This is a genomic window from Streptomyces sp. NPDC026417 (genome assembly GCF_055567695.1).
Genome location: NZ_JBVHPY010000013.1, coordinates 122,451 through 237,516 on the forward strand (window position 1 = coordinate 122,451; position 115,066 = coordinate 237,516).

The 115,066-nt window shown below is 72.0% G+C and carries 91 protein-coding genes, 1 pseudogene and 1 riboswitch (2 of these 93 only partly in view); of the genes and pseudogenes, 30 read left to right on the forward strand and 62 right to left on the reverse strand.

Annotated elements, in window-relative coordinates:
- From ACZ4NT_RS21415 to ACZ4NT_RS21430, 4 genes are all read right to left on the reverse strand, one after another.
- A protein-coding gene (locus ACZ4NT_RS21415; protein WP_121406551.1) for a thymidine kinase crosses the window boundary here: on the reverse strand, positions 1-292 show its beginning. 356 nt of this gene lie to the left of the window's left edge; 292 of the gene's 648 nt are visible here — the first part of the coding sequence; the start codon lies at positions 290-292; the stop codon falls past the left edge of the window.
- A 61-nt stretch (positions 293-353) separates the two neighbouring features.
- On the reverse strand, positions 354-1,541 hold the full coding sequence (locus ACZ4NT_RS21420) for an alkaline phosphatase family protein (RefSeq protein ID WP_121406550.1): 1,188 nt from the start codon (positions 1,539-1,541) through the stop codon (positions 354-356).
- Positions 1,541-2,128 carry a DUF5998 family protein gene (locus tag ACZ4NT_RS21425; protein WP_183117051.1) on the reverse strand — a complete coding sequence of 196 codons (588 nt, stop codon included), beginning with the start codon at positions 2,126-2,128 and terminating at the stop codon, positions 1,541-1,543. Before ACZ4NT_RS21425 ends, ACZ4NT_RS21420 begins: the two co-directional genes overlap by 1 nt.
- A 91-nt stretch (positions 2,129-2,219) precedes the next feature.
- A complete protein-coding gene (locus ACZ4NT_RS21430) occupies positions 2,220-5,240 on the reverse strand; it encodes a bifunctional acetate--CoA ligase family protein/GNAT family N-acetyltransferase (protein ID WP_467726938.1) in 3,021 nt (1,006 codons plus the stop codon).
- Between the two features lie 206 nt (positions 5,241-5,446).
- Between ACZ4NT_RS21430 and ACZ4NT_RS21435 the strand changes: the two genes are divergently transcribed.
- On the forward strand, positions 5,447-5,728 hold the full coding sequence (locus tag ACZ4NT_RS21435) for an HPr family phosphocarrier protein (RefSeq protein WP_121406547.1): 282 nt from the start codon (positions 5,447-5,449) through the stop codon (positions 5,726-5,728).
- A gap of 228 nt (positions 5,729-5,956) precedes the next feature.
- On the opposite strand, the gene ACZ4NT_RS21440 is transcribed toward ACZ4NT_RS21435, so the two are convergent.
- The 4 genes from ACZ4NT_RS21440 to ACZ4NT_RS21455 form a co-directional block, all read right to left on the reverse strand.
- The gene (locus ACZ4NT_RS21440; protein ID WP_121406546.1) at positions 5,957-6,661 is read right to left on the reverse strand and encodes a GntR family transcriptional regulator; all 705 of its coding nucleotides are present in this window, start codon (positions 6,659-6,661) and stop codon (positions 5,957-5,959) included.
- Positions 6,662-6,846: 185 nt separating this feature from the next.
- Positions 6,847-7,611 (reverse strand): M23 family metallopeptidase, encoded by a 765-nt coding sequence (locus ACZ4NT_RS21445; RefSeq protein WP_467726940.1) that lies wholly within the window; start codon positions 7,609-7,611, stop codon positions 6,847-6,849.
- A 12-nt stretch (positions 7,612-7,623) separates the two neighbouring features.
- A riboswitch (cyclic di-AMP (ydaO/yuaA leader) is annotated at positions 7,624-7,784 on the reverse strand.
- Between the two features lie 246 nt (positions 7,785-8,030).
- Positions 8,031-9,419, reverse strand: a complete 1,389-nt coding sequence (locus ACZ4NT_RS21450; protein ID WP_121406544.1) for a M16 family metallopeptidase — start codon at positions 9,417-9,419, stop codon at positions 8,031-8,033.
- On the reverse strand, positions 9,416-10,774 hold the full coding sequence (locus ACZ4NT_RS21455; RefSeq protein ID WP_121406543.1) for a M16 family metallopeptidase: 1,359 nt from the start codon (positions 10,772-10,774) through the stop codon (positions 9,416-9,418). The genes ACZ4NT_RS21450 and ACZ4NT_RS21455 overlap by 4 nt, the downstream gene beginning before the upstream one ends.
- Before the next feature lie 530 nt (positions 10,775-11,304).
- Here ACZ4NT_RS21455 and ACZ4NT_RS21460 point away from each other — a divergent pair.
- The gene (locus tag ACZ4NT_RS21460) at positions 11,305-13,761 is read left to right on the forward strand and encodes a DNA topoisomerase IV subunit A (RefSeq protein WP_121406542.1); all 2,457 of its coding nucleotides are present in this window, start codon (positions 11,305-11,307) and stop codon (positions 13,759-13,761) included.
- Positions 13,762-13,783: 22 nt separating this feature from the next.
- Here ACZ4NT_RS21460 and ACZ4NT_RS21465 read toward each other — a convergent pair whose 3' ends face one another.
- Entirely contained in the window at positions 13,784-15,040 is a 1,257-nt protein-coding gene (locus ACZ4NT_RS21465; RefSeq protein WP_467726943.1) for a CobW family GTP-binding protein, read from the reverse strand.
- Between the two features lie 317 nt (positions 15,041-15,357).
- On the opposite strand from ACZ4NT_RS21465, the gene ACZ4NT_RS21470 reads away from it, so the two are divergent.
- Entirely contained in the window at positions 15,358-15,885 is a 528-nt protein-coding gene (locus ACZ4NT_RS21470; protein WP_467726945.1) for a DUF6082 family protein, read from the forward strand.
- A 119-nt stretch (positions 15,886-16,004) separates the two neighbouring features.
- Here the strand turns inward: ACZ4NT_RS21470 and ACZ4NT_RS21475 are convergent, their stop codons facing one another.
- Positions 16,005-16,949, reverse strand: coding sequence for a sucrase ferredoxin (locus ACZ4NT_RS21475; protein ID WP_467726947.1), 945 nt, complete (start codon positions 16,947-16,949; stop codon positions 16,005-16,007).
- A gap of 144 nt (positions 16,950-17,093) precedes the next feature.
- Complete coding sequence (locus tag ACZ4NT_RS21480; RefSeq protein WP_467726949.1) at positions 17,094-18,362, reverse strand: citrate/2-methylcitrate synthase; 1,269 nt, start codon at positions 18,360-18,362, stop codon at positions 17,094-17,096.
- 107 nt (positions 18,363-18,469) lie between these two features.
- Between ACZ4NT_RS21480 and ACZ4NT_RS21485 the strand changes: the two genes are divergently transcribed.
- A complete protein-coding gene (locus ACZ4NT_RS21485) occupies positions 18,470-19,645 on the forward strand; it encodes a citrate synthase/methylcitrate synthase (RefSeq protein ID WP_121406538.1) in 1,176 nt (391 codons plus the stop codon).
- A 54-nt stretch (positions 19,646-19,699) separates the two neighbouring features.
- Here ACZ4NT_RS21485 and ACZ4NT_RS21490 read toward each other — a convergent pair whose 3' ends face one another.
- A complete protein-coding gene (locus ACZ4NT_RS21490) occupies positions 19,700-19,936 on the reverse strand; it encodes a hypothetical protein (RefSeq protein WP_121406537.1) in 237 nt (78 codons plus the stop codon).
- Between the two features lie 412 nt (positions 19,937-20,348).
- On the opposite strand from ACZ4NT_RS21490, the gene ACZ4NT_RS21495 reads away from it, so the two are divergent.
- The 3 genes from ACZ4NT_RS21495 (at position 20,349) to ACZ4NT_RS21505 (ending at position 23,823) form a co-directional block, all read left to right on the forward strand.
- The gene (locus ACZ4NT_RS21495; protein WP_121406536.1) at positions 20,349-22,136 is read left to right on the forward strand and encodes a sensor histidine kinase; all 1,788 of its coding nucleotides are present in this window, start codon (positions 20,349-20,351) and stop codon (positions 22,134-22,136) included.
- Entirely contained in the window at positions 22,133-22,813 is a 681-nt protein-coding gene (locus ACZ4NT_RS21500; protein WP_467726951.1) for a response regulator, read from the forward strand. Before ACZ4NT_RS21495 ends, ACZ4NT_RS21500 begins: the two co-directional genes overlap by 4 nt.
- A 317-nt stretch (positions 22,814-23,130) precedes the next feature.
- Complete coding sequence (locus ACZ4NT_RS21505; RefSeq protein WP_467726952.1) at positions 23,131-23,823, forward strand: response regulator; 693 nt, start codon at positions 23,131-23,133, stop codon at positions 23,821-23,823.
- 98 nt (positions 23,824-23,921) lie between these two features.
- On the opposite strand, the gene ACZ4NT_RS21510 is transcribed toward ACZ4NT_RS21505, so the two are convergent.
- From ACZ4NT_RS21510 to ACZ4NT_RS21535, 6 genes are all read right to left on the reverse strand, one after another.
- Positions 23,922-25,514, reverse strand: coding sequence for a solute symporter family protein (locus tag ACZ4NT_RS21510; RefSeq protein ID WP_467726954.1), 1,593 nt, complete (start codon positions 25,512-25,514; stop codon positions 23,922-23,924).
- A complete protein-coding gene (locus tag ACZ4NT_RS21515; RefSeq protein WP_121406531.1) occupies positions 25,511-26,077 on the reverse strand; it encodes a DUF485 domain-containing protein in 567 nt (188 codons plus the stop codon). Before ACZ4NT_RS21515 ends, ACZ4NT_RS21510 begins: the two co-directional genes overlap by 4 nt.
- A 68-nt stretch (positions 26,078-26,145) precedes the next feature.
- Complete coding sequence (locus tag ACZ4NT_RS21520) at positions 26,146-26,829, reverse strand: response regulator transcription factor (protein WP_467726956.1); 684 nt, start codon at positions 26,827-26,829, stop codon at positions 26,146-26,148.
- Positions 26,826-27,977: a sensor histidine kinase gene (locus ACZ4NT_RS21525; protein WP_467726957.1), complete on the reverse strand. Its 1,152-nt coding sequence runs from the start codon at positions 27,975-27,977 to the stop codon at positions 26,826-26,828. Before ACZ4NT_RS21525 ends, ACZ4NT_RS21520 begins: the two co-directional genes overlap by 4 nt.
- On the reverse strand, positions 27,974-28,492 hold the full coding sequence (locus ACZ4NT_RS21530) for a DUF1453 domain-containing protein (RefSeq protein WP_467726959.1): 519 nt from the start codon (positions 28,490-28,492) through the stop codon (positions 27,974-27,976). Before ACZ4NT_RS21530 ends, ACZ4NT_RS21525 begins: the two co-directional genes overlap by 4 nt.
- Positions 28,493-29,070: 578 nt before the next feature.
- Positions 29,071-31,194, reverse strand: coding sequence for a DNA topoisomerase IV subunit B (locus ACZ4NT_RS21535; protein WP_121406527.1), 2,124 nt, complete (start codon positions 31,192-31,194; stop codon positions 29,071-29,073).
- Between the two features lie 439 nt (positions 31,195-31,633).
- Here ACZ4NT_RS21535 and ACZ4NT_RS21540 point away from each other — a divergent pair, with 439 nt between their 5' ends.
- Complete coding sequence (locus tag ACZ4NT_RS21540) at positions 31,634-31,864, forward strand: DUF7455 domain-containing protein (protein ID WP_121406526.1); 231 nt, start codon at positions 31,634-31,636, stop codon at positions 31,862-31,864.
- A gap of 102 nt (positions 31,865-31,966) precedes the next feature.
- Here ACZ4NT_RS21540 and ACZ4NT_RS21545 read toward each other — a convergent pair whose 3' ends face one another.
- The 7 genes from ACZ4NT_RS21545 to ACZ4NT_RS21575 form a co-directional block, all read right to left on the reverse strand.
- Entirely contained in the window at positions 31,967-32,794 is an 828-nt protein-coding gene (locus tag ACZ4NT_RS21545; RefSeq protein WP_121406525.1) for a S1 family serine peptidase, read from the reverse strand.
- Between the two features lie 139 nt (positions 32,795-32,933).
- Positions 32,934-34,475 (reverse strand): RNA polymerase sigma factor, encoded by a 1,542-nt coding sequence (locus ACZ4NT_RS21550; RefSeq protein ID WP_121407525.1) that lies wholly within the window; start codon positions 34,473-34,475, stop codon positions 32,934-32,936.
- A gap of 404 nt (positions 34,476-34,879) precedes the next feature.
- On the reverse strand, positions 34,880-35,767 hold the full coding sequence (locus ACZ4NT_RS21555) for an FCD domain-containing protein (RefSeq protein WP_121406524.1): 888 nt from the start codon (positions 35,765-35,767) through the stop codon (positions 34,880-34,882).
- A gap of 162 nt (positions 35,768-35,929) precedes the next feature.
- Complete coding sequence (locus tag ACZ4NT_RS21560) at positions 35,930-37,684, reverse strand: ABC transporter ATP-binding protein (protein ID WP_467726962.1); 1,755 nt, start codon at positions 37,682-37,684, stop codon at positions 35,930-35,932.
- A 136-nt stretch (positions 37,685-37,820) separates the two neighbouring features.
- Positions 37,821-38,579: an NUDIX hydrolase gene (locus ACZ4NT_RS21565; protein WP_467726964.1), complete on the reverse strand. Its 759-nt coding sequence runs from the start codon at positions 38,577-38,579 to the stop codon at positions 37,821-37,823.
- 131 nt (positions 38,580-38,710) lie between these two features.
- The gene (locus tag ACZ4NT_RS21570) at positions 38,711-40,651 is read right to left on the reverse strand and encodes a glycogen debranching N-terminal domain-containing protein (protein WP_467726966.1); all 1,941 of its coding nucleotides are present in this window, start codon (positions 40,649-40,651) and stop codon (positions 38,711-38,713) included.
- Positions 40,652-41,206: 555 nt separating this feature from the next.
- On the reverse strand, positions 41,207-43,018 hold the full coding sequence (locus ACZ4NT_RS21575) for a DUF4192 domain-containing protein (protein WP_467726968.1): 1,812 nt from the start codon (positions 43,016-43,018) through the stop codon (positions 41,207-41,209).
- A 301-nt stretch (positions 43,019-43,319) separates the two neighbouring features.
- Here ACZ4NT_RS21575 and ACZ4NT_RS21580 point away from each other — a divergent pair, with 301 nt between their 5' ends.
- Complete coding sequence (locus tag ACZ4NT_RS21580) at positions 43,320-45,500, forward strand: RecQ family ATP-dependent DNA helicase (RefSeq protein ID WP_467726970.1); 2,181 nt, start codon at positions 43,320-43,322, stop codon at positions 45,498-45,500.
- 223 nt (positions 45,501-45,723) lie between these two features.
- Complete coding sequence (locus ACZ4NT_RS21585; RefSeq protein WP_121406519.1) at positions 45,724-46,359, forward strand: hypothetical protein; 636 nt, start codon at positions 45,724-45,726, stop codon at positions 46,357-46,359.
- 352 nt (positions 46,360-46,711) lie between these two features.
- On the opposite strand, the gene ACZ4NT_RS21590 is transcribed toward ACZ4NT_RS21585, so the two are convergent.
- The 3 genes from ACZ4NT_RS21590 to ACZ4NT_RS21600 form a co-directional block, all read right to left on the reverse strand.
- Positions 46,712-47,332 (reverse strand): hypothetical protein, encoded by a 621-nt coding sequence (locus tag ACZ4NT_RS21590; protein WP_121406518.1) that lies wholly within the window; start codon positions 47,330-47,332, stop codon positions 46,712-46,714.
- A gap of 68 nt (positions 47,333-47,400) precedes the next feature.
- Positions 47,401-48,102 carry a ribonuclease HII gene (locus ACZ4NT_RS21595; protein ID WP_121406517.1) on the reverse strand — a complete coding sequence of 234 codons (702 nt, stop codon included), beginning with the start codon at positions 48,100-48,102 and terminating at the stop codon, positions 47,401-47,403.
- A gap of 406 nt (positions 48,103-48,508) precedes the next feature.
- Positions 48,509-49,132, reverse strand: a complete 624-nt coding sequence (locus tag ACZ4NT_RS21600; RefSeq protein WP_121406516.1) for a TetR/AcrR family transcriptional regulator — start codon at positions 49,130-49,132, stop codon at positions 48,509-48,511.
- Between the two features lie 172 nt (positions 49,133-49,304).
- Here ACZ4NT_RS21600 and ACZ4NT_RS21605 point away from each other — a divergent pair, with 172 nt between their 5' ends.
- Positions 49,305-50,852 (forward strand): MFS transporter, encoded by a 1,548-nt coding sequence (locus ACZ4NT_RS21605; RefSeq protein WP_467726973.1) that lies wholly within the window; start codon positions 49,305-49,307, stop codon positions 50,850-50,852.
- A 148-nt stretch (positions 50,853-51,000) separates the two neighbouring features.
- On the opposite strand, the gene ACZ4NT_RS21610 is transcribed toward ACZ4NT_RS21605, so the two are convergent.
- From ACZ4NT_RS21610 to ACZ4NT_RS21625, 4 genes are all read right to left on the reverse strand, one after another.
- Entirely contained in the window at positions 51,001-52,695 is a 1,695-nt protein-coding gene (locus tag ACZ4NT_RS21610; RefSeq protein WP_467726975.1) for a DUF4153 domain-containing protein, read from the reverse strand.
- Positions 52,696-53,194: 499 nt separating this feature from the next.
- Entirely contained in the window at positions 53,195-54,100 is a 906-nt protein-coding gene (locus ACZ4NT_RS21615; RefSeq protein ID WP_121406514.1) for an ADP-ribosylglycohydrolase family protein, read from the reverse strand.
- A gap of 12 nt (positions 54,101-54,112) precedes the next feature.
- A complete protein-coding gene (locus tag ACZ4NT_RS21620; protein WP_121406513.1) occupies positions 54,113-54,772 on the reverse strand; it encodes a histidine phosphatase family protein in 660 nt (219 codons plus the stop codon).
- Between the two features lie 128 nt (positions 54,773-54,900).
- Positions 54,901-55,506 (reverse strand): YdbC family protein, encoded by a 606-nt coding sequence (locus ACZ4NT_RS21625; RefSeq protein ID WP_467726976.1) that lies wholly within the window; start codon positions 55,504-55,506, stop codon positions 54,901-54,903.
- Positions 55,507-55,662: 156 nt separating this feature from the next.
- Between ACZ4NT_RS21625 and ACZ4NT_RS21630 the strand changes: the two genes are divergently transcribed.
- Complete coding sequence (locus tag ACZ4NT_RS21630; protein WP_121406511.1) at positions 55,663-56,196, forward strand: TerD family protein; 534 nt, start codon at positions 55,663-55,665, stop codon at positions 56,194-56,196.
- A 136-nt stretch (positions 56,197-56,332) separates the two neighbouring features.
- On the opposite strand, the gene ACZ4NT_RS21635 is transcribed toward ACZ4NT_RS21630, so the two are convergent.
- The gene (locus ACZ4NT_RS21635) at positions 56,333-59,227 is read right to left on the reverse strand and encodes a vitamin B12-dependent ribonucleotide reductase (RefSeq protein ID WP_121406510.1); all 2,895 of its coding nucleotides are present in this window, start codon (positions 59,225-59,227) and stop codon (positions 56,333-56,335) included.
- A 165-nt stretch (positions 59,228-59,392) separates the two neighbouring features.
- The gene (gene nrdR / locus ACZ4NT_RS21640; protein WP_121406509.1) at positions 59,393-59,935 is read right to left on the reverse strand and encodes a transcriptional regulator NrdR; all 543 of its coding nucleotides are present in this window, start codon (positions 59,933-59,935) and stop codon (positions 59,393-59,395) included.
- A gap of 515 nt (positions 59,936-60,450) precedes the next feature.
- Here nrdR and lexA point away from each other — a divergent pair.
- On the forward strand, positions 60,451-61,224 hold the full coding sequence (gene lexA / locus ACZ4NT_RS21645; protein WP_121406508.1) for a transcriptional repressor LexA: 774 nt from the start codon (positions 60,451-60,453) through the stop codon (positions 61,222-61,224).
- A 143-nt stretch (positions 61,225-61,367) separates the two neighbouring features.
- Here lexA and ACZ4NT_RS21650 read toward each other — a convergent pair whose 3' ends face one another.
- From ACZ4NT_RS21650 to ACZ4NT_RS21665, 4 genes are all read right to left on the reverse strand, one after another.
- A complete protein-coding gene (locus ACZ4NT_RS21650) occupies positions 61,368-63,428 on the reverse strand; it encodes an ATP-dependent DNA helicase (RefSeq protein WP_467726978.1) in 2,061 nt (686 codons plus the stop codon).
- 117 nt (positions 63,429-63,545) lie between these two features.
- Positions 63,546-64,337, reverse strand: coding sequence for a GNAT family N-acetyltransferase (locus ACZ4NT_RS21655; RefSeq protein ID WP_121406507.1), 792 nt, complete (start codon positions 64,335-64,337; stop codon positions 63,546-63,548).
- 39 nt (positions 64,338-64,376) lie between these two features.
- Positions 64,377-66,308 carry an IucA/IucC family protein gene (locus tag ACZ4NT_RS21660; protein WP_467726980.1) on the reverse strand — a complete coding sequence of 644 codons (1,932 nt, stop codon included), beginning with the start codon at positions 66,306-66,308 and terminating at the stop codon, positions 64,377-64,379.
- Between the two features lie 286 nt (positions 66,309-66,594).
- Positions 66,595-68,031: a diaminobutyrate--2-oxoglutarate transaminase family protein gene (locus tag ACZ4NT_RS21665; RefSeq protein ID WP_121406505.1), complete on the reverse strand. Its 1,437-nt coding sequence runs from the start codon at positions 68,029-68,031 to the stop codon at positions 66,595-66,597.
- Positions 68,032-68,374: 343 nt separating this feature from the next.
- On the opposite strand from ACZ4NT_RS21665, the gene ACZ4NT_RS21670 reads away from it, so the two are divergent.
- Positions 68,375-69,604, forward strand: a complete 1,230-nt coding sequence (locus ACZ4NT_RS21670; RefSeq protein ID WP_121406504.1) for a hypothetical protein — start codon at positions 68,375-68,377, stop codon at positions 69,602-69,604.
- Between the two features lie 250 nt (positions 69,605-69,854).
- Here ACZ4NT_RS21670 and hflX read toward each other — a convergent pair whose 3' ends face one another.
- From hflX to miaA, 6 genes are all read right to left on the reverse strand, one after another.
- Positions 69,855-71,348, reverse strand: a complete 1,494-nt coding sequence (hflX, locus tag ACZ4NT_RS21675) for a GTPase HflX (RefSeq protein ID WP_121406503.1) — start codon at positions 71,346-71,348, stop codon at positions 69,855-69,857.
- Between the two features lie 170 nt (positions 71,349-71,518).
- A complete protein-coding gene (locus ACZ4NT_RS21680) occupies positions 71,519-73,003 on the reverse strand; it encodes a M1 family metallopeptidase (protein ID WP_467726983.1) in 1,485 nt (494 codons plus the stop codon).
- 89 nt (positions 73,004-73,092) lie between these two features.
- Positions 73,093-75,267 (reverse strand): RelA/SpoT family protein, encoded by a 2,175-nt coding sequence (locus tag ACZ4NT_RS21685; RefSeq protein WP_467726985.1) that lies wholly within the window; start codon positions 75,265-75,267, stop codon positions 73,093-73,095.
- 221 nt (positions 75,268-75,488) lie between these two features.
- A complete protein-coding gene (dapF, locus tag ACZ4NT_RS21690) occupies positions 75,489-76,382 on the reverse strand; it encodes a diaminopimelate epimerase (RefSeq protein WP_467726987.1) in 894 nt (297 codons plus the stop codon).
- A 65-nt stretch (positions 76,383-76,447) separates the two neighbouring features.
- Positions 76,448-77,011: a hypothetical protein gene (locus ACZ4NT_RS21695; RefSeq protein WP_467727031.1), complete on the reverse strand. Its 564-nt coding sequence runs from the start codon at positions 77,009-77,011 to the stop codon at positions 76,448-76,450.
- 107 nt (positions 77,012-77,118) lie between these two features.
- Complete coding sequence (miaA, locus tag ACZ4NT_RS21700; protein ID WP_467726989.1) at positions 77,119-78,057, reverse strand: tRNA (adenosine(37)-N6)-dimethylallyltransferase MiaA; 939 nt, start codon at positions 78,055-78,057, stop codon at positions 77,119-77,121.
- A 182-nt stretch (positions 78,058-78,239) separates the two neighbouring features.
- Between miaA and ACZ4NT_RS21705 the strand changes: the two genes are divergently transcribed.
- Both ACZ4NT_RS21705 and ACZ4NT_RS21710 read left to right on the forward strand, forming a co-directional pair.
- On the forward strand, positions 78,240-78,494 hold the full coding sequence (locus ACZ4NT_RS21705) for a hypothetical protein (protein ID WP_121406497.1): 255 nt from the start codon (positions 78,240-78,242) through the stop codon (positions 78,492-78,494).
- Between the two features lie 25 nt (positions 78,495-78,519).
- Entirely contained in the window at positions 78,520-78,780 is a 261-nt protein-coding gene (locus tag ACZ4NT_RS21710) for an antitoxin (RefSeq protein WP_121406496.1), read from the forward strand.
- A 105-nt stretch (positions 78,781-78,885) separates the two neighbouring features.
- Here ACZ4NT_RS21710 and ACZ4NT_RS21715 read toward each other — a convergent pair whose 3' ends face one another.
- The 3 genes from ACZ4NT_RS21715 to miaB are packed head-to-tail and all read right to left on the reverse strand — an operon-like array spanning position 78,886 to position 81,466.
- On the reverse strand, positions 78,886-79,605 hold the full coding sequence (locus tag ACZ4NT_RS21715; protein WP_467726992.1) for a class III extradiol dioxygenase subunit B-like domain-containing protein: 720 nt from the start codon (positions 79,603-79,605) through the stop codon (positions 78,886-78,888).
- Positions 79,606-79,623: 18 nt separating this feature from the next.
- Complete coding sequence (locus ACZ4NT_RS21720; protein WP_121406494.1) at positions 79,624-79,926, reverse strand: hypothetical protein; 303 nt, start codon at positions 79,924-79,926, stop codon at positions 79,624-79,626.
- Between the two features lie 13 nt (positions 79,927-79,939).
- Positions 79,940-81,466, reverse strand: a complete 1,527-nt coding sequence (gene miaB, locus ACZ4NT_RS21725) for a tRNA (N6-isopentenyl adenosine(37)-C2)-methylthiotransferase MiaB (RefSeq protein ID WP_467726994.1) — start codon at positions 81,464-81,466, stop codon at positions 79,940-79,942.
- A 269-nt stretch (positions 81,467-81,735) separates the two neighbouring features.
- Here miaB and ACZ4NT_RS21730 point away from each other — a divergent pair, with 269 nt between their 5' ends.
- Positions 81,736-82,734, forward strand: a complete 999-nt coding sequence (locus ACZ4NT_RS21730; protein ID WP_121406492.1) for a TAXI family TRAP transporter solute-binding subunit — start codon at positions 81,736-81,738, stop codon at positions 82,732-82,734.
- A 117-nt stretch (positions 82,735-82,851) separates the two neighbouring features.
- Here the strand turns inward: ACZ4NT_RS21730 and ACZ4NT_RS21735 are convergent, their stop codons facing one another.
- Positions 82,852-84,261, reverse strand: a complete 1,410-nt coding sequence (locus ACZ4NT_RS21735; protein ID WP_467726996.1) for a sensor histidine kinase — start codon at positions 84,259-84,261, stop codon at positions 82,852-82,854.
- Positions 84,262-84,270: 9 nt separating this feature from the next.
- A complete protein-coding gene (locus ACZ4NT_RS21740; RefSeq protein ID WP_121406490.1) occupies positions 84,271-84,957 on the reverse strand; it encodes a response regulator transcription factor in 687 nt (228 codons plus the stop codon).
- A gap of 284 nt (positions 84,958-85,241) precedes the next feature.
- Here ACZ4NT_RS21740 and ACZ4NT_RS21745 point away from each other — a divergent pair, with 284 nt between their 5' ends.
- The 8 genes from ACZ4NT_RS21745 (at position 85,242) to ACZ4NT_RS21780 (ending at position 92,095) form a co-directional block, all read left to right on the forward strand.
- Positions 85,242-86,018, forward strand: a complete 777-nt coding sequence (locus tag ACZ4NT_RS21745) for an amino acid ABC transporter ATP-binding protein (RefSeq protein WP_121406489.1) — start codon at positions 85,242-85,244, stop codon at positions 86,016-86,018.
- Positions 86,019-86,078: 60 nt separating this feature from the next.
- The gene (locus ACZ4NT_RS21750) at positions 86,079-86,915 is read left to right on the forward strand and encodes a glutamate ABC transporter substrate-binding protein (RefSeq protein WP_121406488.1); all 837 of its coding nucleotides are present in this window, start codon (positions 86,079-86,081) and stop codon (positions 86,913-86,915) included.
- A gap of 88 nt (positions 86,916-87,003) precedes the next feature.
- On the forward strand, positions 87,004-87,669 hold the full coding sequence (locus ACZ4NT_RS21755; RefSeq protein ID WP_121406487.1) for an amino acid ABC transporter permease: 666 nt from the start codon (positions 87,004-87,006) through the stop codon (positions 87,667-87,669).
- On the forward strand, positions 87,666-88,565 hold the full coding sequence (locus ACZ4NT_RS21760) for an amino acid ABC transporter permease (protein WP_121406486.1): 900 nt from the start codon (positions 87,666-87,668) through the stop codon (positions 88,563-88,565). Before ACZ4NT_RS21755 ends, ACZ4NT_RS21760 begins: the two co-directional genes overlap by 4 nt.
- Before the next feature lie 192 nt (positions 88,566-88,757).
- Entirely contained in the window at positions 88,758-90,569 is a 1,812-nt protein-coding gene (locus ACZ4NT_RS21765; protein WP_467726998.1) for an FAD-dependent monooxygenase, read from the forward strand.
- Positions 90,570-91,021: 452 nt separating this feature from the next.
- Positions 91,022-91,093, forward strand: a complete 72-nt coding sequence (locus tag ACZ4NT_RS21770) for a putative leader peptide (protein ID WP_311710492.1) — start codon at positions 91,022-91,024, stop codon at positions 91,091-91,093.
- A 76-nt stretch (positions 91,094-91,169) separates the two neighbouring features.
- Positions 91,170-91,697, forward strand: coding sequence for a cupin domain-containing protein (locus ACZ4NT_RS21775; protein WP_467726999.1), 528 nt, complete (start codon positions 91,170-91,172; stop codon positions 91,695-91,697).
- Positions 91,694-92,095, forward strand: a complete 402-nt coding sequence (locus ACZ4NT_RS21780) for a rhodanese-like domain-containing protein (RefSeq protein WP_121406483.1) — start codon at positions 91,694-91,696, stop codon at positions 92,093-92,095. The genes ACZ4NT_RS21775 and ACZ4NT_RS21780 overlap by 4 nt, the downstream gene beginning before the upstream one ends.
- Before the next feature lie 115 nt (positions 92,096-92,210).
- On the opposite strand, the gene ACZ4NT_RS21785 is transcribed toward ACZ4NT_RS21780, so the two are convergent.
- From ACZ4NT_RS21785 to recA, 4 genes are all read right to left on the reverse strand, one after another.
- Positions 92,211-94,745, reverse strand: a complete 2,535-nt coding sequence (locus tag ACZ4NT_RS21785) for an ABC transporter permease (protein WP_467727001.1) — start codon at positions 94,743-94,745, stop codon at positions 92,211-92,213.
- Complete coding sequence (locus ACZ4NT_RS21790) at positions 94,742-95,461, reverse strand: helix-turn-helix domain-containing protein (protein ID WP_467727003.1); 720 nt, start codon at positions 95,459-95,461, stop codon at positions 94,742-94,744. Before ACZ4NT_RS21790 ends, ACZ4NT_RS21785 begins: the two co-directional genes overlap by 4 nt.
- Before the next feature lie 805 nt (positions 95,462-96,266).
- Positions 96,267-97,160, reverse strand: coding sequence for a recombination regulator RecX (gene recX / locus ACZ4NT_RS21795; RefSeq protein ID WP_467727005.1), 894 nt, complete (start codon positions 97,158-97,160; stop codon positions 96,267-96,269).
- A gap of 3 nt (positions 97,161-97,163) precedes the next feature.
- On the reverse strand, positions 97,164-98,288 hold the full coding sequence (recA, locus tag ACZ4NT_RS21800; protein WP_121406479.1) for a recombinase RecA: 1,125 nt from the start codon (positions 98,286-98,288) through the stop codon (positions 97,164-97,166).
- A 348-nt stretch (positions 98,289-98,636) separates the two neighbouring features.
- Here recA and ACZ4NT_RS21805 point away from each other — a divergent pair, with 348 nt between their 5' ends.
- The gene (locus ACZ4NT_RS21805; protein ID WP_121406478.1) at positions 98,637-99,422 is read left to right on the forward strand and encodes a hypothetical protein; all 786 of its coding nucleotides are present in this window, start codon (positions 98,637-98,639) and stop codon (positions 99,420-99,422) included.
- 58 nt (positions 99,423-99,480) lie between these two features.
- On the opposite strand, the gene ACZ4NT_RS21810 is transcribed toward ACZ4NT_RS21805, so the two are convergent.
- Positions 99,481-100,728 (reverse strand): AI-2E family transporter, encoded by a 1,248-nt coding sequence (locus tag ACZ4NT_RS21810; RefSeq protein WP_467727008.1) that lies wholly within the window; start codon positions 100,726-100,728, stop codon positions 99,481-99,483.
- A gap of 173 nt (positions 100,729-100,901) precedes the next feature.
- Positions 100,902-101,096, reverse strand: a complete 195-nt coding sequence (locus ACZ4NT_RS21815; RefSeq protein ID WP_121406477.1) for a DUF3046 domain-containing protein — start codon at positions 101,094-101,096, stop codon at positions 100,902-100,904.
- A gap of 79 nt (positions 101,097-101,175) precedes the next feature.
- Between ACZ4NT_RS21815 and ACZ4NT_RS21820 the strand changes: the two genes are divergently transcribed.
- Complete coding sequence (locus tag ACZ4NT_RS21820) at positions 101,176-102,129, forward strand: prenyltransferase/squalene oxidase repeat-containing protein (RefSeq protein WP_467727010.1); 954 nt, start codon at positions 101,176-101,178, stop codon at positions 102,127-102,129.
- Positions 102,130-102,317: 188 nt separating this feature from the next.
- Here the strand turns inward: ACZ4NT_RS21820 and ACZ4NT_RS21825 are convergent, their stop codons facing one another.
- The 3 genes and pseudogenes from ACZ4NT_RS21825 to ACZ4NT_RS21835 form a co-directional block, all read right to left on the reverse strand.
- Complete coding sequence (locus ACZ4NT_RS21825; RefSeq protein WP_121406475.1) at positions 102,318-102,626, reverse strand: AzlD domain-containing protein; 309 nt, start codon at positions 102,624-102,626, stop codon at positions 102,318-102,320.
- Positions 102,623-103,363 (reverse strand): AzlC family ABC transporter permease, encoded by a 741-nt coding sequence (locus ACZ4NT_RS21830; RefSeq protein ID WP_121406474.1) that lies wholly within the window; start codon positions 103,361-103,363, stop codon positions 102,623-102,625. The genes ACZ4NT_RS21825 and ACZ4NT_RS21830 overlap by 4 nt, the downstream gene beginning before the upstream one ends.
- A gap of 278 nt (positions 103,364-103,641) precedes the next feature.
- Positions 103,642-104,400, reverse strand: a pseudogene (locus ACZ4NT_RS21835) (AraC family transcriptional regulator); the annotation flags it as partial.
- Positions 104,401-104,690: 290 nt separating this feature from the next.
- Here ACZ4NT_RS21835 and ACZ4NT_RS21840 point away from each other — a divergent pair.
- The 3 genes from ACZ4NT_RS21840 to ACZ4NT_RS21850 all read left to right on the forward strand — a co-directional run bounded on the left by ACZ4NT_RS21840 (position 104,691) and on the right by ACZ4NT_RS21850 (position 111,941).
- Positions 104,691-109,817, forward strand: a complete 5,127-nt coding sequence (locus ACZ4NT_RS21840; RefSeq protein ID WP_467727012.1) for an ATP-dependent helicase — start codon at positions 104,691-104,693, stop codon at positions 109,815-109,817.
- Between the two features lie 391 nt (positions 109,818-110,208).
- Complete coding sequence (locus ACZ4NT_RS21845) at positions 110,209-111,111, forward strand: Fpg/Nei family DNA glycosylase (protein ID WP_467727014.1); 903 nt, start codon at positions 110,209-110,211, stop codon at positions 111,109-111,111.
- Between the two features lie 68 nt (positions 111,112-111,179).
- Complete coding sequence (locus ACZ4NT_RS21850; protein WP_467727016.1) at positions 111,180-111,941, forward strand: SDR family NAD(P)-dependent oxidoreductase; 762 nt, start codon at positions 111,180-111,182, stop codon at positions 111,939-111,941.
- Between the two features lie 1,039 nt (positions 111,942-112,980).
- Here the strand turns inward: ACZ4NT_RS21850 and ACZ4NT_RS21855 are convergent.
- The 4 genes from ACZ4NT_RS21855 to pgsA all read right to left on the reverse strand — a co-directional run.
- Entirely contained in the window at positions 112,981-113,451 is a 471-nt protein-coding gene (locus tag ACZ4NT_RS21855; RefSeq protein WP_467727018.1) for a Dps family protein, read from the reverse strand.
- A gap of 212 nt (positions 113,452-113,663) precedes the next feature.
- Positions 113,664-114,041 carry a helix-turn-helix domain-containing protein gene (locus ACZ4NT_RS21860; RefSeq protein ID WP_037620346.1) on the reverse strand — a complete coding sequence of 126 codons (378 nt, stop codon included), beginning with the start codon at positions 114,039-114,041 and terminating at the stop codon, positions 113,664-113,666.
- Positions 114,042-114,150: 109 nt separating this feature from the next.
- The gene (locus tag ACZ4NT_RS21865) at positions 114,151-114,696 is read right to left on the reverse strand and encodes a CinA family protein (protein ID WP_467727020.1); all 546 of its coding nucleotides are present in this window, start codon (positions 114,694-114,696) and stop codon (positions 114,151-114,153) included.
- A protein-coding gene (gene pgsA, locus ACZ4NT_RS21870; protein ID WP_467727022.1) for a CDP-diacylglycerol--glycerol-3-phosphate 3-phosphatidyltransferase crosses the window boundary here: on the reverse strand, positions 114,693-115,066 show its 3' portion. Its footprint extends 334 nt past the window's final position; 374 of the gene's 708 nt are visible here — the last part of the coding sequence; its start codon lies beyond the right edge, outside the window; it ends in the stop codon at positions 114,693-114,695. Before pgsA ends, ACZ4NT_RS21865 begins: the two co-directional genes overlap by 4 nt.

The following is a 115,066-nucleotide window of genomic DNA, read 5'->3' on the forward strand; positions in this document are numbered from 1 at the left end:
GGTCGATCTGGTCCGGTGCCAGGAACTGCGCCTCGTCCGCGATCACGTAGTCCGCGCGGCCGCCCTGCGAGAGATGGTCGACCACATACGCGTACACGTCCTGGTCGGCCGCCACCTCCACGGCGTCCGTGACCAGGCCGAGCCGGGAGGAGAGCTTGCCCTCCCCGGCGCGGTCGTCACGCGTGAAGATCAGGCCCTGCAGTCCCCGTGCGGAGCGGTTGTGCTCGATCTGGAGAGCCAGTGTCGACTTCCCGCAGTCCATGGTTCCGGAGAAGAACACCAGCTCGGGCATGGCGGGTTGAGCACCTTTCGGCGGAAGGGCGGGGGTACGGGGGCGGGGATCGGCGGACGACTCAGGAGCGTACTTGGAGGAGCGGGACCAGTTGTTCGACGGGGGTCATCGAACCGTGGTTGCCGACCATGGCCGACTCCTTCGGCTCGCGCTCGGAGGCGATGAGCAGGACGTCGTCCCGGGCCGCCGCGACCACGTCGCCGATCCGCCCGTACACCCGCTCGTCGATGTGCGGGCCGAACCAGCCCGCCGCGATGGCCTCGTCGCGGGAGGCCACCCAGAACTGCTCGCCGAGCACCTCGCGCCAGCAGGTCAGGACGTCCGCCTCGGCGCCCCGCACCGCGTAGACGTGGCGGGCGCGGCCCTCGCCGCCCAGCAGGGCGACCCCGGCGCTCAGCTCCCAGTCCTCGTCGAAGTCGATGCGGTGCTGCTCGTCGAAGGGGATGTCGATCATGCCGTGGTCCGCGGTGACGTACAGGGCCGTGCGCGGCGGGAGCTGTTCCGCGAGGCGCTGGACCAGCCGGTCGACGTACATCAGCTGGCCGCGCCAGGGGTCGGAGTCGATGCCGAAGCGGTGGCCCTTGCCGTCGACCTCGGCGTAGTACGTGTAGACCAGGGAGCGGTCGCCCGCGGCCAGTTGCTCGGCCGCGAAGTCCATGCGCTCCTCGCCGGTCAGCCGGCCGTGGAACGTGCCGCCGCTGAGCGCGACCCTGGTCAGCGGTGTGTTCTGGAAGCCGGGCGAGGAGACCTGGGCCGTGTGCACGCCCGCCGCGTCCGCCAGCTGGAAGACCGTGGGGTACGGCTGCCAGACGCCCGGCTCCGTCCACGGGTTCCAGCGGAGCTGGTTCATGAGCGCGCCGGTGTCCGGGTTGCGCACGGTGTAGCCGGGCAGACCGTGTGCGCCGGGCGGCAGGCCCGTGCCGACCGAGGCGAGCGAGGTCGCGGTGGTGGCCGGGTAGCCGGCGGTGATCGGACGGCCCGTGTTTCCCCGGGAGGACGCCAGCAGCGACGTCATGAAGGGGGCCTCGTCCGGGTGCGCCTTGAGCTGCTCCCAGCCGAGGCCGTCGATCAGGAAGACGCAGTTGCGGTCGGCCGGCGCCAGCTCCGGTATGGCGGCGGTCGCACCGGGGACCTCCATGCCCGCGGCGAGCGTGGGCAGCAGGTCGGCCAGCGAACCGGAGCCGTACTCGGGGACGGGCGCCGAGTCGAGGGCGAGCGGTTCCGGGTGGTCCCAGGCGGGCAGAGCCATCAGCGCGTGATGTCCGCGGTCGCCTCGGAGAGGGACTGCGCGAAGGCGAGGGCCTGGCGCACCGTCTCCGGGCCGTCCCCGGCCTCGCTGACGCGCAGGCTGAGGTCGTCCGCCGTGGAGCTGCCCGTGTAGCCGTGGTCGGCCTCGCAGTTGGGGTCGCCGCAGGCCGCCGGTTCCAGGTCGATCCGGGAGACCGCGCCCCAGCCGATGGTCAGGACGACCTCGCGGGGCAGCGTGCCCGGTGCGTAGGACTCCGGATTCGCGACGACGCGGCTGACCACGACCGACGAGATCCGGCTGAGCTTCACGGACTCCGTCGACGTCGTGGCGTACGGGGTCGGCGAGGTGGTGTCGGCCGCCTGCTCGTCGGTGTGGCTCACGATGAAGCGGTTGGCGGTGAGGACCAGCACCGTGACGTGCCGGCGGACCTCGTTCGCGTCGAAGGTCGTCTCCTGGTGGACCAGGAACGACCTGACGGCGTCGCCGCCGACGGCGGCTTCCACCGCCTCGGCCACGAGAGCCGGGTAGTAGCCGCTGCGCTCGATCGCCGCTCGCAGCCCCTGGGTCGTCGTACTGGTCTTGGCCATGACGTCCATCCTACGGGGGTGCACCGGCTGCGAGGCACCGCTCGCGGGTGTCGGTCCGGCGCGGGGCCGCGTGAGCGGCGGCGGGGCGCGCTCAGACGACGGGGAGTGTGCGCGGGCCGAGGTCGTCCCGGGCGGGCGGCCGGGCGAGCCGGACGGTGGCGCCCAGGACGCTCAGTCCGCGCGGTGCGACGACCACCGGCTCCAGGGAGACCGCGACGACCTCCGGGTGGTCGTCGACCAGCCGCGACAGGCGCAGCATCAGCTCTTCGAGGGCGGCGGTGTCGACCGGGTCCGAGCCGCGCCAGCCGAACAGGAGCGGCGCCGTCCGGATGGACCGCACCAGCGAGGTCGCCTCCCGATCGGTGACCGGGATCAGCCGGTGCGCCGTGTCACCGAGCAGCTGGGAGGCGGCCCCGGCGAGCCCGAAGGACAGGACGGCTCCGGCCGCCGGGTCGATGACGGCCCGGACGACCGTGTCGACTCCGCGGGGCGCCATGGCCTGGACGACCGGCCGCAGCTCCTCCGGCGTGCCGAACAACTCCGTCAACTCGGTGTACGCCCGGCGCAGTTGCTCCTCGTCCGCCAGGTCCAGCCGGACGCCGCCCAGGTCGGCGCGGTGGCGCAGGTGCGGGGCGGTGGTCTTGAGGGCCACCGGGTAGCCGAGGGTGCGGGCCGCCTCGGACGCGTCGTCGGGCGTGGGGGCCGGCAGCGCCCTGCGGACCGTGATCCCGTACCGCCCGAGCAGCGCGCAGGTGTCGTCAGCGCCGAGCGTGAGCCCCTCGCTGTCGGCGAGCAGCCGGTCGATCAGCTCGGCCGCCCCCTTCTCGTCGATGTCGTCGTACTCGGGCACCTTGCCGGGCTCGGCGGCGTCGCGGCGCCACTGCGCGTATTTCACGGCTTCGGCGAGGGCGCGGACGGCCCGCTCGGCGGCGGGGTAGGCCGGGATGAGCCGGGGACTCGGGCCGACGGCATCCGCGCCGGCCCCGCGCTCGGCCGGGCGCGCGGTCTCGCCGTGCCCGGCCTGGGCGGAGGGCGCGGCGGGCGGCCCTGATCCGCCGGCCGCCCGGGCGGTGCCCTGGGAGGGAGCGGCCTGGGCGGTGCCCTGGGAGGCAGCGGGCTCGGCCGTGCCCTGGGAGGCAGCGGCCTGGGCGGGGCCCTGGGAGGCAGCGGGCTCGGCCGTGCCCTGGGGGGCGGCCTGGGGGGCGGTGCTCGCCGCGGCGGACAGCGCCTCCGCGAGTCCGCCCAGCTCGACGTGGACGACGAGCACCGGCTTGGCCGGAGCCGCCGAGGCGGCGGAGCGCAGTGCCTCCGCGAGGGCCTCGTCGGCCGCCGACGTCTCCCCCACCGCCGGAATGGCGGTCACCACCACGGCGTCGCAGGAGTCGTCGGCCAGCGCGCGGGCCAGCGCGTCGTGGAAGTCGTCCGCCGAGGCCGCGGTCGTCAGGTCCTGCGGCGGCAGCGGGCGGAGCCCCTGGGCGAGGCACGCGTCGTAGGTGAGGAGCCCGAGCGACTCCGAGTTCCCGAGGATCGCCACCCGGGGGCCGAGCGGGAGCGGCTGGCGGGCCAGCAGGAGTCCCGCGTCGACGAGCTCGGTGATCGTGTCCACGCGGATCACGCCGGCCTGGCGCAGCAGCGCGGAGACGGTCGCGTGCGGCAGCCGGGTGGCCCGTACCGCATGCCCCTGGGGGGCCGCTCCGCCGTGCCGCGCGCCCTGGACCACGACGAGCGGCTTCGCCGCCGCGGTCCGCCGGGCGAGCCGGGTGAACTTGCGCGGGTTGCCGATGGATTCGAGGTACATCAGGGCGACGTCGGTGTCCGGGTCGTCGTACCAGTACTGGAGCACGTCGTTGCCGGAGACGTCCGCGCGGTTGCCGGACGAGACGAAGGTCGACACGCCGGTGACACCCGTGACGCCGCCGCCGCGCCGGTGCAGCCGGGACAGCAGCGCGATGCCGATCGCTCCGGACTGGGCGAACAGGCCGATCCGTCCGGCGCGCGGCATCTCCGGCGCGAGCGAGGCGTTGAGCCGCACCTCGGGCGAGGTGTTGATGACCCCGAAGGCATTGGGTCCGATGATCCGCATGCCGTACGTACGCGCCTGGCGGACCAGCTCGCGCTGGCGTTCGCGGCCTTCGTGGCCGCTCTCGGCGTAGCCCGCGGAGACGACGACGAGTCCCTGTACGCCGTGCTCGCCGCACTCGGCGACGACCTCGGGCACGTCGTCCGCGGGGACGGCGACGACCGCGAGGTCGACGGGCTCGGCGATGTCGCGGACGGAGCGGTGGGCCGGGACCCCGGCCAGCTCCTTCTCGTCGAGCGCCCTGTTCACGGCGTACAGGCGGCCCGTGTAACCGGCGTCGCGGAGGTTGTCGAGGACGCTGCGGCCCACTCCGCCGGGTGTGCGGCCCGCGCCGATGACGGCCACCGAGCCGGGGGCGAGCAGCCGCTGCACGGACCGGGCTTCGGCCCGCTGCTCCCGGGCCCACTGCACGGCGCGCGAGCGGTCCGTGGGCTCCAGGCCGAACTCCAGCCGGACGACGCCGTCCTCGAAGCTCCGCTTCTGCCGGTAGCCGGCGTCGGTGAACACCTTGATCATCTTGCTGTTGGCCGGCAGCACCTCGGCGGCGAAACGGCGGATGCCGCGCTCCCGGGCCACCGCGGCGATGTGTTCGAGCAGGGCCGAGGCGACCCCGCGCCCCTGGTGGGCGTCCTGCACGAGGAACGCGACCTCGGCCTCGTCGGCGACGGACGGCGGGGGCGCGTCCCGCCCGTCGCCCGCGGGCGCCGGGTGGGAGTTGGCGGGCAGGCCGTCGGGGGTGATGCGGTCGTAGCGCACGGTGGCGATGAACTCGCCGCCCACTGTGGCCGCGAGGCCGACCCGGTCCACGAAGTCGTGGTGGGTGAAGCGGCGGACGTCCTTGGCGGAGAGCCGCGGGTAGGGCGCGAAGAAGCGGTAGTACTTCGACTCGTCCGAAACCTGCTCGTAGAAGCTGACCAGCCGCTCGGCGTCGTCGACGGTGATGGGCCGGATGCGCGCGGTGCCGCCGTCGCGCAGCACCACGTCGGCCTCCCAGTGGGCGGGGTACTCGTGCCGGTCCGACGAGGTCTGCATGGGCCCCAGCGTACGGCTCGCGTCGGACAACGTCGCGGGGCAGGCTGGGGGGGCTCGACACCCCCCGAGGGCATGTCCGGCGGCTGCTTCGGGGACAACCTGGTGGCGGAGTCCGCCCGGGTCCGGCCCACGGTCCGCCCCGGGCACGCTCCACCGTATGGGACACTGGTCTAGACAACCCTGAAACACTCGAAGGGCAGCATCACATGGCTGAGCGCCGCGTCAACGTCGGCTGGGCCGAGGGCCTCCACGCCCGCCCCGCCTCCATCTTCGTCCGGGCGGCCACGGCCTCCGGCGTCCCCGTGACGATCGCCAAGGCCGACGGCAACCCCGTCAACGCCGCGTCGATGCTCGCGGTCCTCGGCCTGGGCGCCCAGGGCGGCGAGGAGATCGTCCTCGCCTCCGACGCGGAGGGCGCGGACGCGGCCCTCGACCGTCTGGCCAAGCTGGTCGCCGAGGGCCTCGACGAGCTTCCCGAGACCGTCTGACGCCTTCGGACACCTCGCGTGCGGCGGAGCCGCGTCGACCCCGACCGGTCGACGCGGCTCCGCCGTTTTGCGCCTCGCTCCGCGCCTCGGGGGCATTTCCCGTACGCCGCCCGCACACCTCGTCACGGGCATACGAAAAAGGCACGCCCAGGAATTCCGGGCGCGCGAGAAAAGCGGCAGCGGAAATAGACCTCCGCCGGATATCCCTCTTTGTATACGGCGTTCGTGTTAATGCCGCAGGCTCGACATGTTTACGGGATGTTGCGAAGTCCTCACACGGTCGCGGCGGTCCGCCAGGTCTCCCCCACCGGGAAAGCGGAAGCGGTGCGCGGAGCCGGCGCGCTCGGTGTGCAGCGCGGTGATCGCGCGCGCCCGTTCACTGTCCCCGCGTGCGACGGCGTCCACGATGCCGCCGTGCTCGGCCCACGAGTCCGCGGGGTCGGCGGGTGCCTCGACCGCGTACATCCAGGCGATCTTGTGCCGCAGCTGGGCCAGCGTCGAGGTCAGCGCCGGGCTCCCGGAGGCCTGCGCGAGCGTCTCGTGGAACCAGCCCCCCAGTGAGCGCAGATCCTCGCTGTGCCCCCTCCTGGCCCGCTCCTGGCCCAGCCTGACCAGGCCCCGCAGCACCTTGAGGTGGGCCTCGGTGCGCCGCTGCGCGGCCCGCGCGGCCCCCAGGGGCTCCAGCAGCATCCGCATCTCCAGGAGGTCCGTGGCCTCCTGCTCGGTGGGCTCCGCCACGCACGCGCCCGCGTGCCGCCGGGTGACGACGAACCCCTCGGCCTCCAGGGTGCGCAGGGCCTCCCGCACGGGGACCCGCGAGACGCCGTAGCGGCGGGCGAGGAGTTCCTCGGTCAGTCGGCTGCCGCGCTCGTAGACACCCGCGACGATGTCATCACGGATCGCCGTGCACACCGAGTGCGCCGGAATGCGCATGAGCGGACCTCCGCCTTAATCCTCGCGAAACGCGGTCGATTGACACCTGTTCAGTGACTCTATTGCAGCGGGACGGAATTTCCGATGGCGGACCGGAATCCAGGGATATTTTTTGGACAGACGCCCGTTCGAAACGACGAAGACCCCGGCTCGTCGAGCCGGGGTCTTCGGAAGTCGTACGCGGGTCAGAGGCTGACGCCGTGCGAGCGGAGGTAGGAGACGGGGTCGATGTCCGAGCCGTACTCGGCCGTCGTACGGGCCTCGAAGTGGAGGTGGGGCCCGGTGGTGTTGCCGGTGGAACCGGAGAGGGCTATCTGCTGGCCCGGCGTGACGGTCTGCCCCTGGGTGACGCTGATGGACGACAGGTGGCCGTACATGGTGTACGTCCCGTCGAGCATCTTGATGACGACCTGGTTGCCGTAGGCGCCGCCCCAGCCGGTCGTCACGACGGTGCCGGAACCGACGGCGTGGACCACGGTGCCGGAGGCGGCGTGGAAGTCCACGCCGGTGTGGCTGCCGGAGGACCAGAGGCTGCCGCCGGTCTTGTAGCCGGTGGAGACGTAGGAGCCGGAGATCGGCGAGACGAACGTGTTGAGGCGCTTGCGCTCGGCGGCGCGGGCGGCACGGACCTTCGCCTCGCGCTCCTTCTTGGCCTCGGCCACGGCCCGCTTCCTCGCGGCCTCCTCGGCCTTCTTCAGCGCCGCCGCCTCTTCGGCGGCGTGCTGCTGGGCGGCGGCCTGCGCGTCGATCTGCTCGGCGACCGTGTCGCCGATGGTGACGGCCTGGGTGAATCCGGTCTGCTGGACCGAGGCCTCCGCTGCGAACGCGGGGGCGGCCAGGGTTCCGATGACACCGGTGGTGGTGAGCGCCGCCACGCCTGCCGCACTCTTGGTCGTGCGCGTGATCCGGCTGGGACGACGATGCTTCCCGGTGGCACGGGTGAACGCCATGTAGGGGCTGTTCCTTTCCTTCCCTCTCGCCTACCGGGTTAGCTGACGGGTTCGGAGCAGGAAGGTCTCCTACGGGCCCCCTTGCGGGAAGGGCGCCCGATTCACCCCAGGGACTGCGATGGGTCCCCGGCTCCCCTGGCTCGCGCCGTACGGGGACTCGGCGATGACTGCCCGGTGCCGCGGGCGCGGCGCACTGCCTGACGAACAGCCGGATTGACGCTAAGGGGGGCGTCTTTCGATCGACAAACGGATCGGGGTTTTTGTAGTGCACGCCACAGGGCAGAAGGGCCGCCTCCTAGCAATACGGACATAACGCGGACGAACTCGGGTAAGCGCGCGCGGAATCCCCGATGGACGGCGGGCAAACGCAGGGACCCCGGCGACTCATCGGTCACCGGGGTCCCTGCGTCCACGCGGCTCTACTCGGCCCGTACGACGCTCACTTCACCGATCCCGAGGGCCCGCACGGGCTCGGCGATCTGCGCGGCGTCGCCGACCAGGACGGTCACCAGACGGTCGACCGGGAAGGCGTTCACGACGGCCGCCGTGGCCTCCACGGTGCCGGTCGCGGCGAGCTGCTGATACAGCGTCGCCTGGTAGTCGTCCGGCAGATGCTGCTCGACCTGGTCCGCGAGGGTGCTCGCGACCGCGGCCGCCGTCTCGAACTTGAGCGGGGCGACCCCCACCAGGTTCTGCACGGCGACGTCGCGCTCGGCGTCCGTCAGCCCCTCCGCGGCGAGGGTGCGCAGCACCTTCCAGAGGTCGTCGAGAGCCGGGCCGGTGTTGGGCGTGTCGACCGATCCGCTGATGGCGAGCATCGCGGCGCCCGAGCCGTCCGGAGCCGAGCGCAGCACCTGGCCGAACGACCGCACCCCGTAGGTGTATCCCTTCTCCTCGCGCAGGACGCGGTCCAGACGCGAGGTGAGGGTGCCGCCGAGGCAGTAGGTGCCGAGCACCTGGGCGGGCCACACGCGGTCGTGCCGGTCGGCTCCGACGCGTCCGATGAGCAGCTGCGTCTGGACGGCTCCGGGGCGGTCCACGACGACGACCCGGCCCGTGTCGTCGGCGGTCACCGGCGGCACCGGGCGCGGCTCGGCGGTCGAGCCGGTCCAGGTGCCGAGCGTGTCGGCGAGCAGCGCGTCCAGGTCGAGGTCGGTGAGGTCGCCGACCACCACGGCGGTGCCGGTCGCGGGGCGGACGTGCTTCTCGTAGAAGGCGCGTACGGCCGCCGCGTCGATCTTCTGGACCGTCGCCTCGGTGCCCTGGCGCGGGCGCGACATGCGCGAGTCGGCCGGGAACAGCTCCTTGGAGAGCTCCTTGGCGGCACGGCGGGCCGGGTTGGCGGTCTCGTGCGGGATCTCGTCCAGCCGGTTGCGCACCAGGCGCTCGATCTCGCTGTCCGCGAAGGCCGGTGCCCGCAGCGCGTCGGCGAGCAGGCCGAGCGCCTTCGGCAGCCGGGAGACCGGGACTTCGAGCGAGACGCGCACGCCCGGGTGGTCGGCGTGCGAGTCGAGGGTGGCGCCGCAGCGCTCCAGCTCGGCGGCGAACTCCTCGGCCGAGTGCTTGTCCGTGCCCTCGGAGAAGGCGCGGGACATGATCGTGGCGACACCATCGAGGCCCGCGGGCTCGGCCTCCAGGGGCGCGTCGACGAGCACCTCGACAGCCACCACCTGCTGGCCGGGGCGGTGGCAGCGCAGCACCGTCAGGCCGTTGTCGAGCGTGCCGCGCTCGGGTGCCGGGAACGCCCAGGGCCGGGCCTCGCCGGCCTGCGGCTGGGGGTGGAACTCCATGGTCGCGAGCTCGGTCACTTGGCCGACTCCTCGTCCTCGTCGGTGGCTTCGGCAGCCTGCGCCTCTTCGGCGGCGACGGGCTCGTAGACGAGCACCGCGCGGTTGTCGGGGCGCAGCCGGGCCTTGGCGACCTCCTGCACCTCCTCGGGGGTGACGGCCAGGACCCGCTGCACGGCGGTCAGGGCCAGCTGCGGGTCGCCGAACAGGACGGCGTACCGGCACAGTTCGTCCGCGCGGCCGGCGACGGTGCTCAGCCGGTCCAGCCACTCGCGCTCCAACTGGGCCTGGGCGCGCTCCATCTCCTCGGTGGTGGGGCCCTCCTCGGCGAACCGGGCGAGCTCCTCGTCGACGGCGGCCTCGATGACCGGGACCTCGACGTCGCCCGACGTCTTCACGTCGAGCCAGCCCAGGGACGGTGCCCCGGCGAGTCGCAGCAGGCCGAACCCGGCCGCCACGGCGGTGCGGTCGCGGCGCACGAGCCGGTTGTACAGGCGGGACGACTCGCCCCCGCCGAGGACGGTGAGCGCCAGGTCGGCCGCGTCGCACGCGCGTGTGCCGTCCTCCGGGAGCCGGTAGGCGGCCATCAGCGCGCGGGCCGGGACCTCCTCCTCGACGACCTCGCGCAGTTGCTCGCCGATGACGTCCGGCAGGGAGCCGTCACGCGGGGCGGGCTTCCCGTCGTGCCCGGCGATGGATCCGAAGTACTTCTCGATCCAGACGAGGGTCTGCTCCGGGTCGATGTCCCCGACGACCGACAGGACGGCGTTGTTGGGCGCGTAGTAGGTGCGGAAGAACGCGCGGGCGTCCTCCAGGGTGGCCGCGTCCAGGTCCGCCATCGACCCGATCGGGGTGTGGTGGTACGGGTGGCCCTCCGGGTAGGCGAGGGCGGTCAGCTTCTCGAAGGCGGTGCCGTAGGGCACGTTGTCGTAGCGCTGCCGGCGTTCGTTCTTGACGACGTCCCGCTGGTTCTCCATGGACTCCTCGTCGAGCGCCGCGAGGAGCGAGCCCATGCGGTCGGCCTCCAGCCAGAGGGCGAGCTCCAGCTGGTGGGCGGGCATGGTCTCGAAGTAGTTGGTGCGCTCGAAGCTCGTCGTGCCGTTCAGCGAGCCGCCCGCGCCCTGTACGAGCTCGAAGTGGCCGTTGCCCTTCACCTGGCCCGAGCCCTGGAACATCAGGTGCTCGAAGAGGTGGGCGAGGCCGGTACGTCCCTTGACCTCGTGGCGCGAGCCGACGTCGTACCAGAGGCACACCGCCGCGACCGGGGTCAGGTGGTCCTCGGAGAGCACCACGCGCAGGCCGTTGGCCAGGCGGTGCTCGGTCGCTGTCAGGCCGCCGGAGCCTGCCTCAGCTGTGGCCGTGTGACCCATGGGCATGTACGTCCCTTCGATGGCGAAACTGCGGAATTCCAGTCGGTCCTGCCACTGTATGCAAGCGCGCAGACGCCTGGCGAAGTTCCCGCACCTCCTACGCCCACAGCGAGACTTCCGTGTCCGGCGGCCGGACTGCTGTGCGACGCGGACGGGCCGGGTGCGCCGCGCGAAGGGGGCCTGACCTCGCGAGGGGCGGGCGGGTCGCCTGCGAGGGAGGGACGGGGCGCCTCCGAGGGCGGACCGTCGCTTCCCTGGCGGCCGACCGGCCGCTTCCGGGGAGGCGGCGGCTTGCCTCCGAAGCGGTCGGCGGGTCGCTGCCGAAGCGGGCGCCGGGTCCCTGCTGACGCGGCCCGCGGACGGCTCGCCGGCGGTCGGGCGGGGGCCCGGAGGCGGGCTCGCAGGGCCCTCCGGGAGCGGGCCGCGGGTCCGGCCGGGAACGGTTAAGGACGGGTCGTGGTCCGCGTTGTCGGTGGGGCGGTCCACAATGGTGCGCGTCAGATCCCGTTCATGTTGGTGAAGGAGCCGCAGCAGCGATGGCCCGCCGCAGCACGAAGACCCCGCCGCCCGACGACTTCGAGGAGAGGATCCTCGACATCGACGTCGTCGACGAGATGCAGGGCTCCTTCCTCGAGTACGCGTACTCGGTCATCTACTCCCGGGCCCTGCCGGACGCGCGTGACGGCCTCAAGCCCGTGCACCGCCGCATCGTCTACCAGATGAACGAGATGGGCCTGCGCCCCGACCGCGGGTACGTGAAGTGCGCCCGCGTCGTCGGCGAGGTCATGGGTAAGCTCCACCCGCACGGCGACGCGTCGATCTACGACGCGCTGGTGCGGCTGGCGCAGCCCTTCTCCATGCGGCTCCCCCTGGTCGACGGCCACGGCAACTTCGGCTCCCTGGGCAACGACGACCCGCCCGCCGCCATGCGGTACACCGAGTGCCGGATGGCCGACGCGACGTCCCTGATGACGGAGTCGATCGACGAGAACACCGTCGATTTCGCCCCGAACTACGACGGGCAGGAGCAGGAGCCGGGCGTCCTCCCGGCGGCCTACCCGAACCTCCTGGTCAACGGCGCCTCGGGCATCGCCGTCGGCATGGCGACCAACATGCCGCCGCACAACCTCGGCGAGGTCATCGCGGCCGCCCGCCACCTGATCCGCCACCCGGGCGCCGACCTGGACACGCTGATGAAGCACGTCCCGGGCCCCGACCTGCCCACCGGCGGACGCATCGTCGGCCTCTCCGGCATCCGGGACGCGTACGAGACGGGCCGCGGCACCTTCAAGATCCGCGCCACGGTGGCCGTGGAGAACGTGACCGCGCGCCGCAAGGGCCTCGTCGTCACCGAACTCCCCTTCACCGTGGGCCCGGAGAAGGTGATCGCCAAGATCAAGGACCTGGTCGGCGCGAAGAAGCTGCAGGGCATCGCCGACGTCAAGGACCTCACCGACCGTGCGCACGGCCTGCGCCTGGTCATCGAGATCAAGAACGGCTTCGTGCCCGAGGCCGTCCTCGAACAGCTCTACAAGCTGACGCCGATGGAGGAGTCCTTCGGCATCAACAACGTGGCGCTGGTCGACGGCCAGCCCCTCACCCTGGGCCTCAAGGAACTGCTAGAGGTCTACCTCGACCACCGCTTCGACGTCGTACGCCGCCGCAGCGAGTTCCGCCGCACCAAGAAGCGCGACCGCCTGCACCTCGTCGACGGACTGCTGATCGCCCTGATCGACATCGACGAGGTCATCCGGCTGATCCGCTCCAGCGACAACTCCGCCCAGGCCAAGGAGCGCCTGATCGGGCGGTTCTCGCTCAGCGACATCCAGACGCAGTACATCCTGGACACCCCGCTGCGACGGCTCACCAAGTTCGACCGCATCGAGCTGGAGACCGAGCGCGATCGGCTCAACGGCGAGATCGACGAACTGACCGGCATCCTGGAATCGGACGCCGAGCTGCGCAAGCTGGTCTCCGGCGAACTGGCCACGGTGGCCAAGAAGTTCGGCACCGACCGGCGCACGGTGCTGCTGGCGTCCGCCGGCTCCCCCGCCGCCACGGTTCCGCTCCAGGTCGCGGACGATCCCTGCCGGGTCCTGCTGTCCTCCACGGGTCTGCTCGCCCGCACGGCGAACAGCGACCCCTTCGGGGAGGACGCGGACGGCAGGCGGACCAAGCACGACGTGATCGTGTCCGCGGTCCCGGCGACGGCCCGCGGCGAGATCGGCGCGGTCACCTCCTCCGGCCGCCTGCTCCGCCTGAACGTCATCGACCTCCCGCAGCTGCCGGACTCGGCCTCGGCGCCCAACCTCTCCGGAGGCGCGCCCATCTCGGAGTTCCTGCCGTCCCTGGAGTCGGACGAGACGGTGGTCTGCCTGATGACGCTCGACGAGTCGTCGCCGGGCCTCGCGATCGGCACGGCGCAGGGCGTCGTCAAGCGCGTGGTCCCCGACTACCCGTCGAACAAGGGCGAACTGGAGGTCATCACGCTCAAGGAGGGCGACCGCATCGTCGGCGCCGTCGAGCTGCGCACCGGTGACGAGGACCTGGTCTTCATCACGGACGACGCCCAACTGCTGCGCTATCAGGCCGCCCACGTCCGCCCGCAGGGCCGACCCGCGGGTGGCATGACGGGCATCAAGCTCACCGACGGCGCCAAGGTGATCTCGTTCACGGCGGTCGACCCGGCGGCGGACGCGGTCGTCTTCACGGTGGCGGGCTCGCGCGGCACCCTGGACGACTCGGTCCAGACGACCGCCAAGCTGACCCCCTTCGACCAGTATCCGCGCAAGGGCCGCGCCACGGGCGGCGTGCGCTGCCAGCGCTTCCTGAAGGGCGAGGACTGCCTGTCGCTGGCCTGGGCCGGACCCGCGCCCGCACGTGCGGCGCAGAAGACCGGCATGCCGGCCGAGCTGCCCGAGATGGACCCGCGCCGCGACGGCTCGGGCGTGTCCCTGGCGAAGACGGTGGCGGTGGTGGCCGGACCGGTGTAGCCCCGACCGGTGCGGCTCCGGGTCACTCCTCGGGACCGCGCTCCTGTACGTAGCGGAGGACGCCCCACATGCTGTGCTCGTCGGCGTGCGGGGCGTCCTCCTTGCATGCCTCCAGTTCCTTGCCGAGGGCGCGGGTGTCGATGCCGGACCCGATGAGCACGAGCTGGGTCAGCCGCTCCCCGGCGCCGGACCAGGACTCCGGGTAGAAGCGCAGGAACCGCCCCACGGCGTGTACCGCGTACCGGTTGTGCGGATCGGCGGCGCCGAAGTCCACGTACCCCTTGATCCGGTACAGCCCCTCGGGCCTGCTGTCGAGGAAGTCCATCAGACGGCGGGGCCCGAGCGGGACCTCGGAGGTGAAGGACAGCGACTCGTAGGCGGAGTGCAGATGACCTCCGTGGTGGTCGCCCTCCCCCTCTCCGTGCCCGTCCTCGTGGAGATCGTCGAACGACAGCTGCCCGATGCGCTCCTCGGTCGGCCGGCAGTCGAAGAGGAACTCGGGATCGATGCGGCCGAAGGCGGCCGGGACGACGGCGGCGGAGCCGGCCAGGTCCCGGACGACCCGGAGGACGCGCTCGACGGGGTCGGAGACGCCTTCGGGGATGTCGTTGGCCTCGCGGAGGCGGGTCCTGTCGTCGTGGCTGCTCGCGCCGTACGTGTCGGCGAGAGGATTGTCGCCGTGCGGGCTCCCGGTGTCAGGACGCCTGCCGTCGCCCTTGCCGCCACTGCCGGCGCCGCCGCTGCCGTCGGAGGGCGGTCCGGCCTGCTGCCGCACCCCGGCCCGGTCGAGCTTGTTCACGACGACGAGGTCGGCGAGGGCGAGGTGCCGCTCGATCTCGGGGTGCCGGGCGCGGGTGGCATCGAACTCGGCGGCGTCGACGACCTCGACGAGCCCGCCGTAGACCACCCGCGGATTCTCGCTGGCCAGCACCATCCGCACGAGCTCCTGCGGTTCGGCGAGCCCACTCGCCTCGATGACGATGACGTCGATACCGGCCGAGGGCCGGGCGAGCCGCTCCAGATAGTCGTCGAGCTCGCTGGAGTCGACGGCGCAGCAGAGACATCCCTTCCCGAGGGCGACGGTGGAGTCGCCCAGCGCTCCGGCCACGGCCATGGCGTCGATCTCGATCGCCCCGAAGTCGTTGACGATCGCGCCGATACGGCTGCCTCCGCTGTGGTGCAGCAGATGGTTGAGCAAGGTGGTCTTGCCGGAACCCAGGAAGCCGGCGAGCACGACGACCGGGATCTGCGGGCTCGACCCACTCGACTGACTCAACATGCGCCCTCTCTGAACCTGAGCGTGCACCGGCTCGTGGACCGGCTTGTGTGCGCGAAACGAATGCCGATCCAGGATACGAGTGGGAGGAATCGCCGCGAAGTGAACGATTGTTAGCAGCGCTCGCGGGGCACACGTTGGGCATGGCGCCGGGAAACGCAACCCGCACATCCCTCCGTGCGCCTCCTCTCCGCCTCCCTGCCGATCAGAGCCGCTCGGCAAAACTGGGAGACGGCAAGCGCCGCCCATCGCTCGCCGGTCCGCTCCCTGTCGCCCCACACCCGACGACCGGCGGACGGTCGCCTGATTCGGGGGTTGACATGGCCACACAGAGTTCCGGGATACGGAGGCTTGGTTCCGCCACCAGGACGAAGCTTGCGTTCGCCGCGCATGCCGTCGCGGAGCGAAGCTCACGGCAGCGCAGGCGCGCCGTCCTCGCCGAGCAGCACCGGCTCCACTTCGACCTGCTGTGCAAGGCCATGGCGGATCCGGCCCTCGCCGCTGTCCTGGACACCTACGAGAACGCCATTCCCGCCGAGAAGCAGCGCCAGTACCTGTTTGCGAACGCCCTCTACGTCAACGCCCTGTATTTCCACCGCATCGGAGCGCTCAACCTGCCCGAGTTGTACGGGCACCTGAGGGTGATGTGCCGCAATCACATCTTCCGCGAGTACTGGGCGGCGACGCGTCACCACCGGGAGAGCCTGCCCAGCTCCTCCAAGGAGGCCGAACTCGGAAAGATGATGGACGAGTTGGTCCAGAACATGGACGACCTGGTCCAGGTCGAGGAACAGGACGACGGAGACCTCGACGTCTGGTGGGTCATCGGACAACCGCCGGAGGAGTGACCCGCCACCGGCGACAGCTCCACGGGAGCGCGACAGCCGAGCGCCCGTCGGCCCCGAGCCGAACGCCGGACTCCGGACGGACCGCCGAACCGGCCGCGCCGCAAGCGGAGCCGGCGGGATCAGTGCAGGACGGGCAGATCCGTCCGCTGCAGTTCGCGCACGGTCACGACGTCCATGCGGGCCGGGGACCCGAGGGCCGAACCGCAGCTCTCCTGACGGGGCGGCTCGGACGCGCCCATGGCGATGACGACCCGCCACAGACGTCCGTCGACGTGGGCGACGGTCACCTCCCAGCGCGGTGCGGCTCCGTCCGTCCGGATGACGGTCAGGGCGTCCGCGGCGTGTTCACCGGTCGCTCCGCGCACCGCCAGCTCGGCCGCCTGGGCCGGGCGCTCCCATGCGGAACTGCCCCGGCACCCTTCGGTGACGACGCGTCCTTCCCGTACGCCCTGGAGGACCTCCTTGACGTGGTGGGCTCCGGCCCGTCCGTACGCGTATCCGAACGGCAGGACGAGCAGCGTCGGCGAGAAGCGGTGGCCGCCGAGATGGGTGACCTCCCAGGCGCCGTCGACCCCCGACGCGGCGAGCTCTGCGGCGAGCGGGCGGCCGAGGACGGCACAGCAGCGGTCGCGCTTGCCGTTGGTGCAGACGAGCGCGAGCGGACCGGCGGTGTGCGGGCCGCCCCGCAGAGCGGAGTCGAAGGTGTGGTGCTCTCCCCTGCCGAGCGCGGTGAAGTCGAGGTCGAGCAGGCGTTCCGGATCCGACACCGAGGCTTCGTGCAGCCACGTTTTCCCGGGGACCGTGTGAGCCGCGTACACCTGGCGCTCGGCAGGCGTGCCGCAGTCGGCGTGGCGGCCGGGACGGCGGATGAGCGCGATGCGTACGCCGGTGCCGTCGGCCGCTGCTTCGAGCGCACGGCCGAGCGCGGGGTCCAGGTGGCTCGAGGTGAGCGCCTTGGCACCCCAGGGTCCCGGCTGCTCCAGCAGCAGCCAGGTCTTCGCGGTGGCCGCGGTGCCCGCGAGGGGCTCGTCGAGCTCCCGGGACGCGGTGGTGCACGTACTCACAGAGGTGAGCCTAACCTGACTTCCTTCGAATGGCTTCGGGCGGCGCGAAAAGGAGCGCATAGACGTCATACCCGGCGCACGCATTCCTACCCGGCGCACAAAGGGCGTGGGATGTACGCCCGTGCCTCCGTAGGCGCCGTGCGCTCACGCGCCGGGCAGCGGCTGGGGCGGTCGCGCACCCACGTAGTGCCCGCTCGGCCGCATGCGCAGCGGTCGCTCCTCGTACTCCTCCAGGATGTGCGCGATCCAGCCGGCCGTGCGAGCGACGGCGAAAACGGTCTCGCCCGCGGTGGACGGCATGCCGGAGGCGACTGTCAGGACGGCCAGGGCAAGGTCGACGTTGGCGTGCAGGGGCGTGTGCCGGGCGGCGGTGAGCGTGATGTCCCGGGCGGCGGCGAGGGCCGGAGCGGCGTGCGGCACCTCCTCCAGGAGAGCGAACAGGGCACGGGCGCGTGGGTCCTCACCCGGGTACAGCCGGTGGCCGAGCCCCGGGATGCGGCGCCCGGCGCGCAACTCGTCGGCGATCACCGGGACGGCGGTGCCCCGGTCCAGCACCTCCAGGAGCAGCCGGTGCGCGAGCCCGCTGGCCGCCCCGTGCAGAGGCCCTTCGAGAACGCCCAAGCCCGCGGAGACGGCGGCGTAGGCATGGGCCCGTGCCGAAGCGGCGACGCGCACGGCAAGGGTCGAGGCGGCGAGGTCATGGTCCACGAGCAGCCCGAGCGCCGTGTCGAGGACGTGCAATGACGCCTCGTCGGGGGCGCGTTCGGTGAGGCGCGCCCACAGCCGCCGGGCCAGTGGCCCTTGGTCGCGATGGTCGTGACGCAGCGGCGCCAGCGCGGCGACGAGGGTCGGGATGAGGGCGCGCGCGGTGCCCAGAACCGCGCCTTCGGAGAGGTCGAAGCGCAGGGGATCCGCGGCCGCGGCGGCGATCGCCGCGACCCGCAACCGGTCGGTGGGGCTGCTGTGTTCGGGCAGCGCGTCGACGGCGCGGCGTGCCGGGACGACGGAGCTCCCCGGGGCGGTGAAGGTGACGCCGGGGCGCAATTGCCCCGTCCACAGCCACTCGGCGATCTCTTCGTAGGAGTGCCGCGCGGCGAGTTCGGTCGCGTCGACGCCCCGGAAGTAGTACCGGTCCGACTCGATCAGGGTGATGCGGGTGCGGACGGAGAACTCGCCTGCCGTGCTCGAACTCCCGCCCGCCTCCCTCCTGTTGCGGCGGGCGAGCGCCTCGACCTCCCTGACGTCGAACGTGCTTCCGCGGCCCCCGGGCTCACGCCGGCTGCTGAGCTGACCCCGGCTCACGTAGGCGTACACGGTCTCGGGCTTCACGCCGAGCAGCGCGGCGGTCTCCCTGGTGCTGAGCCGCTGCCCCGCGTCGCCGGGCATGTGTGCCGACGGCTCCTGATCCCTCATGGCGTCACCGTATCCGCATCTCGACGGCATTGATTTACATTGATTCGATCAATATTGACACGGATAGAGTCAAGCATGGACAGTCGAATCAAGTCCAGGGAGGAATCATGTCGAACAACCGGGCCACTGCTGCGGCCTCCAGCCCTGTCGAGGTCCCGCGAGGTCTTGCGGGTGTCGTCGTCACCGACACCTCGCTCGGGGACGTCCGGGGGCTGGAGGGCTTCTACCACTACCGCCAGTACTCGGCCGTCGAGCTGGCGCAGACCCGCCGCTTCGAGGACGTCTGGCATCTGCTGGTGCACGGTGCGCTGCCCGATCCGGCAACGCGGGCCGCCTTCACCGCGAGCACGGCGGCGCTGCGACGCCTGCCGGACGAGGTGCGCGTGGCGCTGCCCGCCATCGCCGCGGCCAGCGCGGGCAGCGGGGCCCTCGCCGGCATGCGCACCGCCCTGTCACTGCTCGGGGCGTCCCTGGGGTTCCGGCCGGTGTACGACATCGGTGCCGAACAGCGGCGCGCGGACGCCCTCGCGGCTTCCGCGGCCGTCCCGACCCTGCTCACGGCGCTGTACCGCCTGGGCCGGGGACTCGATCCCGTGGAGCCGCGCGAAGACCTCTCGTACGCGGCGAACTACCTCTACATGCTCACGGGTTCGGAGCCGGACGACACGCGCGCCCGGGCCGTAGAGCAGTACCTCATCTCCACCATCGACCACGGATTCAATGCGTCGACCTTCACCGCTCGGGTGATCGCGTCGACGGGAGCCGACGTCGCGGCCTGCCTGGTCGGTGCGGTGGGCGCGCTCTCCGGACCCCTGCACGGCGGCGCGCCCAGCCGCGCGCTGGACACCCTCGACGCCATCGGTACGCCGGACCGCATCGACTCCTGGATCCGTGAACGCGTCCTCGCCGGCGATCGCATCATGGGCTTCGGCCACCCCGTCTACCGGACGGAGGATCCCCGTTCCCGCATGCTCCGGGACATCGCCCGGGGCTTCGGCGGGCCCCTGGTCGAATTCGCGGTCGAGGTCGAGCGCCAGGTCGAGGCGATCCTGGCCGAACTCAAGCCGGGCCGGGAACTGCACACGAACGTGGAGTTCTACGCGGGCGTCGTCATGGAGCTGTGCGGGCTGCCCCGGGAGATGTTCACGCCGACCTTCGCTGCCGCCCGCGTGGTCGGCTGGAGCGCCAACATCCTCGAACAGGCGGAGGACTCGAAGATCATCAGGCCGGCTGCCCGGTACGTCGGCGAGCCGGCGCCTCAGCGGGTTCCTGCGGCGGCGTGACTGCTTCGCCCGGCGCCCGGAACTCCGGGTGCCGGGCTCGTGTCGGCATCGGAGTCAGGCGTCCGGGATGTCGGCCTTCGCCCGCACCAAGGTTTCGCGAGTGATCACGACGATCCGTTCATAGTCCGCGCGAGCGGCGTCGGGTGGCAGTTCATGGTCAAGGGCGCTGGTGGCTTCGGTGCCGATGACGGCGAAGTTCCCGTCGCTCAGTTCGAAGATGTCGGGGCACGTCTGGCCCGTCGCGCTGCCGCGCTCCCGGGGCGAGGCGCCGACTCGACGCACGATCTTCAAGTCCGTTCCTAAGTCGTTCGAAGGACGGGCCTGCGCGTGCGCCCCGGACGCTGCGTGCTCGCGGTGTTCTCCGTGCCGGAGTCGGAGCGGCAGAAGCACGGATGGCCTCTCCTGCGTCCAGTGAAGCTCATGAGTGGGCCCACGGATGCTCATGAAGGGACCGCTGGTCCCGGTGGGGATTCGCAGCCCTACGCGCCTGCGTAGGGCTGATTCCGCAGCAGGTGGGGGCAGCCTACAGCTCGCGAGGCCGTTCAACGATGAAGTCACTCCGAAAGGCCGCGTGGCGAGGCCCGGAGCCGCTGCTCACACCGTGTGACCGGAACCGGAGGTTCAAGCCGCCGCCAGGTCCTCCCACGAGATCCCCGCCACACCCCCTACGGCCTCCCCCTTCCGCCCCCGTACCGTCGTAGGCATGAGCTCCACTCCCCCCGCGCGACGCCTTCGCCTCGGTCTGCCGCGGCGGATGTTCTCGCAGGTGCTGCTGATGCAGGTGGCGATCGCCGCCGGAGTCGCCGTGCTCGCGACCGGGCTCTTCCTCGCCCCGCTCGGCGAGCAGTTGGACGACCAGGCGATGCGGCGGGCGCTGGCGATCGCGCAGACCACGGCGGCCCAGCCGCAGATCGCCGAGGATCTGCGGTCGACGCGCCCCTCGGTCGACGGTCCCGTCCAGCGCGAGGCGGAACGCATCCGGAAGGCCAGCGGAGCCGAGTACGTCGTCGTGATGGACATGCGGGGCGTGCGCTGGTCGCACACCGACCCGACGCAGATCGGCGGCGTCGTCTCGACCGACCCCCGGCAGGCCCTGGCCGGCGAGGACGTCATGCAGATCGACACCGGCACCCTCGGCCGCTCGGCCCGCGGCAAGGTGCCGCTGCGCGACGCCGCAGGCGACATCGTCGGCGCCGTCTCCGTCGGCATCGAGTACGACAGCGTGCGCGCCCGGCTGATCCACGCGATCCCCGGCCTCTTCGCGTACGCCGGCGGGGCCATGGCCGTCGGCGCGCTGGCCGCATATCTGATCTCCCGCAGAGTGCAGCGACAGACACGGGACCTGGCCTTCTCGGACATCTCGGCGCTGCTCGCCGAGCGCGAGGCCATGCTGCACGGCATCCGGGAGGGCGTCGTCGCCCTGGACCGCGGCGGCCGGGTGCGGCTCCTGAACGACGAGGCCCAGCGCCTGCTCGGGCTCGGCGCGGAGGCCATCGGACAGCCGCTCGACGACACGCTCGGGCCGGGCCGGACCACCGACGTCCTGGCCGGACGGGTCACCGGCACCGATCTCCTGACCGTCCGGGGCCAGCGCGTCCTCGTCGCCAACCGGATGCCCACCGACGACGGGGGCGCGGTGGCGACCCTGCGCGACCGCACCGAGCTGGAGCAGCTGGGCCGCGAACTGGACTCGACGCGCGGCCTCATCGACGCGCTGCGCGCCCAGGACCACGAACACGCCAATCGCATGCACACCCTCCTGGGACTGCTCGAACTGGAGATGTACGACGACGCCGTGGAATTCGTCGGCGAAGTGGTCGGCGATCACCGGGCGACGGCCGAACAGGTCACCGAGAAGATCCACGATCCACTGCTCGCCGCTCTGCTGGTGGGCAAGGCCACCGTCGCCGCCGAACGCGGGGTGGCGCTGTGGATCTCGGACCGGACGCTGCTGCCGGACCGGTTGATCGATCCCCGGGGGCTGGTCACCGTCGTGGGGAATCTCGTCGACAACGCCCTGGACGCCGTGGCGGGCACGCCCCACGCGCGCGTGGAGGTCGAACTGCGCACCGAGGGCCGTACGGCCGTGCTGCGCGTGCGGGACACCGGACCCGGGATCCCGGCCGAACGGCGGCAGTTGATCTTCACTGACGGATGGTCCACGAAGAAGCCCCCGGCACACGGCAAGCGCGGCATCGGTCTGCCCCTGGTGCGCCGGCTGGCCGAGAGGCAGGGCGGCAGCGCGGAGGTGGCGGAGGCCGCCGGAGGGGGCGCGGAGTTCACCGTCGTACTGCCGGAGGCGCTCACCGAGCCCCGCACGGCGCCGGGACCCGGACGGTCCGGCCCGTCGGGTCCGGAACCGGGGCCGGTCCTGCCGTGGGTTCACGAGCCGGAACCGGGCTCCGCGTCGATTCCGGACCACGACGGGCCGATCGTGCCGGGCCCCTCTCACGAGGCCGCCCCCCTGACCGCCGAGGAGGAGTCGCGATGATCGAGGTCCTGGTGGTGGACGACGACATCCGCGTCGCGCGGGTCAACGCCGCCTACGTGCAGAAGGTGGCCGGCTTCCGTGTCGCGGGCGAGGCGCACACCGCCGCGGAGGCGCTGCACCGCCTGGAGACGCTGCCGCGGCTGGATCTGGTCCTCATGGACCACTACCTCCCGGACGAGACCGGGCTCGCGGTCGTCCAGGAGATGCGGCGGCGCGGCCTCCAGACCGACGTCATCATGGTGACGGCGGCCCGGGACGTCGCGACCGTGCAGGCAGCGATGCGGCAGGGGGCGCTGCAGTACCTGGTCAAGCCGTTCGCCTTCGCGGGGCTGCGCGCCAAGCTGGAGGCGTACGCGGATCTGCGCCGCACCCTCGACGGCGGCGGCGAGGCCGAACAGGCCGAGGTCGACCGGATCTTCGGCGCCCTTTCGACCGGCTCCGAGCCCGATCTGCCCAAGGGGCACTCGCCGTCCACCGCCGAACTCGTACGCCGTGCCCTGGTGAACGCCGAAGGCCCCCTGTCCGCTCAGGAGATCGCGGAGGAGACCGGACTCAGCCGCCAGACCGCCCAGCGCTATCTGAAGCTCCTGGAACGCACGGGGCGCGCCAGGCTGACCCTCAGGTACGGCGATGCGGGCCGCCCCGAGCACCGCTATGTCTGGGCGACCCGCCTCTAGGACGGCCGACGAGGAACCCCTCCGGCCGAGTCGGCGCTCGGCCGGCCGACCTGCGGCCTCCTCGACGACCCCCGGTGCAGGTGGCGCCGAGGTCGATGTCGGCGTTCCTGATGTTCGGGTTGAACGGCTTGAGCACCCTCTCGACGCTCTCGGGACCGTCCCCCGGGCATCGTGTGGTGCGTGCCACAGCACCAGTCTTCCGGGCGCAAGGCCTTCTTCTGCTTGCAAGAGTCGGCTGTGCTCATTTTGCTCGCGCCACAACAGCGAAGCCGAAAGCCGGGCTCACCGCTCGACCGGCCTTGACGGAAAGGGGCCCGATGCTCGACGTCCTGGTCGTGGACGACGACTTCCGCGTCGCAGAGATCAACACCAAGTACGTGGGGAAGGTTCCCGGGTTCCGGGTGGCCGCCCGCGCCCACACCGCCGCCCAGGCGCTGACGGCCGTGGAACGCGCCCCCATCGACCTGGTCCTGCTCGATCACTATCTGCCCGACGGAACGGGCCTCGAACTGGTCCACCGGATGCGGGAACGCGGCCACCACACCGACGTCATCATGATCACGGCAGCCGGCGACGTCGACACCGTGCGGGCGGCGATGCGACTCGGCGCCCTGCACTACCTCATCAAGCCGTTCACCTTCGCCGCCCTGCGCACACGGCTCGATTCGTACGCGGCCCTGCGCCGAACCGTCGACCGGGTCGGCGGCCGCGGCCCGGCGGGGCAGGAACAGGTCGACCGGATCTTCGGCGCGCTGCGCACCACGCCCGCGACCTCGCCGCCCGGACTGCCCCGCGGTCACTCGGAACCGACCACGGACCTCATCTGCGACGTACTGCACCGCGCCGACCATCCGCTGTCGGCCCACGAGGTGGCCGCCGAGACGGGACTGAGCCGCTCCACCGCCCAGCGCTACCTCCGCCACCTGGAACAGGCAGGACGGCTGCGGCTCACGCTCAGGTACGGCGACACGGGGCGCCCCGAGCACCGCTACGCCTGGGTGGCGCCGTGACCGTGAGCCGGACGCCCAGGTAGGCGCCGTACGGCCGACGCCTCACGTCGGCCGCAAGAGCCGCCGGCGGTCGTACGTCGTCGGAGGCGTCCTCCGCCTCAGACCGCCCCGGCCCCGGTCAGCGACCGCACCTCGGTCTCCGCGTGCTTCGCCTCGTCCGGCGGCTCCGCCGAGGTGACCGTGCCCAGCCACCCCGCCACGAAGCCCAGCGGAATCGAGACCAGCCCCGGGTTCTGCAGCGGGAAGTACTGGAAGTCCACGCCCGGGAACAACGACTCGGGGCTCCCCGACACCACCGGGGACAGCGCCACGAGAAGCAGCGCCGGCACCAGGCCGCCGTACACGGCCCATACCGCCCCGCGTGTCGTGAAGTTGCGCCAGAACAGCGAGTACATCAGGACCGGCAGGTTCGCCGAGGCGGCGACCGCGAAGGCGAGGCCCACCAGGAAGGCCACGTTGAGGTCGCGGGCCAGCAGTCCCAGCGCGATCGCCACCACGCCGATGCCGACGGCCGCGGCGCGTGCCACGGCGACCTCACTGCGCGGTTTCGCACGCCGACGTCTGACCGAGGCGTACAGGTCGTGGGCCACGGACGCCGAGGAGGCGAGCGTGATGCCCGCGACGACGGCGAGGATCGTGGCGAAGGCGATCGCCGCGACGACCGCGAACAGAACCGTTCCACCCGTGGAGGCCGCGCCGCCGCCGAGATTCAGGGCCAGCAGGGGCACCGCGGTGTTGCCGGCGGCGTTCGACCCGCGGACCGCCTCGGGCCCGACGATCGCCGCCGCACCGAAGCCGAGCACGATCGTCATCAGGTAGAAGCCACCGATGAGTCCGACCGCCCAGACCACGGAGCGCCGGGCCGCCCGTGCCGTCGGCACCGTGTAGAAGCGGGACAGGATGTGCGGCAGCCCCGCCGTGCCGAGGACCAGGGCGAGCCCGAGGCTGATGAAGTCGAAGCGCGCGGTCCAGTTCCCGCCGTACTTCAGTCCCGGGGCCAGGAACGCGTCGCCGTGCCCGCTGCGCGCGGCCGCCGTGCGCAGCAGTTGATCGAAGTCCCCGTGGAAGCGCACCAGCACGAGCACCGTCAGCGCGACCGTGCCGCCCAGCAGCATGACCGCCTTGACGATCTGGATCCACGTGGTGGCCCGCATGCCTCCCATCGACACATAGATCACCATGAGCGCGCCGACGCCGATCACCGTCCAGTTCCGCGCCGCTTCGCTCGTTCCTCCCAGCAGCAGGGCGACGAGGCTGCCTGCGCCGACCATCTGCGCCACCAGGTACAGCACGGACACGGTCACGGAGGAGGTTCCGGCCGCGATCCGCACCGGCCGCTCGCTCATCCGCGCCGCCACCACGTCGGCCAGCGTGAACCGGCCGCAGTTTCGCACCAGTTCGGCGACGAGGAACAGCACGACGAGCCAGGCCACGAGAAAACCCACGACGTACAGCAGCCCGTCGTAGCCGAAGAGTGCGATGAGTCCTGTGACGCCGAGGAAGGATGCGGCCGACATGTAGTCGCCCGAGATGGCAAAACCATTTTCCATCGGCGAGAACAGCCGACCGCCGGCGTAGAACTCCTCCGCCGAACCATGGCGGTTGCGGCTCACCCACGTCGTGATCCCCAGCGTCACCGCCACGAACGCGCTGAACAGCAGCAGCGCCAACGCCTGGTGGTGTCCCGTCACCGCTGTCCACCCCCGGCGCTGCGTGTGAGTTCCTGGGTGTCCCAGCGCAGGTCGAGAGCGGCCCGGTCCCTACGCAGGCGCGCGTGCCGCGCGTAGGCCCAGGTGAACAGGAACGTGGTGAGGAACTGTCCGAGTCCCGCGAGCATCGCCACGTTCACCGCGCCCGCCACGGGACGCGCCATGAGCCCCGGCGCGGACGTCGCGGTGACCACGTAGCCCACGTACCAGGCGAGGAACATGGCGACACCCGGGATCACGAACCTCCGGTAGCGGCTGCGCACTTCCTGGAACGCCGCGCTGCGCTGCACCTCCAGATACACGTCGGCCGCACCGCGGGCCCTGCGCTCGTCCTCCCGGCTCGCGGAAGACGCGACGGGAGCCGGCGCGCCCGTGCCGTCCAACTCGCCCCAGCCGGACGCCAGAGCGTCGTACCAGGGGTCGTCGTAGCCCACGTCATGGGTCTCCATCGCCTGGGCGGGGACACGTTGACGCCCTTCGTGGTCCTCGGACGGACTCTCAGGACCCTCCCCGCGCAGGCGGGGACGACCGTTCCTTGACTGCATGCCCAAGGATGGGCAGAACGGGAAGATCCCGGACTCTTCAATCCGCGGTCTTCACTCCATCAGGTGACTCACCTCAGCGGTGGCCGCACGAGCCCCTTTCCATAGGCGTAGCGCACCGCCTGGGCACGGTCCTTGAGCCCCGTCTTGGCGAACAGGTTGTTGATGTGGGTCTTCACGGTCGCCGTGGACACATGCAGCTTGCGGGCGATCTCCTGGTTGGAGAGGCCTTCGGCGATCAGCACCAGCACCTCCACCTCCCGGGTGGTGAGCCCGTCCGGCGCTTCAGGGGGCCCTGCCGGTTCCGGCTCGGGCTGCGACAGCCGCTCCAGCAGACGCCGTTGAATGCTGGGCGAGAGTCCGGCCTCGCCGGACAGCACATTCTCCACGGCCCGCACGATCTCGTCCCCGCCCGCGTCCTTGGTGAGATAACCCCGCGCGCCGGCCCTGATCGCGGGAAACAACGAGTCGTCGTCCGCGAACGTGGTGAGGACGACCACCTGGGTGCCGGGGTACTCGGACCTGATGCGCCGGGTCGCCTCGACTCCGTCGCACCGCGGCATCCGCAGGTCCATCAGGACGACGTCCGGGGCCAGTTCGGCGACGAGGGCCACGGCCTCGTCACCGTCCCCCGCCGCGCCGACGACCTCGACGCCGGGCAGCAGCCCCAGCAGCATGACGATGCCCTCGCGCACCACGGTCTGGTCGTCCGCCACCACGACCCGCGCCGGCCTCCGCCCCGACTCCCCCGTCATAGAGGCACCTTCAACGTCACCACGAACCCCTCCTCCTGCGGTCCGGCCTCCAGCGAACCGCCCAGCAACTCGGCACGCTCCCGCATGCCCAGCAGACCGTATCCGGCGCCGGAACCGCTCATTTCCCCCGGCGGAGCACCCGAATCCCTGACGTCGAGCCGCACCTGATGGTCTCCATAGCCCAGGTGAACGTGGACTTTGGCGCCCGGAGCATGCTTTCTCACGTTCGTCAGAGCCTCCTGTGCGACCCTGCGCACCGCCTGCGAGGCCTCCGCCGGCAGCAGTCGACGCTCACCCGTCACGGTGACGTCCGCACCTTCTTCCGTCGCGACGAGTTCGCTCAGGAAGTCCTCCAGCGGCGACATCTCACCCCGAAGTGCGGAGAGCGCCTGCCGCGTCTCGGCGAGGCCCTCCCGGGCCATCCCCCGCGCGGCCACCACCCGTTCGAGAATGCGCTCCTGGTCTGCCCCGCGCTCGATCAACAGCCGCGCCGCCTCCAGATGCACGAGCTGCGCGGACAGGCTGTGCGCGAGCACGTCATGGATCTCCCGCGCGATCCTGGCCCTTTCCGCGAGCGCGGCCGATTCCGCCTCGGCCACGCGCGCCGCCCGCTCCTGGGCGAGCAGCCGCAGAGCCCCGCCGCGCGCCTCGGCGTCGAGCCGCAGGACATACCCGGCCAGCGCGAGCCCACCTGCAGTCGCCGCAGTCGCCGGCCAGTCGTCGTTGGCGGTCACCGCATACGCCGTGAGCGCCACGGCGGTGGCGGGCAGTGCGGTGGCGAAGGGCAGCCGCTCGATGGCGCTGACGGCACACGCACAGCACAGCACGACCGCCGGGAGCCGGAAGCCCGTTGCCTGAGCCGCCGTGGCGAGGATGAGCAGCAGTGCGAACAGTCCCAGAGAGGGCAGCAGGCGGTGCTCCAGCGTCGTGCGGAAGAAGCCCCACGCGCCGAGGGCGCACAGTACGACGGCCAGAGCCGCCGCGACGACACCCCAGCCCTCCAGCTGATCGTCGGTGAACGTCGTCCACAGCAGGGCGCCCAGAGCGAGCAGGCGCACGGCCCAGGCCAGCACCCGTCGGGGCCTCGGCACGCCGACCCGGGACAGCGCCTCACGGGAGGGCCAGCTCGTCCACGCGTTCCCCGTCATACGCGCTCCCTCCATGGCGCCCCGGCCACGCGGTCACCGTACGTCGCGCTCCCGGCCGGATGCAGCTGCCGTGACCGCTGGACCAGGATCGCGGAACGGACGATCAGAGTGGCGGCAAGGGCGAGCAGCAACGCGGCGGTGTCCTGATGAATCCCGAGCGCGACTCCGACGCCGTACAGGCCGGCGCGCAGCCCTATGCCGACGCCCCAGACCGCCACGGTGGCTCTCGTTCCCCTGCTCCACGCGGCGCCGTCCGGCGTGACCCAGGTCCGCGACGTCCACGCCCAGCCGGCGCCCATGGCCAGGCCGATGAGCACCTCCGCACCGAGCAGGAGGGCCGCCGCCATCCGGTGCTGGGGGTCGATGAGCCCCTGTGTGCGCAGAGCCAGGAACGCCAGGACGGCCGGCGCGATCCACCAGCGCCTGTCCGTGTCGATCCTGCTCGTGCGGAACTGGCGCACGACAACCAGGACGACGACGGCGACGACCGCCAAGGTGTACACAAGCCCCGACATCCGGGCCTCCGTGGGCGAAGAGAGCGACTGCCGGCAGCGGGAGCTGTCGACGCCTCCGACGCTACGGAAATCGCCGCCCCGGCAGATCGGACCCCGGGTGGATCAAGGGTGGATCCCCCACCCCGCCCGTCTCCACCCACAGGTGGACACCCCTGGCCCCGGGGCACACCGTCCCGCGCGGGTCCACCCCCCGCGGCACCCAGCCCCCGGCGCACGGGCTTGCACCGGACCGAGACGGCGCACCCGCCACCACCGAGGTGCAACCCGCCCGTCTCACCCGGCACCACGACGGCCCCCAGCCGAGGCAGCACGCACCCGCAACCGCCCTCCGGCGGCGGGAGCCGTACCGGTTGCATCAGATGCCCGCGGCAGGTCGGGCAGACAGCTCACGGCACCCCTGCAGCGGCGTACAGCGCCGGACCTGCAACGGGCGGACGTACCGGCACGGCCCCGACCCACCACCGGATGGACCGCGCCCCCACACGGGACCCCGGCTCGCCCACCCCACCGGACCCCAGCCCGGCAGGAAGGCGGCGCCGGCCACCGTCCGAGAATGCCCGGCAACCGCCGACCGACGCCTACGCGTCGATCCGGGACCGATCCAACGTAGCGGCCGAGCTGGAGATGAACTCCTTGCGCGGGGCCACGTCGTTACCCATCAACAGGTCGAACACCTGCTCGGACGCCTCAAGGTCGGAGATGTTGATCCGCCGCAGCGTGCGGTGACGGGGATCCATCGTCGTCTCGGCCAGCTGGTCGGCATCCATCTCGCCGAGACCCTTGTAACGCTGGATCGAGTCCTTGTACCGCACGTTCTTGCGCTGCAGCTCGAGCAGCGTCTCGCGCAGCTCACGGTCCGAGTACGTGTAGACGTACTTGTCCTGCCCCTTCTTGGGCTGGCTGAGCTCGATGCGGTGCAGCGGCGGCACGGCGGCGAACACCCGCCCCGCCTCGACCATCGGCCGCATGTACCGCTGGAACAGCGTCAGCAGCAGACACCGGATGTGCGCGCCGTCCACATCGGCGTCGACGAGAAGGATGATCTTCCCGTACCGCGCCGCGTCGATGTCGAAGGTCCGACCGGACCCCGCCCCTATGACCTGGATGATCGCGCCGCACTCGGCGTTCTTCAGCATGTCCGTGACGGACGACTTCTGAACGTTGAGGATCTTGCCGCGGATCGGCAGCAGCGCCTGGAACTCGGAGTTCCGCGCAAGCTTGGCGGTGCCGAGAGCGGAGTCGCCCTCGACGATGAAGAGCTCGCTGCGCTCGACGTCGTCACTGCGGCAGTCCGCGAGCTTCGCGGGCAGCGAGGAGGACTCGAGCGCCGTCTTCCGGCGCTGCGCGTCCTTGTGCTGCCGGGCGGCGATGCGCGTACGGGCGGCGGAGACGGCCTTCTCCAGGACGACACGCGCCTGCGCGGCGGCGTCCCGCTTGGTGGAGGTCAGGAACGCCTTGAGCTCCTTGGTGACCACGTTCGTCACGATGCGGCGGGCCGCCGAGGTGCCGAGCACCTCCTTGGTCTGCCCCTCGAACTGAGGTTCGGCGAGACGCACCGTGACGACGGCGGTGAGGCCCTCCAGGGCGTCGTCCTTGACGATGTCGTCCTCGGCGACGCGCAGCAGCTTCTTGGCCCGCAGGACCTCGTTGACGGTCTTGGCGACCGCCTGCTCGAAGCCGGCGACGTGGGTGCCGCCCTTGGGGGTGGCGATGATGTTCACGAACGACTTGAGGGTCGTGTCGTAGCCGGTGCCCCAGCGCAGGGCGACGTCGACCCCGAGTTCACGGGTGACCTCGGTGGGCGTCATCTGGCCGTGGTCGTCGAGGACCGGGACCGTCTCCTTGAAGCTGCCCTGCCCGGAGAAGCGCAGTACGTCGCAGACGGGCTTGTCGGTGGCCAGGTACTCACAGAACTCGCTGATGCCGCCGTCGAAGCGGAACGACTCCTCACCCTTGCTGCCGCCCTCGCCGAGTCCGAATTCGTCCCGGACGACGATGGTGAGGCCCGGCACGAGGAAGGCGGTCTGGCGGGCACGCTGGTGCAGGTTCTCCAGGGAGAGCTTGGCCTCCTTGAGGAAGATCTGGAGGTCGGCCCAGTACCGCACACGCGTGCCGTTGCGCGCCTTGGGGATCTTCTTCGTCTTGCGCAGGCCGCTGCCCGCGTCGAACTTCGCGTCCGGGCCCGCTCCGGCGAAGGCGCCCGGCACACCGCGCCGGAAGCTGATCGCGTGCGTGTGGCCGTTGCGGTCCACCTCGACGTCCAGGCGGGCGGAGAGTGCGTTCACGACCGAGGCGCCCACGCCGTGGAGACCGCCCGAGGCCGCGTACGAGCCGCCTCCGAACTTGCCGCCGGCGTGCAGCTTGGTCATGACGACCTCGACACCGGAAAGGCCGGTCTTGGGCTCGACGTCCACGGGGATGCCGCGGCCGTTGTCCCGGACCTCGACCGAGGCGTCGTCGTGGAGGATGACCTCGATGTGGTCGCAGTAGCCCCCGAGGGCCTCGTCCACGGAGTTGTCGATGATCTCCCAGAGGCAGTGCATCAGGCCGCGGCTGTCGGTCGAGCCGATGTACATGCCGGGGCGCTTGCGTACGGCCTCGAGCCCCTCGAGGACGAGCAGGTGCCGCGCGGTGTAGTTGGAACCGTCCCGGTCTGCTCCGGTCAGCAGCGCTGTGGACGGCACGGACGTCTCGGCGGTCACGCGGTTCGCTCCTCGCTGAATTTCAGATGGCGCCCTTGTGGGTAAGGGCCCGGCTTGGTTCGCCGCTCAGAGGGTACCCAGGCCTGGTAGAGCCGTTGTAACGCCACCCTCGTCCGAACGTAGACTAATGGACGGTCGCATAGGTGTTCGATCCCTCGATGGAGTGAAGTACATATCACGTTCCCTTCCAGGCATGAACCATTTAGGCTCCGGGCACGTCCTCATGAACAACCGGCAAGCCAGCCGGGAGGACCGACACTGACAGACAACGCGAACCCGTAAGACGCGAACCACGTAATACGGCACATTCGCCGCCAACCGGCAGCAGACAGCCACCTCGGAAAGAAAATTTCGAGGAGAAGCCACGAGCGGGAACGTTTTCGGCCTGGTTGGATGTTGACCCTGGTACGACAGCTCGTCGAGCTAGAGAAGAGGCGACGTGACTACTGTTCTGACCCCCGCGAGCCCGCTGACGGCCGCTGACCGCTGCGACCGTTGCGGCGCCCAGGCATATCTGCGCGTCGTCCTCCTGAGCGGCGGAGAACTGCTCTTCTGCGCCCACCACGGTCGCAAGTTCGAGCCGGAACTCAAGAAGATCGCCGCTGAGATACAGGACGAGACGGAGCGGCTGACGTCCGTTCCGGAGAGCGTCAACGACGAAGAACGCTGACACTTCGCGTCAACGACGAGCGAGTGCCGGCATCAGGCCGGTCAGCGGGCGGCCACCCCCTCGACACAGGGAGTGGCCGCCCGTACTCGTACCGCCGCGGGGCTACGGCCCTCCGGCGCCCCCGGCGAGCCTGTCGGCGGCGTCCGACACACGGGTGTAGACCCCGGGGCTTCCGGCCTGGCCGCAGCCGCTCCCCCACGACACCAGGCCGATCAGCCGCCCGTGAGCCACCAGGGGCCCGCCGCTGTCGCCCTGACAGGCGTCCCGCCCGCCTCTGAGCTCACCGGCGCACAGCATCGAGTCCGCCCGGTAGGTACCGTCCGAGCTGCCCGGGTAGGCCCGCTCGCAGTCCGAGTCGGGCAGGACCTTCACGCGCGCCGCGCGAAGGCGCCCCGCGTAGTCCCCGGCCCCCGTCGTGTCCCCCCAGCCGTATACCTCGGCCACCGTCCCCGGTTCGTAGGCGGGATCTCCCTTCGGCGCCATGCCGATCACATAGCTCTCGGGGAGTGGGGAGGCCAGGCTGAGGACCCCGAAGTCTCCGGCCTTGCTGCGACGGTCGTATCCGGGGTTTACCCAGATCTCGCGCACCCGGATCTCGTGGCCCGAGTCCGCCGTCAGTTCCGCCCGGCCCGCGATGACCTTCAGGTCGCGGATCTGGCGCGCGGGCGCCCCGAGCACGTCCCTGCTCAGGCAGTGGGCCGCGGTCAGGACGGTGGACCGGCCGATCACCACACCGCCGCAGAACTGCCCCGCGCGCGTACCTCCGAACCGGTCACGGCTGGCCAGCGCCACCGTCCAGGGGCTCTGCGCGATCTCGACGGGATAGCCGCCGATGACCACGCTGTCCGCCACCACGGGGGCGGGTGACGCCAGCGGTATCACGGCCGCCGCGGCCGCGAGGGCCAGGACTCGGGGGAAGGTACGACGCATGCGCGCTCCTCACTCAGGGGTGGTCGTCGAAGACCCAGAGTGATCCAGCATGGACCGGCGTGCACCCCGCAGACGGACGAAGAGGGCCCGACTCCCCCGCGGGAGTCGGACCCTCTTCGGCAGTACGGCAGGCCGAGGCCTAGTCGAGGTAGTCGCGCAGCACCTGCGAACGCGACGGGTGACGCAGCTTCGACATGGTCTTCGACTCGATCTGACGGATCCGCTCGCGGGTCACGCCGTAGACCTTGCCGATCTCGTCGAGGGTCTTCGGCTGACCGTCGGTGAGACCGAAGCGCATGGACACGACACCCGCCTCGCGCTCGGAGAGCGTGTCGAGGACGGAGTGGAGCTGCTCCTGCAGAAGCGTGAAGCTGACCGCGTCAGCCGGGACGACGGCCTCGGAGTCCTCGATGAGGTCACCGAACTCGCTGTCGCCGTCCTCACCCAGGGGGGTATGCAGCGAGATGGGCTCGCGACCGTACTTCTGGACCTCGATGACCTTCTCGGGGGTCATGTCGAGTTCCTTGGCCAGCTCCTCCGGAGTGGGCTCGCGGCCCAGGTCCTGGAGCATCTGGCGCTGCACGCGGGCGAGCTTGTTGATGACCTCGACCATGTGCACCGGGATACGGATGGTGCGGGCCTGGTCGGCCATGGCGCGGGTGATCGCCTGACGGATCCACCAGGTGGCGTACGTGGAGAACTTGTAGCCCTTGGTGTAGTCGAACTTCTCCACCGCGCGGATCAGACCGAGGTTGCCCTCCTGGATGAGGTCCAGGAACAGCATGCCGCGGCCGGTGTAGCGCTTGGCCAGGGAGACCACCAGACGGAGGTTGGCCTCCAGCAGGTGGTTCTTGGCCCGGCGGCCGTCCTCGGCGATGATCTCCAGCTCGCGCTTGAGCTTGGGGGCGAGCTTGTCGGCGTTCGCCAGCTTGTCCTCGGCGAAGAGACCGGCCTCGATGCGCTTGGCGAGTTCGACCTCCTGCTCGGCGTTGAGCAGCGGGACCTTGCCGATCTGCTTGAGGTAGTCCTTGACGGGGTCGGCGGTCGCGCCGGCGACGGCGACCTGCTGGGCCGGCGCGTCGTCCTCGTCGTCGTCGGAGAGGACGAAGCCCTTGGCCTCGCCGCCCTCCTCTTCCTCTTCGCCGGGCTTGACGGCGCCGGGGGTCTCCTCGACCGCCTCGTCGTCGGTCAGCTCGGCGTCGTCCTTCTTGCCGGTGGTCTTCTTGGCCGCCGTCTTCTTGGCGACGGTCTTCTTCGCGGTCGCCTTCTTCGCGGTCGCCTTCTTGGCGGCGGTCGGCTTGACGGACGTGTCCTCAGCCGCGTCGTCCGCCGCGGGCGCTGCCGGGGTGGCGGTGGCAGTGGCCTTCTTGGCCGTCACGGTCTTCGCCGCGACGGTCTTGGTGGCGGTGCGCTTGGCCGGACTCTTCGCTGCGACGCTCTTTCGGGTGCGCTTGGGCTCCGCGGCACTGACCATCAGCGTCACACCCTCTTCCTCGAGGATCTGGTTGAGGCTGCGCAGTACGTTCTTCCACTGAGTGGCCGGAATCTGGTCAGCTTCGAAGGCCCGACGCACGTCATCGCCGGCGATCTGCCCCTCAGCCTTTCCCCGCTCGATGAGCGCCATGACAGAGACGGACTCGGCGATCTCCGGCGGGAGCGTACGGGATGTGCTGGCCGACACGAACAACCTCTCGGAACGTTGGAAAACGGCTTCCGGCCCCGTCCGGTGCGGACAGGAACCGACGACCGACGACTGGGGATGGGTCGACGGCGCGGGCGGGGGCCGGGAAGATGCACAGCGCCTTGAACGGCGTCCGTATTCCTTCCTCGGCTGTCACCTCTTAGGTCATCGCGTGGTTCCGAAGAGCGTTACGCCCAATCTGCGTGGCCCGAGTCACACCCCGTAAGCACACAAAAGCGGCCGAAAACTGTCAGAGGTGGTCATTCTGCGGGCTGCACGGCCCCTCGCGCCACCGGACCCCGGCGATCCCGGAGGATCCAACGGGGTCCGGCGGAAAACGCTGCGCCGGCCGCGCGATGCCGCTCGCGGGCACTCGCCTCCGACCGCGCCACTCCCGGTGCGCCTCAGTGCTCGCGCGGGGCGGGCACCACACGCTCCACCTCGGGGTGGACGGTCAGCAACTGGCGCATGGCCGCCTCGGCCGCGGCCCCATCGCTCGCGGCGAGGGCGTCGACGATCCGGGCGTGGTACGACAGCGAGGCCTCGTTCGGGCGGTCGCAGCCGGTGACCGGGTTGCCGGCGACCTGGAGTGCCGCCGAGACGATCCCGGAGAGGTGCTCCAGCATGCGGTTGCCCGCGACCTGGATGAGGAGGGAATGGAACTCCGCGTCCGCGCGGGAGAAGGTCAGCGCGTCACCCTGCGCCATCGCGTGGCCCATGATCTCGATCATGTCACCGAGCCGCTGCTGCACATCCTCGCGTCCGTGGCCGGCGGCCAGGCGGGCGGCAAGCGGCTCGATCGTCCAGCGCAGCTCACCGAGCTCGCGGCGCTGGTCGTCGCGCTGCGGCCCGAAGGCGCGCCACTCGATGATGTCCGGGTCGAGAAGATTCCAGTCACTGACGGGGCGCACGCGCGTGCCGACGTTGGGCCGCGCGCTCACGAGCCCCTTCGCCTCCAGGACCCGGAGCGACTCGCGTACGACGGTACGGGAGACCTCGAATCGCTGGCCGATCTCCTCGGGCACGAGCGGGCGGTCGGCGCCCAGATCCCCGGAAACGATCATCTGACCCAGTTGTTGAACGAGCTGGCCGTGCAGGCCGCGGCCGCGGCTGCCACCGGCGCGCCGGCCCACGCGGCCCAGCTCCGGGTCCGAGGTCTCCCAGGCCGGAATGCCGACGCGGTCGACACCGGGGGCCTCGGCATAGGGGTAGCGGTCTAGTTCGCCCGGGCCGGCCAGGCCGGAGTCTGCGGAGCGGGCGGCGGTCATCATGGTGTGCGCAAGGGTACTCACGGATCCTTTGTCGGCGTCCCGTTCAACTCCCTTGAGGTCTTTGGTGAAAAGCACACGAAAGGGTGATCGCTCACCCCGTCGCAATTGACGCCTTATCGGAAAGAAATGAGCGTTCCCCGGGGAGTTGTGTGCAGCGGCGGACGGGAAGGGTGCGGACGGTCGTCATCGGACCCTCCCGCGCAGGGTCGTGAGCAGATATGCGCAGAGCAGAGCGGCCAGCGACAACGTGAGCGCCCCGCCCACGGGTTGAGCGACGGCCCTCGCCGCGGCGGCCAGAACACGCTGCCCGCCGAACGGCCACTGCGACAGCAGGTGCTCGCGCAACCGCACGGAGAATCCGGCCGTGGTCCGCACAGACGGACCCTGCACGAGCTTCTGTACGAGCGGTACGACGAGGATCGGAACGGTGAGCACGGCGGCGAGCCCGGCCGTCGTGGACCGGAAGATGCCCGCGGCCAGCACACCCGCCCAGGCGCACCCCACGACGAAGCCGACCCAACTCACGGCGGGACGAAGCCAGTCGGAGGGGACCCCGGAGACCTCCCTGCCGTACACGAGATAGAGCACTTCCTGGTCGCAGACCGCGGTGAGCAGCGCCAGCACGAGCCCCGTGACCCCGGAGACGAGGAGTTTGGCGACCAGCAGGCCGAGTCGGCGTGGCACGGTGCCGCGATCCGCTGCCAGCGCGGGGTGACGGAACTCCTCACCGAAGGCGAGGGCGCCGAGCAGCCCCGCGCCGAACGCGGCGGGCGGCAGCGGGAACTCCCTGGGCCAGGCGGTGAGCAGTCGCGCCTGCGGAGTGTGTCCGATCCGGGCCAGCAGGAGGGAGATCAGCGCGGAGGTGACGAGGACGGCGGCGGCGGTGAGATATCCGGTGCCGACCCCGGCGGTGCGACGCAGTTCGTAGCGCAGCGGACGCAGCGGACCGGGCGCCGGTCGGACGCTGATGGGGGGTGGCAGGGCGGACGGGGCGTTCGCGGACAGCACCTCGACCGGGCGCGGTCCGTCGTTCTGGTGCCCGTCCGGGCTCTCTGCGGCGCGCGGTCCCATGTCACCGATCTCGTCCGCGAGTTGATGGAGGAGGATCCCGTGCCGGAAGGCCGCTTCGCCCACGTCCGCACACGCGCTGCCGTACACGGAGAGCCGGTTGCCGTCCTCGTGGACGACCTCGACGGAGCGCTGCGCGGTTCTGGCCTCCTTGGCGAGCAGTGCGCCGAGCCGGGCGGCGTGAGGGCTGCGCACGGCGACCCTGGGCCGCAGCCTGGTGCGGGCGAAATCGGCGGCCGACTGGTCGGCGAGCAGCTTCCCCTCCGCGAGGGTGACGACTCGGTCGGCCGTCCCCGCGGCCTCTTTGGGGTCCTCGGTGGTGAACAGCACGGTGCCGCCCTGCACGGCGTGCGCGCGCAGAATCCCGTGCAGCCAGCGGCCTTCGCGGGCGGCGAGCCCCGCCGCGGGTTCGTCGAGCACGAGGGTGTGCGGATCGGCCAGCAGCGCGCACGCGAGTCCCAGACGCCGGTCCATGCCGCGCGAGAGGGTGCCCAGCCGCTCGTCGCGCAGGCTGACGAGGCCCACGACCTCCAGGACTTCGTCGGCGCGGCGCACGGGCACGCCCGCGGCTGCGCACAGCATGCGGAGTTGCCCGCGGACCGTCCGGGCCGGGTGGCCGGGCACATCGCCGAGGAGGACGCCCACTTCGCGAGAGGGGTGGGCGATGCGGTGCAGGGGCCGTCCCCTGAAGTGGGTGATTCCACGGCCCTGTTGGAGTTGGAGCATGAGTCTCAGCGCCGTCGTCTTGCCTGCGCCCGATGCTCCGAGGAGGGCCGTGACACATCCCGCGTGAGCCTCGAAGGAGACGTCGTCGAGCGCGGGCGGCAGCTCCTTGCGAGGGTTGCTGGTCAGTCCGATGGCCTGGATCACCCGATGCAAGATAGCGCGACATTCCCTATTTTTCGGGCACCTTGAGGCCTGCCCTGGCCGACTCGGCCGCTCGCCCGCCAGGCGGTCGGCCGTCTCTCCGACGCGATGGCTCCGCCGCCCTCGTGGCTGCGCGGTGTCAGACCTCGGGCCGCAGCATCGGCGGGTTGAGCAGGGTGGCGCCGCCGGCGCGGAAGAGCTGCGCCGGGCGGCCGCCCTGGCGGGTGGTCGTGCCGCCGGTCGGTACGAGGAAGCCCGGCGTGCCCGTCACCTTGCGGTGGAAGTTGCGCGGGTCGAGCGCCACCCCCCACACGGCCTCGTACACCCGTCGCAGCTCACCGACGGTGAACTCGGTCGGGCAGAAGGCCGTGGCCAGCGACGAGTACTCGATCTTGGACCGGGCCCGCTCCACACCGTCCGAGAGGATCTGCGCGTGGTCGAAGGCGAGCGGCGCGGCCTGCTCCCCGTCCCGGCCGTAACCGCCCTGCTGCAAGAGCTCTTCCACGGGCGCCCAGCGCGCGCTGTTGGCGTCGCCGCCCGCCCGGGGTGCCGGCAGGTCGGGGGCCAGTGCGAGATGGGCGACGCTGACCACCCGCATCCGCGGATCGCGCTTGGGGTCTCCGTAGGTCGCCAGCTGTTCGAGATGCGCGCCGTTGTCCTGCGCCGGGGCCGAGGGGTCGTGGGCGCACAGGCCCGTCTCCTCCACCAGCTCGCGGGCCGCCGCCTGCGACAGGTCCTCGTCCGCCCGGACGAAACCGCCCGGCAGCGCCCACCGACCCTGGAACGGCTGCTCGCCCCTCCTTACCGCCAGCGCACACAGGGCATGGCGACGCACGGTCAGCACGACCAGATCCACGGTCACGGCGAAGGGCGGAAAGGCCGACGGGTCGTAGGGCATGCCGCGATCATAGTCGTCTGCCTGACGATAAACACAGCCTTCGCCGGCCGCATCGATGGCTGATCCACTCCGGTCCGCTGCTCGGTTCAGGCCCTCTTCGCCACCCTGCTCCGGTCTCGCGTCCCGCCTGGTCAGGTCCCCAACTGCAGTTCGTCGGCAGCTTCCTCGACCATGGCGACGCCGAGCCGGGTGACGCGCACGGAGAAGGGCGTGCCCCCGACGCGCAGTCCCGTGACTCCGATCTCGCCGAGGGGTGCGCCACGCAGGGGGCGGAGCGTCACGGTCCCGGCCGGAACGTCGGGGCGGATGCCGGCGAGAACCGTCAGGAGGAGCACCCCGGCGGCCGAGGCCGTGGCGGCGGGTCTGCAGGCGGCGGGGTGGGGCAGTGGGGCGCTCCCCTTCGTGCGCTGCTCCCCCGCGTACATCTCGGGCAGCCGATGGTCGAAGTCCTCGGCCGCCGCCAGAACGCCCCGCAGCAGAGAGGTGGCCTCCTTCTCGTAGCCGGCCGCGGCCAGGCCCGCGATCGCGACAGCCGTCTCCTGGATCCGGACGGCGCCACCGCGGTGGCCGAACGGGTTGTACGCGACTTCCCTGGTCCCCAGGCTGCGCAGCCCCCAGCCCGAGTCCATGGCCGGGCCGCCGAGCAGGCGGGCGAGTTGCTCGGTCTGCACCTTGTCCAGCAGCCCCGGTGCCAGAGTCCCGGCACCGAGCAGGCCGGTGTCGAGGAGGTGGGCCGTCGCCGCGCCGAGGTGGGGTACGACACGGCCGTCGGGCGCGCGGGCTGCCGCGGGTCTGCCGCCTCCTCGGTCCTCGATCCAGAAGTCCTGCTGGAAGGCGGTGCGCATTCGGTCGGCCCACTGCCGCAGTCCGGTGCCCCCGGGTCTGCCGTACGCGTCCAGCAGATCGGCTCCCTGAAGTGCCGCACGGTGGGCATGCGCCTGTGTCTCGCAGCGGAACGGGCCACCGGGATGCGGGTCGGGCACGTAGAAGCCGTCGCCCGCGGTGACCAGGAGCCACTGCAGGCATCGCTCGGCGGCGGGCAGCAGCTCCTCCGTCTCCTGGTCCGGGAGTCCCCAGCGCCGGGCCTCCGCCAGGAGTGCGGGGAACAGCAGGGTCGCCTCGGTGGCGGTGCAGCTCGGCGGCAGGTGAGGGCCCGCGTCCCGGCGGGGTCCCGGGATCATGCCGGGCTGCGCCGACCGGCCGCCGAGCTGGGTGCGCGCGAGGGCTTTCAGGGTGCCGGCGGCCAGCCGGGTGCCCAGGGGCAGCGTCATCCGTGCCGCGACGAGCGCCTCGGCGGGAGCCATGCCGCAGCGCCACGGCGCCCCCGCGGCGAGCCAGGTCTCGGACGGGTGCTCCGGGTCGCGCAGCAGCAGGGCGTCCAGGTCCTCCACACAGGTGTCGACGAGCGTCTGGATCCTGGGGTCGTCGCCCGTGACCCCGGGCCGGGCCAACGGGCTCGACGAGCCCCTGCCCGCCGTCACCTCCCGGCCCGCCACCCTGCCGCGTCCCGAGCCGTCCGGCCGTACGCGCAGCATCAGGGTCCGGGTGCCGCCGGGCGGCAGCTCCAGCTCCCAGCGCAGCAGGCCGGCCGAGGCGAGCGCGTCGGTGGGCGGCGGTTCGGCGGTGACCGCCGCCGAGTGGCCGCCGGGGCCGGCCCATCGCAGTCCGGATCCATGGACGCTGGCGGGGAGCTCCGATCCCACCGCGCCGGACGCGATCGCCCCCAGCTCCGCGAGATCGGTTCCGAGGGCCACCTCCACCGGCAGGCGCAGCGGGCGCTGAGCCGAGCTGTGCAGGGTGATCCGCTCCGTGCCGTCCGCGCTTCTGATCCGTTCCACGAGGACGTCCGGGTCCGGACCGGCGTCGGCGGACGCGCGGACCGTTCCTACGAAGCGGGCTCGGTCCGCGCCTGTCATCCGGGCCTGCACGGCGAGAGGTTCCCGGCCCGCCACATGCACCTGGCAGCGCGCGAGCAGGCGCCGGCCGGATCGGTAGAACCCGTCCAGCCCCTGTCCCGTCAGTTGTCCCTGGTCCGAGGAGACGGCCAGACCCGGAAGGGCGACACAGACCATCGCGGTGTGGACGGGCGGGAGGCCCTGAGCTCTGCGGGGGACGGGAAGCGGGGCTCTCCGGGTGGCCGGCCCGCCGGTGTCGGCCACCCGGAGTGACGGGCTGTGATCCCAGGGCCGTGATGTTCGGAGGGTCGACATGTCGGCATCGGGAGATTGCGGCGCTCCCCGCGCGCTGCTCGGCTCGTCCACACCGCCCGATGAGCCCGCCGTGCGCACGGGCTGAGGGGTGGGCCGGTGTGTGGGGGGACGCGAGGGCGGCAGGTCGCCCGCGGGCTCGGGGGGCGGGGTGGACAGCGGCATGGGACGGCTTCTCCTGCGCTCGGCACGCCTGGGGCGCGTCCGGCCCCGGGTGGAGGGCTCCGGAGGTTCGTGGGCTACGCGGAGACGCGGCTCGGCCGCGAGATCCGCCACTCAGGTGAACGGAGCGGGTGTCCCACGGGTCACGCCCCGGGCGCAGAAGCCGACCGGATGGCGGTGGGGCGGCTCCAGAACAATGCCGGGGCGGCGTGAGCGACTCGGGATGCCCCACGCGGTCGCCGGTCCTGCACCGGTGCCTCACGTGTCCTCCCGGGTCTCCGGTCGGTCCGTCCGGCGGCGGGCCTGCGGACGGACCCTTGCGGCGTCGCCCGCCACGGTCGGGCCGTCGGTAGCGGTGCGGACGTCGCCGACGGAGCGGGTGTCTCCCGTGGGGCGGCGGCGGGCGGCGCCTCCTGGCGCACGGCGGTTCGGCTGCCCGCTGCCGCCCTCCGGCGCGCGCACCCTGCGTCGCCGACGGCGAGCGGTCGCCGACGGTTCCTTCGCCCGCGCAGGCCGCTGCCGCCCGATGCACGGCGACAGCCTGGGCGGCTCGGCCGAATCCGGGTCGCACGAGGCGAGGTCAGCCGCGGCGGAATCGGGCGCCGCGGGACGGGGCGCGGACTGTCCGCACGGCGACCCGGAGGGTCCGCCGTCCGTCGCTCGACCGCGGCGCTCCGCTCGCAGACAGCGGCGGATCGACTCCGGGTCCAGGCCCTCGTTGCAGGCCTGGTGCAGGAGCCGGGCGAAGAGGTAGTCCTGGTCGGCTCCGAGCGCCATCGCCAGGGCCTCCCGGGCCTCCAGCTCGTCGCCCGTCGACCAGGCGACCCAGCCGGCGAGAGTCAGAGGAGCGGCCGCGTGCTCGCCGTACGGACCGACGCAACGGCGGGCCAGCGCGCGCCACAGTCGCAGGGCCGGGCCGGCTTCACCGCCCTCCATCCACTCCGCCGCGCGGTCCCGGGTCGAACGGTCCTGGAGGCCTAGAACAAGGGTGGCGGCTTCGTCGTGTCCGAGCAGTTCGTCGTCGCGGAGGTCGGCTTCGAGCGGGCGGGACACCGGACGGGTGTCCGCGAAGCGCCCCATCACCTTGCGGGCGAGATCGAGAGTTTCCTCGGCGACGTCCACGCGGCTCCTGCTGTCCAGGATCCTGGGGACCAGCGTCATGCTGGCGGCGTCGAGGGCGACCTCCTGTTCCAGCGCGGCCGCGGTCTCCCACGGAGAGAGACGGGCCCTGAACTCGCGCAGACTGCCGCGCACCTGCAGTCCGGCGTAAGTGGCAGCGGCGGCAAGGACGGACGTGCCCGGGAGCCCCATCGACTCACCCTGGGGCGGACAGCAGTCCTGACTTGGACAGCAGTACGACCAGAAACGGCCGTCCGAAATGCACAGGGCCTCGACCACCGGGACGTCGAAGCTGCCGCAGGCCGTGCGCAGCAGCTGCGCGAGCGGGCGCAGGCGTTCCATGACGTCCCGCCCCGTCTCACCGCTGCGAGGTTCCTGGCAGAGATAGGCGACCATGGTCTCCGGCCTGGCGCCCCTGCGCTCGCTTCCGGTCACCAGCCCCCGCGCCAGCTGGCCGGCCACGGAGGGCCAGTCGTCCGTCTGCGCGGGGATGCCGAGCCGGGCGCGTCCGCCGAACCGGCCACGGCGCTCCCGGTCATGGAGGGCGACGAGGACGATGCTGTCCTCGGGGCGGTAGCCGAGCAGATACGGCAACGCGTCGGCCAGTTCCGCCGGGGTGCGCAGGGTGACCTGCTGCCGGCCGGTGAGGTCCGGGACCACTCCGTGCCCCACGAAGGTGAGTGGTTCGGCAGAGCCCACCACCCGTCCGGCGGGCGCACCGAGGCCACCCGCCCCTCCCGCGGGCACACCGAAGCCACCCGCCCCACCTGCGGACACGCCGAGCTGCGGATCCTCCGCTCCCGGGACCTCCACCCCCCGCGCGGTCTCGTCCGGCTCCGCATACCCGCTCGGAGCGCCTTCGCCTTCCGGGCCCGCGGACGCCGCCTCGGCCCCGGACGGCGACGGCACGCCCTCCTCGTACGCCCCGGGGCCGGAAAGCGCGAGTGGCATGTCGTCAGCCGGGTCGGCGGCAGGCTCCGCATACTCCGGCCACCCCGACTCCGCCGGGTCCGGCCACCCCGCGTCCCCCTGATCCGCCCATTCCGTCTCACCGTGATTCGCTCGCGCGCTGATGTCGCCCTCGCCGGAGGTGCCGGTCGTTTCGCTGTGATTCGTCATGCCGTGACCATCTCGCGCATTCGCATTTCTCGCTGCGGCCTGTGGATAACCACGGGCATGGACACAGCAAGGGTTGTCCACAGCTCGGCCTGCTCGTTCGCGCTTTGTCCGACCCATCGGGTTGCATGGGGCCATGACCAACGAAGACCAGCGCCCCAGGGCCGACGAAGACCTCCGCACCGCGGCCGATGCCGTACTCGCCCGGCTGGTCGGTGCGCCGGCGGGCGAGGCCCGGCTGCGCGAGGACCAGTGGCGCGCCATCGAGGCCCTGGTCGCCCACAAGCGCAGGGCTCTGGTCGTGCAGCGCACCGGCTGGGGCAAGTCCGCCGTGTACTTCGTCGCGACGGCGCTGCTCCGGGAGCGCGGGGCCGGCCCCACGGTCATCGTGTCCCCGCTACTCGCCCTCATGCGCAACCAGGTGGAGGCCGCCGCTCGCGCCGGCATCCTCGCGCGCACGATCAACTCGTCCAACACGGAGGAGTGGGAGACCATCCAGGCCGAGGTGGCCGCGGGCGAGGTCGATGTGCTCCTCGTGAGCCCGGAGCGGCTCAACAACCCCGACTTCCGCGACCAGGTCCTGCCGAAGCTGGCCGCGGCGACGGGACTGCTCGTCGTGGACGAGGCGCACTGCATCTCCGACTGGGGCCACGACTTCCGGCCCGACTACCGCAGGCTGCGCACGATGCTCGCCGACCTCCCGCCCGGTGTGCCGGTGCTGGCCACCACCGCGACCGCCAACGCACGCGTGACGGCCGACGTGGCCGAGCAACTCGGCACGGGCGGCAGCACGGACGCGCTCGTCCTGCGCGGACCGCTGGACCGGGAGAGCCTGAGCCTCGGCGTGCTGCAGCTGCCGGACGCGGCGAACCGCATGGGCTGGCTCGCCGAGCACCTCGACGAGCTGCCCGGCTCCGGAATCATCTACACGCTCACCGTGGCCGCCGCCGAGGAGGTCACCGCGTTCCTGCGGCAGTGCGGGCACACGGTGACGTCGTACACCGGCAAAACGGAGAACGCGGACCGGCAGCAGGCGGAGGAGGACCTGCTCGCCAACCGCGTCAAGGCGCTGGTGGCCACCTCGGCGCTGGGCATGGGCTTCGACAAGCCCGACCTGGGCTTCGTGGTGCACCTCGGATCGCCCTCCTCCCCGATCGCGTACTACCAGCAGGTGGGGCGAGCGGGGCGCGGGGTGGAGCACGCCGAGGTGCTGCTCCTGCCGGGCAAGGAGGACCAGGCGATCTGGCAGTACTTCGCGTCGATCGCCTTTCCCCCGGAGGAGCAGGTCCGGCGGACCCTCGACGTGCTCGCGGGAGCCGGCCGGCCGCTGTCGCTGCCCGCGCTGGAGCCGCTGGTGGAACTGCGCCGTTCCCGGCTCGAGACGATGCTCAAGGTGCTGGACGTGGACGGTGCGGTTCGGCGCGTCCAGGGCGGCTGGATCTCCACGGGAGTTCCCTGGACGTACGACGGCGAGCGCTATGCCTGGGTGGCCAAGCAGCGGGCCGCGGAGCAGCAAGCGATGCGGGACTACGTCGCCACGACGGACTGCCGTATGGAGTTCCTGCGCCGGCAGCTGGACGACGAGGAGGCCGCACCGTGCGGACGGTGCGACAACTGCGCGGGCCGGAGGTTCACCGACTCGGTCTCCGCGACGTCGCTGGAGGCCGCGCGCGGGGAGCTCGATCGCGCGGGCGTCGAGGTGGAGCCCCGGAAGATGTGGCCCACCGGGTTGCCGGCGGTCGGTGTCGACCTGAAGGGGCGGATCCCGGCCGGGGAGCAGTTCTCTCCGGGGCGGGCGCTGGGCAGGCTCTCGGACATCGGCTGGGGGAACCGGCTGCGGCCCATGCTCACACCGCAGGCACCGGACGGACCGGTGCCGGACGACGTCGCCCAGGCCGTGGTCGGCGTGCTGGCCGACTGGGCGAAGGGCCCCGGCGGCTGGGCCTCGGGGCAGCCCGACGCACAGCCGCGCCCCGCCGGAGTCGTCACCATGGCCTCACGCACGCGTCCCCGGCTGATCCAGTCGCTCGGCGCGCGGATCGCGGAGATCGGCCGGCTCCCCCTGCTGGGCTCCGTCGAGTACACGGGTGAGATCTCGCAGGCCTCGCGGAGCAACAGCGCACAGCGGCTGAAGGCGCTCGACGGCGCCCTGACCGTGCCGCCGGAGCTGGCCGCCGCGCTGAAGGAGGCGGGCGGACCCGTCCTGCTCGTGGACGACGCGACGGAGACCGGCTGGACGCTGGCGGTGGCGGCGCGTCTCCTCCGGCGGGCCGGAGCCGAGGGGGTGTTGCCGCTGGTCCTTGCCGTGCAAGCGTGACCATGCGTCCCTGACGAGAAGTGTGGGCAGGGATATAGACGGCCTATCGCCGCAAAACCGTCTGTGGCCCCAATTGCTCGTTGCCGCAACCAAGTTCGACAGGAAGAATTGAACTCCGCTCCCCGCACGGTTCGTCCGTGGTCCGGTAGGGCTCCGTTGCGGTGCGCGCTCCCCCAAGTCCGTCCCCCGCCCGCAGTGTGGGCGCGTAGCCGAAGGGAGGACCGTGACCTTCGGATTCGCTCCGTCCTCGGCGGCATCCATGTCGACGTCTGCCGACCTGTCCGCCGCTTCCGCCAATCCACTGACCCGTATGCTCGAGCCGGCCGAATGGGCCGCCGCGGGAATCCCCCTGCTGCGTGATCCACGCGAGGTCGTCAGCGGGCTGCACTCCCGTCACCGCCCCGGCCCCGCGACGGCGATCGTGGCCGTCCTCGACCCGGACGAACGGCTGCGTGCGAGCGCCTCGTTCACCCGCCGGCCCGCGCCGGCCGACGGGTGGCTGTTCCGCAACGTGCTGCTTTCGCAGCTACGCCGGGTGATCCCGCACGACCTCCGCCGCCGTACCCCGGTCCGCACGGCCGTTCTGCTCTACTGCCGTGACGGCGACGCGCGTTGGACGGAGGAGGACGGGGCGTGGATGTGGGGACTGCGCGATGCCTGCACGCTGCACGGGCTGCGCTGCGGGGCGTACATCACGCTGACGCGTGACGGCTGGCAGGTCATAGGCGAAGGGCGCGGTGGGCGCCGACCGAGCGCCGACTCGGTGCCGGAGCCCTTCGCCACGGCGGACGCGCCGCTTCCGCCGCCACGCACCGGGGGCGCGGCGACCGAGTTGCTGCGACGGGCCGCAGCTCGCTGAGCGTCCATCCGGGCAGGAGTCCGGCCGAGTCGCGCGTGCGCGACGACGGTCGGACCGGCGAGCGACGCCCGGTGGACGGCAAGAAGCCTGTCGCGAGGGACGCGACTGCCCCGGCACCCCGACATCCCGGGGCGGGCGGGCCGGACTGAGCTTCACGACGGGCACGTGGAAGCGTCCGCCTTGCTTCTGCGCACCGGGAACTGCCCACCGTGCAGGCGCCGCTGATGCGGCACCCCGGGTCATCTCCCCGCCACGCTGCCGTCCCCGCCCCACCCCGCCCCCGGACGGAACCGGGAACGGACGGTGGGTGGGTGGTGGCATCGAGCTGTCCCGGACAGCGTCCGGAGCAGGCTCAGACCCCCGCGCCCAGCACCGAGTTGATCTGCTGCGGGTCGCCGCAGACGATCAGCAGGGCGCCGGACCGGCTCAGGGCCAGCGGCAGCGCGGAGGCGACGGCAGCGACGGAACCGCCGTTGACGGCGACCACGACCACGGGTCGGGACGCGGTCCGGCTCGCGACGGAGGCGTCGGCGTAGAAGACGTCGTCGCCGGCGTCGTGCAGACCCCAGTAGGCGGTCTCGCCGAAGGAGAGTTCGTGCGCGGCCCACGGGTGCGGTTCGCCGGTGGTGATCACCAGCACCTCACCCGGAGCGCGGCCGGACTCGAGCAGCAGGTCGACGGCTTCTTCCGCGGCGTCCAGCGCACCCTCGGCCGAGGCCGGGATCAGCTGGATCTGCGGGGTGGCCTTGGCGGCCGCCGGGGCCGCGGGCCCCGACTTCGCCACGGCCGGTTCGCGCGGCGTGCGTTGGACCGGCACGGGCCGGACAGGACCCGGACGGCCGGGACGCGGCGGAGCCGCGGGACGGGGGCCGGGTACGGGGCGGGGGGTCGGCGCGGTGCGGCCACTGGCCGACGTGACGCGGGGACCCTGGGCACTCTCGTGAATCTGAGGCTCCTCGGGAATGAGAGGCATGAGCTGATGTCTATCAAACGCCGGTGCGACACGCGTCGGCGGGTGGCACATACGTGCGAGCGGGACCGTCAGAAATCGAAGCCGAGCTGGCCCTCGATCTCCGGAACGTTTCCGTCCGCCCAGGCGCGGACCTTCTTGAGGTGCCGCCACTGGGGCAGCGCATCAAGATACGCCCACGTCAGCCGGTGGTACGGGGTGGGGCCCCGCTCCGCCAGCGCGGCCTTGTGCACCGGGGACGGATACCCGGCGTTGGCCGCAAAACCGAAGTCTGCATGGTCGATGCCCAGTTCGGCCATCATTTTGTCGCGCTGCACCTTGGCGATCACCGAGGCGGCGGCGACGGCCACGCAGGACTGGTCGCCCTTGATCACCGTACGGACCTGCCAGGGCGAGCCCAGGTAGTTGTGCTTCCCGTCCAGGATGACGGCGTCGGGACGGACCGGCAGGGACTCCAGGGCGCGGGACGCCGCGAGACGCAGTGCGGCGGTCATGCCCATGTCGTCGATCTCCTCCGGGGAGGCGTGACCGAGCGCGTACGACGTCACCCAGGTGCGCAGCTCCTCCGCGAGCGCGGTGCGGCGCTTGATGGTGAGCAGCTTGGAGTCGGTGAGGCCCTCGGGCGGTCGGCGCAGTCCGGTGACCGCCGCGCAGACGGTGACGGGGCCGGCCCAAGCACCGCGCCCCACCTCGTCGACACCGGCGATGACCTTCGCTCCGGTCGTGGCGCGGAGGGAGCGCTCGACGGTGTGGGTGGGAGGTTCGTACGGCATGGCGCCCTTAGCGTACGCCGCCCGGAAGCCCCGGCGACACCCAGGTTTCCCCGGACGCCTCGGACCCCGCGTACGCCGCCCCGATCCCCCGGCGACACCCGGGCTTCCTGGGACGCCTCAGACCCGCGTACGCCGACCGGACCCCCGGCCGCGCTCGGGCTCCCCGGCACCGCAGATCTCGCGTCCGCCGCCCCGCCCCCCGGCGACACCCACGCCTCCCCGGCACACCGCCTCGGGACGAGCCCCGTGCACCCACCCGGAGCAGACCGTCCCAACCCGCCCCCCACCGCGACCGTCACGCCCGGCGCCGAACCGCGGCCATCACAGCCCGCGCGAACCACGACGTCACCCCGGGACCGAACCGCACCCGGATCACAGCCGTCACGCCCCACCCGAACCGCGGCCCTCACCCCACCCCCGGACGCAGCAGCGGCACCATCAGCTGATCGATCATCTCCGCCAGGTCTCGCTCGCTCCATTCGCTGGCGCACACCTTCGAGCGGTACATCATCATCGCCGGGACGGCGTCGAAGACATAGCTGTTCGCGGCGTCGGCTCGCACCTCGCCTCGCGCGATGCCGCGGTGGATGACCTCGCGGAGCAGTTCCATGGTCGGCTCGACGACCCCGCCAAGGATCACTCCGTGGAACCGTTCGGCCTGGGCGGCGTCGCATTCGTGAAGGACCGAGCGCAGCGCGAAGCCGGGCCGCGAGAACATCGCCTCCCGCACCCGCCGGCACAGTTCCAGCAGATCCTCACGGACGCTGCCCAGGTCGGGCGCCTCCATCGGACGCGGCAGCCCGGCCTTCAGCGCGTCCGCGACGAGGTCCTCCTTGGAGGGCCACCGGCGGTAGACCGCCGCCTTCCCGGTCTGCGCACCGGCGGCGACGCCCTCCATCGTGAGGCCGTTCCAGCCGACCGTGCCGAGTTGCTCCAGGGCGGCTTCGAGGATCGCGCGCTCGAGCACGGCACCGCGCCGACGCGGGGAGGCCGCCTGAGCGGGGGCGGCCGTCCAGCGCGAAGTAGCCATCTCAGTATCTCCGTTGAGCATGCGGAATTTTGGATTCCGGTTGGGGACGGGCAGGCACTCGCGAAAAGCGGCAGCTTCTTCAGTGAACGCTTGCGTTCACTGTTGGGGAGTCACTACCGTTGACGCGCCAGTGAACGCGAGCGTTCACTAACGTACTTGTGGGGGACCCATAGTGACGACCTCTCAGTTGATTCCCAAACAGAAGCCCGGAGCGGCCAGTCGGGAGGGACATCCCGGCATCGCACTCGCGGTCATCGCGGCCTGCCAACTCATGGTGGTCCTCGACGCGACGATTGTGAACATCGCGCTCCCGCACATTCAAGACGCCCTCGAGTTCAGCACGACCGACCTGACATGGGTGGTCAGTGCCTACACCCTCACCTTCGGCGGCCTGCTGCTGCTCGGCGGGCGGGCCGGCGACATCCTCGGGCGACGCCGGGTCTTCATGACCGGCATCCTGCTGTTCACGGCGGCCTCGCTGCTCGGCGGACTGGCCCAGGAGCCCTGGCAGCTGATGGCGGCGCGCGCCCTGCAGGGCGTGGGTGGCGCCATCGCGTCGCCCACCTCTCTGGCGCTGATCACCACCACCTTCCCGGAGGGCCCGGAGCGGAACCGGGCCTTCGGTGTCTTCGCCGCGGTCTCCGCGGGCGGTGGCGCCGTCGGTCTCCTCGCGGGCGGCATGCTGACCGAGTGGCTCGACTGGCGCTGGGTCCTCTTCGTGAACGTGCCCATCGGCCTGCTGATCGCCGTGCTCGCCCCGATGTACATCAACGAGTCCGAGCGCCACCCGGGCCGCTTCGACATCGCGGGCGCGCTCACCTCGACCCTCGGCATGGCCTCCCTGGTGTACGGCTTCATCCGGGCCGCGGAGGAGGGCTGGCGGGACAGCCTCACCGTCGGTTCCTTCGGTGCCGCCGTGGTCCTCCTGCTGATGTTCGGGTTCGTGGAGATGCGGGCCAAGGAGCCGATCACTCCGCTGCGGATGTTCGCCGACCGGAACCGCTCGGGCACGTACGTGATCATGCTCAGCCTCGCCGCGGCGATGTTCGGCATGTTCTTCTACATCGTGCTGTTCGTACAGAACGTGCTGGGGTACAGCCCGATCTCGGCGGGCGTGGCCTTCCTCCCCGTGACGGTGGCGATCGTGGTCGGCGCCGGCCTGTCGCAGCGGTTCCTGCCCGTGCTCGGCCCCAAGCCGTTCATGGTGGTGGGCTCGACGCTCGTCGCCCTCGGGCTGGGCTGGCTGACCTTCATCAGCCCGGACAGCTCCTACGCCGGCGGGATCCTCGGCCCCATGCTCCTCTTCGGCTTCGGCATGGGACTCAACTTCGTGACGCTGACGCTCACCGCGGTCTCCGGCGTCTCCGTGCACGAGGCGGGAGCGGCCTCGGGACTGCTCAACGCCACGCAGCAGGTCGGCGGATCGCTCGGCCTGTCCATCCTCACCACGGTCTTCGGCGCGGCGGGCCGGGACGAGGCGGAGAAGCAGCTGCCGAGCTTCCTGGCCACCGCCTCGCCCGAACAGAAGGCCGAGTTCGCCAAGACGCAGCAATTGCCCGCTCCGTGGGGTCACGAGGTGCTCGCCGAGGGCATCGCGGCGGCGTTCGTCCCGGCCGCGGCGATGGCCGTGCTCGCCCTGATCGTCGCGTCGGTGGTGATCAGGGTCCGCAAGAGCGACCTGGACGCTCTCGCGGGCACCGCGGGACCCGCAGGAGGCTGACGGGAGCGGCGCGAAGGCCGGGCGACGCCCGGCAGACCGACGGCAGGAACGCGCCGGCCGGCCTTCGCGCTCCCTCCGGGAAGCGGCCGCAGGTGTACGCACATCCTCGGCCCGACGTCAGGGCCCACGGCCCCCCGGTGGAGGACGCTCAGCGGTACGTGTCCTCGTTCCCGAGGCCGCTGCACACGGACCAGGTCGCGCTCTCCGACGGCGGCCGCCGGTCGAGGATGTCCCGAGCCCGTTCCTCGCCCCAACTCGTGGCGTACCAGGGCTCTTCGTGGTCCGCGAGGTCCTCGGCCACGGACTGCAGGACGCAGCTGCGCAGCGGCTCCTCCAGCCGGTCCAGCACCGGTACGGCGTCGGCGGAGAGGCTGCGCGCGTAGTCGAGGTCGATCCTGCCCGTGTCCTCGTAGCGCTGGACGTTGCGCTCGGCGATCAGCGCGTCGGGTGACATCAGTCCGAAGGCGAGCACTCCGGCGGCGGCACTGGCCGCGATCACGCGAGGCAGCCAGCGTGCTCCCCACACTCCGGCGGCCATGATGAGTACGAGGACGAGACCGAGCCAGAGCTCCATCGCCACCACCGACAGCCGCAGGCGGGTCAGCCCGTACGCCTCCACGTACATGTCCATGCGCCGCACCGCGGACGCCACCACGACGAGGGCCAGCGCGCACAGGGTTCCCAGCACCCCGCGGACCAGCGTCCGGTCGCGGGCTCCGCCGCGCGGCGCCCACCGCAGGGCGAGGACGATGACGAGCAGGGTCAGCAGGGTCGCCATCAGGAGCTGCCAGAAGCCCTGCCGCGCGTACTCGGCGTAGGTCTGGCCCGTCTTCTCCAGCACGGCGTCGTACCCGCCGAACAGCACGGCGAGCTGGACGGCGTTGAAGGCCGCGAACAGCACGACGAGCACGGTCAGCGGCAGAGCCCACTCGACGCGTCCGCGGGCCCTGCCCTCGGGTATCTCGGCGCGGTCCCAGTGCACGGGTGCCGCCGCCGTGTGGGCGGCCGCGAGTGCGAGGACCAGGCCGAACGCCAGGAGCAGGAGGTGCCAGGGGCCGCCGGAGACGGAGGCGTCCGGCAGCAGGCCGCCGAGCAGATCGGCGAACGCCGCGTCGGCCCCCGCGAACAGCGCTCCGAAGACCAGCAGCAGGACCGCGGTGACGGCCAGGGCACGGGCGGCGGGACCGACGCGGCCGCGAGCGCCGCCCGCCCGTGCGCGCAGTCCCTGCCAGCCCCACACGGGACCGGTGACGATGGAGTTGAACATGCCCAGCGGGCTGAGCAGCACGGAGAGCCAGCCGCGGCCGCCGTTCAGGGCGAGCGAGCCCAGCGCGACCGCGGCGACGACGGCCAGGAAGGACGGCCAGTCGGCGTCGCGCAGGGCCGGCACCGCCAGGAGCGCGAGTCCGCCGATCCCCCAGCCGAGGGTCCACGCACGAGGGCGGCGCCCCGCGTTCCGCGCGGCGAAGTGGCCGGCGAGCGCGGCCGGGATCGCGACGAGCAGCAGGTTCAGCGCCAGACCGTCGCTCAGGAGCAGCATGCTCAGCAGCCCGGTGGCGAGCACCGCCCACAGCGTGGCCGTACCGATGGGCGCGGGCGTCGCGACCCGGAGGTCGGCGAGCCAGAACACGGGGCTGGGCGCCGGGGCGGCCCAGGCGCCGTCGACACCGGTGCGCTCGTCCGGCGTAGCGGTCTCCGCCTCGGTCTCCGCCTCGGTCTCTGCCTCGGTCTCGATCTCGGTCCCCGGGGCGTCGTCGGGCTCGTCGTTCTTGGCCAGGCCGACTCCTTGGGGCCTCTTCGGCTCCGGGTCTGCCGGCTCGGGCGTGGACGGTGTGTCGGACACGGGACCCCCTCCCTACCGGTCTCTCCGCAGCCCGGAGCACGCCTGAGCGGCGGATGGGGCTGGTGACCGGTGTCATGTCGGCGCCCGCCCGGCATGATCAACAGGCGGCGTGGCGGCCAACGTTATCCACGGGGGACGGTTCCAGGCCTGGTGCGGCCGTGCTGTAGCAGCTCTGTGACACATGGGGCGCGTGTGACGTGAGTGCACCCGCGATGCCCCGGCCCGGGGCCCGGGGGGCTTCCCCTCCCGCGAGGTCTCCTCACCCCGTCCGCCATGGTCGAGGGTCACCGCAGAGCAGACGGATCGCCGCCCGCGCGGTCCGTCACCCAGAGCCCCCGGAGAACAGGCCCCTCGCCGACCGCTACGGCCGAGGTTCCGGGGAGAACGAGCCCCTTGCCTACCGCTGCGCCGAGGTCCCCGGAGAACAAGCCCCTCACCGACCGCGGACCCTCGCGCACTCCCCGACGGCCCCGCGACAGCCCCTCCCGGGGTCCGCGCGCTACGCCGGGACTCCCACCCACTCCGGCAGCGGTTCTGTCCGCTCCAGCCAGGCGCTCGGCGGCATGCCGGTCTTGCCGGAGGCGACCACGCCTCCGACGATGGCGCAGGTCGTGTCCATGTCCCCGCCCACCTGGGCGGTCGCCCAGAAGGCCTCCTCGTACCCGCCGAGGGCCCGGGCGGCGGACCAGAGGGCGAACGGCACCGTGTCGTGTGCCGTCGTGCGCCGCCCGCATCCGAGGACGGCGGCGACCGTCGCGATGTCGCCGTAGTCGAGCATGTCGCGGGCTCGGCGCAGACCCGCGCCGACCGCGCTGCGCGGCACGAGCGCGATGACGCCGTCGAGCAGCGACTCCGCGCTCGGGGGGCCGGCCGGGTCGGCGGCCAGGGCGGCGGCCGCGGCGACGGCCATGGCGCCGACGACGGCCTCCCGGTGCTGATGGGTGGGGTACGCCGAGATCTCGGCCTGGTGCGTCGCCTGCTCCGGGTCGTCCGCGTACCAGGCGCCCAGGGGGGCGATCCGCATCGCTGCGCCGTTTCCCCAGGAGCCCTGCCCCTTGAAGAGCGCGGAGGACAGCTCCCGCCAGTCGCGGCCCTCGCGGATCTGCCGCAGCAGGCGGTCGACGACGGGCCCGTAACCCCGGTCGTCGTCGTGGTTCTCGGCGAAGGAGCGGGCCAGCTGGTCCTGGTCGATGCGGTGGTGCGCGGCGAGCACGGCCACCACGGACGAGGCCATCGCGGTGTCGTCCGTCCAGCGCCACGGCCCGGCGGGCAGCTCGCGGCGCTTGAGCAGCGGGTAGTTCGCGGGCAGGAAGAACTGCGAGCCCAGCGCGTCTCCGACCGCGAGTCCGCGCAGGCTGGACAGCGCGCGGCCGAGGCGCTCGTCGGGGGAGGAGTCAGCGGTCATCGCCCTGCCACTCTATCCGGTGACTCCGTACGGTTCCGGATCACGCCAGCGTTCGAAAGGCCGGTCAAGCGTGTACTTGCCGTTGTCCCCGAGAACGAGCATCCGCATCTCCGCGTTCCCCGGGTTCGACAGCGACTCGAAATCCGCGACCGTCCAGTGGAACCAGCGCATGCAGAAGAGCCGCATGGCGAGGCCGTGGGTCACGAGGAGCACGTTCGGCGGGTGGTCGGGAGCCTCGAAGCTCCGGTACAGGCTCTCCAGGAAGTTGCCGACGCGGTCGTACACGTCGGCGCCGGACTCCCCCTGGGCGAAGCGGTAGAAGAAGTGGCCGTACGCGTCCCGGTACGCCTTCTGCAGACGTACGTCGTCGCGGTCCTGCCAGTTGCCCCAGTCCTGCTCACGCAGCCGGGGCTCCTCGCGCACGCGCACCAGCCCGGGGTCGAGGTGGAAGGCCTGGAAGGTCTCGAGCGTGCGGCGGTACGGGGAGACGTAAACGCTTACGCGCTCACGGCCGAAGAGCTCGCGAAGCTGCTTGCCCCGTTCCTCGGCCTGCCGCCACCCGGTGTCGGTGAGCGCCAGCGCGTGGTCCGGCTCGCGTTCGTACACGGTGTCATCGGCGTTGCCTGCCGACTCGCCGTGCCGGACAAGAACGATGCGCCGTGGTCGTGCCATGCCGAAACCCTAGATCGGCCGACGCCCGTTCGAGCACTCGTGCGGGCTCCGTACGGCGTAGATCACACAAATCCGCCTCGTCAGGGCGCTCGCGGACGCGTTTCTCCCCCGGGCGCGCCCCCGTCCCCTCAGACGATCCAGGAGGGCTCCAGCTGGACTATGTCCCCGGCCAGGGCGGCGACGTCGGCCTCGGTCTGGGCCCGCAGGGCGAGTCGCTCCACGCGCTCGGCCCGGTACTTGCCGTGCTCCGCGGCAGACTGCCACATGGACAGGATCAGGAATTCCCGGCCCGGCGCCTCGCCGAACAGCCCGCGGATCATGCCCGGGGAGCCCGCCATGGCCGGGTTCCACACCTTCTCCTGCATGAGGGCGAAGTGCTCGGCGCGCTCCTCGTGGACGCGGCAGTGCGCCACCCGGACCAGGTCGGCGTCCGTGAACCGCGGCTCGAAGCCGGTCTTCACATCGAACCGGTGGTCGAAGAGCTTGGCCTGGGAGTCCTTGAAGGTCCCCGACTGCGCGGCGGCGAGCCGGTCGTGGGAACGGGCCATGAAGGAGTCGTAGAAGGCGCGGCTCTCCCAGAAGGCGAAGATGTGCGCCACACCCGGCCGCCCCCGGCTCCAGCCCCCGCCCTGCCCCCGGAACCCCGGCTCCCCCAGAAGCCCCGCCCACTTCCGCTGCCCCCGCTCGAAACCGCGGCGGTCCACCACGGTGCAGCGAATCCACTTGACCAGCACCGCGCCATCGTAAGGCCAGGGAGCGTGGCGCCGGTCACGCTCCGGCGGAGTGCATCCGAGCGAACGCCCCCGCGTGCATGGCACGATGTGCAACCGGCCTTTAGATCAGCCCAGTTGGGGCAGACAGACAGTTGGATTTCGGGGAGGGAAGATCTGGTGAACGGTCTCAGCAAGGGCATCAGCAAGGTCGAGGTGGCGGTGAAGTGGGACCCGAGTCCCGCGGGCGAGCCGAACACCGATCTCGACATCGTCGCCGCGACCTACTTGGCGGACGCCCCGTACGGGAGCCCCGACTACGTGGTGCACTTCGACAGCCGCTCCCCGGACGGCACCATCTACCTCGACCGGGACAGCCAGGACGGCAAGGGCTTCGGCTGGGACGAGGTCATGACGCTGGAGCTGAACCGCCTCGGCGCGCGCTACACGCGCGTGGTGGTCGGCGTCGTCATACAGCAGCGGTCCGGCCACAAGACGTTCGTCGGCGTGATCAACCCGGGCCTGCGCATGCGGGAGGGGTACACCGTCCTCGCCGAGGACGACTTCAGCGGTGTGCTCGGGGCGACTGCGGCGACCGTCGGGGAGTTCGTGCGCGACGACTCCGGGGAGTGGACCTTCCACCCCGGGATCGACGGCTACGACACCGACCCGGCGGACTTCACCCGGATCATGGGCAACCGACGCGAGGCATGAGCCCGCCGCCGGCCGCCGCCGCCTGAGCGGTGGCGGCCGGCGGCCGCGGGAGGCGTCGTGGTACGCGAACGGGGAGCCGGCGATTCGCCGGCTCCCCGCTCACTTTCGGTGCTTCAGGCCTCGCGGCCGGTCAGGCTCAGCTGCAGCCGCTGGTCGAGCCGCAGCCCTCGCAGATGTAGCAGGAACCGGCCCGCTGCATCTTCGTACCGCAGGAGAAGCACAGGGGGGCGTCCGCCTGGATGCCCAGCTGCATCTCCACGAGCTCGGCGCTGGTGTGCGCCTGCTGCGGGGCGGGCTTGACCGCCTCGGCCTCGGCCTTCGGAGTGGCGACGGCCTTCAGTTCCTGCGCGCGGGGCGCGGACTGGGCCAGGCCCTCGACGTCCATCTCGTCGTCGGTCGGCTCGTACGAACCGGTCTCCAGGTGACGCTGGCGCTCCTCGGCCGAGTGGATGCCGAGCGCGGAGCGCGTCTCGAAGGGCAGGAAGTCGAGCGCCAGACGCCGGAAGATGTAGTCGACGATCGACTGCGCCATCCGCACGTCCGGGTCGTCGGTCATACCGGCCGGCTCGAAGCGCATGTTCGTGAACTTCGAGACGTACGTCTCCAGCGGCACGCCGTACTGCAGACCGACCGAGACGGCGATCGAGAAGGCGTCCATCATGCCCGCGAGCGTCGAGCCCTGCTTGGACATCTTCAGGAAGACCTCGCCGAGACCGTCGTCCGGGTAGGAGTTGGCGGTCATGTAGCCCTCGGCGCCGCCCACCGTGAAGGAGGTGGTGATGCCGGGACGGCCCTTGGGGAGGCGCTTGCGGACCGGGCGGTACTCGACGACCTTCTCGACCGCGGCACGGATGGTGTCCTCGGCCGTGGCCGTCACCTCCGCCTTCTCCTTCTCCTTGGTCTTCGCGGAGAGGGGCTGGCCGACCTTGCAGTTGTCGCGGTAGATCGCGAGCGCCTTGACGCCCATCTTCCACGCCTCGAAGTAGACCTCCTCGACGTCCTCGACGGTCGCCGTCTCCGGCAGGTTGACCGTCTTGGAGAGGGCGCCGGAGATCCACGGCTGGATCGCGGCCATCATGCGGACGTGGCCCATCGCGGAGATGGAGCGCTCGCCCATGGCGCAGTCGAAGACCTCGTAGTGCTCGTGCGCGAGGCCGGGCGCGTCGATCACATTGCCGTTCTCGGCGATGTGGGCGACGATCGCCTCGATCTGCTCCTCCTGGTAGCCCAGGCGACGCAGGGCCTGCGGAACGGTGCCGTTGACGATCTGCATCGAGCCGCCGCCGACCAGCTTCTTGAACTTGACCAGGGCGAGGTCGGGCTCGAGACCGGTGGTGTCGCAGGACATCGCCAGACCGATGGTGCCGGTCGGGGCGATGACCGAGGCCTGCGCGTTGCGGAAGCCGTTCTTCTCGCCGAGGCGGAGCACGTCCTGCCAGGCCTCCGTGGCGGCGGCCCAGATCGGCGTGTCCAGGTCGTCCATGCGGACGGCCACGGCGTTGGCGTCGGAGTGCTGCTTCATGACGCGCTGGTGCGGCTGGGCGTTGCGGGCGTAGCCGTCGTACGGGCCGACGACCGCGGCGAGTTCGGCGGAGCGCCGGTACGAGGTGCCGGTCATCAGGGAGGTGATGGCGCCGGCGAGGGCGCGGCCGCCGTCGGAGTCGTACGCGTGGCCGGTCGCCATGAGGAGGGCGCCGAGGTTGGCGTAGCCGATGCCCAGCTGGCGGTAGGCGCGGGTGTTCTCGCCGATCTTCTGGGTCGGGAAGTCGGCGAAGCAGATGGAGATGTCCATCGCGGTGATGACGAGCTCGACGACCTTCGCGAAGCGCTCGACGTCGAAGGACTGGTGGCCCTTGTTGTCGTCCTTCAGGAACTTCATCAGGTTCAGCGAGGCGAGGTTGCAGGACGTGTTGTCCAGGTGCATGTACTCGCTGCACGGGTTCGAGCCGTTGATACGGCCGGACTCCGGGCACGTGTGCCAGTGGTTGATCGTGTCGTCGTACTGGATGCCCGGGTCGGCGCAGGCCCAGGCGGCCTCGGCCATCTTGCGGAAGAGGGACTTGGCGTCGACCTCCTCGATGACCTCGCCGGTCATGCGCGAGGTGAGGCCGAACTTGCCGCCCTCCTCGACCGCCTTCATGAACGTGTCGTTCACGCGGACCGAGTTGTTGGCGTTCTGGTACTGGACGGACGTGATGTCGTCGCCGCCCAGGTCCATGTCGAAGCCCGCGTCCCGCAGGGCGCGGATCTTCTCCTCTTCCTTCACCTTGGTCTGGATGAAGTCCTCGATGTCGGGGTGGTCGACGTCGAGGATGACCATCTTCGCCGCACGACGCGTGGCGCCGCCCGACTTGATGGTTCCCGCGGAGGCGTCGGCGCCGCGCATGAAGGAGACGGGACCGGAGGCGTTGCCGCCCGAGGAGAGCAGCTCCTTGGAGGAGCGGATACGGGAGAGGTTCAGGCCGGCGCCGGAGCCGCCCTTGAAGATCATGCCCTCTTCCTTGTACCAGTCGAGGATCGACTCCATGGAGTCGTCGACGGACAGGATGAAGCAGGCGGAGACCTGCTGGGGCTGCGGCGTGCCGACGTTGAACCAGACCGGCGAGTTGAAGCTGAAGATCTGGTGCAGGAGGGCGTACGCCAGCTCGTGCTCGAAGATCTCGGCGTCGGCGGGGGAGGCGAAGTACTTGTAGTCCTCGCCGGCCTTCCGGTACGTCTTCACGATCCGGTCGATGAGCTGCTTGAGGCTCACCTCGCGCTGCGGGGTGCCCACAGCGCCGCGGAAGTACTTGCTGGTGACGATGTTGACCGCGTTCACCGACCAGAAGTCGGGGAACTCGACGCCACGCTGCTCGAAGTTGACCGAGCCGTCGCGCCAGTTGGTCATGACGACGTCACGGCTGGCCCACTCGACCTCGTCGTACGGGTGCACGCCGGGGGTGGTGTGGATGCGCTCGACACGCAGTCCCTTGCTCGCCTTGGGGCCCTTGGCGCGGGAACTCCGTGCCGGACCGCTCGCCGTCTCTGTCATGCCGCCTCCCTGTATCAGGCTAAAACGCCCTGAAGTGCCACGTTCTTCCCATGGCACGTTGTGTGTCTGGTACTGCGAGAGCCGCGTGAGCGGTCCCCCGCAGCTGGTCTTTGGTCGCCGCCGGTCGACCGGGGCCGGACGGATCCGCCGGGCCCGGCCCGCCGGTCAGTCGGCGGCGCTCACGGGCACGGGGACCTGGGCAGTCCCTCCGGACCCGCGGTCGGTCACCTGGCGCTCCGCGTCGCCGTCCGCGTCGGAGCGCTGCTTGTCCTGCCTGAGTTCCACGATCGCGGCCTCGAAGTCCTCGAGCGAGTCGAACGCCCGGTAGACGGACGCGAACCGCAGATAGGCCACGAGGTCGAGTTCCTGCAGCGGGCCGAGTATGGCCAGTCCCACGTCGTGGGTGGTCAGTTCGGCGCTTCCGGTGGCCCGCACCGCCTCCTCGACCCGCTGGCCGAGCTGGGCGAGCGCGTCCTCGGTGACGGGCCGGCCCTGGCACGCCTTGCGCACGCCGTTGATGACCTTGGTGCGGCTGAAGGGCTCGGTGACACCGGACCGCTTGACGACCATCAGCGAGCACGTCTCCACCGTCGTGAAACGACGGGAGCAGTCGGGGCACTGGCGGCGCCTGCGGATCGACGTGCCGTCGTCGGTCGTACGGCTGTCGACGACGCGGCTGTCGGGGTGCCTGCAGAAGGGGCAGTGCATGGCTCCAACCCTCCTTCACGGCACGACTCATAGACCTCAGGGACCTCTCGGGCCCCTCGAAGCAGCCCCCAGCATAGGCGATGCCCTGTGACCCGGAGACCCGGGGGACCACAACTTCTGGGCTGCTGTGACAATCCAACCACTACATGTGGTGCCAGGCACGTAAATCCACACGGGGCGCGCGTGTCGCACTCGTGACAGCGTTCGCCGCCCTGCAATACCGGGGCGGAGGCGCGGCGGACCGCGGCGCGCGACGCACGGAAGGGGCCGGTTCACGGCCGAGGGGCCGCCTGATGGCAGACTGGCCGCGGCCCGGCAGCTGTCGGCACGGTCGGCGCCCGGCCGTGAAGAGTACAGCAATCCGCTGTTTTGTCCTTCGGACGCGGCGTCAGCCATACACCCAGGTGCCTGATCACGTCAGTCAATCCCCGGTTTTTCACTCGAACGTGTGTTTGGCGCAACCTTTCGAAAGCCACTACCGTTGTCCAGCAGGGAGACCATCGAGAGGGGCCGACGTGACCACCACCGCAGACAGTGCCACCATCACTGCCCAGGACCGCTCCCAGAGCCGACTCGAGCCGGTGCATGCGATGAACGAAGCCATGAACGAGGGGCCCAAGCGGTCCCTGCCCGGCCGACCTCCAGGCATCCGGGCGGACAGCTCCGGGCTCACGGACCGACAGCGCCGGGTGATCGAGGTCATCAGGGACTCCGTGCAGCGTCGCGGCTACCCGCCGTCGATGCGGGAGATCGGCCAGGCGGTGGGCCTGTCCAGCACGTCGTCGGTCGCCCACCAGCTGATGGCGCTGGAGCGCAAGGGCTTCCTGCGCCGCGACCCGCACCGCCCCCGCGCGTACGAGGTCCGCGGCTCCGACCAGTCCTCCGTGCAGCCCACGGACACCGCGGGCAAGCCCGCCGCGTCGTACGTCCCGCTGGTCGGCCGCATCGCCGCCGGTGGCCCGATCCTCGCCGAGGAATCGGTCGAGGACGTCTTCCCTCTCCCCCGGCAGCTGGTCGGCGACGGTGAGCTCTTCGTCCTGAAGGTCGTCGGTGACTCGATGATCGAGGCGGCCATCTGTGACGGGGACTGGGTGACGGTCCGGCGCCAGCCGGTGGCGGAGAACGGCGACATCGTCGCCGCCATGCTCGACGGCGAGGCGACGGTCAAGCGGTTCAAGCGCGAGGACGGCCACGTATGGCTCCTGCCGCACAACTCCGCGTACCAGCCGATCCCCGGTGACGAGGCGACCATCCTCGGCAAGGTGGTCGCCGTGCTGCGGCGGGTGTGAGCCCGCGCGGGCGCCCTCGCCGCGCGCCCGCCCCTGACCGGGCCCCGGGACCACCTGCGCCGGTTCCGGGGCCCAGTGCTGTCCGGTCTCCCGGGTGACGGCACAGATCCGGGTCCGTCCCGAGGGACGGACCCGGACCGTTTCTACGCGTCTGCAGTGGTCACGGAGCTGTCGTCCGCCGGGACCGAGGCATCGTCCACCGGGACCGAAGTGGCCTCGGCCGCGACCGAGGCGGTCTCCGCCTTGCGGGCCGCTTCATCGATCGCGGACAGCGACCGGCGCACCTGATTGCGGTCCGTGGTGTACCAGAAATCGGGCAGCGAGGCCTTGAGATAGCTGCCGTAGCGCGCCGTCGCCAGTCGCTGGTCCAGCACGGCGACCACCCCGCGGTCCCCCGACGCCCGCACGAGACGACCGGCGCCCTGGGCCATCAGCAGCGCCGCGTGGGTCGCGGCAATGGCCATGAAGCCGTTCCCGCCCGCCTCCTCGACCGCCTTCTGCCGGGCGCTCATCAGCGGGTCGTCGGGGCGCGGGAACGGAATCTTGTCCATGACCACCAGCTGGCAGCTGGGCCCCGGCACGTCGACGCCCTGCCAGAGGGAGAGCGTGCCGAACAGACACGTCTTCGGGTCGGCGGCGAAGTTCTTGATCAGCTCGCCGAGCGTCTCCTCGCCCTGCAGCAGGATGGGGTACTCGGGGATGCGCGTGCGCAGCTCCTCGGCCGCGAGCTGGGCGGCCCGCATCGAGGAGAACAGGCCGAGCGTGCGGCCGCCGGCGGACTGGATCAGCTCGGTCAGTTCGTCCAGCATGTCTCCGCGGTCGCCGTCCCGCGCGGGACGGGAGAGATGCTTGGCGACATAGAGAATGCCCTGCTTGGGATAGTCGAAGGGCGATCCGACGTCGACGCCCTTCCACTGCGGCAGGTCCTCGCCCTCGGCGCCCTCCGGGCCGAGGCCGAGCGACGCCCCCACCCCGTTGAAGTCGCCGCCCAGCTTCAGTGTCGCCGAGGTCAGGACGACCGAGCGGTCCGCGAACAGCTTCTCCCTGAGGAGCCCCGAGACGGACATGGGAGCGACCCGCAGCGACGCACCGAAGCGGTCGTGGCGCTCGTACCAGACGACGTCCCACTCGGAGCCGTTCGTGATGCGCTCCGCCACGTCGTGCACCGACTCCACCGAGGCGAGGGCCTGCTTGCGCACGGCGTCCTCGTCCTGGACGGACTTGTCACGTGTGGCGCCGATCGCCGAGATCACCGTGCGAGCGGCGTCGCGCAGTGCCATCAGGGCGTACCCGAGGTCCTCCGGGATCTCTTCGAGCCGGCCGGGCAGGGCCAGCTCCATCAGCCGCTCGAAGCCCTCGGCGGCGGTCTGGAGCTGGTCGGCGGCCTTCTCGTTCACAAGCTTCGCGGCCCGGCGCACCGCGCGGTTGACCTGCCCCGGAGTGAGCTCGCCGGTCGCCACACCGGTGACCCGGGAGACCAGCTCGTGGGCCTCGTCCACGATCAGGACCTCGTGCTGCGGGAGGACGGGTGCCCCCTCGATGGCGTCGATCGCGAGGAGCGCGTGGTTGGTGACGACGACGTCCGCGAGCTTGGCGCGCTCACGTGCCATCTCGGCGAAGCACTCCGCGCCGTACGCGCACTTCGAGGCGCCCAGGCACTCCCGGGAGGAGACGGAGATCTGCGCCCAGGCCCGGTCGGAGACCCCGGGGGTGAGGTCGTCCCGGTCGCCGGTCTCCGTCTCGTCGGACCAGTCGCGCAGGCGCACGAGGTCCTGGCCGAGCTTGCTGGTGGGCGCGGCCGCCTCGAACTGGTCGAAGAGGCCCTCCTCCTCGTCCTGCGGCATGCCCTCGTGCAGCCGGTGCAGGCACAGGTAGTTGGAGCGGCCCTTGAGCATCGCGAAGTTCGGGCGGCGGCGCAGCAGCGGATGCAGCGACTCGACGGTGCGCGGGAGGTCCCGCTCGACGAGCTGCCGCTGCAGCGCCAGGGTGGCCGTCGCCACGACGACGCGCTCCCCGTGCGCGAGGGCGGGCACCAGGTAGCCGAGCGACTTTCCGGTGCCGGTGCCGGCCTGGACCAGGAGGTGGGATCCGTCGTCGATCGCGTCGGCGACGGCTTCGGCCATGGTCACCTGGCCGGGACGCTCCGTACCGCCGACGGCGGTGACGGCGGCGTGCAGGAGTTCGGGGAGTGAGGGCTTCGTCATAGCGCGACCACCCTACGGGGCGGGACTGACAACCGGGCGATCACGCCGGAGCCGAGGGGTGTGATCAGGACGGATGCGACGGCGGGGCCGACGGCCGGGTTGCCGGTGCCCTCGGCGCTACAGGACATCGCGCAGGGCCCGCTCCCTGACCATGAGGGCGGCCCGCTTGCCTGGCAGGCCGAGCTCGGCGGAGTACCGGAAGCCGGCTCGCAGGAACGCCGAGACGGACGGGGTGTTGCGCAGGTCGGGTTCGGCGACGACACGTGCGCACGCGGGCCGGTTCGCGAACACGAGGCCCGCGACGGCACGCAGCAGGGTGGAACCGAGGCCCCGCCCGCGGTCGGCGACCCCGCCGACGAGCAGGTGGATCCCGGTGTCGTGCGGGCGGGCCGGGTAGTGGCGGGCCAACGGGTCGAGGTCGGCGCGGTAGAGCTCCCAGTAGCTCATCGGGGTGCCGTCCAGTACTCCGAGGCAGGGCAGGCTGCGTCCGTCCCCGGCCAACTGGTCGCGCAGGTGCCGTTCGGTCACCTCCTCGGGGCCGGCGAGCTCCCAGAACGCGGCGACGGCGGGATCGTTCATCCACCGTGCGACGAGCGGAAGATCGCGCGGAAGGCGAACGGGGACGAGCTGGAAGACACCGGCCGGTGTGGCCGTCGGCCCCCAGGCACGGACGTCGTCGAGCAGGTCGTCGGCGGCCGGGGTGAGGGTGCCCGGGCCCGCAGCGTCCCGCTCCTCCTCGTCGGCCTCGCCGTGTGTCCGGGCGTCCTCGGCGAGGAGCGCGAGGAACTCGTCGGGCAGGCGCAGGTCCAGGGTGTCCTCGCCGTCCGGGCCCGGGCCGGGGCCCTGGTCGGTCCCGAGGCCGGCGACGGGGGCGGTTGCGGCGTCGGTGCTCGCATCGGTGGGAGGCACGGCGACGCTCCTCTCAGCAGACGGGGTGGGTCGTGGTCCTCAGGGGCGCAGGGGGTTGGTGAGGGTGACGTAGACGGACTGGGTGTCGACCGGGCCGACGAGCTCGTCGAGGCCGTGCAGTCGGGTCAGCAGGTTGGCCTTGCAGCGCAGGACTGCCGAGTCCAGCAGGTACGCGGGCAGGGACGTGCGCAGCCGGTCGGGGCCGCTCGCCGCGTCGGCGAGGAAGCGCCGGAAGGCGGCGAGCAGCAGCTCCTCGTGCGCGAGGCGCTGCGACCCGAAGGCGCCGATGAGGCCCAGTACGTTGTTGATGCCGAGGTAGTAGGCGAAGCGCTCGTCGGTGACCTCGTCGGAGACGAAGGTGTCGCTCGGGACGCCGATGCCGGGCAGCCGGGCGTCGAGTTCCGCGCGCCGTGACGCGCGGAAGTAGTAGCCCTGGTTGTCGCGGTAGCGTCCGCCCGCGGGCCAGCCGTCGGGGTCCAGCACGAGCAGGGTGTTCTGCTGGTGTGCCTCCAGGGCGATGCCGGCCTCCCCGTCCAGCCAGAGCACGGGACGCACGACCTGTTCGAGGTAGCGCAGGAACCATTCGGTGGCCACGGCTCCGCGGGAGCGACCGGTACGGCGGGCGAGGCGGGTGACGACCTCGGCGAGCCGGGACTCCAGGACGGGGTGCGGGCCGCGGCCGTCCTCGGCACGCGGCCGGGGCGAGACGAACCCGGCCACGCAGGAGACGTCGTCCGTCGGGCCGAAGGGGTTGTGCCGGATCACCACGTCGAGCCCCTGGACGGGGCTGCCGTCCGGGTCGTCGACGGCGAGCCACGCCGGATCGCGGACGATGTCGAAGCCCGGGTGGGCGGCCCGCCACTGCTCGGACAGGCCGGAGCGCAGCAGGCGGTGGACCTCGACGCCGCGGTGGAGTTCCTTGCGGAGGTTCTCACGACGGGAGTTGGTGATGCGCAGCGCGAGCGACACCTTGAGCATCGCCGGGGAGCCGGAGCGGTAGAGGGTGCGCACGGAGGAGGTCGGGTGCCATGGAGAACCGTACGGTCCCAGGTCGCGGAGCAGCCCCGCGGTGAACAGGGCCTCGGTCTGCGGACGCTGCCGGATCTCGCGGGCCTGCCAGGGGTGCAGCGGCAGGGCGGTGTGACCGTCGGGCAGCGGCAGTCCGGTACCGGCGAGGCGCGCGGTCAGCCGGCCGGCGGCCACGGGGCGACCGCGTTCCGTCCACGCCGAGTCCGCCGCCAGAACGGAGGGCGCGACCGCGAGCCAGTGCAGGGGGAAGGAGCCGCGCAGTTCGGGCGAGTACGGGCGGGAGTCCGCGTCGGAGAGTCCCTCGCGGCTCTTCGGCGTCGGGTGCAGGGGGTGCCCGAGGAGCAGCGCCTGCTCGGCGGCGAGGAAGTGGTCGGGCGCGTCACCCGGGCGTTCCCGGCGGTCGTCGATGAAGGACACGGTCCGACGTACGGAGTCGGCGACCCGTCCCACCAGGTCGTTCACGTCTCCGATCGCGCTCGCGCTCACGTGGGGGGCTGCTCCGGCGGCCGTCGTCTCCCTGGCCAGCAGCGCGGCCACCGTGACGGCGTCCGCGGGAGGAGCCGTCACGGGGGCGCCGGCGAGCCGGGGAAGACCGAAGCGGTGCCAGCCGGTCGGGGACCAGTAGTGGACCGCCGCGACGAGAGCCGTGCCGGTGGCCGCAAGGGGAATGCGGAGGACACCGTCGTCGGGGGCCCCGAGGTCGTTCTCCCGGACCCAGCAGCGCAGCAGGTTCTCGATCGCCGCCGCCTGGGCCGCGGTGTGCGCGTCGGGATGCCCGAGCAGGTCCTCGGCCTCCGGCGGACGCCGGCTCCCGGCCCCGGGCGTGGTCCCGTCCTTCTGCCGGGGTACCGAGACGGCTTCCGGGCCGGCCGGGGCCCGACCGCCGCTGGGCTCTCGCTCGGGGCCCTGCGGAAAGCCGTCGGGTGCGGGGGTGGGGTTCACGGGCGTTCCTTGTGAGGTCTGGGGTCGTGCGGGCGGGCTGGATCCCGGCGGGGCCGGGGGCGGGGGCAAGAGGCGCGCGAGGTGCGGGCGGGTGGTTGGCGGGCGGGTTGCGGATGGGGGCCTCGCTGCCGGTTGCCGGTTGCGGTCGGCAGGCGGCGACGATTGATCACCAGCGGCGCGGCTCCAGCCGGGGGCCCAGGTCCGGACTCGCCCCCGTCCAAGCCCGACCCCGCGTCCCCGGCACAGCCCGGACGGCCAGGCGCACGTCCCGGGCCCGCAAGCGCGGTCAAGACTCGCCGGGCGCTCTCTCACCGCGCCCGCGGCCGCCGGTCGCGCGCCCGACGGCCCCCCGGCTCACCGCCCCCACCGCCTCCGCCAGCCGTTCCAGTACGGCGTTCACCTGTTCGTCGGTGATCGTCAGGGGTGGGAGGAGGCGGACGACACTCTCCCGGCGGCCGCCGAGTTCCACGATGAGACCGCGTCGCAAGCACTCCCGCTGGACGGCGGCGGCCAGTTCGGGGGCGGCGGGCGGCGGGCCCGTGCCGGAGGCCTCCGGCCGCACCAGCTCCAGGCCGATCATCAGCCCCCGCCCGCGTACGTCGCCGACGCAGGGGAACTCCCCCGACAGCGCGCGCAGTTGACCGAGCAGACGCGCGCCCAACGTGGCGGCGCGCTCGGCGAGGTGGTTCTGGCGGACATGCCGGAGGGTGGCCGTGCCCGCGGCCATGGCGAGCTGGTTCCCGCGGAACGTCCCTGCGTGGGCGCCCGGTTGCCACACGTCGAGTTCGTCCCGGTAGACCACGACCGCCAGCGGGAGACTGCCACCGATCGCCTTGGACAGGACCATCACGTCGGGCGTGATCCCGCTGTGCTCGACGGCCCAGAAGGCGCCGGTGCGGCCGACCCCCGTCTGGATCTCGTCGGCGATCAGCGGGATGGACCGGGCCCGGGTGATCTCGCGCATGCGCCGCATCCAGTCGTCCGGCGCGGGGATCACCCCGCCCTCGCCCTGGACCGGTTCGAGGATCATGCCCGCGGGATGCGGCACTCCCGACTTGACGTCGTCCAGGACCGACTCGGTCCAGCGGGCGGCGAGATCGGCCCCCCGGGCCCCGCCCACCCCGAAGGGACAGCGGTAGTCCTGCGGATACGGCAGCCGCGCGACCCGCACCTCGGTCGCACCCCCGGATGCGTCGAGCGCCCCCGCGGTCATCCCGTGGTAGGCGCCGGTGAAGGCGAGCAGCGCACCGCGTCCGGTCGCGGCGCGCACCAGCTTGAACGCGGCCTCGACGGCGTCCGTGCCGGCCGGTCCGCAGAACTGGACGCGCGCCCGGTCGGCGAACGCGGAGGGAAGCGTGCGGAACAGCTCGGTGGTGAAGGCGTCCTTGACGGGGGTGGCCAGGTCCAGGGCATGCAGGGGAGCACCGGAGTCGAGGACCTTCCTGATCGCCTCCAGGACCACCGGATGGTTGTGGCCGAGGGCGAGGGTCCCCGCGCCGGACAGGCAGTCGAGATAGCGGCGCCCGTCGGCGCCCTCGATCGTCAGCCCGCGCGCGCGGACGGGCACGATCGGCAGGGCGCGCGCATAGGTGCGCGCCGCGGACTCGCGCGCCGACTGGCGCCGGAGGATGCCCTCGTGCGCCGCGTGCGCCGTGCAGGGCTCGCTCTCCTCCCGCTCCTTCGCGGGCTCACGCCCCCACACCGCAGACTCCGTCACGGCCACGACTACTGGTCCTCCCGCTGCTCAGAGGCGAGTTGGCGGGGGTTTCGAACGCAGGCGGGACGCCCCCCGTACATACCAACGACGAGGCAGGCGAGGGGAAGCGGGTGGGTCGAAGATCCTTGCCGTGACGGAACCGTTGCCGTTCCGTCGGGAGTCCCCCACAGCGACCGCATAGTGTGTGGTGCCGTTCAGCGGTACGGAAGGGTCATCGGCCCTGACGCTGACCGGCACCTCGCGGTCCCCACCGAGGGGTCCGGACCGGCGGATCCGTAGCAGGGCTGCCTGCGTACGGCCGTCACCGAGTCGGCACAGATGTTTCTCACGTCCAGGGGGAGTTCACACCATGCGATCCATACGCCCGCCCTTCACCGCCCGCCGAGGGGGGAGCACGCGTCGCAGAACCTCCCCCCTCCTCGCCGCCGTCGGCCTCACGGCGACGCTCGCACTGACCGCCACCGCCTGCGGCTCGGGGGACGAGCAGACCAACGCCGACGCGAAGGCCTCCGCGACCCGGAGCAGCGACGGCAAGATCAAGATTCCTCAGGACGTCAAGGACAAGCTCAAGGAGCACGGCTTCGACATCGACAAGTGGAAGGGCGGCGCCTGGAAGAACTGGGACAAGGACGACTGGCTGCGCGAGGCGGACGAGTTCGTCAATCCCATCATCAAGGACCTGTGGGACCCGGACCGGATGCGTGACGCGGACGACCCGGACCAGGACAAGGGCGTCGACGAGAACGACATCTCCGGTGACCAGGGCGTCACCGACGCGACGCCGGCTCCCGTGGCCGCGCGTTCCGTGCAGGCCGCCTATCACGACAGTGCGCCCGAGGCGGGCAAGGTGCTCTTCGACTCCCCCGAGGGCACGATGGTCTGCTCGGCGACCGTGGTGAAGGACCCGGCCCACCCGGGCAAGTCGAACATGGTGTGGACGGCGGGCCACTGCGTGCACGCCGGCAAGAAGGGCGGCTGGTACCGCAACATCGCGTTCGTCCCGGCCTACAACAACGCCGGGAAGAACGCGGACCAGTTGCAGAACGTCGCCAAGGAGGAGATCGCTCCCTACGGTGTGTGGTGGAGCGACTGGGCGCAGACCTCGGACCAGTGGATCGAACAGGGTGGTGCGACGGGCGGCGAGGGAGCGCCGTACGACTTCGCCGTGCTGCACGTGACCCCGGAGAAGGGCAGCAACGGCAAGTCCCTGGAGGAGACCGTCGGTTCGGCCCTGCCGGTGAACTTCAACGCCCCGGCCGTACCGAAGGTGTCGAGCATCACGGCGACCGGTTATCCGGCCGCCGCTCCCTACGACGGGCAGAAGCTGTTCCAGTGCACGGACCGGCCGGGACGGCTGTCGATCGTGAAGTCGGACCCGACGATGTACCGCATCGGCTGCACGATGACTGGCGGCTCGTCCGGCGGCGGCTGGGTCGCGACGGGGTCGGACGGCAAGCCGGCACTGGTCTCCAACACCTCGATCGGTCCGGTGAGTTCGGGATGGCTGGCGGGTCCGCACCTGGGGGCCGAGGCCAAGGGTGTGTACGACTCGGTCAGCGGGAAGTTCGCCGGGCAGTGACGCGTCCGGCGTGACGGGCGCCCGGCCTCCGCGGAACGCGGCACGCGCCGGGCAGGCCCGTCCCCCTGCGAGACACGGCGCTCGTGGCGCCCGCACTCCGCGAGACGCAGTGCTCACCACACAAGCGCGCATCCTGCGAGACGCGACGCGTACGGCGAAGGCCCGCCCCCTGCGAGAGGGAGCGGGCCTTCGTACGTCCTGCGGTCCGCCCGGCGCCGGTCCTGGCCGTGCCGCGGCGGGACGGCCCGGATCAGGCGAGCGGCGCCGGAGTGTACGGCGCGAGATCCGCCGCGAGCTCCTCGTGCACCCGCGCCTTGAGCAGGGTGCCCTCCGGGGTGTGCTCCTCGGAGATGACGTCGCCCTCGTCGTGCGCCCGCGCGACCAGCTGGCCCTGGGTGTACGGCACGAGCGCCTCGATCTCGACCGAGGGACGCGGCAACTCGTTGTCGATCAGCGCGCGCAGCTCGGCGATGCCCCGGCCGGTACGGGCCGAGACCGCGATGGAACGCTTCTCGATCCGCATCAGCCGCTGCAGCATCAGCGGGTCGGCGGCGTCCGCCTTGTTGATCACCACGATCTCGGGCACGTTCGTCGCGCCCACGTCGCGGATGACCTCGCGCACGGCGGCCAGCTGCTCCTCCGGAGCCGGGTGCGAACCGTCCACCACGTGCAGGATCAGGTCGGCGTCGCCGACCTCCTCCATCGTGGAGCGGAACGCCTCGACCAGGTGGTGCGGCAGGTGCCGGACGAAACCGACCGTGTCGGCCAGCGTGTACAGCCGCCCGCTGGGGGTCTCGGCCCGGCGCACGGTCGGGTCGAGGGTGGCGAACAGCGCGTTCTCGACGAGCACGCCCGCGCCCGTGAGGCGGTTGAGCAGCGAGGACTTGCCGGCGTTGGTGTAGCCCGCGATGGCGACCGAGGGCACCTTGTGGCGCCGGCGCTCCTGACGCTTGATCTCGCGGCCCGTCTTCATGTCCGCGATCTCACGACGCATCTTCGCCATCTTCTCGCGGATACGGCGCCGGTCCGTCTCGATCTTGGTCTCACCGGGACCACGGGTGGCGAGGCCGCCGCCCTTGCCGCCGCCCATCTGGCGGGACAGCGACTGACCCCAGCCGCGCAGCCGCGGCAGCATGTACTGCATCTGCGCGAGCGCGACCTGCGCCTTGCCCTCTCGGGACTTGGCGTGCTGGGCGAAGATGTCCAGGATGAGGGCGGTCCGGTCGATGACCTTGACCTTGACGACGTCCTCGAGGTGGATCAGCTGGCCGGGGCTCAGCTCACCGTCGCAGATCACGGTGTCGGCGCCGGTCTCCAGGACGATGTCCCGCAGCTCGTTGGCCTTGCCGGATCCGATGTACGTGGCCGCGTCGGGCTTGTCGCGCCGCTGCACCACGCCGTCGAGCACGAGCGCCCCCGCGGTCTCCGCGAGGGCGGCCAGCTCGGCCAGCGAGTTCTCCGCGTCGGTCATCGAGCCCGTGGTCCAGACACCGACGAGTACGACGCGCTCCAGACGGAGCTGCCGGTACTCGACCTCGGTGACGTCCTCCAGCTCGGTGGACAGGCCCGCGACACGACGCAGGGCGGCTCGCTCGGAGCGGTCGAACTGCTCGCCGTCCCGCTCTCCGTCGATCTCGTGGCTCCAGGCGACGTCCTCTTCCATCAGGGCATCGGCCCGAAGACCTTCGGGGTAGTTCTGCGCGGGGCTCTGCGCGTCCTGGGAAGGGGAAGAAGAGGAGGTCATTGGATCCTTACGTCGATGGGGACTGCGTGTCGGCGACGGACACCGCCCGTCATGGTGGACAACGCCCGGGGCCTCCGGGAGATTCCCGGCTTCCGCCGCACCGGCCCCGAGGGGGCCGTGCCGCCGACCTGAAAGATGGTCGCACGGCACGCCCCGTCTCGTCACGTGAGTTATCCCTTGGCGTGCGGCGCCTGCGGGGCGTCGCTCCGCCAGTCCGGGTGCCCCGGCATCGGCGGGGTCCTCTCGGCGTGGAGCCACGCCTCGAAGAACCCGCTCAGATCACGCCCGGACATGGTCGACGCGAGGTTCACGAAGTCCGCGGTGGTCGCCGTGCCGTCCTGGTGGAGGGCCACCCAGGTCCGTTCCAGGCGCTCGAAGGCCGGGATCCCGATCTCCTGCCGGAGCGCGTACAGCACCAGCGCGGCCCCGTCGTAGACGCTGGGCCGGAAGATGCTGATCTTCTGGCCGGGCCTGGGCGCCTTCGGTGCGGCCGGCGGACCGCCCGAGGCCCGCCAGGAGTCGGAGGCGCGATAGGCCGCCTTCATCCGCGTCTCCATGGGCCGGTCGGCCTTCTCCTCCGAGTACAGGGCCTCGTACCAGGTGGCGTGGCCCTCGTTGAGCCACAGGTCGGACCAGGTGCGCGGGCTGACGCTGTCGCCGAACCACTGGTGGGACAGCTCGTGCACCATGATCGACTCGACGTACCACTTGGGGTACGCGGGCTCGGTGAAGACGTCCTTCTCGAACAGCGAGAGGGTCTGGGTCTCCAGCTCGAAGCCGGTCTGCGCCTCGGCCATCAGCAGCCCGTACGTCTCGAAGGGGTACCGGCCGACCTTGCCCTCCATCCAGGCGATCTGGCCGGGTGTCTTCGCGAGCCACGGTTCCAGGCGGTCGCGGTCCGCGGCGGGCACCACGTCGCGGACGGGCAGTCCGTGCGGTCCGCTCCGGTGCACCACGGCGGAGCGTCCGACGGACACCTGCGCCAGCTCGGTGGCCATGGGGTGCTCGGTGCGGTACGTCCAGGTGGTGGCCCCGGCACGCCGGTCGGTTCCCGCGGGCAGCCCGTTGGCGACGGCCGTGTACCCCTCGGGCGCGGTGACGCGGATGGTGAACATCGCCTTGTCGGACGGATGGTCGTTGCACGGGAACACCAGGTGGGCGGCGTCGGCCTGGTTGGCCATGGCGAGCCCGTCCTTGGTCCGCACCCAGCCGCCGTCCCGGCCCGGGGCGGACACGGGGTCGCTGGTGTGCCGCACGGTGACGCGCAGGCCGGTGCCGGCCGGGACCGGTGCCTCCGGGGTGACTACCAGGTCCTCACCGGCGCTCGTGAAGGTCGCCGGGACGCCGTCGATCTCGACCGCCCGCACGGTGCCGTGGGCGAAGTCGAGGTTGATCCGGTCCAGCGGGCCCGTCGTGCGGGCGGCGATGGTGGTGACGGCGGTGAGCGGCTTGTCGTTCGTGCCCGGGTAGGTGAAGTCGAGGTCGTACGAGGTGACGTCGTAGCCGGGGTTGCCCAGGTGCGGGAAGAGGCGGTCGCCGACCCCGAGCGGGACGGCCGGCGAGGGGGCGCTCGCGGCGAGGAGGCAGACGGACACGGCGGAGGCGAGCAGCGCGGTCGTGACGCGTCGCCTCCCGGTGCGGGGGTTGGGCAGCATGGACCACCGCTACCAGCGCGCACCCGCCCGGCGGCGGCGACGCGCACCGGGCCCACCCGAACGGGTTCCCGCCGGACGCCCTCGGCGGGTCACCGGGCGGCGGCCGCCTGGTGCTGGGCGCGGTTGACGTCGAAGACACCGGGCACGTTGCGCATCGCCCGCATCAGGGCGGGAAGGTGCGCGGCGTCCGGGAGTTGGAGCGTGTAGGTGTGGCGCACGCGCTGCTGGCTGGGCGGTTCGACGGTGGCCGAGACGATCGCGACGCCCTCCAGGGCGATGGCCTCGGTCAGGTCGGCGAGCAGGTGGGGCCGCCCGAAGGACTCGGCGACGAGGGTGACCCGGCACTCGGTGGTGTCGCCCCAGCTCACGCTGACCTCGGCGCGTCCGACGGACTTCATGCGCCCCACGGCGGCGCACTCCAGCCGGTGGACGGTGACCACTCCGCCGCGTACGAGGAAGCCGGTCACCTCGTCGGGCGGTACGGGCGTGCAGCAGCCGGCCAGGCGGACGGACGCACCGGGCCGGTCGACGACGGCGTTGGCGGCGCCCGGGCGTGCCGCGGGCGCTTCGGCGAGGGGCCGGGGGGCCGCCGCGGGGCCCTCGGGGGCCGCCGTGTCGCGCGGCGAGGGATGGGCGGCCAGCCAGCGCTGGATGGCGATGCGGGCGGCGGGCGTGTGGGCGTGCTCCAGCCACTCCCGGGAGGGCTCGGAGGCGGGGTCCTGGCCCATCAGGAGCTGCACGGTGTCGCCGTCCCGCAGGACCGTGCTCAGTGTCGCCAGGCGGCCGTTGACACGTGCGCCGATACAGGCGTGGGCGTCCTCGCCGTACTGGGCGTACGCGGCGTCCACGCAACTGGCGCCCTCGGGAAGCCCCAACGAGCCTCCGTCGGCGCGGAACACGGTGATCTCGCGGTCCTGGGCGAGGTCTTCGCGCAGCGTGGACCAGAACGTGTCGGTGTCCGGCGCGGCCTCCTGCCAGTCCAGGAGGCGGGAGAGCCAGCCGGGCCGCGTGGGGTCGGCGCGCTCGCCGTCGAAGGAGCGCTCGCCGTCCGCCTGCTCCTCCGCGGGAGCCGCGTAGGGATTGCCCAGCGCGATGACGCCCGCCTCGGCCACCTTGTGCATCTGGTGCGTGCGGATGAGGACTTCGGCGACCTCGCCGTCCCCGCGGGCGACCGCCGTGTGCAGCGACTGGTACAGGTTGAACTTCGGTACGGCGATGAAGTCCTTGAACTCCGAGACCACCGGCGTGAGACAGGTGTGCAGTTCGCCCAGGACGCCGTAGCAGTCGGCGTCCTCGCCGACGAGCACCAGGAGCCGGCCGAAGTCCGAGCCGCGCATCCGCCCGCGCTTGCGCGACACCCGGTGCACGGAGACGAAGTGCCGTGGCCGGATGACGACTTCGGCCTGGATCCCGGCCTCGCGCAGCACCCCGCGCACCTCGTCGGCGATCTCGGCGAGCGGGTCCCCGCCGTGGGCCGCGTTGTCGACGATCAGTTCCCGGGTGCGCTCGTACTCCTCGGGGTGCAGGATCGCGAAGACCAGGTCCTCCAGCTCGGTCTTGAGCGCCTGCACGCCGAGGCGTTCGGCCAGCGGGATGAGCACGTCCCGCGTCACCTTGGCGATGCGTTCCTGCTTCTCCGGACGCATGACGCCCAGGGTGCGCATGTTGTGCAGGCGGTCGGCGAGTTTGATCGACATCACGCGGACGTCGTTGCCGGTGGCGACGAGCATCTTGCGGAACGTCTCGGGCTCGGCGGCGGCCCCGTAGTCGACCTTCTCCAGCTTGGTGACGCCGTCGACGAGGTAGCAGACCTCCTCGCCGAACTCGGTACGCACCTGATCGAGTGTCACGTCCGTGTCCTCGACGGTGTCGTGGAGCAGGGAGGCGGTCAACGTCGTGGTCTCCGCGCCGAGTTCGGCGAGGATCAGGGTCACGGCGAGCGGGTGGGTGATGTACGGCTCGCCGCTCTTGCGCATCTGGCCGCGGTGCGAGGACTCGGCCAGGACGTACGCCCGGCGCAGCGGCTCCAGGTCGGCGTCGGGGTGGTGGGCGCGGTGGGCCTCCGCCACGTGCCCGATGGCGTCCGGCAGCCGGTCGCGGGCCGCGGGCCCCAGCAGTGCGGCCCGGCCCAGGCGGCGCAGGTCGATCCGCGGACGGCCCTTCCTGCGGTGCACCGGCGCCACGCCCTGTTCGAGCGGGAGCGCGAGCTCGGTGGACGGCTGCACTGGGCCTGGCGTCGCGGGATTCGTCGCCTCCGCACTCATGGGCACCTCCGGCTGCGTAGACCGGCGGACGGGGCGCCCCATGGCGTACACGGCTCAGGGGCTGGCGTCGTTCCCCCGTCCGGGCCGGTGCTTGATGCTACCGAGCCCACCACGCCCGGCTGACCGCCTCTCGCCGAGCGTGAAACGGATCACCCATTCGAGCGACGGTCAGGGGGTTTAGGGTTTCGGACGTTGTGCGAAGCCGGGAGGGCGCGACCGGCTCAGCCGCGGACGGCGTCGAACCACTCGGTGTCGATCTCCCCTTCGGCGACGATCACGGCGGGGCCGGTCATCTCGATCTCGCCGTCCGGGTGCTCGGTGATCACGAGGGTGCCGCCGGGCACGTCGACCGTGTACGTCACCGGAGTGCCCGTCACGGCAGGGTCGGCGCCGTCGCGGCGGGCGGCCGCGACGGCCACGGCGCACGCGCCCGTGCCGCACGAGCGGGTCTCGCCCGAGCCGCGCTCGTGCACCCGCATGCCGACGTGCCGCGGGCCGCGGTCGACGACGAACTCCACGTTCACCCCGTCCGGGTACGCCGACGCGGGGCTGAAGGGCGGCGGGGTGTAGAGGTTGCCCGCGTGCGCGAGGTCGTCCACGAAGGCCACCGCGTGCGGGTTGCCCATGTTCACGTTGCGCGCGGGCCAGCTGCGCTCGCCGACGGTGACGCTCACGTCCCCCTCGGGGAGGACGGCCCGGCCCATGCCGACGGTGATGTCGCCCGCGGCGGAGCCGCCGGGGGTACCGGCCTTGGCGATGTGGACACGCTTCACGCCCCCGCGCGTGGCGACCGCGAGGTCCTCCTCGGTCACCAGTCCGGCCCGCTGGAGGTAGCGGGCGAAGACGCGCACTCCGTTGCCGCACATCTCGGCGACGGAACCGTCGCCGTTGCGGTAGTCCATGAACCACTCCGCCTCGGCCGCCATCTCGGCGGCCTCGGGGTGCGCTGCGGACCGCACGACGTGCAGGAGGCCGTCTCCGCCGATGCCCGCGCGGCGGTCGCACAGGGCGGCGACGGCGGCCGGGGGCAGGTCGACGGCGTTCTCCGGGTCCGGGACGATCACGAAGTCGTTCTCGGTGCCGTGACCCTTGAGGAAGGCGATCCGCGTGCTCATCCCTCGATCGTACGGGGTGCCCACGACAGTCGGCCGTCCCGGTCCGGAGGGCGGACCGGCCCCGGTCAGCGCAGTCGGGCCACGCGCCAGACGGCGAGCACGGCCACCGCGGCGACCACGACGACGTACCCGATCACGACCCGCCAGTCGGGCCGCCGTCCGGAGCCGCGCTGCGGCAGTCCCGGCCAGGTGTAGCCGACCCGGCGGGCGGCCATCATGCCCCAGCCCGCGGAGCACGCGCAGATCAGCAGACCGAGCATGGCGACCACGGCTCCGCCGTCGCCGAACTCGAAGGCCAGCGGGAAGGCGAACATCAGCGAGCCGACCGCGGCCAGCCCCACGATGGGCGCGAGCTGCCAGATCCGCAGCCGGCGCTGCGGGCGCAGTTCGACGACCTCGACCTCGGCCTGGGCGGACAGCTCGTCCGGTCCCGGTCCGTCGGCGGTCACGCCGTCCGGGGTGTCCTCGGGCCCGTCGGAGCTCAAACGCGCGTCCGGGCCGAGGCCCAGACCTTCTCCGTCCGGGTCGGCGATCAGACGTCCTCCGTCCGGACCGATGCCCGGACGCCGTCCGTCCGGATCGGCGTCGTGCTCAGCGTCACGTGCGGTGTCACGAGGGCCGGCCTCCATCGCCACGCGCCCTCCCAACTCGGACTTCACTGGTCGATCGAAGCTCGATGATGGCACGGCGCCGGAGGCCCGGATGACGCCCGGAGCGTCCCGATGCCAGGACGTGATCAGGCTGTGACCGGTCGTTCGACCAACGCCAGTGCGAGCTCGGGGAGTTCTGTGAGATCCGCCGCAGCCCCACTGAGCCAGTGCACCCGGGGATCGCGCCTGAACCACGAATCCTGACGGCGCGCGAAGCGTTTGGTGGCGCGGACGGTCTCCGCGCGTGCCTCGTCCTCGGTGCTCTCGCCCGCGAGCACGGCGAGCACCTGCTGGTAGCCGAGGGCCCGGGACGCCGTACGCCCCTCGCGCAACCCGCGCGCCTCCAGTGCGCGCACTTCGTCGACGAGTCCGGCGTCCCACATCCGGTCCACCCGGCGGGCGATGCGCTCGTCGAGTTCGGGACGGGCGACGTCGACGCCGATCTGGACGGTGTCGTAGACGGAGTCGTGGCCGGGCAGATTGGCGGTGAAGGGCTTGCCGGTGATCTCGATGACCTCCAGGGCGCGGACGATCCTGCGGCCGTTGCTGGGCAGGATCGCGTGGGCGGCCTCCGGGTCGGCGGCGGCGAGCCGGGCGTGCAGGGCGCCGGAGCCGCGGAGCGTGAGCTCCTCCTCCAGCCGGGCCCGCACCTCGGGGTCGGTGCCGGGGAACTCCAGGTTGTCGACGGCGCCGCGCACGTACAGTCCGGAACCGCCCACCAGGACCGGCCAGCGGCCCTCGGCGAGCAGGGCGTCGATGCGGGCGCGCGCGAGCCGCTGGTATTCGGCGACGCTCGCGGTCACCGTCACGTCCCAGATGTCCAGCAGGTGGTGCGGGACGTCCCCGCGCTCCTCCGGCGTCAGCTTGGCGGTACCGATGTCCATCCCACGGTAGAGCTGCATGGAGTCGGCGTTGACGACCTCGCCGCCGAGGCGCTGGGCCAGAAAGACGCCGAGATCGGACTTTCCGGCCGCGGTCGGACCGACGACGGCGATGACGCGGGGGGCGGGGGGTGCGCTGCTCACCGCCCCAGTCTCGCAAACCCCGGGACCACTCCTCCAACGAGCTACGTGACGCCACGGGTCCGGGGTCGTTGCCTGTTGCGAGGTTTCAGCCGCCGGTTTCGAGAGCCGGTGACCCGGGCGGCGCAAACGGACGCACCGGTCGACGCGGGATTTCGCCCGCACGAGTAACGTATGGAGTGGATATGGGCGTTTTTGCACGACTTCTCCGGAGGTCGAAGGCTACGGAGGAGGCGTCGACCACCGACGCGGCGGCGGGCACGGCGGCAGCCGGGACCGACGCCGGGGTGGCCGAGGATGCGAAGGGCCCCGGGACCGAAGGCGAGGCCGCGACGGAGGAGTCCGCCGAGGCCGGAGCGTCCGACGGCGTGGAGATCCCCAAGCAGCAGTCCGCCGACGAGGCCGCCGACAGCGAGGCCGGCGACGGCGCCCGCAAGTAACTGCCCCCGCGCGGGAAGGTGCACCATGGGTCTTCTGGACAATCTCAAATCCAAGCTCGCCCCGGCCAAGGACAAGGTCTCCGACCTCGCCCATCAGCACGGTGGAAAGATCCACCACGGTCTCGACAAGGCCGCGCGAGTGGCCGACGAGAAGACCAAGGGCAAGTACAGCGACAAGATCCACACCGGTACGGGCAAGGCCAAGGGCGCCGTGGACCGGCTCGCGCACAGGGACGCCCGGGGCGCCACGCCTCCGGACGCGCCGGCTCCTCCTCCGGCTTCCTGAACACAGCGGATGGACGGACGGCCGCGGAGCACTTCGGGCTCCCGGCCGTCCGCCGCGTCCGGGCGGTCCCGGGGCCGCGGAGCACGTCGGGACGCCGGACGTGGCCTAGGACCAGGCCGCGACCAGGTATCCCACGCCGTACGGGGCCTCGTCGTAGAGGAGGGCGCCGCCGAGGCCCGCGCCCGCCGCCGCGCCCGCGAGGACCTGCCACGGAGCCCGTCCGGCGGCCTTCAGCTCGTACGCCAGTTCCGCGTCGAGCGCCTTGAGGGCAGCCACGTCCGCCGCTCCCAGGGCCCGGGCGACCTCCGCGTCGAAGCCCGCGGCGCGCTCGTCGAGATAGCCCGGCGCCTTGAGCGTCCGGCACGCACTCGCGTCGCCCATCACCAGCAGCGCCACCCGGTCGGCCCGGGCACCGATGCCCTCCCCGACCTCGATGCACCGCTCGGCCGCGAGCGGCTCCCCCACGCCGAGGCCCTCCAGCGGGGCGTCCGCCCAGCCCGTGCGCTCCAGCAGCCAGGCGGCGACCGCGAGCGACGGCGGCAGCTGCCGCTCCCCCGCAGCCGGGCCCGGCGCCGCTGCCCCGAGCCGAACGTCGAGGTCCACGCCGAACGCCCGGAAGGAGCCCGGCGTACCCGCCGGATGGGATCCGCGCGCGCTCTGCTCGGCGGGCCCGACGACGACCAGCAGGTCCGCGCGCGCCGCGGCGAGCACGCCCAGCGCGTCCGCGCAGGCGGCGCGCGCGGCGTCCAGCTCGGGGGCCGCGCCCGCGGCGACCTCGGGCACGAGCAGCGGCGGACAGGGACACACGGCGGCGGCAACAAGCATGATCGGCAGCGTACGCGTTCAGTGCGTGATCGGTCCCGAGTCCCATTCGAGCTCGGTGAACAGGAAGCGGTAGGCGAAGACGCCACCGCTCGACCCGTCGCCGAGGACCATCCAGCCGTCGCCGGTGCGGTACCGGCGCACCCGGACCGGGAACCGCGGATGCTGCGGCCGGTACAGCCGCACGAACTCGCCGAAGCGCTCCTCCGCCTCCGCGCGGGTGCCGTCGATCGTGGCCATGGTCCGGTACGGCTCCCACGCCGCGACCCCGGCGGGCTTCTCCAGGAGCAGCGCCCAGCGCGCCGTCCGTCCCTCCCCCGTCATCGACACGTCCCCGTCAGTCGCAGCCGCACCCGCTGCCCGTGGCCGCCGGCAGCGGCGCCGGGGCACCGATCTTCGGCAGCCCCAGCAGCACACCGGCCGGCTTCGCGGCCTCGGCGGCGTTGCGCTTCTCCCAGGCGTCGCCCGCGCGGGTGCTCCGCACGTCCAGGACGGCGCCCTCGGCGAGCAGGTGGTGCGGGGCGGCGTAGGTGATCTCGACGGTGACCACGTCACCGGGGCGCACGTCCTGGTCGGGCTTCGTGAAGTGGACCAGGCGGTTGTCGGGGGCGCGGCCGGAGAGGCGGTGGGTGGCGCCGTCCTTGCGGCCCTCGCCCTCGGCGACCATCAGCTCCAGGGTGCGGCCGACCTGCTTCTTGTTCTCCTCCCAGGAGATCTCCTCCTGGAGCGCGACGAGACGCTCGTAGCGCGCCTGGACGACCTCCTTGGGGATCTGCCCCTCCATGGTGGCCGCGGGGGTACCGGGTCGCTTGGAGTACTGGAAGGTGAAGGCCTGCGAGAAGCGGGCCTCGCGGACCGCGTGGAGGGTCTGCTCGAAGTCCTCCTCGGTCTCGCCCGGGAAGCCCACGATGATGTCGGTGGTGATCGCCGCGTGCGGGATCGCGGCCCGCACCTTGTCGATGATCCCGAGGAAGCGCTCCTGGCGGTACGAGCGGCGCATCGCCTTCAGGACCGTGTCCGAGCCGGACTGCATCGGCATGTGCAGCTGGGGCATCACGTTCGGGGTCTCGGCCATGGCGGCGATCACGTCGTCGGTGAAGTCGCGCGGGTGCGGCGAGGTGAAGCGCACGCGCTCCAGCCCCTCGATCTTCCCGCACGCCCGCAGCAGCTTGCTGAACGCCTCGCGGTCGCCGATGTCGGAGCCGTACGCGTTCACGTTCTGGCCGAGCAGCGTGATCTCGGAGACGCCCTCGCCGACCAGGGCCTCGATCTCGGCGAGGATGTCGCCGGTCCGGCGGTCCTTCTCCTTGCCGCGCAGCGCGGGGACGATGCAGAAGGTGCAGGTGTTGTTGCACCCGACGGAGATGGAGACCCACGCGGCGTACGCGCTCTCGCGGCGGGTCGGCAGCGTGGAGGGGAACGCCTCCAGCGACTCGGCGATCTCCACCTGCGCCTCCTCCTGGACGCGGGCGCGCTCCAGCAGGACCGGCAGCTTGCCGATGTTGTGCGTGCCGAAGACGACGTCCACCCAGGGCGCCCGCTTGACGATGGTGTCGCGGTCCTTCTGGGCGAGGCAGCCACCGACGGCGATCTGCATGCCGGGGCGCTTCGTCTTCATCGGCGCCAGCCGGCCGAGGTTGCCGTACAGCCGGTTGTCGGCGTTCTCGCGGACCGCGCAGGTGTTGAAGACGACGACGTCCGCGTCGCCGTCCGAGCCCTCGGGAGCGCGGACGTACCCGGCGTCCTCCAGCAGTCCGGACAGCCGCTCGGAGTCGTGGACGTTCATCTGGCACCCGTAGGTGCGTACTTCGTAGGTCTTGGATTCCTGAACGTCCACTGCCTGACTCCGGTCGCTGCTGCTCATGTGACAAGGGTAGGCGGTGCCCGGAGTGCCTCCGGTCGGGTCGGGGGGCCCAGCCCTGCGAGCGCAGGACCTCGGCGACGTCCGGGGCTTCCTCGGCGCGCACTCGCCGCGGTGGGACGCGAGCGCGGGGAGACCGCGGTGGGCTGCCCCCTGCCGGGCCGTCCGCGCGGCCCCTCCCCGGCCCGTCCGGGCCCGTTTCGGTGGTTCCGGGAGACGTCGGCCGGGTCCGGCCTGGTCAGCACGGCGTCCGGGCTGGCAGGATCGCGCGCATGTTCCAGGCACTCGCGCGCACCGGCAGACGGTCCGTCCTGCTCGGCTCGACGGCCGCCCTCGTGGTCGTCGGGCTGCTGCTGTGGTGGCTGCTGCCGCTGGGCGAGGACTCGCCGGGCGGGGAGATCGACTTCAGTACGGGGACACCGACCGGCGTCTACCAGACGTACGGGGACCTCCTGCAGCAGGCCGCCGCGAAGGACATGCCCGATCTGGAGATGACCCTGCGGCACAGCGACGGGTCGCAGGACAACGTCCAGCGGGTGGCCACGGGCGAGGCGGACTTCAGCATCGCGGCGGCCGACGCGGTGCAGACGTACATCGACCGGAAGGGGAAGGGCTGGTCGAAGCTGCGTGGCTGCGCCCGGCTCTACGACGACTACGTGCACCTGGTGGTCCCCAGGGGTTCGACCGTGGAGTCGGTGGCGGACCTGAAGGGCAGGAGGGTGGCGGTGGGTCCGGACGGCTCCGGCGTGCGGCTCATCGCTGACCATGTGCTCCAGGCGGCCGGTCTCGACCCGCGCAAGGACATCACGCCGCTGCCGGACGGCATAAGGACCATGCCCGAGCAGTTGGAGAAGCACCGGATCGACGCCTTCTTCTGGTCGGGCGGACTGCCGACGAGCGCGGTGGAGACGCTGTCGCGCCACTTCGCCGTCAAGCTGGTGCCGATCGACGGCGAGGTCGTCGAGGACCTGCAGGCCCAGAAGGGCCCGTCCCGCCACTACCGGGCCGCCGTCATGCCCGCCACGGCGTACCCGCAGGCGCAGCACGGCCTCCCGGTGCGGACGGTGGCGGTGGCGAACCTCCTCATCACGCGCGCGGACATGGACACGGACCTCACCAAGGAGCTGACCCGCACGGTGATCGACAGCCGTGACTCCATCGGCTCGGAGGTGCACGCGGCCCAGCTGGTCGACCTGCGCACGGCCCTCTACACCGACCCGCTCCAGCTGCACGAGGGCGCACAGCGGTACTACCGCTCGGTGAAGCCGTAGCGGGAGCGGGACCGCACGGCGCTGCCACCGCTCGATGCACGGCGGTGTCACCGCTCGGTGAAGCCGAGGCCGGGGGCGCGCACAGCGCCGGCAGCGCTCGGCGAGGCCGTGGCCCGGTCAGGACGCCGGGGCGGTCCTCGGCACGGTGACCGTCACTTCGAGCCCGTGCGGCTCGTGGCGGGCGTACGCGATCGAGCCGCCGCCGGCCGACAGCAGCGCGCGCGAGATGGACAGGCCCAGCCCGGAGCCCTTGATGTTCTGGTGCCCGGCGCTGCGCCAGAAGCGGTCCCCGACGCGGGCGAGCTCCTCGTCCGTCAGCCCCGGCCCGCCGTCGGTGACGACCACCGTCGACACCTCGCCGTTCGAGGTCACGGCCACTTCGACGCCCGCGCCCTCGGGCGTGAACTTCAGGGCGTTGTCGATCACCGCGTCCAGGGCGCTGGACAGGGCGACCGGGTCCGCCCAGGCGGTGGTCGCCGGGCAGGTCCCGGTCAGCCGCACTCCCTTGCTGTCGGCGACCGGCCCCCAGGCCGCCACTCGCTCGGCCGCGAGTTCACCGATGTCGGTGAGGCACAGGTCGGCCTCGGCGTGCTCGGCCAGCGCGAGGTCGAGCAGGTCGTCCAGGACCTGGGCCAGGCGCTTGCCCTCGGTGCGGACCGAGGCGATCTCCTCGTTGCCCTCGGGCAGTTCGAGGGCGAGCAGCTCGATGCGCAGCAGCAACGCCGAGAGCGGGTTGCGCAGTTGGTGCGAGGCGTCGGCGACGAAGGCCCGCTGCTGTTCCAGCACGTCCTCGACGTTGTCGGCCATCTCGTTGAACGACCTGGCCAGGCGCCGGAGTTCGGGCGGTCCGCCGGCAGCCGCGACCCGGGATTTCAGCCGTCCCGTCGCGATGTCGTGGGTGGTGGCGTCCAGGATCCGTACGGGTTTGAGGACCCAGCCGGTCAGGCGCAGCGCGGCGCCGACGGCGAGGAGCATCGCGGCGATCTCGCCCGCGCCGATCAGGAGCCAGCCGTTCAGCGTCCGCGACCTCAGCTGGCCCGTGGGCGAGTCGGTCACGACGACCGCGATGACGTCACCGTCCCGGATGACCGGGGACGCCACGACGAGCCTGCGGCGCTGCCAGGGCCAGACCTGCTCCGGGTCGTGGCTGCGGCGGCCCAGGAAGGCCTCGTCGAACGCGTCGCGCCCTTCGCCCTCCTTGGGCACGTACCAGCTCTGCGGGGCGTTGGCCATCGGCGCCTCGTCGTTGCGGTAGAAGACGCCGGCCCGGATGCCGTAGACGCGGTAGTAGGTGGCGAGCTCCTGGCCGAGGATGTCGCGGCGCTCGTCGGCGGGGTCCGTGCGGGATCCGGTGGGGCGGTCGGTCACGAACTGCGCGAGGGAGGCGAAGCGCGCGGTGTCGTCGATGCGGTCGACGACCACCTTCTGCTGCTCGGCGGCCGCCACGCTCACGGCCAGCGGGATGCCGAGCGCGAGCAGCACGGCGGCCATCAGGACGATGAGCAGGGGAAGGAGGCGAGTGCGCACCGGTGCACGCTACGACGCGGGGGCGACGAGCCGGTACCCGACGCCGCGCACGGTCTCGATCAGCGCCGGCATGCGCAGCTTGGAGCGCAGCGAGGCGACGTGCACCTCCAGGGTGCGCCCGGTCCCCTCCCAGCTGGTGCGCCACACCTCGCTGATGATCTGTTCGCGGCGGAACACCACACCCGGGCGCTGGGCCAGCAGCGCGAGCAGGTCGAACTCCTTGCGGGTCAGCTGGACGACCGAGCCGTCGACGCTCACCTGGCGGGTGGGCAGCTCGATGCGCACGGCGCCGAGCCGCAGGGCGCCCTCACCGGCCGCCGAGGCGTCCTCGGGGACGGTGCGCCGGCTGACCGCGTGGATACGGGCCAGCAGCTCGCCGGTGTCGTACGGCTTGACCACGTAGTCGTCGGCGCCGAGGTTCAGGCCGTGGATCCGGGACCGTACGTCGGCACGGGCCGTCACCATGATCACGGGGGTGCTGGTCCGCTTGCGGATCTTGCCGCAGACCTCGTAGCCGTCCTGGTCGGGCAGACCGAGGTCGAGCAGGACCACTCCGAATCCGGCCCCCTCCGGGACCAGCGCCTGGAGGGCCTCCTCGCCGCTGCGGGCGTGCGTGACGTGGAAGCCGTGCCGCGCCAGGACCGCGGACAGGGCGGCGGCGACATGGTTGTCGTCCTCGACGAGAAGCAGTCTCATCCCGGCCCCCTCCGGTTCATCGGTCGTACGCTGAAGGCGTGTAATGGTCGGGCACACGCGTGTGCACCCTGGCAGTCACGCCGATGGAGGACGACGGCGTCAAGAGGGTTCCGGCCGCGGAGGGCTTCCGTTACCCAGCCGGTACGCGCTCCGTTCGCGGCCGTCACCGCTCGTGTCCGGACGCTACCGGATCGTTATGCTCAATTTCCCCTCAGATGTAATGACGCTGGTCGTACGGGGTCACTACTGTCCTGCGAAACCGAGGAGGACGGAGCCCCAGAGCGATGACCGAAGTATCGGTGGCCAAGGACGCCGTGGCCGCGACCGACGAACTGGTCGTCCTGAAGAGCGTCAACAAGCACTTCGGCGCGTTGCACGTGCTCCAGGACATCGACCTGACGATCGCCCGTGGCGAGGTCGTCGTGGTCATCGGACCCTCCGGGTCCGGGAAGTCCACCCTGTGCCGCACCATCAACCGCCTGGAGACGATCGACTCGGGCGACATCGCGATCGACGGCAAGCCGCTGCCCGAGGAGGGCAAGGCGCTCGCCCGGCTGCGTGCCGACGTGGGCATGGTCTTCCAGTCCTTCAACCTCTTCGCGCACAAGACGGTGCTCGAGAATGTGATGCTGGGTCAGATCAAGGTCCGCAGGACCGACAAGAAGGCCGCCGAGGAGAAGGCCCGCTCTCTGCTCGACCGCGTCGGTGTGGGCACGCAGGCGGACAAGTACCCCGCCCAGCTCTCCGGCGGCCAGCAGCAGCGCGTCGCCATCGCACGGGCGCTCGCGATGGACCCGAAGGTCATGCTCTTCGACGAGCCGACCTCCGCGCTCGACCCCGAGATGATCAACGAGGTCCTGGAGGTCATGCAGCAGCTCGCGCGGGACGGCATGACCATGGTCGTCGTCACCCACGAGATGGGTTTCGCTCGTTCGGCTGCGAACCGAGTGGTGTTCATGGCCGACGGACGCATCGTCGAAGAGGCTGTGCCGGACCAGTTCTTCAGCAATCCCCGCAGCGACCGGGCCAAGGACTTCCTGTCGAAGATCCTGCACCACTGACGCCCGCATCTCTTCAGTACTGAAGACCTGCATCTCTTCACCACCAAAAGGATGTTCACGATGAAGCTCCGCAAGGTAACCGCCGCCTCGGCCGCCGTACTCGCACTCGCGCTCAGCGCCACCGCGTGTGGTTCCGACGACAAGGACGACAGCGGCTCCTCGGGCAGCGACAAGAAGATCACTGTCGGCATCAAGTTCGACCAGCCGGGCATCGGCCAGAAGACGCCCGACGGTTACTCGGGCTTCGACGTCGACGTGGCCACGTACGTCGCCAAGCAGCTCGGCTACGACGCCGACCAGATCCAGTGGAAGGAAGCGAAGAGCGCCGACCGCGAGACCATGCTGCAGCGTGGTGACGTCGACTTCATTGCGGCCTCCTACTCGATCAACGACGAGCGGGACGCGAAGGTCGACTTCGCCGGCCCGTACCTCCTCGCCCACCAGGACGTCCTGGTCCGCGCCGACGACAACTCCATCAAGTCGCCCAAGGACCTGAACAGCAAGAAGCTCTGTTCGGTGACGGGCTCCACCTCGGCCCAGAACGTCAAGGACAAGCTCGCCCCCAAGGCGCAGCTGCAGGTCTACCCGACCTACTCCGCCTGCCTGACCGGCCTGCAGAACAAGGCCATCGACGCCCTCACCACCGACGACTCGATCCTCGCCGGTTACGCCGCGCAGTCGAACTTCAAGGGCAAGTTCAAGCTCGGCGGCTTCAAGATGACCAACGAGAACTACGGCATCGGCGTCAAGAACGGCAGCGAGCTCAAGGCCAAGATCAACACGGCCCTCGAGAAGATGGTGAAGGACGGTTCCTGGGAGAAGGCCGTGAAGGCCAACTTCGGTCCGGCGAACTACAAGTACGAGCAGGCCCCGGAGATCGGCAACGTCGTCAAGTGAAGCAGGGCCCGAACTGACCAGGTGCGTCGCCTCCGGGCGGCGCACCTGACCGGAAGAGCCCTCCCCACACGCGGAAGCGCGGGAGATCGTGTTCGACTTTCTTGAAGGTTACGACCTGCTGGGAGCGTTCTGGACGACGGTGCAGCTCGCCGTCCTCTCAGCCGTCGGTTCCCTGATCTGGGGAACGCTGCTGGCCGCCATGCGGGTCGGTCCGGTGCCCCTGATGCGCGGTTTCGGCACCGCCTACGTCAACATCGTGCGGAACATCCCGCTCACCGTGATCATTCTGTTCACCTCGCTGGGCCTGAACCAGACACTCGGGGTGAAGCTCGGCGCCGAGGCGTTCGAGACCATCAACTTCCGCCTGGCCGTGCTCGGTCTGATCGCCTACACCTCGGCGTTCGTCTGCGAGGCGCTGCGGTCCGGCATCAACACGGTGCCCGTCGGCCAGGCCGAGGCGGCGCGTGCCATCGGCCTCAACTTCACCCAGGTACTGACGCTGATCGTGCTGCCCCAGGCGTTCCGTTCGGTCGTCGGCCCGCTGACGAACGTACTGATCGCTCTGACGAAGAACACCACCGTGGCCGCCGCGATCGGTGTCGCCGAAGCGGCGACCCTGATGAAGGAGATGATCGAGAACGAGGCACAGCTTCTCCTGATCTCCGCGGTCTTCGCGTTCGGATTCGTGTGCCTGACGCTGCCGACCGGTCTGATTCTCGGCTGGGTCGGCAAGAAGGTGGCGGTGAAGCGATGAGCTCGGTCCTCTACGACGCCCAGGGCCCGCGGGCCAAGCGCCGGAACATCATCTTCACCGTGGTGTTCACGCTGGTCTTCGCGGCGGTCCTGTGGTGGGTTCTCACCAGCCTCGCCGACAAGGACCAGCTGGCCTGGGAGAAGTGGAAGCCCTTTTTCCACTCCGAGGCCTGGACCACCTACCTCTTGCCCGGCCTGAAGAACACGCTCAAGGCCGCGGCCCTCGCCATGGTCATCGCACTGCCGCTCGGAGCGGTTCTGGGCATCGCCCGGCTCTCGGACCACGCCTGGGTCCGTGTCCCGGTCGCGGCCGTCGTGGAGTTCTTCCGCGCCATCCCGGTGCTGATCCTGATGATCTTCGGCATCGCGCTGTACTCCGAGTACACCAACGTCAGCTCGGACGACCGCCCGCTGTACGCGGTCGTGACCGGACTCGTGCTCTACAACGCCTCGGTCCTCGCCGAGATCGTCCGGGCGGGCATCCTGTCGCTGCCCAAGGGCCAGTCCGAAGCGGCCATGGCCGTGGGCCTGCGCAAGAACCAGGTCATGCGCTTCATCCTGCTGCCGCAGGCCGTCACGGCGATGCTGCCGGCCATCGTCAGCCAGCTCGTCGTGATCGTGAAGGACACGGCGCTCGGCGGTGCGGTCCTGACATTCTCCGAGCTGCTGGCCTCCGTCGGCCCCATGAGCGGCTACTACGGCGCCAACACCATCGCCAGCTTCACCGTCGTCGCCCTCATCTACATCGCGCTCAACTTCTCCCTCACCACGTTCGCGGGCTGGCTCGAAGGCAGGCTGCGGCGCGGGAAGAAGTCGACCGGCGCGGTCGTCGGTGCGGGTGCGGTCGAGGAACTGGCGGCGCCCGGCGAGCACGGGGACGTGACCAAGGGCCCCTGACAGACGTGCTCCGCATCCCGAGCACGCGCACGACGTGAACCGACGGAGGCAGTGGCGCGGTCGCCACTGCCTCCGTCACTTGACGCAAGCACCGGCAATGGGTTGCATACGTTCTGTGATCGTGCACCCCGCTCCAACTGCCTGTTTCCGTACGTCTTCGAGGACACCGCTCCGGGCAGGGGGCGCCGCGTCATGGACCCGGTGATCATCGTCGGTGCGGGGCCCGTGGGGCTCACGCTCGCCCTTGCGCTGGCCCGCCACGAGGTCCCCTCCGTGGTTCTCGACGAGGGGCCGGGCAAGGACGAACAACGGCTGGCGCGCAGTGTCGTCCTGCGTGAGGACACCGCCGCGCTCGTCGAGCGGCTGACCGGCGTCCCGCTGGACACCGCCGGGCTGCGTTGGGCCGGATGGCGGTCGATGCGGCGCAAGCAGGTGATGCGCGAGATCGGATTGCGCGGGGACGACGCGGCCACGTCGGCGGGCGGCACGCGGAGCTCCGGCGGGCCGGGCGAGCCGGGAGTTCCGATGCAGGGGCCCGGCGGCGCGCGAGGCATCGGCCGTCCGGGAGGCCCCGGCCACGCGGGCGGCCACGACGGTCCGGGTGCCGCCGCGGGCGGCCACGGCGGGACCGGGGGCTACGGCGGTGGAGCGCAGGACCCGGCCGACGCCCTGCCGGCCGCGCCCCTGCACATCGCGCAGTACGTCCTCACCGCGGCTCTCCGCGAGGCCATCGCCGCCGAGCCCCTCGTCAAGGTCGCGGTGAACAGCCGGCTCGACGCGCTCGAACAGGAGAAGTCCGGGGTCACCGCCCACACCCGGGGCCCCCAGGGCACCTGGTGGCGCGGCAGCCATCTGGTCGGCTGCGACGGACCGCGCTCCACCGTGCGCAAGCTCCAGGACATCCGCTTCCCCGGCCGTACCGCCGTGGAGCGGCACGCCGTGGCGGCACTGCGCACGGAACTGCCCTGGCCCGGTGAGGCGGTGCTGCACCGGCTGCCGCCGTGGCGGACGACCGGCCCCTCGGCCGGGGAGGTGACCGGGCGCCCCCTCCCGGACGGCGTGTGGCGGCTGGACTGGCTCCTGCCACCGGGCAAGGACCTGGTCACCCCGGAACTGCTGGTGTCCCGCATCAGGGAGACCCTGGCCGGCTGGAGCGGCGGCTCCACACCGCCGTACGAACTGCTCGACACGGGCGTCCACACCGTGCACCACCGGCTCGCCCGCCGGTGGCGCGTCGGCCGGGTCTTCCTCGCCGGGGACGCCGCGCACCTGCTCGGCGCGCTGGGCACCCAGGGTCTGGACGAGGGGCTGCGGGACGCCGACAACCTCGCCTGGAAACTCGCCCTGGCCTGGCACCACGGCTCCCACGAGGCGCTGCTCGACAGCTATCAGGCGGAGCGCCGTGCCGTCGTCGCCGCCCGGCTGCGCGCCGCCGACCAGGCGCTGCCCGTCGTACGCGGCGGTGGCGGACTGCGCTCCTACGCCCCCGGCTCGGCCCGCGGACACGACGCGCTGCTCACCGACGGCCATCTGGGACGCGGACCCCTGGGCGCGCCGGGGGCGTACGCCGATTCACCGCTCGCGCCTCCGCACGCCGAGGCGGAGGCCGCGGTGACGACGGCGCCCGGCTCCCCGGTGACCGACGTCCGGGTGACCGCCGAGGACGGTTCGTTCGTACGGCTGCGGGACCGGCTGGGCCGCGCGGTACTGCTCGTGGTGCTGATCGCCCCGGGGACGGGCGTGTGGGAGCGCAAGCACTGGGTGTCGGCCGGGATCATGCCCCGGCTCGCGGCCGCCGTCACGGCCCTGCCGCATCCGGCCGAACTGCTGGTCGCCGAGAGCTATCCGGGTGCGGCCGCACACACCGTGCTGCTGATCCGCCCCGACGGTCACCTGGTCACCGCCCTGAGCGGCGTCCGTCCGGCCGACCTCTACGCGGCGGCCGAGGCGGCCCTGGGCGGACCGGCACGAGCCGAGGCGGAGGCGACGGCGGGCAGAAGCTGAGGCGGACGTCCATGCGCCGTGACACGACTGTCCCGGGGGCCGAGGCGCGACGCTCCGCGGCCGGCGCGGGAGTCGGGGGGCGATGCGGGAGCCGTGCGGCCGGGCGGGGGTCAGAGCCCGGGGTCCGGCGTCAGGAGCCGTAAGGCAGGGCGTCCGCGGCCGGCGCGGGAGTCGGGGCCGATGCGGGGGCCGGGCGGGCGGGCGGGCGGGCGGCCGGCCGGGCGGCCGGGCGGGAGTCAGGGCCCGGGGTCCGGCGTCAGGGGACGCGGTGCAGAGTTCGGCGGCGCGTGCCGGTTCGAGCGACGCTCCAGCCGGGTGCGAGGCCGCGCGGTGACCATCCGCAGCCACCCGGTGGCCGTCCGCACCCACAGTCACCGCAGGGTCCACATAGTGACAGTGAGTTGAACAGCCCGCCCGGTCGTGGTGTACTCCCGATCGTGACCGACACCTGCGTGCACCTGTGGCGGAGGGTCCACATGGACCTCGTCCGCTATGCGGGCTGCGTGTGTCGCCCGTCCTGCTGACTTCGCCTCCCTCCACCCGCGCGCCCACCGTCCACGGTGTCGCGCGCGCCCACGCGAAAAGCCCAGGACGGTACCCGTGTCCGTGTCACCCGCTGTCTCCGCACCCCCGCACACCCCCACCCAGGCCGAGCTGCTGGACTTCGTCCGCCGCGCCGCCGCCGACGCCGAGCTGATCGCCTCCCTGCCCCTCGACCCCGAGGGCCGCACCTGGGTTCGCCTCGAAGGCCCCGGCGGCAGCGAGGCCTGGCTCATCGGCTGGCCGCCCGGTACCGGGACCGGCTGGCACGACCACGCCGACTCGGTGGGCGCCTTCCTCACCGCGTCGGGTGAGCTCAAGGAGAACTCGCTCGCCGCCCGGCTGCCCACCGACGGCTGGCGGACCCTGGAACTCACCGACGGCGTGGACCGCGAGCGGCGCCTCACCGCAGGCAAGGGCCGTTCCTTCGGCCGCCACCACGTGCACGAGGTGCTCAACGAGTCCACCGAGGAACACGCCATCTCGGTGCACGCCTACTACCCGCCCCTGCCGCAGATCCGCCGCTACAGCCGTACGGGCCAGGTGCTGCGACTGGAGCAGGTCGAACGTCCGGAGGACTGGCAGTGAACGCACATCCCGAACGTCCGCCGGGCATCGACGAGTTGCTCGAACGGGTCCGCGAGAGCTTCGACCGGGTGTCGGCCGAGGAGGCATACGACGCGTCGCGTGCGGGCGAGGCCCTGCTGGTCGACATCCGGTACGCGGCCCTACGCGAGCGCGACGGGCTGATCCCCGGTGCGCTCGTCGTCGAGCGCAACGAACTGGAGTGGCGCCTCGACCCCCAGGGCAGCCACCGCGCCCCGGAGGCCACGAGCCACGACCTACGGGTCGTGGTGGTCTGCAACGAGGGCTACGCGTCGAGCCTGGCCGCGGTCTCGCTACGGCAGTTGGGCCTGCACCGGGCGACCGATCTGGTCGGCGGCTTCCAGGCCTGGAAGGCCGCCGGGTACCCCGTCACGGCCTAGGTCTCCGCAGCACACCTCGACACCCGTACGGCCGTGCAGCAGCGCCGTACACGAGTGCCGTACATCGGTTGGGCGCCCCTTCCGGTAAGGGGCGCCCTCCCTCGCGCACCGCCCCTTACTCCTGGGCGGTCGCCACGGTGACCGGGCGGACCCGCAGCGCCACCCGGCCGGGCAGGGCGGTGGCGACCAGGGCGAGCAGTCCGGCGGTCGCGACCACGGCGACGTACAGGAGAGGCCGGACGGCGGGTGCCGCGCTGCCGGTCATACCGGTGCTGAACGCGGTCAGCACCGCGAGCGCGATCCCGCTGCCGAGCACGGTGGCGACCCCCACGACGGCCAGCGCCTCGGTGCGCAGCATCCGCAGTACTTGGCGGCGATGGGCCCCGGCGAGACGGAGCATCGCGAACTCCCGGATGCGCTCGGACACCGACATGGCGAGTGTGTTGACGACGGCGATGGCGGTGAAGGCCAGGACGAGCCCCATGGCCAGGTAGTTCACCTCGGCGTTCGCCTGGCGCCGCTCGGCCTGGATCGAGTCGGCGGCGGCCGGCGTGAGGACGTGGACTCCCGGGAACTCACGGAGCGTGGTCGCGAGTTGTGTCTGCGTACGGGAGGTGGCGACGAGGACGGAGGAGGCGAGCGGGTTGTTCACATGGCGGGCGACCAGGTCGTGGGCGAGGGTGAGGTCACCGAAGCCGAGACCCTTGGCGTAGACGGCGGCGACGGTCAGCCGGACGGGTGTGCCGTCACCGAGAGTGAGTTTGAGCGGGCTGCCGGGCCGGAGGTGGAGCTGATCGGCGGCCAGCTCACTCACGGCGACCGTGGTGTTCTTCAGTCCGTCGAGTGAGCCCGCCGTGACCCCCGGGTCCCAGGTGCGGGTGAGCCCGGCCGGCGTGACGCCCTGCGCCGCGTACTTGTCGAGTCCCACCCGGACCGTCGTCCGGACGACCTCGGTGACGGTGTCGTGGCGCATGCGCAGCTGTCGCGCGGCCTCGGCCGGGACGCCCGGCCCCCGGGCGGCCACCACCCAATCGGCCCGGACGCCTTCGCGCGCCTGTGCCCGGGCGGCGTCGCCGAGGGTCGGCTGGACGAACAGGACCGTGCAGGTCATGCCGACGAGGAGGGTGAGCGGGGTGACGACGGAGGCCATGCGGGTCGCGTTGCCGCGCAGGTTCGCGGTGGCGAGCCTGCCGCCCGGGCCCGTCATCCGCAGCGGACCACCGAGTACGGCCATCGCTCCCCTGAGGAGCAGCGGCCCGAGCAGCGCCACGGCGCACGCGAGGACGACGACGGCCAGGAAGGTGACGGGGGTCGAGGCGGGCTCCGTACGCAGCCTGCCGAGCACGGCGGTCAGGACGGCGCCGCCGGCCAGCGTGAGCAGTCCGGCCAGGATCCGGCCCCGGGCGGGTCGGGTCCGCTCGGTCCTGGCTTCGGCCAGCGCCTCCGCCGGGCGGATCCGGGTGATGCGGCGAGAGGTGATCCGGGCGGCGGCCCACGCGCCGAGGAGGGTCGCACCCACCGCGGCGAACACCGGGAAGACGCTGACCCTGTGGTCGAGGGTGGCGGGTACGGCGTCCATGGCGACGAAGCGTCCGTGCAGCCAGGCGCCCAGAGGCAGACCGGCCAGGGCGCCCGTGATGCCGGCGAGTGCGCCGACGATCAGGGCCTCGCGGCCGAGAAGCCTGCGGACCTGGCCCGAGGTGGCGGCGACGGCGCGCAGCAGGGCGAGTTCGCGGTGGCGCTGCTGCACGGAGAGAGCGAAGGTCCCGACGACCACCAGCACCGCCACGAGCAGGGAGGTGCCGCCCATGGCACCGCCCATGCTGACCAGCCGGACCCGGGCGTCCGCCGCGTCGAGGAATTCCACCGGACCGCGCTCGCCCCCCGTGGAGACCTGCGCGGTGGTGCCGTGCAGTGCCTCGCCGACGGCCCGGTCGAGCGTTGCGGTGTCCGTGCCCCTGACCGGCAGGACCCCGAAGGCGGTGACCTGTCCGGGGTGTGCGGCCAGGCGCCGGGCCTCGCCGGTGGAGAAGAACAGCGCGGTCTGATGCCGTACGACGGCCTTCGGCGCGGCGATCCCGCTCACGCGGTAGGTGCGCGGGGACTGCGTCGACTGCACGGTGAGCCGGTCACCGACCTTCAGGTGGGCGCGCTCGGCGAGGTAGCGGTCGACGACGAGATCACCGGCGGACCGAGGCGCCGATCCGCTGGTGAGCCGGTAGGGGGTGAGCTCGGCGGAGTCCCAGGCGTGGCCGTAGGTCGGCCTCGACTTCCCGTCGACCCCGGCCGGGGTCGACGGCTGCGCGAGAAAGGTCAGTTCGGGGACGACGCGGCCGACACCTGGAGCGGCGCCGATGCGGGCGGCGAGGGCGGCGGGAAGCCAGGCCCGCTCGGCGATCGGCTTGGCCTTGTGCTTGACCTTGGTCTTGCCCTTCTTGTGCTTGACGGTGGTCTGGTGGACGTTCTGGTCGGCCGAGACCACGACGGGCGCCGCGGCATAGCGTTCGGTGCTGATCGTGCCGCGCAGCCCCGTTTCCAGGAGGGTGCCGCAGGCGGTGATGAGAGCGGCGGCGCACATGAGGGCGAGGAAGGCGCCGAGGAAGCCGCCCTTGCGGGCGCGGACGGTGCGGAGGGCGTAGCGCAGCATCATGCGGGATCGGCCTCATCTGTGGTGGGGGGCAGCGCGTGGCTGTCCCTGCCGGTGACGTCGGGGTCGTTGGTCTCGGAGGCATCGGCCCCTCGCCCTGCGGAGGCCGATTCGGCTCCGGGGGACGCGGGGAAGGCCAGGAACCGGGTGAGCACCGTGCGGGCGCCGGGCGGCGTCGCGTCGTCGGGGCGCTTGTAGCGGTTGAGGAGCGCGATGTACTCCTCGAAGAAGTCCCGGAGCTCGGGAAGGGTCAGCCGGACGGTGCCGCGCGAGTACGGAAAGGCGTCGTCCCACGGGTCGCCGTCGTCGGTCCGGCGGAGCTGCAAGCGCTCGAAGAGTTCGAGGTCGGCGGCGTATGCGTGATGGTTCAACTCGTCCATCACGAGCCGCATTTCGGGGCTCTGGCGGCTGCGCGGCGGGAAACGCCGGTCGCCCGGCACGGCTCGCCACCAGCGCTCGCGGCCGTGGGCGCCCGCGTCGGTCGTCTCTTCCGTGAACCCGTGCCGTGCCAGTTCGCGCAGGTGATAGCTCGTGGCCCCGGTGTTGAGCCCGAGTGCTCTGGCGAGCGTCGCCGAGGTGGCCGGACCGTGCACCGTGAGGTGCTGGAGGATGCGCTGCCGACGGGGCTGAGCCAGTGCCTTCAGCGCACCGAGGTCGGAGAGCTCGACGGGTGCGGGCGACGTCTGCGGCGCTTCTTCGACGCCGGGTTCCTGTGCCATGCGTACACAGTCGTCTGTGCACAGGGGACCGTGCACTCCGGCGATCCGGCGTCCTGACCGGGGGTTAACCCCACCCCGGGGAGCGGGAGTTGGCGCCTGCGGGGCCGGTGCGGGGATGTCGGTGCTGGTGGGCGTGGGGTCCGGCGCGTGGCGTCCGGCGCGGAAACGCCGTGCTGACGCGCGTCGGGTGGCGCAGGGATGTCCGTGCCGGCGCACCTGGGGTGGCGCAGGAATGCCAGTGTCGGCGCGCCTGGGGTCAGGCGCGGAAACGCCGTGCTCACGCCCGTGGGGTCCGGCCCAGAGAAACGCCTTGCCGGCGCCCGTGGCGTCGGAGCACCAATGCCCGTACTGGCGCCCGTGGGGAACACGCATGCCTGCGCTGACTCCGTGGAGTCGGCACACGCATGGCCTGTGTCAGTTCGTGCCGCCGGGATGGGTGGGCCGGCGCACCCTTGCGTCGCCTGGCCCCCCGGCTGTCGTCCCGGCCCCGCACGCGATCGGCGCCCCCGCGCGTCCACCGTGTCCAGGGCCGGGACGCGACCGCGTCCCCGTGCAGCGGGGCACCCCGGGCCCCTGGCCGACCTCCGGCCGTGGGGCGTCGAGGTCACCCCTTGCCCCACCCCGGGGAACCCCCGCACTCCCCCGAGGAACGCGGTGCCGCCCGGACCCCCGGAAACAGGCCCACCGTCGGCCGCCCGGCGGGCTCGCACCGGGCCCGCCGGGCGGCCTCACCCGAGTGGGCGAGGCCGATCACCTGCACCCGCGAACCGAACCTTCCGCAGTCCCCCGCGACCCCCTCGGAAGGTCAGAAACCCTCGTCCCCCAGTCCCTCCGTGTCCTCGCCCTCTTCCTCCAGTGCCTGTCGGACGACCCGCAGGGCCATGCCCTCGGAATAGCCCTTCCGGGCGAGCATGCCCGCGAGACGGCGCAGCCGTTTGTCACGGTCGAGGCCGCGCGTGGAGCGCAGTTTGCGGGCCACGAGTTCGCGGGCGGTCGCTTCCTCCTGGTCGGAGTCGAGCCGGCCGACGGCTTCGTCGATGAGCGTCGAGTCCACCCCCTTCGTGCGCAGCTCCCGTGCGAGCGCTCGCCGGGCCAGCCCCCGGCCGTGGTGCCGGGACTCCACCCAGGCGTCCGCGTAGGCACCGTCGTTGATCAGTCCGACCTCCTCGAACCGGGACAGCACCTCCTCCGCCACGTCGTCGGGGATCTCGCGCTTGCGCAGCGCGTCCGCGAGTTGCTTGCGGGTGCGCGGGGTCCCGGTGAGCAGGCGCAGACAGATCGCCCGTGCCTGCTCCGCCGGGTCCCGCGGGGGCTCCCCCTGCTCGGCCCTCGACGAGAAGGGGGGACCTCCGTCCTGTGGGCCGGAGGGGTCGCCGGACGGATCACCGAAGCCTCCGCGCCGCCGACGGCCACGGGTGCGCCCGTCCCCGCGCGGACCCCCGTCGCCCTCGCGCCGGCCACTGCCGCGGCGCGGACCGTCCCCCGACGCCGCCTCGCCGCCCGTGTGGCCGACGCCCTCACCGGGGCCCTCGCCGTACAGCTCGTCACTGCCGTGGTCCGCGCCGGACGGCCCGTCGCCCTCGTACATTCCGGGGCCCTTCCGCCCGTCGCCTTCCGAGGACACGGCGCCCCTGGGGAACAGCCGTTCGTCGGGGGCGACGGGTCGGGCGTACTCGGCCCATTCCGTTCGCCGTGTCACGGGCTAGCTCTTTGCCGCCGCGGCCTTGGACTTGGTGGTCTTGGCCGCGGGAGCGGGAACCGTCTTGGCGGCGTCGTCCGAAGCGGCGGGAGCCGCAGCGTCCGCACCCGGCTCGGCGGTGGCGCTCTCCGGCTTCACTCCGACGCCCAGCTTCTCCAGGATCTTCTTCTCGATCTCGTTGGCGAGGTCGGGGTTGTCCTTGAGGAAGTTGCGCGCGTTCTCCTTGCCCTGGCCGAGCTGGTCGCCCTCGTACGTGTACCAGGCGCCGGCCTTGCGGACGAAGCCGTTCTCCACTCCCATGTCGATCAGACCGCCCTCGCGGCTGATGCCCTGGCCGTAGAGGATGTCGAACTCGGCCTGCTTGAAGGGCGGCGCGACCTTGTTCTTGACGACCTTGACGCGGGTGCGGTTGCCGACCGCGTCGGTACCGTCCTTCAGCGTCTCGATACGGCGGATGTCGAGACGCACCGAGGCGTAGAACTTCAGGGCCCGGCCACCGGTCGTGGTCTCCGGGGAGCCGAACATGACGCCGATCTTCTCGCGGAGCTGGTTGATGAAGATCGCGGTGGTCTTCGACTGGTTCAGCGCGCTGGTGATCTTGCGGAGGGCCTGGCTCATCAGACGGGCCTGCAGACCCACGTGCGAGTCACCCATCTCGCCCTCGATCTCCGCGCGCGGCACCAGGGCCGCGACGGAGTCGATGACGATGAGGTCCAGCGCGCCGGAGCGCACCAGCATGTCGACGATCTCCAGGGCCTGCTCGCCGTTGTCCGGCTGCGACAGGATGAGGTTGTCGATGTCGACGCCGAGCTTCTTCGCGTACTCGGGGTCGAGAGCGTGCTCCGCGTCCACGAACGCGACCTGGCCGCCGGCCCGCTGTGCGTTGGCCACCGCGTGCAGGGTCAGGGTCGTCTTACCGGAGGACTCCGGTCCGTACACCTCCACCACGCGGCCGCGCGGCAGGCCGCCGACGCCGAGGGCGACGTCGAGTGCGGTCGACCCGGTGGGGATGACCTCGATGGGCTCGTTCGGCCGCTCGCCCAGACGCATCACCGCGCCCTTGCCGAATTGCCGTTCAATCTGTGCGAGCGCGGCGTCCAGCGCCTTCTCGCGGTCGGTTCCTGCCATGGGTTCCACCCGATTTGCTTGAGTCGATCGCTTCACGTCAAAGACGCTAACGCCTGCCACTGACAATGCGCCTCGACGCCCGCCCGCCCTGTGGATAACTCGGACACTTCTGCCTGAAATCCCCGTCGAAAGCCCTGCCGGAGACTCCATAAGAATGGATGTTCGATTTCAGTGTCAAGCGCACCACGCGGCCGCACGACGACCGGTCGCCCCTCTTTCCCGCCCTCCGCAACCGACCCGGACGAGCCGGGCGGGCCGCGCCCTTCGCGCCCCCTACTCCCCCGGTCGTACACCGGGAGACTCCGGCCGTACGACGACCGCGGGGCCCGTACTGCCGAAGCTGGGCCCATGGAACGTCGCAGCGGCACCCTCACCCTCGCTCACACCGCCGCCACCCCTCACCGTGCCGCCGAACGCCTCTGCTACGGAACCGGTGCCGCGCTGACGCTGTCCGGTCTGGCCCATCTCGCGGTGTACGCCGTCGACGGCGGCCCCTGGGACGGTCCGGTCTCCTGGCGCAAGCCCGTCACCTTCGGACTCTCCTTCGGGCTGACCCTGATCGCGATCACCTGGGTCACCTCCTACCTGTGCACGAGTCCGCGACTACGGACCACCCTGCTGGTCGTGTTCGCCGCGGACTGTGTCGTCGAGGTCGGCGGGATCACCCTTCAGGCCTGGCGCCGGGTGCCCTCGCATCTCAACATGGAGACCTCCTTCGACACCGGGGTGTCCATGACCCTGGCGGTGGGTGGGGGCGTGCTGGTCGTCCTCCTCACCGCGTTCGCCGTCGCCTCCTTCCGGCGGCGCCCGACCGGCCCCACCGGAATGCCGGTCGCCCTGCGCGCGGGCTTCGCGATCCTGCTCGTGGCGCTGGTGTCGGGCGCCGCGATGATCGCGCGCGGCGTCGTCCTCACCCGGACCGGCCATCAGACGGCGGCGTACCACTCGACGGCTCCGCTCAAGCCGCTGCACGGGGTGAGCCTGCACGCCGTGCTCGTCCTGCCGGCGGTGGCCTGGTTGCTGTCCCGCACACGCTGGAGCGACAGGACGAGGGAGCGGGCCGTGCTGGCGGCGGTGGCCTGTTACACGGTGGCCGTCATCGGCGCGGGGGCGTGGGCGCTCCTCACCTTCTGAGGCCCGCGCCCGGACCCGGTCCCCCGGAACTCCGCAACCGGTCGAGGCCTCCGCACGCCTACGAGGAGGAGTCGTCCCCGGACTCGGTCTCCCCGTGCGTCCGCAGCCCCCGCGCACGCTTCAGGAGGCTGCCCGGTCTCCGTCCCCGGTGGCCGTGCACGCGTGGATCGTCCGTGACGTCGTACCGCTTCACGTACGCGCCCAGGAACGCCTGGAGCGTGGCGACGACCGGAATGGCGACCAGCGCACCGATCGCGCCGAGCAGAGCGGTGCCCGCGATGACCGAGCCGAAGGCGACCGCGGGGTGGATGTCCACGGTCTTCGAGGTCAGCTTGGGCTGCAGCACATAGTTCTCGAACTGCTGGTAGACCACGACGAAGAGCAGCACCCACAGCGCGTACCAGGGGTCGACCGTGAAGGCGATCAGCATCGGCAGGGCGCCCGCGAGGTAGGTGCCGATCGTGGGGATGAACTGGGACACCAGGCCGACCCAGACCGCGAGCACGGGCGCGTAGGGGATGCCCAGGAACTGCAACAGGACGTAATGGGCGACGCCGGAGACCAGCGCCATCAGGCCGCGCGAGTAGAGATAGCCGCCCGTCTTGTCGACGGCGATCTCCCAGGCGCGCAGCACCTCGGCCTGGCGGGCGGGCGGCAGGACCGAGCACAGGGCACGGCGCAGCCGCGGCCCGTCGGCGGCGAAGTAGAACGAGAACAGCGCGATCGTCAGAAGCTGGAAGAGGCCGCCGAGGACCTGCGCGGACACGTCGAGGACGCCCGTGGCGCTGTTCTGGACGTACTTCCGCAGCCAGTCGGAGTGGACCAGGCTGTCCTGGATGTCCACCCGTCTGAGGTCGGTGTGGAAGGTCGTGTTGACCCAGTGGATGACCGAGTCCAGATACTCGGGAAAGCCCTCGACCATTTTGATGATCTGTCCGGCCAGCATCGAGCCGAGCAGCGTGACGAATCCGGCGGTCACGATCATCGCGCCGATGAAGACGAGGAAGGTGGCCAGCCCTCGGCGCATGCCGTGCGCGGCCATCCAGCTCACCGCCGGCTCGATCGCGAGCGCCAGGAAGAACGCGATCAGGATGTTGACCAGCAGCCCGGTGAGCTGGTGGAAGGCCCAACTGCCCAGTTGGAAGACGGCGACCAGGGCGAGGGCCAGCACCATGGCACGCGGCAGCCAGCGAGGCATGCGCCCGCCACGCCCGGCGGCGTCCCCACCGGGAGGGCCGGTGGGCGGCGTCGTGCCGAACGGCGACGGCTGCTGGGCGACCTGCGAGGTCTCGTCTGTCGGGGCCACGGTGCAAGTCTCGCCCACACCACCGACAATCGACTCCCGTCGTGCGATCTCGTGACCGTTCAGCGGCCCGGCAGCCCCGACCTCGTGTGCACTGTCGCGGCTCGGCCGTCGGGTCCCGTGATCGCGGGCGGTGGCGCGAGGAGCGCGGAGGGACCCGGCCCTCGGAGCCCGCGTCAGCGGTTCTCGTGCGGAACGTTCATGGTCGTGCACACCACACGCCACACGTCCTTGGCCTCCCAGCCCGCGTCCAGCGCCTGCTGCACCGTGCGCCCGCCGAGCTCCGTCATCACATGATCGCGCGCGAAGGTGTCGGCGTACCCCGCTCCGAAGTGATCCGCCATTCGCTGCCAGAAGACCGTCAACCGCATGACCCCAGTATCCCGCCCTGGGGGTGGGCCCCGGCCGGTACCCCGTGTCGGAAACGCTTTCCGCCCTACGGTCTGACCCATGGCCGAAACAGGAGCATCCCCACTCCCCCCGACGCCCCCGGCGCAGACCCCGCTCTCACGCGCCGAGCACTTCGTCTGGCTCACCGCGCGCGTGCTGGAACAGCGCCGGTTCGCCTACCACTTCCTCGACGACGGCGACGGGAGCGCCGACGCGGTCGAGACCGCACTAGCCGCCTACCGCAACGAGGACGGGGGGTACGGTCACGCCCTCGAACCGGATCTGCGCGGCCCCGTGAGCCAGCCCTTGCACACCGCTCACGCGCTGCGCGTCCTGGACTCGATCGGACGGTGCGGCGGGCAGCGGGTGGAGCGCGTGTGCCGCTATCTGACGTCCGTGTCGACCTCGGACGGTGCCCTGCCCGCGATCCATCCCAGCCAGCGCGGCTATCCGGCGGCGCCGTTCGTGCCGATCGTCGACGACCCGCCGAGCGACCTTCTCGCCACCGGCCCCGTGGTGGGGCTGCTGCACCGCAACGAGGTGTGGCACGCCTGGCTGTTCCGGGCCACCGACTTCTGCTGGCAGGCGGTGGAGTCCCTGGAGAAGTCCCATCCCTACGAGATCGAGGCCGCGGTGGCCTTCCTGGACTCGGCCCCCGACCGTTCCCGGGCGGAGGCCGCCGCGGACCGGCTGGGCCGTCTGGTGCGCGAGCACCGACTCGCGGCTCTGGACCCGGCCCGCCCGGACGAGTACCCGGTGCCGCCCGGCTACGCGCCGGGCGAGCACCACTTCCCGTACGACTACGCCAGGACGCCGGACTCCCTCGCGCGCGCGTGGTTCACGGACGACGAGATGGCGCGCTCGCTGGACCATCTGACGGACGAGCAGCAGGAGGACGGCGGCTGGCCGGTCCGCTGGCGCCAGTGGGCCCCGGGTGCGGCGCTGGAGTGCCGCCCCATGGTGACCATCGAGGCGCTGCGCACCCTTCGCGCGTTCGGGCGGTCCGTCGGTTGACGGTCGGGGGCTACGGGTTACGGGCGAGGTCGGCGACTCGTGCCCGCCCAGCCGTCGGCTCACCGCACCCGGTTTCAGATGCCGCCGGCCGAAAGCGCCCACCCAGGGCGCCTGCCCAAGGGGAGCCCGGCCCGACGGGAGCGACCGGCCGACCCGGTGCGCCGCGGGTCCGGCGCGCCGCCCCGGCGTCAGCCCGTCATCGCCCGCACCCCCGCCGTCACCACGACGGCCGCGAGGACGACGAGGAGGAAGGGCGCGCGCAGGACGAGGGCCACCGCGGCCGCGGCGAGCCCGGCGGCCTTGGCGTCCAGCACCAGGACGCGCCCGTCGGCGAAGGTCTGCTGGGCGGTGAGGGCGGCGAGCAGGGCCACCGGCAGGAGCGCCGCGAGGCGCTGCACGAGGGGCCGTTCCAGGACACCCGCGGGGACGAGCAGCCCGGCGAGTTTGACGAGGTAGCAACCGACGGCGGTCGCACCGATCGCGATCCAGATGCTCAACGTTCCTCCTCGGGTGCTTCGTCTTCGGTGGCCGTACGGCGACGCCCGGTCGCCCAGAGGACTGCGGGTGCGGCCAGCGCGGCCACCAGGACGGGCACGCCGGCGGGCAGGACCGGCAGGAGGCCGAGCCCCAGGACGACGGCCACGCCCGCCACGGTGCGCTCGGTCCCGGTCTTCAGCATCGGCGCGAGGAGCGCCAGGAACACGGCGGGCCCGGCCGCGTCCAGCCCCCACGCGTCGGTGTCGCCGATGGCCTCGGCCCCGATCGCGCCGAGCAGCGTGGTGAGGTTCCACAGGATGTAGAGGCTGAGTCCGGTGACGGTGAAGCCGATGCGGACGCTGCGCCGGGTCGGCTGGGCGAGGGCCACGGCCGTGGTCTCGTCGATCACCCACTGCGCGGCGAACGGCCGCACCGCGCGCGGGAGTGCCAGCAGCTGCGACAGGCGCAGTCCGTAGAAGGCGTTCCGCACGCCCAGGAAGAACGCTCCGGCCGCCGCCGTCAGCGGGTTGCCGCCGGCGGCGAGCGCGCCCACGAGCGCGAACTGGGAGGCACCGGTGAACACCAGGAGGCTGAGCGCGCAGGTCTGCAGCAGGGTCAGACCGCTGCCTGCCGAGGTCACCCCGAAGGCGAAACCGGACAGTCCGACGGCGACCCCGACTCCGAGTGCGTCCCGTACGACGGCGGAGTCGGGCTTCCCGGCCCGTCCGCCGTCCTGTCCGCCCTGACTCCCGTGCACTGCTTCTCCATCGGCTCCGGTCCCTCTCGTGTGGCCGGTGTCTTCGTGGTGTCGGGCGTTTTTGTCGCGGCCGTCCCGGCTGCGTATGTCTGCGGTTGCTGCTGGCTGTTCTCCCACGCCCCCGACGGTAGGAGAAGGCCGCCCCCTGGGTCTTGTACGTTCTTGCGCCGTCCGTCGTCCCGGCGCTCCGGCCCGCCGTCCTCCGAGCCTCGGCGCTCCCGCTGGTAGGCGCCAGGAGGCACGCCCACGATGCGGGTGAAGTGACGGTTCAGATGCGGCTGATCGGTGAAGCCGACGGCGACGGCGGCCTCCACGGGGGCGGTGCCGGCATCCAGGAGGTGCCGTACCCGGCGTACGCGGGCGTCGGTGAGCCAGGTGTGGGGCGGCATGCCGTAGGTGTCCCGGAAGGCGCGCAGCAGCGCGAAGGGGCTCACGCCGAGGCCGTCGGCGAGCCGCTCCAGAGACGGCGGGTCCGCCATCCGTTCCTGGAGGACGGCACGCGCGCGTGCCGCGATGCGGGCGCCCGCGGTGCGAACGGCCCTGCGGGGCATCGGCCCGCCGTTCAGCCGCAGGAGCCGGGTGACGGCCACCCGCAGCAGGGTGTCCGCGGCGAGGGCGTTGCCCTCGTCGGCCGCACGGAGCACCTGGTGGACCAGTCCGGCCGCGTACGGGTCCTCCAGTACCGGGCTGGTGAAGCCGGGCGTTCCGCGGATCGCCGTGGTCTCGGCGGCGATCTCCGCCACCAGCTCGGGCGAGGGGTACACGGCCCCGTAGCGCCAGCCCTCGGGAACGCCGGCGCGGCCCGTGTGGGGAGTGTCCGGGTTGACCAGCGCCAGGGAGCCGGGGCCCGCGTACCGGTCGGCGCCGCCGTGGTGGAAGACCTCGACACCGTCGGCGATGGCGGCGATCACGAAGTTCTCGTGGGTGTGCCGCACGAAGATCTTCTCGACGTAACTGGCCCGCAGCAGGTCGACGCCGGGCAGCTCCGCGTACTGCCAGTGCCGTGCCCGCTCCCCGGAACCTGCCATGTCCCCCATTCTGCGCCAGGCGCCGGGACAGCTCCGTGCCGACCGCCGGTGGCGGTGACGGGCGGGGTGCCTGACAAGGGCCCGCTCCCTGGCACGGGCCGGCTCCCCGACACGGGCCCGCTCCCTGAGACGCGGCGGTGCCGTCCACCAGCCGCTGCCCGCCTCGGCCCCCACCGTCCATCACCTGCGGTCCGCGCCGACCGCCCGCCTCGCGATCCCCGTCTCCCCGCGCCACGCCGCACGGTCCAGCGTTTCCGCAGGTCAAGCGCAATGTCAGTGGTCGGGTGCAGGATGGACGCATGGCGAGCTCTGCGCACCGAGCCCTCGAGGGCTTCTCCCCCGCGACCCGCGGCTGGTTCACGGGGGCCTTCTCCGCGCCCACCGCGGCCCAGGCCGGGGCGTGGCAGGCGACCCGCGAGGGCTCGGACGTGCTGGTGGTCGCCCCGACCGGATCCGGCAAGACCCTGGCCGCCTTCCTCGCCGCGCTCGACCAGCTGGCCTCGACCCCGCCGCCGGCCGACCCCAAGAAGCGCTGCCGGGTGCTGTACGTGTCACCCCTCAAGGCCCTCGCGGTCGACGTGGAGCGCAATCTGCGCAGCCCGCTGACCGGCATCCGGCAGGAGGCGGTCCGGCTCGGCCTCCCCGAGCCGGAGGTCAAGGTGGGCATCCGCTCCGGGGACACCCCGCCCGCAGAGCGCCGCGCCCTGGCCACGCGCCCTCCGGACATCCTGATCACGACCCCGGAGTCCCTCTTCCTCATGCTGACGTCGGCCACGCGCGACGCGCTGACCGGCATCGAGACCGTGATCCTGGACGAGGTGCACGCCGTCGCGGGCACCAAGCGCGGCGCGCATCTGGCGCTCTCCCTGGAGCGCCTCGACGAGCTGCTGCCCAAGCCCGCCCGGCGGATCGGCCTGTCGGCGACGGTGCGCCCGGTCGACGAGGTCGCGCGCTATCTGTCACCGCGCCGCAAGGTGGAGATCGTCCAGCCTCCGTCCGGCAAGGAGTTCGACCTCTCCGTGGTGGTCCCCGTGGAGGACCTCGGCGAGCTGGGCGGCTCCCCGGTCGCCGACGGCAAGGAAGGCGCCGAGAAGCCCTCCATCTGGCCGCATGTCGAGGAGCGGATCACCGACCTCGTCCTGTCCCACCGCTCGACGATCGTGTTCGCCAACTCCCGCCGCCTCGCGGAGCGGCTGTGCAACCGGCTCAACGAGATCGCGTACGAGCGGGCGACCGGCGAGCCCCTGGACGAGCACCACTCCCCGGCGGAGCTGATGGGCGGCTCGGGCGCCGCCCAGGGCGCCCCCTCGGTCATCGCCCGCGCCCACCACGGGTCGGTCTCCAAGGAGCAGCGCGCCCTCGTCGAGGAGGACCTGAAGGCGGGCCGCCTGCCCGCGGTGGTCGCCACGTCCAGTCTCGAGCTGGGCATCGACATGGGTGCGGTGGACCTGGTCATCCAGGTGGAGTCGCCCCCGTCCGTGGCCTCCGGCCTCCAGCGCGTGGGCCGGGCCGGCCACCAGGTGGGCGCGGTCTCGACGGGCGTCGTCTTCCCGAAGTACCGGGGCGACCTCGTCCAGGCGGCCGTGGTCACCGAGCGGATGCGCACCGGCTCGATCGAGTCCCTCCGGGTCCCCACCAACCCCCTGGACGTGCTGGCCCAGCAGATCGTCGCCATGACCGCCCTCGACAGCTGGCAGTTCGACGACCTCCTGGCCACGGTCCGCCGCGCCGCCCCCTTCGCCGCCCTCCCGGAGTCGGCGTTCACGGCCGTGCTGGACATGCTCGCCGGCCGCTATCCGTCGGACGCCTTCGCCGAGCTGCGCCCGCGCGTGGTGTGGGACCGGGTGGCAGGCACGATCACCGGACGTCCCGGTGCCCAGCGCCTCGCCGTCACCTCCGGGGGCACGATTCCCGACCGGGGCCTCTTCGGTGTCTTCCTCGCGGGCTCCGACCCCAAGAAGGGCGGCGGCCGGGTCGGTGAGCTCGACGAGGAGATGGTCTACGAGTCCCGCGTCGGTGACGTCTTCACCCTCGGCACCAGCTCCTGGCGCATCGAGGACATCACGCGCGACCGCGTCCTGGTCTCGCCCGCGCCCGGAGTCCCCGGCCGGCTGCCGTTCTGGAAGGGCGACCAGCTGGGCCGCCCCCTCGAACTGGGCCGCGCACTCGGCGCGTTCCTGCGCGAGGTCGGCTCGCTGTCCAAGGACGACGCGCGCGTCCGGCTCCTCGCCGCCGGACTCGACGACTGGGCCGCGGACAACGTCCTGTCGTATCTGGCCGAGCAGCGGGAGGCCTGCGGACACATCCCGGACGACCGCACCATCGTCGTGGAGCGCTTCCGTGACGAGCTGGGCGACTGGCGGGTCGTCGTGCACTCCCCCTTCGGAGCGCAGGTGCACGCGCCCTGGGCGCTCGCGCTCGGCGCCAAGCTCTCCGAGCGGTACGGCATGGACGCCCAGGTCATGCACGCCGACGACGGCATCGTGCTGCGGCTGCCCGACGCCGACCTGATGGGCCTGGACCTCCTCGACCAGGAGCCGGTCAAGCTGGGCCGGGAGTACGACGCCGAGCAGGCACCCGTAGGCGCCGCGGACGTCGTCTTCGACAAGGGCGAGGTCGACCAGGTCGTCACCGACCAGGTCGGCGGCTCGGCGCTGTTCGCGTCCCGCTTCCGCGAGTGCGCCGCCCGCGCGCTGCTGCTGCCGCGGCGCAACCCGGGCCGCCGCACCCCGCTCTGGCAGCAGCGTCAGCGTGCGGCGCAACTGCTGCAGGTGGCGAGCGAGTTCGGCTCGTTCCCCATCGTCCTGGAAGCGGTCCGCGAATGCCTCCAGGACGTCTTCGACGTGCCGGGCCTGACGGAGCTGATGGGCGACATCGAGTCCCGCAAGGTCCGTCTGGTCGAGGTCACCACGCCGGAGCCGTCGCCGTTCGCCCGCTCCCTGCTCTTCGGCTACGTCGCACAGTTCCTGTACGAGGGCGACTCGCCGCTGGCCGAGCGGCGCGCCGCCGCCCTGTCCCTGGACTCACGGCTGCTGGCCGAGCTGCTCGGCCAGGCCGAGCTGCGCGAGCTGCTCGACGCCGACGTGCTGACGGAACTGGAGCGAGAGCTCCAGTGGCTCACCGACGACCGCCGTATCAAGGACGCCGAGGGCGTCGCCGACCTGCTGCGCGTACTGGGTCCGCTCACGGACGCCGAGTTGGCCGAGCGCGGCGCCGAACCGCAGTGGGCCCGGGAACTGGCCTCGTCCCGCCGCGCCATCAGGGTGCGGGTCGCCGGGACCGACCACTGGGCGGCGATCGAGGACGCCGGCCGTCTGCGCGACGCGTTGGGCACGGCGCTCCCCGTCGGTGTCCCGGAGGCCTTCACCGAACCGGTGAAGGACCCGCTGGGTGACCTTCTCGCCCGGTTCGCGCGGACCCACGGCCCGTTCACGTCGGCAGCCGCGGCGGCCCGCTTCGGGCTCGGTACGGCCGTCACGGAGGGGGCGCTGCAGCGGCTCGCGGCCAACGGGCGCGTCGTACAGGGCGAGTTCCATCCGGCGGGCATCGGCCAGGAGTGGTGCGACGCGACCGTCCTGCGCCGGTTGCGCCGCCGGTCCCTGGCCGCTCTGCGCCACGAGCTGGAGCCGGTTCCTCCCGCCGCGCTCGCCCAGTTCCTGCCCCAGTGGCAGCACGTGGACAGCGGGCACGGCCTGCGCGGTGTGGACGGACTGGTCCGCGCCGTGGAGCAGTTGCAGGGAGCGTCGGTTCCGGCGTCCGCGCTGGAGAAGCTCGTTCTGCCGTCCCGCGTCGCCAACTACACCCCGGCGATGCTCGACGAACTGACCGTGGCCGGAGAGGTGGTCTGGGCCGGTGCCGGCGCCCTGCCCGGCAAGGACGGCTGGGTCTCCCTCTATCTGGCGGACGCGGCTCCGCTCCTCCTGCCGGCGCCGCACCCGCTGGAGTTGACCGCGCTCCACCAGTCCGTCCTGGACGCCCTGTCCGGGGGCTACGGCCTGTTCTTCCGCCAGATCGCCGACCAGGTCCGGGCCACCACGCATCCCGAGGCCTCGGACCCCCAACTGGCCGACGCCGTCTGGGACCTGGCGTGGTCCGGCCGCCTGACGAACGACACACTCGCCCCGATGCGCTCGCTGCTGGGCTCGGGACGCACCGCCGGCTCCACCGCCCACCGCGCGAAGCGCTCGATGCCGCGCGGCAGGTACGGCTCCTTGACAGCCGCGGCACGTTCTCAGTCCCGTACCGGCCCCCCGACCGTCGCCGGGCGCTGGTCGCTGCTCCCCGACCGCGAGGCCGACCCCACCGTGCGCGCCCACGCCCTGGCCCGCACGCTGCTCGACCGCCACGGAGTGGTGACCCGGGGAGCCGTCGCGGCGGAGGGGGTGGAGGGCGGTTTCTCGGCGGTCTACCGCATCCTGTCCGCCTTCGAGGAAACGGGCCAGGCCCGCCGCGGGTACGTGGTGGAGGGCCTCGGCGCCGCCCAGTTCGCGATGGACGGTGCCGTGGACCGCCTCCGTGCGGCAGCCAACGCGCGGGACCGCGGCGACGCGATGCCCGCTCAGGGGTTCTCGTCGGGCTTCCCTGCCGCGGACCCCGGGTTCCAACCCGAGATCGCCGGGGCGGCACGAGGGGGCGCGGACGTCCGGTCCGTTGCCGCCGGGGACTCCGAGGGCACCCCCGGCTTCCCCGCGACGAGCGACGGCGGCTACGGCCCCGACTTCGGCCGCAGCTCCTCGGGCGCCGCGAGCGACTTCGGTGCAGACTTCCCCCACGCTCCGGCGGACTCCGGCAGGCCGGCGGACTCGTACTTCCCCGAGGGCCCGGCGGGCCCCGGTTCCTCCGACGGCTTCGACCCGTCGGGAGACTTCACGTTCCCCGGCGATCTCGTGTCCCCGGACGGTGCCGACCCGTTCGCGACCGGCACCCGCACGGGCCGACCCGGCTTCCCCGGCCGTCCCACAGGAAACCGTGGCTATGCGAACGGGCTGTACCCGAACGGCGGGGGCCAGGGCGGCCGTGCCGGATCGAACCGGACCTCACGTGCCGTCGTCCTCGCCGCCGCCGACCCCGCGAACGCCTACGGCGCGGCCCTCTCCTGGCCCGAGCCCCCGACCGGCGCCGGGCACAAGCCGGGCCGCAAGGCCGGCTCGCTGGTCGTCCTGGTCGACGGCGAGCTGACCCTCTACATGGAGCGCGGCGGCAAGACCCTGCTGGCCTGGCCCTCCGCCCCCGAGACCGACATCGCGGACGATCCCCGTCTCCGCGAAGCCGCGGATGCCCTCTCCACGGCGGCCCGCGCGGGTTCCCTCGGCACGGTCACCGTCGAGCGGGTCAACGGCGCCTCGGCTCTCACCTCCCCCTTCGGCGCCGTGCTGGAAGCCGCGGGATTCATCGCGACCCCACGCGGCCTGCGCATCCGGGCATGAGCCGACCGAGGAGGCCGGGGCCACCCACTGGCCCCGTCACCGCCGCCACCGACCACCCGCGCCACGCCCGGCCCGAGCCACCACCGCCACCCATCGCGGCACCCCGGCCGGTCCGGGCAGCGGGTGCAGGTGCGCGCCGGCCCCTTCGCGCGCGTACCCGGGGCTGTCTCCCGGTCCCCCGAGCCACTGCCGTAATACTCCACCCTCCCGCCCCACAGCCGTCTCCTGCCAACCCCAGCCGCTGACAGACACGGCCCACCCCACGCCCCAAGCGCCACCGACCGACCCCGGCCCCGCCACCCCCGGCCCGAACCACAACCGCCACCCGCCGACCACCCGCACCACCCCCGGCCCGAGCCACCACCCCGAGACCCGTGCCACCCTTGAAGTCATGCCCGAAGGAGACACCGTCTGGCAGGCCGCGAAGCGACTGCACACCGCCCTCGCGGGCAAGGTGCTGATCCGCTCCGACCTGCGCGTGCCCAGGTTCGCCACAGCCGACCTCACCGGCCGCACCGTGCTGGACGTCACCCCGCGCGGAAAGCACCTCCTCACCCGTATCGAGGGCGGCCTGACACTCCACTCCCACCTGCGCATGGACGGCTCCTGGAGAGTCTTCGAGAACGGCAGCCGCTGGACCGGCGGCGCCGCCCATCAGATCCGCGCCATCCTCGGCAACGCCGAGCACACGGCCGTCGGTTACCGCCTCCCCGTACTGGAACTGCTGCGCACCACCGACGAGGAGCGCGCGGTCGGCCATCTCGGCCCCGACCTCCTGGGCCCCGACTGGGACCCCGAGAAGGCACTGGCCAACCTGCTCGCGGCCCCCGAGCGGGAGCTCGGCGAGGCTCTGCTGGACCAGCGGAATCTCGCCGGGATCGGCAACGTCTTCAAATGCGAGCTGTGCTTCCTCCTCGGAGTCACACCCTGGCTGACGGTCGGCGCGTTGCCGGCGGACCGCACCGCGCAGCTGCCCGCGCTCGCCCAGAAGCTCCTCGAGATCAACCGGGAGCGCCCGAACCGCGTGACGACCGGCCTCCGAGAGCAGAGGTTCTTCGTCTACGGCCGGGCACCCCGCCCCTGTCTGCGCTGTGGGACGCCCATCCGTCTCGCCGACCAGGGCGACGGCTCACGCGAGCGGCCCACGTACTGGTGCCCGGTCTGCCAGGTGGGCCCCGCACCGCAGCGCACGGCCCACTGGGCCAAGGGCCCGTCGACCCGTACCGCACCCCCGGGAGCCGCCGGGCCCGGGCCGGCCGCCGGTCGCCGTACCGGGGGGCCCGGCCCGCGCTGAGCCTGCCGCACGATTTCACCCCGCACAGGTAATTGACGCCCCGTCAGAAAAGCTCGTACCGTCCCCTCATGCCCATCCAGGCGTACGACCTCACCGGACGCGTCGCGTTCGTCACGGGCGCCGCGAGCGGCATCGGCCGGGCCTGCGCCGTTCTGCTCGCCCAAGCCGGCGCCGAGGTGCACTGTGCGGACCGCGACGGGCAGGGCCTGCACGAGACGGCCACGCTGATCAAGGACGAGGGCGGTACCGCGCACACCCACCAGGTGGACGTGACCGACCGGCGCCAGGTGCAGCGGGCCGTGGAGTCCTGCGAGCGCCTCGACGTCATGGCGGCGGTCGCCGGGATCATGCACAGCAGTCCGGTCCTGGAGACCCGGGACGAGGACCTCGACCGGGTGCTGAACGTCAACTTCAAGGGCGTGCTGTACGCCTGCCAGGAGGCGGCCCGCCACATGATCGCGCGGCAGGTACGGGGCAGCATCGTCACGATGGCCTCCGGTGCTGTCGACACCGGAGGCCCCGGCCTGCTCTGCTACGGCGTCACGAAGGCGGCCGTCGTGCAGCTCACGAAGACACTGGCGACCGAGATCGGCATGCACGGGATCCGCGTGAACGCCGTGGCGCCCGGCTGGGTGCGCACGCCCATGACCGACCGCCACGGGGAGGCGCAGGCGCACACCGAGGCCTTCATGGCCCGGATGTCCCCGCTGGGCCGGGTCGGCGAACCCGAGGACGTCGCGCACGTCGTGCTCCATCTCGCCTGCGACGCGTCGTCCTTCACCACGGGCCAGATCCTCCGCCCGAACGGCGGCGTGGCCATGCCCTGGTGACAGCACCTTCCGCCCCTGCCTCCGACGCGGGCGCCGGGCCCCCACCACGCCCGCCGCAGCGCCGACGCGGCCCCGCCACACCTCTCACCACGGATGGCCACGCTCACCGAGGCCTCGCGCGGCGGCACATGCTGTCGCCACGGCAGACCCCCGGCCCCCGGAACCGGCAGCCCCCCGACCCGGAACCGGCCGGCCACCGGGTGACGCAGCGGCGGCGGGTGAGCGCGTACGCCCCCGTCGCGCACGGCCGCCGGCTCACCCCCGAGCCGCTCGTGCGACCGCACCCCTACTCCCCCGCTGCGCCACCCGCACGAGCGACGGCGGCCGACGCCCCCCGCGTCGCACCTCCGCGCCCGCCGGCCGGGGCCACACGCCCCGTCCCCCGGCGGAAGACGGAGCCCGCAGCCCAACGCCCCGTCCCACCGGGCACCCCCCGTGCCCCACACCCCCCAAGCCCCGTCCCACCGGGCACCCCCATGCCCTACACCCCCCGCTCCGGCCCCTCCCCGGACCCCCGTCGCTCCGTCCCCGCCACCCCGAGACTCCGTATCGCACGTTGATCCGCGATCACGGCCCGGGCAGCCTGCGCCTTCGGCACACAGTGCACGGGCAGCAGGCTCAGCCCCCACCCTCCGGCCGCGACGGCCCCTTCCCACACCCCTGCGTCAGGAGCCAGCGCGAGCCGGAGGACCCCCCACCACCACAGCGTCCCGAGCGCCAGCGTCGCCCCCCAGCGAGCTATCCGCCCTGCCATGGCTGCCACCTCCGGCCCGACGCTAGACCTCGGTTCCCCGCGACGGGGAGGGCGCACCACCGGCACAGAGGCGCACCGCACGCACACACGTGCCTCGCCCTGCCGGCCCACCGGCCCGGCACCGCGTCCGGTGCCCGGCGCACCGGACCGCGCGCCTGCCACGCGCCCCGCCCGACCGCGGGCGCCGGCGCGGGCGGCCGGGCCCAAGCCGGCAGGGAGTCCGGCGGTTCCCGGTGCCCGGCGATTCCCGGTGGCGCGGCCCGCCCGCCGTTCACTGCTCCGGCCTCAGCCGTTCTCCGCCTGGAACATCCAGTGGTGCTTCTCCAGATCCGCGGTGATGCCGATGAGGAGGTCCTGACTGACCGGATCCGGGCTCTCGGTCGCCTTCACCCGCTCCCGCATCCGCGTGATCACCGCGCCCAGCGCGTCCACGAGTGTCCCGACGGCGTCCGCGTCCTTGACCCAGCCGTTCGCGACGGTGCCGATCCCGCTGCCCGAGGCGACGGTCGCCGCGCGCCCGTCGGGTGAGACCCCCAGCGCCGAGGCACGCTCAGCCACCGTGTCGGAGTGCTGCCGCGCACTGGCCACCACGTCGTCGAGCTGGAGATGGACGGACCGGAAACGCGGACCGACGACGTTCCAGTGGACCTGCTTGGCCACCAGCGAGAGGTCCACCAGATCGACCAGCGCGCCCTGCAGCGCCTCGGACACGATCTTCAGGTCCTCGTCGGACAACGGGCTCTTCACGACGTACATCCGAATCCTCCGATTCAAGATCACTCGATACGGCCCCGAGCCACCGCATTCCCACCATGACCGCCCCGGGACACCCCGGCAAACGGGGTTCCGGCGCACGCTCGCACGGGAACGCGAGAGCCCCGGCCGGTCCCCCTCCGGGTTTCCCCGGAGAAGCCCCGGCCGGGGCTCTCGTGCACGTGGTTCAGTCCAGGACCGCGAGGTCGTGAACGCTAGGCCGCGACGACGTCGACCGCCTCGGCGGGTGCCTTGATCGTGACCCGTTCGGGTGGCACCCCGGTCACCGATACGGAATTGAGCATCGGGCGGCGCACCGGTGCGGGCACCGGTTCGGTGGCCGCAGCCGACTGTGCCAGCTCGGCGAGGGCGAGCTCGTCGCTCACTTCCCGCATGAGCTCGGACATCCGTACGTCAAGCGCGTCGCAGATCGCGGAGAGCAGCTCGGAGGATGCCTCCTTCTGCCCCCGCTCCACCTCGGAGAGATAGCCGAGTGAGACTCGGGCGGACGAGGAGACTTCGCGCAGAGTACGGCCCTGGCGCTGGCGCTGCCGACGCAGCACGTCACCCAGCAGGCGACGGAGCAGAATCATCGGTGGCTCCCTCCTCGGACCGCGTAGCCGCATCCTTCACGCCCCACCGTACCGCCTTGCGCCGCGGCCGTGCGGGGAGCGATGTCGTGTTCACTCAGGGCTGCAAACATCAAGTCCCCCCGTTCTGTTCCGTATCCTGTGCCCGCTCGTTTCCGGTCTGTTCGTCCGCGAGCTCCGCGAGAAGCAGCGCGAGTACGCTCCGTACACTCTCCATACGAATTTCCGCCCGGTCGCCGTTCAACCGCAGCGAGGCCACTTTCCCGCCATCATCGGCATCGAATGTGTCCACCGAGGGCCCGTCGACGGCTACGAAAACCGTACCCACCGGCTGTCCGTCCTGGGGATCGGGGCCCGCGACGCCGGTGGTCGCGATCCCCCAGTCCGCACCGAGCGCCTTGCGCACCCCGGCCGCCATCTGGGCCGCGACCTGCGGATCCACCGCGCCGTGCTCCGCCAGCAGAGTGGCGTCGACCCCGAGCAGCTCGTGCTTGAGCGGGGTGGCGTACGCGGTCACGGAGCCCCGGAAGGCCTTCGACGCCCCGGGCGTCCCTGTGATCTCCGCGGCCACCAGGCCACCAGTGAGCGATTCGGCGACGGCGAGCGTCTCGCCCCTCACCGTGAGTAGTCGCACCACTTCAGCGGCCTGCAAACTCACCGCTCCGCCTCCTCGGCCGTCGCCCGGCGCGCGGCGATTCCCTGTTGGCGCAGCACAATGGCCTGTCTTACGTAGTCGAGTCCCGTCACCACGGTCAGGGCGACCGCCACGGCCATCACCCAGAACCTCAGGGTCGCCAGCGGCCCCGTCAGTGCCAGAACGTACATCCCCACGGCGGTCCCCTGGGCCAGGGTCTTCATCTTGCCGCCGCGGCTGGCCGGAATGACCCCGTAACGGATCACCAGGAAACGCATCAGGGTGATCCCGAGCTCGCGCCCGAGGATCACCCCCGTCACCCACCACGGCAGATCGCCCAGCGAGGACAGACAGATCAGCGCCGCCCCCATGATCGCCTTGTCGGCGATGGGGT

What these genes read in the sequence shown, in the direction of transcription:
- nrdR (WP_121406509.1), bottom strand. Translation starts at nt 59,935, where the DNA reads ATGCACTGCCCCTTCTGCAGGCACCCCGACAGCCGCGTCGTCGACAGC.
- ACZ4NT_RS21420 (WP_121406550.1), bottom strand. Translation starts at nt 1,541, where the DNA reads ATGGCTCTGCCCGCCTGGGACCACCCGGAACCGCTCGCCCTCGACTCG.
- ACZ4NT_RS21500 (WP_467726951.1), top strand. Translation starts at nt 22,133, where the DNA reads ATGATCGAGGTCCTGGTGGTGGACGACGACATCCGCGTCGCGCGGGTC.
- ACZ4NT_RS21805 (WP_121406478.1), top strand. Translation starts at nt 98,637, where the DNA reads ATGGAACGTCGCAGCGGCACCCTCACCCTCGCTCACACCGCCGCCACC.
- ACZ4NT_RS21695 (WP_467727031.1), bottom strand. Translation starts at nt 77,011, where the DNA reads ATGGAGGCCGGCCCTCGTGACACCGCACGTGACGCTGAGCACGACGCC.
- ACZ4NT_RS21840 (WP_467727012.1), top strand. Translation starts at nt 104,691, where the DNA reads ATGGCGAGCTCTGCGCACCGAGCCCTCGAGGGCTTCTCCCCCGCGACC.
- ACZ4NT_RS21480 (WP_467726949.1), bottom strand. Translation starts at nt 18,362, where the DNA reads ATGAGGGATCAGGAGCCGTCGGCACACATGCCCGGCGACGCGGGGCAG.
- ACZ4NT_RS21545 (WP_121406525.1), bottom strand. Translation starts at nt 32,794, where the DNA reads ATGCGTCGTACCTTCCCCCGAGTCCTGGCCCTCGCGGCCGCGGCGGCC.
- ACZ4NT_RS21425 (WP_183117051.1), bottom strand. Translation starts at nt 2,128, where the DNA reads ATGGCCAAGACCAGTACGACGACCCAGGGGCTGCGAGCGGCGATCGAG.
- ACZ4NT_RS21485 (WP_121406538.1), top strand. Translation starts at nt 18,470, where the DNA reads ATGTCGAACAACCGGGCCACTGCTGCGGCCTCCAGCCCTGTCGAGGTC.
- ACZ4NT_RS21860 (WP_037620346.1), bottom strand. Translation starts at nt 114,041, where the DNA reads ATGATTCTGCTCCGTCGCCTGCTGGGTGACGTGCTGCGTCGGCAGCGC.
- ACZ4NT_RS21620 (WP_121406513.1), bottom strand. Translation starts at nt 54,772, where the DNA reads ATGGCACGACCACGGCGCATCGTTCTTGTCCGGCACGGCGAGTCGGCA.
- ACZ4NT_RS21570 (WP_467726966.1), bottom strand. Translation starts at nt 40,651, where the DNA reads ATGGTCTGTGTCGCCCTTCCGGGTCTGGCCGTCTCCTCGGACCAGGGA.
- ACZ4NT_RS21710 (WP_121406496.1), top strand. Translation starts at nt 78,520, where the DNA reads ATGGGTCTTCTGGACAATCTCAAATCCAAGCTCGCCCCGGCCAAGGAC.
- ACZ4NT_RS21750 (WP_121406488.1), top strand. Translation starts at nt 86,079, where the DNA reads ATGAAGCTCCGCAAGGTAACCGCCGCCTCGGCCGCCGTACTCGCACTC.
- ACZ4NT_RS21745 (WP_121406489.1), top strand. Translation starts at nt 85,242, where the DNA reads ATGACCGAAGTATCGGTGGCCAAGGACGCCGTGGCCGCGACCGACGAA.
- ACZ4NT_RS21530 (WP_467726959.1), bottom strand. Translation starts at nt 28,492, where the DNA reads ATGTCGGGGCTTGTGTACACCTTGGCGGTCGTCGCCGTCGTCGTCCTG.
- ACZ4NT_RS21670 (WP_121406504.1), top strand. Translation starts at nt 68,375, where the DNA reads ATGCGATCCATACGCCCGCCCTTCACCGCCCGCCGAGGGGGGAGCACG.
- ACZ4NT_RS21495 (WP_121406536.1), top strand. Translation starts at nt 20,349, where the DNA reads ATGAGCTCCACTCCCCCCGCGCGACGCCTTCGCCTCGGTCTGCCGCGG.
- ACZ4NT_RS21515 (WP_121406531.1), bottom strand. Translation starts at nt 26,077, where the DNA reads ATGCAGTCAAGGAACGGTCGTCCCCGCCTGCGCGGGGAGGGTCCTGAG.
- recA (WP_121406479.1), bottom strand. Translation starts at nt 98,288, where the DNA reads ATGGCAGGAACCGACCGCGAGAAGGCGCTGGACGCCGCGCTCGCACAG.
- ACZ4NT_RS21525 (WP_467726957.1), bottom strand. Translation starts at nt 27,977, where the DNA reads ATGACGGGGAACGCGTGGACGAGCTGGCCCTCCCGTGAGGCGCTGTCC.
- ACZ4NT_RS21520 (WP_467726956.1), bottom strand. Translation starts at nt 26,829, where the DNA reads ATGACGGGGGAGTCGGGGCGGAGGCCGGCGCGGGTCGTGGTGGCGGAC.
- ACZ4NT_RS21785 (WP_467727001.1), bottom strand. Translation starts at nt 94,745, where the DNA reads ATGATGCTGCGCTACGCCCTCCGCACCGTCCGCGCCCGCAAGGGCGGC.
- ACZ4NT_RS21595 (WP_121406517.1), bottom strand. Translation starts at nt 48,102, where the DNA reads ATGCCGTACGAACCTCCCACCCACACCGTCGAGCGCTCCCTCCGCGCC.
- hflX (WP_121406503.1), bottom strand. Translation starts at nt 71,348, where the DNA reads ATGACCTCCTCTTCTTCCCCTTCCCAGGACGCGCAGAGCCCCGCGCAG.
- ACZ4NT_RS21845 (WP_467727014.1), top strand. Translation starts at nt 110,209, where the DNA reads ATGCCCGAAGGAGACACCGTCTGGCAGGCCGCGAAGCGACTGCACACC.
- ACZ4NT_RS21650 (WP_467726978.1), bottom strand. Translation starts at nt 63,428, where the DNA reads ATGACGAAGCCCTCACTCCCCGAACTCCTGCACGCCGCCGTCACCGCC.
- ACZ4NT_RS21685 (WP_467726985.1), bottom strand. Translation starts at nt 75,267, where the DNA reads ATGAGTGCGGAGGCGACGAATCCCGCGACGCCAGGCCCAGTGCAGCCG.
- dapF (WP_467726987.1), bottom strand. Translation starts at nt 76,382, where the DNA reads ATGAGCACGCGGATCGCCTTCCTCAAGGGTCACGGCACCGAGAACGAC.
- ACZ4NT_RS21635 (WP_121406510.1), bottom strand. Translation starts at nt 59,227, where the DNA reads ATGACAGAGACGGCGAGCGGTCCGGCACGGAGTTCCCGCGCCAAGGGC.
- ACZ4NT_RS21565 (WP_467726964.1), bottom strand. Translation starts at nt 38,579, where the DNA reads ATGCCCTACGACCCGTCGGCCTTTCCGCCCTTCGCCGTGACCGTGGAT.
- ACZ4NT_RS21615 (WP_121406514.1), bottom strand. Translation starts at nt 54,100, where the DNA reads ATGACCGCTGACTCCTCCCCCGACGAGCGCCTCGGCCGCGCGCTGTCC.
- ACZ4NT_RS21590 (WP_121406518.1), bottom strand. Translation starts at nt 47,332, where the DNA reads ATGCCTCTCATTCCCGAGGAGCCTCAGATTCACGAGAGTGCCCAGGGT.
- ACZ4NT_RS21440 (WP_121406546.1), bottom strand. Translation starts at nt 6,661, where the DNA reads ATGCGCATTCCGGCGCACTCGGTGTGCACGGCGATCCGTGATGACATC.
- ACZ4NT_RS21740 (WP_121406490.1), bottom strand. Translation starts at nt 84,957, where the DNA reads ATGAGACTGCTTCTCGTCGAGGACGACAACCATGTCGCCGCCGCCCTG.
- ACZ4NT_RS21720 (WP_121406494.1), bottom strand. Translation starts at nt 79,926, where the DNA reads ATGACGGGGGAGGGACGGACGGCGCGCTGGGCGCTGCTCCTGGAGAAG.
- ACZ4NT_RS21580 (WP_467726970.1), top strand. Translation starts at nt 43,320, where the DNA reads ATGACCAACGAAGACCAGCGCCCCAGGGCCGACGAAGACCTCCGCACC.
- miaB (WP_467726994.1), bottom strand. Translation starts at nt 81,466, where the DNA reads ATGAGCAGCAGCGACCGGAGTCAGGCAGTGGACGTTCAGGAATCCAAG.
- ACZ4NT_RS21855 (WP_467727018.1), bottom strand. Translation starts at nt 113,451, where the DNA reads ATGTACGTCGTGAAGAGCCCGTTGTCCGACGAGGACCTGAAGATCGTG.
- ACZ4NT_RS21470 (WP_467726945.1), top strand. Translation starts at nt 15,358, where the DNA reads ATGGCCACACAGAGTTCCGGGATACGGAGGCTTGGTTCCGCCACCAGG.
- ACZ4NT_RS21575 (WP_467726968.1), bottom strand. Translation starts at nt 43,018, where the DNA reads ATGCCACTCGCGCTTTCCGGCCCCGGGGCGTACGAGGAGGGCGTGCCG.
- ACZ4NT_RS21460 (WP_121406542.1), top strand. Translation starts at nt 11,305, where the DNA reads ATGGCCCGCCGCAGCACGAAGACCCCGCCGCCCGACGACTTCGAGGAG.
- ACZ4NT_RS21445 (WP_467726940.1), bottom strand. Translation starts at nt 7,611, where the DNA reads ATGGCGTTCACCCGTGCCACCGGGAAGCATCGTCGTCCCAGCCGGATC.
- ACZ4NT_RS21715 (WP_467726992.1), bottom strand. Translation starts at nt 79,605, where the DNA reads ATGCTTGTTGCCGCCGCCGTGTGTCCCTGTCCGCCGCTGCTCGTGCCC.
- ACZ4NT_RS21505 (WP_467726952.1), top strand. Translation starts at nt 23,131, where the DNA reads ATGCTCGACGTCCTGGTCGTGGACGACGACTTCCGCGTCGCAGAGATC.
- ACZ4NT_RS21455 (WP_121406543.1), bottom strand. Translation starts at nt 10,774, where the DNA reads ATGCCCATGGGTCACACGGCCACAGCTGAGGCAGGCTCCGGCGGCCTG.
- ACZ4NT_RS21680 (WP_467726983.1), bottom strand. Translation starts at nt 73,003, where the DNA reads ATGCTGCCCAACCCCCGCACCGGGAGGCGACGCGTCACGACCGCGCTG.
- ACZ4NT_RS21600 (WP_121406516.1), bottom strand. Translation starts at nt 49,132, where the DNA reads ATGGCTACTTCGCGCTGGACGGCCGCCCCCGCTCAGGCGGCCTCCCCG.
- ACZ4NT_RS21850 (WP_467727016.1), top strand. Translation starts at nt 111,180, where the DNA reads ATGCCCATCCAGGCGTACGACCTCACCGGACGCGTCGCGTTCGTCACG.
- ACZ4NT_RS21760 (WP_121406486.1), top strand. Translation starts at nt 87,666, where the DNA reads ATGAGCTCGGTCCTCTACGACGCCCAGGGCCCGCGGGCCAAGCGCCGG.
- ACZ4NT_RS21820 (WP_467727010.1), top strand. Translation starts at nt 101,176, where the DNA reads ATGGCCGAAACAGGAGCATCCCCACTCCCCCCGACGCCCCCGGCGCAG.
- ACZ4NT_RS21705 (WP_121406497.1), top strand. Translation starts at nt 78,240, where the DNA reads ATGGGCGTTTTTGCACGACTTCTCCGGAGGTCGAAGGCTACGGAGGAG.
- ACZ4NT_RS21815 (WP_121406477.1), bottom strand. Translation starts at nt 101,096, where the DNA reads ATGCGGTTGACGGTCTTCTGGCAGCGAATGGCGGATCACTTCGGAGCG.
- ACZ4NT_RS21790 (WP_467727003.1), bottom strand. Translation starts at nt 95,461, where the DNA reads ATGGCACAGGAACCCGGCGTCGAAGAAGCGCCGCAGACGTCGCCCGCA.
- ACZ4NT_RS21765 (WP_467726998.1), top strand. Translation starts at nt 88,758, where the DNA reads ATGGACCCGGTGATCATCGTCGGTGCGGGGCCCGTGGGGCTCACGCTC.
- ACZ4NT_RS21435 (WP_121406547.1), top strand. Translation starts at nt 5,447, where the DNA reads ATGGCTGAGCGCCGCGTCAACGTCGGCTGGGCCGAGGGCCTCCACGCC.
- ACZ4NT_RS21465 (WP_467726943.1), bottom strand. Translation starts at nt 15,040, where the DNA reads ATGTTGAGTCAGTCGAGTGGGTCGAGCCCGCAGATCCCGGTCGTCGTG.
- ACZ4NT_RS21730 (WP_121406492.1), top strand. Translation starts at nt 81,736, where the DNA reads ATGTTCCAGGCACTCGCGCGCACCGGCAGACGGTCCGTCCTGCTCGGC.
- ACZ4NT_RS21430 (WP_467726938.1), bottom strand. Translation starts at nt 5,240, where the DNA reads ATGCAGACCTCGTCGGACCGGCACGAGTACCCCGCCCACTGGGAGGCC.